87 protein-coding genes and 1 pseudogene (2 of these 88 only partly in view) are annotated in these 115,343 nt (G+C 55.0%); 58 read left to right on the forward strand and 30 right to left on the reverse strand.

Features of this window, described 5'->3' with window-relative positions; genetic code table 11:
* From WJU22_RS09250 to WJU22_RS09270, 5 genes are all read left to right on the forward strand, one after another.
* Positions 1 to 2,494: the 3' portion of a TonB-dependent receptor gene (locus WJU22_RS09250; protein WP_341842954.1), read on the forward strand. The gene continues 548 nt to the left of window position 1, outside the view; 2,494 of the gene's 3,042 nt are visible here — the last part of the coding sequence; its start codon lies off the left edge, out of view; the stop codon is at positions 2,492 to 2,494.
* A gap of 10 nt (positions 2,495 to 2,504) precedes the next feature.
* Positions 2,505 to 4,007 (forward strand): RagB/SusD family nutrient uptake outer membrane protein, encoded by a 1,503-nt coding sequence (locus tag WJU22_RS09255; RefSeq protein WP_341842955.1) that lies wholly within the window; start codon positions 2,505 to 2,507, stop codon positions 4,005 to 4,007.
* A 32-nt stretch (positions 4,008 to 4,039) separates the two neighbouring features.
* A complete protein-coding gene (locus WJU22_RS09260; protein WP_341842956.1) occupies positions 4,040 to 5,335 on the forward strand; it encodes a glucoamylase family protein in 1,296 nt (431 codons plus the stop codon).
* Between the two features lie 329 nt (positions 5,336 to 5,664).
* Positions 5,665 to 8,214 carry a glycoside hydrolase family 95 protein gene (locus WJU22_RS09265; protein ID WP_341842957.1) on the forward strand — a complete coding sequence of 850 codons (2,550 nt, stop codon included), beginning with the start codon at positions 5,665 to 5,667 and terminating at the stop codon, positions 8,212 to 8,214.
* Positions 8,211 to 9,383: an alginate lyase family protein gene (locus tag WJU22_RS09270; protein ID WP_341842958.1), complete on the forward strand. Its 1,173-nt coding sequence runs from the start codon at positions 8,211 to 8,213 to the stop codon at positions 9,381 to 9,383. The genes WJU22_RS09265 and WJU22_RS09270 overlap by 4 nt, the downstream gene beginning before the upstream one ends.
* 195 nt (positions 9,384 to 9,578) lie before the next feature.
* On the opposite strand, the gene WJU22_RS09275 is transcribed toward WJU22_RS09270, so the two are convergent.
* Positions 9,579 to 10,070 carry a hypothetical protein gene (locus WJU22_RS09275; protein WP_341842959.1) on the reverse strand — a complete coding sequence of 164 codons (492 nt, stop codon included), beginning with the start codon at positions 10,068 to 10,070 and terminating at the stop codon, positions 9,579 to 9,581.
* 50 nt (positions 10,071 to 10,120) lie between these two features.
* Entirely contained in the window at positions 10,121 to 10,612 is a 492-nt protein-coding gene (locus WJU22_RS09280) for a MarR family winged helix-turn-helix transcriptional regulator (protein WP_341842960.1), read from the reverse strand.
* Positions 10,613 to 10,755: 143 nt separating this feature from the next.
* On the opposite strand from WJU22_RS09280, the gene WJU22_RS09285 reads away from it, so the two are divergent.
* Genes WJU22_RS09285 through WJU22_RS09295 form a run of 3 tightly spaced genes read left to right on the forward strand, consistent with a single transcriptional unit; the run spans position 10,756 to position 14,677 of the window.
* Entirely contained in the window at positions 10,756 to 11,799 is a 1,044-nt protein-coding gene (locus WJU22_RS09285) for an HlyD family secretion protein (protein WP_341842961.1), read from the forward strand.
* 4 nt (positions 11,800 to 11,803) lie between these two features.
* Positions 11,804 to 13,384, forward strand: a complete 1,581-nt coding sequence (locus tag WJU22_RS09290) for an MDR family MFS transporter (RefSeq protein WP_341842962.1) — start codon at positions 11,804 to 11,806, stop codon at positions 13,382 to 13,384.
* Positions 13,385 to 13,402: 18 nt separating this feature from the next.
* The gene (locus tag WJU22_RS09295) at positions 13,403 to 14,677 is read left to right on the forward strand and encodes a TolC family protein (protein WP_341842963.1); all 1,275 of its coding nucleotides are present in this window, start codon (positions 13,403 to 13,405) and stop codon (positions 14,675 to 14,677) included.
* A 98-nt stretch (positions 14,678 to 14,775) separates the two neighbouring features.
* Here the strand turns inward: WJU22_RS09295 and uxuA are convergent, their stop codons facing one another.
* The 3 genes from uxuA to WJU22_RS09310 form a co-directional block, all read right to left on the reverse strand.
* On the reverse strand, positions 14,776 to 15,939 hold the full coding sequence (gene uxuA / locus WJU22_RS09300) for a mannonate dehydratase (protein WP_341842964.1): 1,164 nt from the start codon (positions 15,937 to 15,939) through the stop codon (positions 14,776 to 14,778).
* A gap of 74 nt (positions 15,940 to 16,013) precedes the next feature.
* Entirely contained in the window at positions 16,014 to 17,285 is a 1,272-nt protein-coding gene (locus WJU22_RS09305) for a glycerate kinase type-2 family protein (RefSeq protein WP_341842965.1), read from the reverse strand.
* A complete protein-coding gene (locus WJU22_RS09310; protein WP_341842966.1) occupies positions 17,282 to 17,707 on the reverse strand; it encodes a hypothetical protein in 426 nt (141 codons plus the stop codon). Before WJU22_RS09310 ends, WJU22_RS09305 begins: the two co-directional genes overlap by 4 nt.
* A 201-nt stretch (positions 17,708 to 17,908) precedes the next feature.
* Between WJU22_RS09310 and WJU22_RS09315 the strand changes: the two genes are divergently transcribed.
* The 5 genes from WJU22_RS09315 to WJU22_RS09335 all read left to right on the forward strand — a co-directional run bounded on the left by WJU22_RS09315 (position 17,909) and on the right by WJU22_RS09335 (position 23,775).
* Positions 17,909 to 21,016 (forward strand): amidohydrolase family protein, encoded by a 3,108-nt coding sequence (locus WJU22_RS09315; protein WP_341842967.1) that lies wholly within the window; start codon positions 17,909 to 17,911, stop codon positions 21,014 to 21,016.
* 1 nt (position 21,017) lies between these two features.
* Complete coding sequence (locus WJU22_RS09320) at positions 21,018 to 22,322, forward strand: amidohydrolase family protein (protein WP_341842968.1); 1,305 nt, start codon at positions 21,018 to 21,020, stop codon at positions 22,320 to 22,322.
* A 128-nt stretch (positions 22,323 to 22,450) separates the two neighbouring features.
* Complete coding sequence (locus WJU22_RS09325; protein WP_341842969.1) at positions 22,451 to 22,804, forward strand: rhodanese-like domain-containing protein; 354 nt, start codon at positions 22,451 to 22,453, stop codon at positions 22,802 to 22,804.
* A gap of 50 nt (positions 22,805 to 22,854) precedes the next feature.
* Positions 22,855 to 23,067: a hypothetical protein gene (locus tag WJU22_RS09330; RefSeq protein WP_341842970.1), complete on the forward strand. Its 213-nt coding sequence runs from the start codon at positions 22,855 to 22,857 to the stop codon at positions 23,065 to 23,067.
* Between the two features lie 33 nt (positions 23,068 to 23,100).
* Entirely contained in the window at positions 23,101 to 23,775 is a 675-nt protein-coding gene (locus WJU22_RS09335) for a hypothetical protein (protein ID WP_341842971.1), read from the forward strand.
* Positions 23,776 to 23,840: 65 nt separating this feature from the next.
* Here the strand turns inward: WJU22_RS09335 and tyrS are convergent, their stop codons facing one another.
* The 4 genes from tyrS to gatC form a co-directional block, all read right to left on the reverse strand.
* Positions 23,841 to 25,121, reverse strand: coding sequence for a tyrosine--tRNA ligase (tyrS, locus tag WJU22_RS09340; protein ID WP_341842972.1), 1,281 nt, complete (start codon positions 25,119 to 25,121; stop codon positions 23,841 to 23,843).
* Between the two features lie 59 nt (positions 25,122 to 25,180).
* Entirely contained in the window at positions 25,181 to 25,741 is a 561-nt protein-coding gene (locus tag WJU22_RS09345; RefSeq protein WP_341842973.1) for a cob(I)yrinic acid a,c-diamide adenosyltransferase, read from the reverse strand.
* 86 nt (positions 25,742 to 25,827) lie between these two features.
* Positions 25,828 to 26,538, reverse strand: coding sequence for an ABC transporter ATP-binding protein (locus tag WJU22_RS09350; protein WP_341842974.1), 711 nt, complete (start codon positions 26,536 to 26,538; stop codon positions 25,828 to 25,830).
* Between the two features lies 1 nt (position 26,539).
* Entirely contained in the window at positions 26,540 to 26,830 is a 291-nt protein-coding gene (gene gatC / locus WJU22_RS09355; RefSeq protein WP_341842975.1) for an Asp-tRNA(Asn)/Glu-tRNA(Gln) amidotransferase subunit GatC, read from the reverse strand.
* Between the two features lie 148 nt (positions 26,831 to 26,978).
* Between gatC and trpS the strand changes: the two genes are divergently transcribed.
* The 10 genes from trpS to WJU22_RS09405 all read left to right on the forward strand — a co-directional run bounded on the left by trpS (position 26,979) and on the right by WJU22_RS09405 (position 41,493).
* Entirely contained in the window at positions 26,979 to 27,983 is a 1,005-nt protein-coding gene (trpS, locus tag WJU22_RS09360; protein ID WP_341842976.1) for a tryptophan--tRNA ligase, read from the forward strand.
* Between the two features lie 33 nt (positions 27,984 to 28,016).
* Positions 28,017 to 28,649: a deoxynucleoside kinase gene (locus WJU22_RS09365; protein WP_341842977.1), complete on the forward strand. Its 633-nt coding sequence runs from the start codon at positions 28,017 to 28,019 to the stop codon at positions 28,647 to 28,649.
* Between the two features lie 186 nt (positions 28,650 to 28,835).
* A complete protein-coding gene (locus WJU22_RS09370; protein ID WP_341842978.1) occupies positions 28,836 to 29,477 on the forward strand; it encodes a hypothetical protein in 642 nt (213 codons plus the stop codon).
* Positions 29,478 to 30,632: 1,155 nt separating this feature from the next.
* Entirely contained in the window at positions 30,633 to 32,633 is a 2,001-nt protein-coding gene (locus WJU22_RS09375) for a helix-hairpin-helix domain-containing protein (protein ID WP_341842979.1), read from the forward strand.
* Between the two features lie 429 nt (positions 32,634 to 33,062).
* Complete coding sequence (locus WJU22_RS09380; protein ID WP_341842980.1) at positions 33,063 to 36,269, forward strand: SusC/RagA family TonB-linked outer membrane protein; 3,207 nt, start codon at positions 33,063 to 33,065, stop codon at positions 36,267 to 36,269.
* 12 nt (positions 36,270 to 36,281) lie between these two features.
* Positions 36,282 to 37,769, forward strand: a complete 1,488-nt coding sequence (locus tag WJU22_RS09385) for a SusD/RagB family nutrient-binding outer membrane lipoprotein (protein ID WP_341842981.1) — start codon at positions 36,282 to 36,284, stop codon at positions 37,767 to 37,769.
* Between the two features lie 26 nt (positions 37,770 to 37,795).
* A complete protein-coding gene (locus tag WJU22_RS09390) occupies positions 37,796 to 38,662 on the forward strand; it encodes a BT_3044 domain-containing protein (protein ID WP_341842982.1) in 867 nt (288 codons plus the stop codon).
* 86 nt (positions 38,663 to 38,748) lie between these two features.
* A complete protein-coding gene (locus WJU22_RS09395) occupies positions 38,749 to 39,060 on the forward strand; it encodes a DUF3467 domain-containing protein (protein WP_341842983.1) in 312 nt (103 codons plus the stop codon).
* A 13-nt stretch (positions 39,061 to 39,073) separates the two neighbouring features.
* Positions 39,074 to 40,150: an Ldh family oxidoreductase gene (locus WJU22_RS09400; protein WP_341842984.1), complete on the forward strand. Its 1,077-nt coding sequence runs from the start codon at positions 39,074 to 39,076 to the stop codon at positions 40,148 to 40,150.
* A gap of 68 nt (positions 40,151 to 40,218) precedes the next feature.
* Positions 40,219 to 41,493 carry an aspartate kinase gene (locus tag WJU22_RS09405; protein WP_341842985.1) on the forward strand — a complete coding sequence of 425 codons (1,275 nt, stop codon included), beginning with the start codon at positions 40,219 to 40,221 and terminating at the stop codon, positions 41,491 to 41,493.
* A 258-nt stretch (positions 41,494 to 41,751) separates the two neighbouring features.
* On the opposite strand, the gene WJU22_RS09410 is transcribed toward WJU22_RS09405, so the two are convergent.
* Both WJU22_RS09410 and dinB read right to left on the reverse strand, forming a co-directional pair.
* Positions 41,752 to 44,727, reverse strand: coding sequence for a DNA polymerase III subunit alpha (locus tag WJU22_RS09410; RefSeq protein ID WP_341842986.1), 2,976 nt, complete (start codon positions 44,725 to 44,727; stop codon positions 41,752 to 41,754).
* Position 44,728: 1 nt separating this feature from the next.
* On the reverse strand, positions 44,729 to 45,955 hold the full coding sequence (dinB, locus tag WJU22_RS09415; RefSeq protein WP_341842987.1) for a DNA polymerase IV: 1,227 nt from the start codon (positions 45,953 to 45,955) through the stop codon (positions 44,729 to 44,731).
* Between the two features lie 128 nt (positions 45,956 to 46,083).
* Here dinB and WJU22_RS09420 point away from each other — a divergent pair, with 128 nt between their 5' ends.
* The gene (locus WJU22_RS09420; protein WP_341842988.1) at positions 46,084 to 46,758 is read left to right on the forward strand and encodes an SdpI family protein; all 675 of its coding nucleotides are present in this window, start codon (positions 46,084 to 46,086) and stop codon (positions 46,756 to 46,758) included.
* A gap of 97 nt (positions 46,759 to 46,855) precedes the next feature.
* On the opposite strand, the gene WJU22_RS09425 is transcribed toward WJU22_RS09420, so the two are convergent.
* Positions 46,856 to 47,320, reverse strand: a complete 465-nt coding sequence (locus WJU22_RS09425; RefSeq protein WP_341842989.1) for a hypothetical protein — start codon at positions 47,318 to 47,320, stop codon at positions 46,856 to 46,858.
* 111 nt (positions 47,321 to 47,431) lie between these two features.
* Here WJU22_RS09425 and WJU22_RS09430 point away from each other — a divergent pair, with 111 nt between their 5' ends.
* Positions 47,432 to 48,187 (forward strand): XRE family transcriptional regulator, encoded by a 756-nt coding sequence (locus tag WJU22_RS09430; protein WP_341842990.1) that lies wholly within the window; start codon positions 47,432 to 47,434, stop codon positions 48,185 to 48,187.
* Positions 48,188 to 48,928: 741 nt separating this feature from the next.
* Entirely contained in the window at positions 48,929 to 49,294 is a 366-nt protein-coding gene (locus tag WJU22_RS09435) for a VOC family protein (RefSeq protein ID WP_341842991.1), read from the forward strand.
* Positions 49,295 to 49,301: 7 nt separating this feature from the next.
* Here WJU22_RS09435 and pdeM read toward each other — a convergent pair whose 3' ends face one another.
* The 3 genes from pdeM to WJU22_RS09450 form a co-directional block, all read right to left on the reverse strand.
* Complete coding sequence (gene pdeM / locus WJU22_RS09440) at positions 49,302 to 49,952, reverse strand: ligase-associated DNA damage response endonuclease PdeM (protein WP_341842992.1); 651 nt, start codon at positions 49,950 to 49,952, stop codon at positions 49,302 to 49,304.
* Positions 49,953 to 50,094: 142 nt separating this feature from the next.
* Positions 50,095 to 50,718, reverse strand: coding sequence for a hypothetical protein (locus WJU22_RS09445; protein ID WP_341842993.1), 624 nt, complete (start codon positions 50,716 to 50,718; stop codon positions 50,095 to 50,097).
* The gene (locus WJU22_RS09450) at positions 50,643 to 52,538 is read right to left on the reverse strand and encodes a DEAD/DEAH box helicase (protein WP_341842994.1); all 1,896 of its coding nucleotides are present in this window, start codon (positions 52,536 to 52,538) and stop codon (positions 50,643 to 50,645) included. Before WJU22_RS09450 ends, WJU22_RS09445 begins: the two co-directional genes overlap by 76 nt.
* A gap of 29 nt (positions 52,539 to 52,567) precedes the next feature.
* Here WJU22_RS09450 and WJU22_RS09455 point away from each other — a divergent pair, with 29 nt between their 5' ends.
* Positions 52,568 to 53,905 (forward strand): NCS2 family permease, encoded by a 1,338-nt coding sequence (locus tag WJU22_RS09455; RefSeq protein ID WP_341842995.1) that lies wholly within the window; start codon positions 52,568 to 52,570, stop codon positions 53,903 to 53,905.
* Between the two features lie 1,127 nt (positions 53,906 to 55,032).
* Here WJU22_RS09455 and WJU22_RS09460 read toward each other — a convergent pair.
* The 5 genes from WJU22_RS09460 to guaA all read right to left on the reverse strand — a co-directional run bounded on the left by WJU22_RS09460 (position 55,033) and on the right by guaA (position 61,777).
* The gene (locus tag WJU22_RS09460) at positions 55,033 to 55,848 is read right to left on the reverse strand and encodes a sulfite exporter TauE/SafE family protein (protein ID WP_341842996.1); all 816 of its coding nucleotides are present in this window, start codon (positions 55,846 to 55,848) and stop codon (positions 55,033 to 55,035) included.
* Positions 55,849 to 56,097: 249 nt separating this feature from the next.
* Positions 56,098 to 57,696, reverse strand: coding sequence for an ATP-dependent DNA ligase (locus tag WJU22_RS09465; protein WP_341842997.1), 1,599 nt, complete (start codon positions 57,694 to 57,696; stop codon positions 56,098 to 56,100).
* Positions 57,696 to 58,703: a ligase-associated DNA damage response exonuclease gene (locus tag WJU22_RS09470; protein WP_341842998.1), complete on the reverse strand. Its 1,008-nt coding sequence runs from the start codon at positions 58,701 to 58,703 to the stop codon at positions 57,696 to 57,698. Before WJU22_RS09470 ends, WJU22_RS09465 begins: the two co-directional genes overlap by 1 nt.
* A gap of 104 nt (positions 58,704 to 58,807) precedes the next feature.
* Complete coding sequence (locus WJU22_RS09475) at positions 58,808 to 60,133, reverse strand: ABC transporter substrate-binding protein (RefSeq protein ID WP_341842999.1); 1,326 nt, start codon at positions 60,131 to 60,133, stop codon at positions 58,808 to 58,810.
* 105 nt (positions 60,134 to 60,238) lie between these two features.
* Positions 60,239 to 61,777 carry a glutamine-hydrolyzing GMP synthase gene (gene guaA, locus WJU22_RS09480; protein ID WP_341843000.1) on the reverse strand — a complete coding sequence of 513 codons (1,539 nt, stop codon included), beginning with the start codon at positions 61,775 to 61,777 and terminating at the stop codon, positions 60,239 to 60,241.
* 135 nt (positions 61,778 to 61,912) lie between these two features.
* Between guaA and WJU22_RS09485 the strand changes: the two genes are divergently transcribed.
* The 10 genes from WJU22_RS09485 (at position 61,913) to WJU22_RS09530 (ending at position 71,046) form a co-directional block, all read left to right on the forward strand.
* Positions 61,913 to 62,626: a head GIN domain-containing protein gene (locus tag WJU22_RS09485; RefSeq protein ID WP_341843001.1), complete on the forward strand. Its 714-nt coding sequence runs from the start codon at positions 61,913 to 61,915 to the stop codon at positions 62,624 to 62,626.
* A gap of 57 nt (positions 62,627 to 62,683) precedes the next feature.
* The gene (locus WJU22_RS09490; RefSeq protein WP_341843002.1) at positions 62,684 to 63,610 is read left to right on the forward strand and encodes a hypothetical protein; all 927 of its coding nucleotides are present in this window, start codon (positions 62,684 to 62,686) and stop codon (positions 63,608 to 63,610) included.
* 109 nt (positions 63,611 to 63,719) lie between these two features.
* Positions 63,720 to 64,856 carry a beta-ketoacyl-ACP synthase III gene (locus WJU22_RS09495; RefSeq protein WP_341843003.1) on the forward strand — a complete coding sequence of 379 codons (1,137 nt, stop codon included), beginning with the start codon at positions 63,720 to 63,722 and terminating at the stop codon, positions 64,854 to 64,856.
* Positions 64,857 to 64,976: 120 nt separating this feature from the next.
* Positions 64,977 to 65,399 (forward strand): hypothetical protein, encoded by a 423-nt coding sequence (locus tag WJU22_RS09500; protein ID WP_341843004.1) that lies wholly within the window; start codon positions 64,977 to 64,979, stop codon positions 65,397 to 65,399.
* Between the two features lie 9 nt (positions 65,400 to 65,408).
* Entirely contained in the window at positions 65,409 to 66,407 is a 999-nt protein-coding gene (locus WJU22_RS09505; RefSeq protein ID WP_341843005.1) for a BtrH N-terminal domain-containing protein, read from the forward strand.
* A gap of 11 nt (positions 66,408 to 66,418) precedes the next feature.
* A complete protein-coding gene (locus tag WJU22_RS09510; protein WP_341843006.1) occupies positions 66,419 to 67,165 on the forward strand; it encodes an ABC transporter ATP-binding protein in 747 nt (248 codons plus the stop codon).
* Positions 67,166 to 67,177: 12 nt separating this feature from the next.
* A complete protein-coding gene (locus WJU22_RS09515) occupies positions 67,178 to 68,470 on the forward strand; it encodes an ABC transporter permease (RefSeq protein WP_341843007.1) in 1,293 nt (430 codons plus the stop codon).
* Between the two features lie 77 nt (positions 68,471 to 68,547).
* On the forward strand, positions 68,548 to 68,805 hold the full coding sequence (locus tag WJU22_RS09520) for a phosphopantetheine-binding protein (RefSeq protein WP_126245161.1): 258 nt from the start codon (positions 68,548 to 68,550) through the stop codon (positions 68,803 to 68,805).
* A 53-nt stretch (positions 68,806 to 68,858) separates the two neighbouring features.
* On the forward strand, positions 68,859 to 70,040 hold the full coding sequence (locus tag WJU22_RS09525) for a beta-ketoacyl-[acyl-carrier-protein] synthase family protein (protein ID WP_341843008.1): 1,182 nt from the start codon (positions 68,859 to 68,861) through the stop codon (positions 70,038 to 70,040).
* Positions 70,030 to 71,046, forward strand: a complete 1,017-nt coding sequence (locus tag WJU22_RS09530) for a beta-ketoacyl synthase chain length factor (protein ID WP_341843009.1) — start codon at positions 70,030 to 70,032, stop codon at positions 71,044 to 71,046. Before WJU22_RS09525 ends, WJU22_RS09530 begins: the two co-directional genes overlap by 11 nt.
* A gap of 56 nt (positions 71,047 to 71,102) precedes the next feature.
* On the opposite strand, the gene WJU22_RS09535 is transcribed toward WJU22_RS09530, so the two are convergent.
* The 6 genes from WJU22_RS09535 to rpsT form a co-directional block, all read right to left on the reverse strand.
* Positions 71,103 to 71,657: a hypothetical protein gene (locus WJU22_RS09535; RefSeq protein ID WP_341843010.1), complete on the reverse strand. Its 555-nt coding sequence runs from the start codon at positions 71,655 to 71,657 to the stop codon at positions 71,103 to 71,105.
* Between the two features lie 86 nt (positions 71,658 to 71,743).
* Positions 71,744 to 72,094: a hypothetical protein gene (locus WJU22_RS09540; protein ID WP_341843011.1), complete on the reverse strand. Its 351-nt coding sequence runs from the start codon at positions 72,092 to 72,094 to the stop codon at positions 71,744 to 71,746.
* Positions 72,095 to 72,152: 58 nt separating this feature from the next.
* Positions 72,153 to 72,695 carry a hypothetical protein gene (locus tag WJU22_RS09545; protein WP_341843012.1) on the reverse strand — a complete coding sequence of 181 codons (543 nt, stop codon included), beginning with the start codon at positions 72,693 to 72,695 and terminating at the stop codon, positions 72,153 to 72,155.
* Positions 72,696 to 72,806: 111 nt separating this feature from the next.
* Positions 72,807 to 74,159, reverse strand: coding sequence for a hypothetical protein (locus WJU22_RS09550; RefSeq protein ID WP_341843013.1), 1,353 nt, complete (start codon positions 74,157 to 74,159; stop codon positions 72,807 to 72,809).
* Positions 74,156 to 74,563 (reverse strand): M14 family zinc carboxypeptidase, encoded by a 408-nt coding sequence (locus WJU22_RS09555; RefSeq protein ID WP_341843014.1) that lies wholly within the window; start codon positions 74,561 to 74,563, stop codon positions 74,156 to 74,158. The genes WJU22_RS09550 and WJU22_RS09555 overlap by 4 nt, the downstream gene beginning before the upstream one ends.
* Positions 74,564 to 74,730: 167 nt before the next feature.
* Positions 74,731 to 74,985 (reverse strand): 30S ribosomal protein S20, encoded by a 255-nt coding sequence (rpsT, locus tag WJU22_RS09560; protein WP_126245164.1) that lies wholly within the window; start codon positions 74,983 to 74,985, stop codon positions 74,731 to 74,733.
* A 273-nt stretch (positions 74,986 to 75,258) separates the two neighbouring features.
* Between rpsT and WJU22_RS09565 the strand changes: the two genes are divergently transcribed.
* Positions 75,259 to 78,006: a 2-oxoglutarate dehydrogenase E1 component gene (locus WJU22_RS09565; protein WP_341843015.1), complete on the forward strand. Its 2,748-nt coding sequence runs from the start codon at positions 75,259 to 75,261 to the stop codon at positions 78,004 to 78,006.
* A gap of 95 nt (positions 78,007 to 78,101) precedes the next feature.
* Complete coding sequence (gene odhB / locus WJU22_RS09570) at positions 78,102 to 80,000, forward strand: 2-oxoglutarate dehydrogenase complex dihydrolipoyllysine-residue succinyltransferase (protein ID WP_341843016.1); 1,899 nt, start codon at positions 78,102 to 78,104, stop codon at positions 79,998 to 80,000.
* A gap of 134 nt (positions 80,001 to 80,134) precedes the next feature.
* Here odhB and WJU22_RS09575 read toward each other — a convergent pair.
* Positions 80,135 to 81,148: pseudogene (locus tag WJU22_RS09575) on the reverse strand (serine hydrolase domain-containing protein); the annotation flags it as partial.
* 167 nt (positions 81,149 to 81,315) lie between these two features.
* A complete protein-coding gene (locus WJU22_RS09580; RefSeq protein WP_341843017.1) occupies positions 81,316 to 82,725 on the reverse strand; it encodes a serine hydrolase domain-containing protein in 1,410 nt (469 codons plus the stop codon).
* A gap of 117 nt (positions 82,726 to 82,842) precedes the next feature.
* On the opposite strand from WJU22_RS09580, the gene WJU22_RS09585 reads away from it, so the two are divergent.
* Complete coding sequence (locus WJU22_RS09585) at positions 82,843 to 84,006, forward strand: Fmu (Sun) domain-containing protein (RefSeq protein ID WP_341843018.1); 1,164 nt, start codon at positions 82,843 to 82,845, stop codon at positions 84,004 to 84,006.
* Between the two features lie 54 nt (positions 84,007 to 84,060).
* On the opposite strand, the gene mnmA is transcribed toward WJU22_RS09585, so the two are convergent.
* Entirely contained in the window at positions 84,061 to 85,152 is a 1,092-nt protein-coding gene (mnmA, locus tag WJU22_RS09590; RefSeq protein ID WP_341843019.1) for a tRNA 2-thiouridine(34) synthase MnmA, read from the reverse strand.
* A gap of 333 nt (positions 85,153 to 85,485) precedes the next feature.
* Between mnmA and WJU22_RS09595 the strand changes: the two genes are divergently transcribed.
* From WJU22_RS09595 to WJU22_RS09620, 6 genes are all read left to right on the forward strand, one after another.
* The gene (locus WJU22_RS09595; protein ID WP_341843020.1) at positions 85,486 to 86,898 is read left to right on the forward strand and encodes a tagaturonate reductase; all 1,413 of its coding nucleotides are present in this window, start codon (positions 85,486 to 85,488) and stop codon (positions 86,896 to 86,898) included.
* Positions 86,899 to 86,904: 6 nt separating this feature from the next.
* Entirely contained in the window at positions 86,905 to 88,299 is a 1,395-nt protein-coding gene (uxaC, locus tag WJU22_RS09600; RefSeq protein ID WP_341843021.1) for a glucuronate isomerase, read from the forward strand.
* Positions 88,299 to 89,297, forward strand: a complete 999-nt coding sequence (locus WJU22_RS09605; protein WP_341843022.1) for a sugar kinase — start codon at positions 88,299 to 88,301, stop codon at positions 89,295 to 89,297. The genes uxaC and WJU22_RS09605 overlap by 1 nt, the downstream gene beginning before the upstream one ends.
* Positions 89,298 to 89,300: 3 nt before the next feature.
* Positions 89,301 to 89,963 (forward strand): bifunctional 4-hydroxy-2-oxoglutarate aldolase/2-dehydro-3-deoxy-phosphogluconate aldolase, encoded by a 663-nt coding sequence (eda, locus tag WJU22_RS09610; protein ID WP_341843023.1) that lies wholly within the window; start codon positions 89,301 to 89,303, stop codon positions 89,961 to 89,963.
* Between the two features lie 35 nt (positions 89,964 to 89,998).
* The gene (locus WJU22_RS09615) at positions 89,999 to 91,291 is read left to right on the forward strand and encodes an MFS transporter (protein ID WP_341843024.1); all 1,293 of its coding nucleotides are present in this window, start codon (positions 89,999 to 90,001) and stop codon (positions 91,289 to 91,291) included.
* 180 nt (positions 91,292 to 91,471) lie between these two features.
* Positions 91,472 to 96,301: a PKD domain-containing protein gene (locus WJU22_RS09620; protein WP_341843025.1), complete on the forward strand. Its 4,830-nt coding sequence runs from the start codon at positions 91,472 to 91,474 to the stop codon at positions 96,299 to 96,301.
* 77 nt (positions 96,302 to 96,378) lie between these two features.
* Here WJU22_RS09620 and WJU22_RS09625 read toward each other — a convergent pair whose 3' ends face one another.
* Entirely contained in the window at positions 96,379 to 98,025 is a 1,647-nt protein-coding gene (locus WJU22_RS09625; RefSeq protein ID WP_341843026.1) for an altronate dehydratase family protein, read from the reverse strand.
* Between the two features lie 234 nt (positions 98,026 to 98,259).
* On the opposite strand from WJU22_RS09625, the gene kduI reads away from it, so the two are divergent.
* The 12 genes from kduI to WJU22_RS09685 form a co-directional block, all read left to right on the forward strand.
* Positions 98,260 to 99,102, forward strand: coding sequence for a 5-dehydro-4-deoxy-D-glucuronate isomerase (kduI, locus tag WJU22_RS09630; protein WP_341843027.1), 843 nt, complete (start codon positions 98,260 to 98,262; stop codon positions 99,100 to 99,102).
* 7 nt (positions 99,103 to 99,109) lie between these two features.
* A complete protein-coding gene (locus WJU22_RS09635) occupies positions 99,110 to 101,281 on the forward strand; it encodes a glycoside hydrolase family 88 protein (protein WP_341843028.1) in 2,172 nt (723 codons plus the stop codon).
* A 17-nt stretch (positions 101,282 to 101,298) separates the two neighbouring features.
* Positions 101,299 to 102,069, forward strand: a complete 771-nt coding sequence (locus WJU22_RS09640; RefSeq protein WP_341843029.1) for an SDR family oxidoreductase — start codon at positions 101,299 to 101,301, stop codon at positions 102,067 to 102,069.
* Positions 102,070 to 102,082: 13 nt separating this feature from the next.
* Positions 102,083 to 103,126: a LacI family DNA-binding transcriptional regulator gene (locus tag WJU22_RS09645; protein WP_341843030.1), complete on the forward strand. Its 1,044-nt coding sequence runs from the start codon at positions 102,083 to 102,085 to the stop codon at positions 103,124 to 103,126.
* Between the two features lie 7 nt (positions 103,127 to 103,133).
* Positions 103,134 to 104,321 carry a glucuronyl hydrolase gene (locus WJU22_RS09650; protein ID WP_341843031.1) on the forward strand — a complete coding sequence of 396 codons (1,188 nt, stop codon included), beginning with the start codon at positions 103,134 to 103,136 and terminating at the stop codon, positions 104,319 to 104,321.
* Positions 104,322 to 104,469: 148 nt separating this feature from the next.
* Positions 104,470 to 106,704: a cation:proton antiporter gene (locus tag WJU22_RS09655; protein WP_341843032.1), complete on the forward strand. Its 2,235-nt coding sequence runs from the start codon at positions 104,470 to 104,472 to the stop codon at positions 106,702 to 106,704.
* A gap of 84 nt (positions 106,705 to 106,788) precedes the next feature.
* A complete protein-coding gene (locus WJU22_RS09660; RefSeq protein WP_341843033.1) occupies positions 106,789 to 109,005 on the forward strand; it encodes a heavy metal translocating P-type ATPase in 2,217 nt (738 codons plus the stop codon).
* 24 nt (positions 109,006 to 109,029) lie between these two features.
* Positions 109,030 to 109,239, forward strand: coding sequence for a heavy-metal-associated domain-containing protein (locus tag WJU22_RS09665; protein WP_341843034.1), 210 nt, complete (start codon positions 109,030 to 109,032; stop codon positions 109,237 to 109,239).
* Between the two features lie 295 nt (positions 109,240 to 109,534).
* On the forward strand, positions 109,535 to 109,969 hold the full coding sequence (locus WJU22_RS09670; RefSeq protein WP_341843035.1) for a hypothetical protein: 435 nt from the start codon (positions 109,535 to 109,537) through the stop codon (positions 109,967 to 109,969).
* A gap of 183 nt (positions 109,970 to 110,152) precedes the next feature.
* Positions 110,153 to 110,398 carry a hypothetical protein gene (locus WJU22_RS09675; RefSeq protein ID WP_341843036.1) on the forward strand — a complete coding sequence of 82 codons (246 nt, stop codon included), beginning with the start codon at positions 110,153 to 110,155 and terminating at the stop codon, positions 110,396 to 110,398.
* Positions 110,399 to 110,549: 151 nt separating this feature from the next.
* Positions 110,550 to 111,590, forward strand: a complete 1,041-nt coding sequence (locus WJU22_RS09680) for a LacI family DNA-binding transcriptional regulator (protein WP_341843037.1) — start codon at positions 110,550 to 110,552, stop codon at positions 111,588 to 111,590.
* A gap of 1,083 nt (positions 111,591 to 112,673) precedes the next feature.
* A protein-coding gene (locus WJU22_RS09685) for a SusC/RagA family TonB-linked outer membrane protein (protein WP_341843038.1) crosses the window boundary here: on the forward strand, positions 112,674 to 115,343 show its 5' portion. 261 nt of this gene lie beyond the right edge of the window; only the first 2,670 of its 2,931 coding nucleotides appear in the window; it begins with the start codon at positions 112,674 to 112,676; the stop codon falls past the right edge of the window.

A 115,343-nucleotide genomic window follows, 5' to 3' on the forward strand; every position in this document is an offset into this window, starting at 1 on the left:
GGATGGCGTACTCACGAACGATATCCGTAATATCAACACGGCAGACATCCTCACGATGGACGTGCTCAAAGACGCGTCTGCCTCCGCGATCTATGGTGTGCGCGCCGCAAACGGCGTCATCATCATCACCACCAAGCGCGGCCGCGCAGGCAAGATGGAAGTGAGTTATAATATGACGGTGGGCTGGCGCGAAGTATCCAACCCCGTGAAAATGGCCAATGCGTCGCAATACGCGGATTATCTGAAAGACGCGGGCCCCAATGTCACCATTCCCGATTACAATGCAGACAGCGACTGGTACGGTGCGCTCCTGCGCAAAGGGCTCCAGCAAACGCATAACGTTTCGCTTTCCGGCGGCACGGAAAAATTCCTCTATTATTTCAACGCCGGCTATCTCACGGATGAAGGCATCGTCCGCCAAAACAAATACGACCGCTTCACCATCCGTTCCAACAACGAATGGAACATCGCCAGCAACCTGAAATTCGTGATGCAGGCGTCGTACATGCACAACACCACGCAAAACGTCAACCTCGCCGAAGTCTATAACAACACCTACCGCGCCGCGCCTGTGATCCCTATTCAGCGCGACGGTAAATACGGCAATACTTCCGCTTTCCAGAACGTGGGCAATCCCATCCTTTCCATCGACAAGGTCAACGACCGGTACAAGGAAAACCGCCTGCAGGGAACGGGGTACCTGGAATACAGTCCATGGGAATTCCTGAAGCTCCGCTCTTCCATCAGCGCCAACCAGGGCTTCCAGAACCGGCGGCGCTACAACGCGGCGTTCCTCAACAACGAATCCACGTTCCTCGTGGCCGGTGGCAACCAGCAACGCCCGGAAAGCCAGCTCACGATGGTGAAGGAAGAAGGCACGGAATGGATTTGGGATAACACGGTCACGTTCCAGAAAAAGTTCGACCGGCACGATCTTACCGTGCTGGCCGGTTTTACGTCGCAGGAATATGAAGGAAATTACCTCGAAGGTTTGCGCAGGAACGTGCCGAACAGCCCGGATATGTGGTACCTCATCGCCGGCGATCCGAACACTTCCACCAACACCGCCGACGGCGATAAATACGCCCGCCGGTCGTGGCTCGGGCGTGTCAATTACAGTTATGCGGACAAATACCTGTTGACGGTTTCGTTCCGTAACGATGCTTCGTCGCGCTTCCCCTCCGCCAACCGAAACGGTTATTTTCCGGCGGTAGGCGCGGGATGGGTGATTTCGGAGGAAGACTGGATGCCGAAAGGCGGCGCGCTGAGTTTCCTGAAGCTCCGCGGCAGCTGGGGGCGCATCGGAAACGACAACATCGCGTCTAACCTCTACATTCTCACCGCCAATTCCGGCCTGCTGTATTTCTTTAACGGGGCTGCCACGCTGGGCACCAATCTCGCCGATATCAAAGACCGCAACCTGAAGTGGGAGACCACGGAAGAATACGACTTCGGACTGGAGTTCGCGTTCCTCGACAGCCGGCTCACGGGCGAAGTCAACTATTATAACAAGAAGACCAAAGACGCGCTCGTGACCGTAAAAATCCCCGGCCTGCTGGGCGATCCCGACAACGAATACACCACCAACGCCGGCTCCTTCGTGAACCGTGGCTGGGAATTCACGCTGGGATGGAAAGATAATATCACGGAAGATTTCAGCTACAACATCGGCGGCAACCTCACGCTCAACCATAACGAAGTGACCGGTCTCAACCAGGGCCAGCCGCTGTTCCGCGGCGGCGTGGGGCAACAGGGCAATATCACCAAAACGGATAACGGCCAGGCGATCGGCAGCTTTTTTGTGCTGGACGCGATGGGCGTTTTCCCCGATCAGGCCGCCATCGACGCATATGTCGATAAGAACGGACAGAAGATTCAGCCCAATGCGCAGCCCGGTGATCTGCAATACCGCGATGTGGACGGCAATGGTAGCATCAACGACCTGGACCGCATCTACGCCGGTTCCTATCAGCCGAAACTGTATTACGGCATCAATGCAGGATTGAAATATAAAGGATTCGATGTCGGGCTCGATTTCTACGGCAACTCCGGCAACAAAATCTACAACGGCAAAAAAGCGTTCCGGTACGAAGTGACCGACAACGTGGAAGCGAAGTACGCCGACCGCCGGTGGACCGCCAGCCGCCCGTCTACAACCGATCCCCGCGTGCTGTACGGCAACACGCCCGCATCCACTTACTTCGTGGAATCGGGGAATTTCTTCCGGCTGAACAACGTGACGCTCGGGTACGAATTACCGAAAAGCCTGCTCGATAATATCAAGATCGAAAGGATCCGCATATACCTCACCTCGCAGAATCTTTTCACCGTCAAACGCTTCTCCGGATTCAGCCCGGAAATGATTTCCAGCAATCCGAAGCAAGACGGCTTCCTCAGCCTGCAAAACAGCAGCAGTCCACTGGAAGCCGGTATCGAGCTCAGTCCGTACCCTACCACGCGCACCTTTGCGCTGGGCCTGAACATCACCTTCTAAAAACGGCGACATGAAAAAACTCATCTATATTCCCATTGTGCTGACCGGCTGCTGGATCCTCTACACTGCGTGCGGAAAGAGTTTCCTCGACATCCCGCCACAGGGCAGGGTTACGGAGGAAGAGATCCGCTCCAATCCCACCGCCGCGGTAGACCTCGTGAACGGCGTGTATAACGTGATGTGGCTCGGAGGATTCGGGCCAGACATCCACGGCCTGCAATTCATCACCCTCACGAGCATTTCCAGCGACGACGCCGATAAAGGCAGCACCCCGCAGGATTACGAGCCTGCGCTCCAGATCGATAATTTCACTTTCACGCCCACCAATCCCATCATCCAAAACTATTGGACCGGGCTCTACCAGGGCATCGCCAGGTGCAACCAGGCGCTGGACAAGCTGCCGCTGAGCCCGCTGCCCGACGCCGATAAAAACCGGCTCATCGGCGAAGTGCGGTTTTTGCGCGGATATTTCTACTTCAACCTCGTGCGCACTTATGGCGGCGTTCCCAAGCTCGACCGCGTGCCTACGCCCGACGAAGCGAATTCCGACCAGTTCCAGACGCGCGCATCCGCCGAAGAAATTTATCAGCTGGTCATCGGCGATCTCCAGTTTGCCGTGGATAACGTGCCGGTGAAGGGCGCCACGCAGGTAGGGCGCGTCACGAAAGGCGCGGCGCAAATGATGCTCGGGAAAGTGTACCTCTACCGGAAAGACTGGCAGAAGGCGTTCACATTGTCACAGGCGGTGGTCAATTCCGGGCTGTACGATACGTTGTCGAATTATGCGGATATCTGGCGGGCGAAAGGCGCCAATTCCATCGAATCCATCTTCGAAGTGCAGACGGGCCTCAATGCCGCGTGCAACGCCGCCATCGAGCTGTATGCCAACTCCCAGGGCATCCGCGCGCGGAAGGGATGGACGGATTTCGGGTTCGGGTTCAACAACCCCACGGCCGATCTGGCTGCCGCGTATGAGCCGGGAGATAAGCGCAAAGACGCGACCATCATCACCATCGGCGCCAACGGCACCGTGCTGTGGGACGGGTTCCGGGTGCCCAGCCGCGATTCCGTGGAAAACGACCGCTACAGTTACAAGGCGTATCACAGCCGCACGCAGGAACCTTATTGCGGAAGTCCTGACCGTACGCCGAAAAACCTACGGGTATTGCGTTACGGCGAATTGCTCCTGCAATATGCCGAAGCGGCGAACGAACTGGGGAACGGGGCGGAAGCGCTCGCCAAATTGAATATCGTCCGCAAAAGGGCCGGGCTTCCGCCGGCAACGAACGGGGGACAGGCAGACCTGCGGCAGAAAATCTGGAAAGAACGGAGAGTGGAGCTGGCGATGGAGCACGACCGGTTCTGGGATTTGGTGCGGACCGGCCGCGCAGGGCAGGTGTTGCGGGCCCACGGGAAAGTGTTCCAGGATAACAAGAACGAACTCTTTCCCATTCCGCAGGAACAGATCGTGCTTTCCGGCAACCGGTTGACGCAGAATCCGGGTTATAATTGATGTAATACACAGGTTATGAAGATGAATATCCGATGTGTTTTGATAGTTTTTGCGGCGATGTTCGCGCCCCTGGCGATGAGCGCGCAGCAAAAGAAAAAATCCCCCGGCAGCAGCTGGGGGATACTGCTTTGGTGACGCTCGTGCAGCAGCGCACGTTCAATTACTTCTGGAAATTCGCGCATCCCGTATCCGGTCTCGCGCCCGAGCGCACCACCACGCCCGATACCGTGACCATCGGTGGCTCGGGGTTCGGGGTGATGGCGATTCTGGTGGGGATCGAGCGGAAATTCATCACACGGGATGAAGGGCTGGACAGAATGCTCAAAATCGTCAACTTCCTCCTGAAAGCCGATCATTATCACGGGATATGGCCGCACTGGATGCATGGGGCCACGGGCAAAACGGTGCCTTTTTCCCGCCGCGACGATGGCGGCGATCTGGTGGAATCGGCCTTCATGTGGCAGGGCCTGTTGTGCGTTCGCCAATATTTCGACCGCGATGTTCCCAAAGAGCGCGAGCTGCGCGACAAGATCGGCTGGATGTGGAGCGAAGCCGAGTGGAGCTGGTACACGCAGGGCGGGCAGGATGTGCTGTACTGGCATTGGTCGCCCAACCAGGGATGGGCCATGAACCACGCGGTGCGCGGCTATAACGAATGCCTGATCGCTTATGTGCTGGCGGCTTCTTCGCCCACGTACCCTGTTTCGCCGCGGGTGTACCACCAGGGTTGGGCGGTCAACAATTATTTCCTGAACGGACGGCAATATTACGGGATCACTTTGCCGCTGGGGTTTCCGTACGGCGGGCCGCTCTTCTTCGCACATTATTCATTTCTCGGCCTCGATCCGCGCGGCTTGAAAGATCAATATGCGGATTACTGGGAACAGAATAAAGCGCATACGCTCATCAACCGGCAATATTGCATCGACAATCCAAAGCAATTCAAAGGCTACGGGCCGGATTGCTGGGGCCTTACCGCGAGCGACAACCATGAGTTTTACAACGCGCACAGCCCTACGAACGATCTCGGTGTGATCACGCCTACGGCGGCGTTATCCTCGTTTCCCTACACACCGGAATATTCCATGCAGGCCATGCGTTACTTCTACGACAAGCTGGGCGACCGGCTTTGGGGCGAATACGGGTTTTACGATGCCTTCAACGAAACGGTAAACTGGTTTGACTATCAGTATCTCGCGATCGACCAGGGCCCGATCGTGGTGATGATCGAAAACTACCGGAGCGGGCTGCTGTGGCGGCTTTTCATGAGTTGTCCGGAAGTTAAAACGGGGTTGAGGCGATTGGGGTTCAGTAGTCCGTCGTTATGAATGTGAATCCAGTATCAGTATCCGTTAAAAAAATGCTTTGTTGTATGCAACCGATTGCATAATTTCGGGATACGTTTGCAGTGAAGCGCATTGATGTATGTTCCCTGTATGCCTGCAAACGTTTGCTTAAATAAGAGGACACGTCGCGCAAACAAGCACAAAAAGAGTTTTTTATATGCCCTGCAAGGCACCGCGTTATGAAGAGTAGTATCATGTACTTTTCCAATCCATTCAAGTAATCCGTGAGTTCACGGGCTGTACGTATTTTTTGGCCGTACGCCTGTGGCTCGCGGTATTTTCCCGGCGATAAAAATGTGTGTAACAACGATATGATAATAAGATGTAAAGGCTGGTTGACAGGTGTGTTGTGCCTCGCCGCGCTGGCGGCTTCGGCGCAGCAGCAAGACCCATTGCTGAAACTTTGGTACCGCCAGCCCGCGGCCAACTGGAACCAGGCGCTGCCCATCGGCAACGGGCGCATCGGGGCCATGGTGTTCGGCGGCGTGGAAGAAGAACAACTGCAGCTGAACGAGGCGTTCCTATGGAGCGGCGGGCCCGGCGTCGGCAACAATCCCGGCGCCTACAATACCCTCCCGCTCGTTCGCCAGGCCCTCTGGAATGGAGAATACCTCAAAGCAGACTCGCTCAGCCGGCTCATGCTCGGGCCTTACTCCGCCAGGTACCTTACCCTCGGCGGACTGTTCCTCAAGTCTACGCACACCGCACCCGCAGCCCATTACGAACGTTCGCTCGACCTCAATTCGGCGCAGGCGAAAGTTTCCTATACGGTTAACGGGGTCGTATATACGCGGGAGATGTTCGTTTCCTGGCCAGACCAGTTGCTCGTCATCCGCTGGAAAAGCAGCCGCAAAGGTTCGCTCAGCTTCACGGCAGGGTTCAGGAACCCCATGAAGGCAACGGTCACAACATCGGCCGCCGATCATCTCGTCATGAAAGGGCAATGCCCCTCGTACGTGCCACACCGGCCGTATGAAAAGCGCACCATCGAATACGATCCCGCCATCGGCATACCATATGAAGTACACGTAAAGGCGCGCCTCACCGACGGCCGCTCCGTTGCCGAAGGCGACCGGTTGCGCATCGAAGGTGCCACGGAAGTGACGCTGCTCGTGTCTATGGGCACGGGTTTCAACGGGCCGAACGTAGATCCAGTGAAACATGGCAGGCGTGCGGACTCTGCCGCGCTGGCGCCCCTGCAAAAAGTGGAAGGCCTGGCGTTCGGGGCGCTGCTGCAAAGGCACCTCGCAGATTACCAACCGCTGTTCCGCCGCGTTCAGCTTCACCTGGGAGTCGATTCCTCCGCCCGCAAGCCTACAGACACGCGGCTCGTGGAATACACCCGGGCCGGCGGTAACCGCGATCCGCAGCTCACAACGTTGCTGTATCAATTCGGGCGCTACCTCATGATCGCAGGCTCAAGGAAGGGCGGGCCGGCCATGAACCTCCAGGGCATCTGGAACGATAAAATGCAGCCGCCGTGGGGCTCCAACTATACGACGAACATCAATACCGAAATGAATTACTGGCCGGCGGAAACAGCCAACCTTTCCGAATGCACCGCGCCCTTGTTCGATTTCATCGGGCAGCTCGCCGAAAACGGAAAGGAGACCGCGAAAGTGAATTACGGGCTGGGTGGATGGACGGTGCACCATAACGCCGATATCTGGGCCATCACTGCGCCTTCCGGCGGCTTCGACTGGCGCGATCCGCGCGGCGACCCGCGTTGGGGCATCTGGCCCATGGCCGGCGCCTGGCTCTGCCGGCACCTTTGGGAACATTATGCCTACACGGGCGATAGCGTTTTCCTCGAAAAAACAGCCTATCCGCTCATGAAAGGCGCCACCGAATTCATGCTCGGCTGGCTCGTGAAAGACACCGCGGGGAATTGGGGGACCAACCCGTCGACCTCCCCGGAGAATAATTTCCTCATCGCCGGCGCGCGCAAAGGTTCCGTGAGCATCGCTTCCACGATGGACATGTCCATCATCCACGATCTGCTCAACCGCACCGCGCAGGCCGCCACGCTGCTGAAGCGGGATAAGGAACTGGTGTCGGGCATCAAACAGAAACTGAAGAATTTATATCCTTTCCAGACCGGGCAGTACGGTCAGTTGCAGGAATGGTACCTCGATTGGGACGATCCCAAAGACAAGCATCGTCACCTTTCTCACCTGTATGGTCTTTTCCCGGGAAATGCCATCACGCCGCGGCGTGAGCCCGAGCTCGCCGCTGCGGCCAAACGCAGCCTGGAGTTGCGCGGCGATGGCGGAACGGGCTGGTCGAAAGCCTGGAAGATCAACTGGTGGGCGCGCCTGGAAGATGGCGACCACGCCTACACGATGCTCAATAAGCAATTGTTCCTCGCCGAAACCGACTCCATCAGCGTAGCCGACAACAGCGGCGGTTCTTATGCCAACCTGTTCGATGCGCATCCGCCGTTCCAGATCGACGGGAATTTCGGGGTGGTATCTGGCATCACGGAAATGCTCGTGCAAAGCCACGACGGCGTGATCCATCTGTTACCTGCATTGCCTTCCGCATGGCCGGCGGGCAGTGTAAAGGGATTGAAACTGAAAGGAGGGATGGAAGTGGATATCGAATGGAAAAACGGGAAACTGGCCAGTGCGCGGATCAGGTCGGATAGAAATGCCGGCGGTCGCACCATCCGGACGAACATTCCCGTGCAGATCGCCGCGCCGGTGGCCGACAAAGCAGCCAGCGGCGGCCTGAAGGACTACGGATTCCCCGTCAACAAGCGCATCGCCGCACCGGGCAAGCTTCCGGAACTGCGTCTGCCGGCGGTAACCGACCAGGCGGTACAGATCAGAAAAGGTACAACAACGATCGTAGCGAAATGAAGAAAACGGCATTCGTAATCGTGGGCCTGCTATGGCTGCAAAACGCCGCCGCAACAGACGGTGGCTGGCTGAAGCGTGCCCTGGCGGCGCGGCGGGAACAGATCCGCAAGGAAGCCGCGTGGGCCATGCAACAGCAGCCCGTAACCGTAACGGCGGCTTCCTGCGACCGGAGTGCCGGCGGCAAACACGATTTTTACTCCGAAGGAGATTACTGGTGGCCAGACCCGAAGCATCAGGATAGTCCGTATGTGCAGCGCGACGGCCAGACCAACCCCGGCAACTTCGTAGCGCACCGCCAGGCGATGGTGCGCTTCAGCAGGGTAGTGGGCGCGTTGGCGGCGGCTTACGTGGCAGACGGGAAGAAGGAACGGCTGGAGCACGCAAAGCAGCACATCCTCGCCTGGTTCGCGGATACCGCCACCCGCATGCATCCGCATCTGCTGTATGCGCAGGCGATCAAAGGAAGGGCTACGGGCCGGGGGATCGGCATCATCGATACCATCCATCTGCTGGAAGTGGCGCAGGCCTTGCGGATCATGGAAAAAGCCGGTGTGTTGAAAGGTGTGGAACTGGAAGCGGTGCGCCGGTGGTTCAGGGAATATTTGCAATGGATGACGGAACACCCTTACGGCAAAGACGAAATGAACGCCAAAAATAACCACGGAACCTGCTGGGTGATGCAAGTGGCGGCGTTTGCCTCGTTTTTGAAAGACACAACGTGGACGAATTTCTGCGAACGCCGGTACAAAGAAATATTGCTGCCCGGGCAAATGGCCGCCGACGGCAGTTTTCCGCTGGAGCTGAGACGAACAAAACCTTACGGTTATGCGTTATTCAACCTGGATGCCATGACCACTATTTGCCAGATCCTCAGCAAACCCGGCGCGGATTTGTGGCAATACGAAGACCCTGCGAAGAAATCGATCGGCAAAGGCATATCCTTTATGTACCCTTTTGTTCAGCAGAAAAATTTATGGCCTTACGCGAAAGATGTGATGTATTGGGACGAATGGCCGATGGCGCACCCGTTTCTCCTGTTTGCGGCTGCGGCGTACGGAAATGAAGCGTATTTCCGGCTGTGGGAGCGTTTGCCGCATGGCTCGGAAGTGGAAGAAGTGCTGCGCAACCTGCCTGTGCGCAATCCTGAAATATGGTTGGTTAAACTGTAGTTTGTAATTAATAATGTAAAGTGATCAAGTTTTTTACTGTAGACGTGGAATATGATAACGCCGGTCTCGTCTGAGCCGGCTCTTTTTTTATTTTATGGAACGGCAGAACCGTTTACAGTTTTTGGGTGAAGGAAAAGAAAAAGTTGAAGTGTGCGACGCAACGGCGGTTGAATAGAAAGGAGAAAGCTGGCTGCATCATTTCATTTCCTGTAACAATCGTTGCGCTTTCGGGTATTCCGGCGTGCCTTCGGGGATGCGGTTGAGCCACACGCGCGCTTCGGCGCCGTTTTTCCCTTTGAGATAAGACAGGGCGATGAAAAATGCGCAGCTGTGTTTGTAATGCGACCCCTCGTTCCACAAAGCCTCGAGATCGGCCCGCGCCTCCGCCAACCGGTTGTTTTCCAGCTGCGCCAGGCCGCGGTAATACCGGGCATACTCCATATCGGGCTCCAGGGCCACCACTTTATCCAGCTCCGCAGCGGCCTTTTCGTACTTATGATGATTGAAATGCCGCGTGGCTACGGCGAGCAACGAATCCGCCACCGTTTCCCGCCGGTCGGGCGGTACCATTTCACGCACGGCATACTCCTCATACAGCTCCTTGCGCCAGGGGCTCAGGTAGAGCAGCGCCGAGATGAGCAGCGCAATGGCCGCTACGGTAATGAGAAATGTGCTGAAGGAACGCATGGAGGCAGGTTTACCTATTACGTTACAAAACTCCGCGGGAAAATGTTCGCTTAACGGCTCGGGTCCACCATCGTGGGATGCAGCTCAGACGCGAGCTTGAACAGGATGTCGCGCAGCAGGTCCGCGTCTTTTTCCCCTATGATGCCGGTGTAATATTCCTGGATCCCCTTCACGGCGCTGAACATATCGATCATCAGCTGTTTCCCTTTTTCGCTCAGGAAAATGACCGTGGCGCGATTGTCGGTTTCGTGCTTGCGCGTAATGATGTAGCCTATCGCCTCAAGGTTTTTTACCACCTTGCTCATGGCCTGTTTGGTAATGCGGGCCTTCTTGGCCAGCTCATTATTGATCGTCCCTTCCGTAGAAATGTTCGCCATCAGCACCATGTCACCGATCTTGAAATCGGCGTAGCCGTTCTGCTGCAAATGCTCCGTGAGCCGCGCGTCGAAATCCTTCTTCACGATGCTCAACAGCCGGATGAGCAGCTTCGGCCGTTGGGAAATAATATCCGCTAATTGTTGGTCCTTATCAGTTGTAGTCATAATCGGTGCGGCCAGTTTTGGATGAAGGGGCTAAAATATCCCCTTTTGTCATACAAAGATAATAAAAATTTAAAAAGGTCAACTTATTTGTCCATTTGGTAAGCTTGGTTTACCTTTGATGCCGATTTCGAAAAACACACACAATGGAAACTGCACAGGCAAGTCCCCGCAAGGGCAAACTCGTGGCGAGGATCATCTTCATCGCCATCCTCATTCTCGGCGCCATCTTCGGCATTAAACAATGGTTATATGCCCGCCATCACGAAACTACCGACAACGCCCAGGTAGAGGGGCACTCCGCCCCCGTGATCGCCCGGGTGGCCGGGTACGTGAAAGGACTGAACGTCCAGGATTACGGTAACGTGAAGCTGCGCGATACGCTCGTCACGATCGACGACGAAGAATACCGCATCGCGCTGCAACAGTCGGAGGCAGACGCACAGCAGGCAGCGGCCGACCTGGCCACCGCTCGTGCCAATCTCGCCAACGCCGGCGCCGGCATCACCGTGGCGCAATCCAACGCACAGGTGGCGCTGGTACGGAAAGACAAATCTACCGCCGACCTCCGCCGCGACCAGGCCCTGTTCGACGACCATGCCATCACCAATCGCCAGCTCGACGACACCAAGGCCAACAGCCTCACCAACGACAAACAGTTCCAGGCCGCGCAGGACAATATTACCCTGGCACGCTCGTCTGTTCAGGTAGCTGCCGCCAAGGTACAGCAGGCCGAAGCCTTGCTGGCCAGCAAACAGGCCGCGGTTGAACAGGCGAAGCTGAAACTCGGTTACACTAACGTAACCGCCAACATCGCGGGCCGCATCGGTAAAAAGAACGTGGAACCGGGCCAGTTCGTACAGGCAGGGCAGAGCCTTTTCACCATCGTCGACGAAAACGGTTTTTACATCGTGGCCAACTTCAAGGAAACGCAGCTGGCGCACATCGCCGTGGGCCAGGAAGCAGAAATTGAAGTGGACGGTTTCAGCGATCTGCACCTCAAAGGGCATGTGATCGCTATTTCCCGCGCTACAGGCGCTAAATTCTCCCTGCTGCCGCCCGACAATGCTACCGGCAACTTCGTGAAAATCGTGCAACGCGTTCCCGTTAAAATTTCCATTGACAACGCCGACCAATACCTCGACCGCCTGCGCGCCGGCCTGAGCGTGGAAGTGGCTTTAAAATACTAAGGCAATGACAGCGAAACCAAAAGGGCTCGCCAAATGGATCATCGTGGCCACGGTCATCTCCGCTACCATGCTGGAGCTGATAGATACCACGATCGTGAACGTGGCGCTGTCGCAAATCAGCGGCAACCTCGGCGCCACGATCGAAGACGCCTCCTGGGTGATCACCGCGTACGCCATCGCCAACGTGATCGTGATCCCCATGACCGGGTTCCTTGCTTCCTATTTCGGGCGGAAAAACTATTATCTCACTTCCATCCTCATATTTACGTTCGCATCCTATATGTGCGGACAGTCGGGCAGTTTGTGGGAGCTCGTAGCCTGGCGCTTCATCCAGGGCGTGGGGGGCGGTGCGCTGCTGAGCACTTCGCAGTCCATCCTCTTCGACACTTTCGAGATTTACGAAAGGCCCACGGCATCCGCCATCTTCGGTATGGGCGTGATCATCGGGCCCACGGTGGGGCCTACGCTGGGTGGGATCATCGTGGATAACTTCCACTGGTCGCTCATCTTCGACCTCAACGTTCCCATCGGCATCATCGCCGCGTTCCTCGTATTCTCGTTCATCGACAAGCAGCCCAACGAATACAATATCAACCGGAAAGCCATCAAGATCGATTATCTCGGCATTTTCCTGCTATGCGTCTGGGTCGGCAGTTTGCAATACATCCTGGAGAAAGGGCAGTCGGAAGATTGGTTTGCGGCCACGCACATCGTGGTGCTGACCGTAGCTGCGGCCGTGGCTTTCGTGCTGTTTATCTGGTGGGAGCTGCGGACGGATGCGCCGGCCGTCAACCTGCATGTGCTGAAAAACCGGACGTTGGCCATCACCACGCTATTGACATTCATCATGGGGATGGGGATTTACTGTTCGATGTTCGTGTACCCGGTCTGGATGCAACGTGTAAACGGCTATACGCCTACGCTTACCGGTGAAAGCCTCTTTCCGGGGGCCATCATGGCGGCTATTATGATGCCGATGGTCGGAAAGGCGATCCAGCGTGGCGTTCCGCCGAAATACCTCATCACGGGCGGCTTCCTGATCTTCGCGATTTTCTGCTTCTGGATGTCGACCGCCAGTCCGGACGCGGGCGAGATGTTCTTCTTCGTGCCGCTGTTGCTCCGGGGAATCGGCTCCGCCATGCTGAGCGTACCGCTGACGAACCAGGCCGTTTCGGGGCTGTCGCCCAAAGAAATGCCGCAGGGCATCGCCATCAACAACATGCTTCGGCAGCTGGGCGGCTCTTTCGGCATCGCGTTCATGAACACTTACGTGGCGCGCCAGTACATGGAGCACCGCACGCAACTGCTGCCGTACGTGGGGCCGGAAAGCGCCACCGCCACGGAGCGCCTCCAGCAAATGAGCAACGCCATGGTAGCCAGGGGCATGACGCTCGACCAGGCCAAACACGCCAGTCTTTCCCTGCTCGACGCCGTTGTGACCAAGCAGGCTTACATCTTAACATACCTCGACGCGTTCCGCATCGTGGGCATCTTTTTCATATGTGTGCTCCCGCTGATGCTGTTCGTGAAGAAAAGGAACCTCAGCGCAGACGCCATGAAGGAAGCGGCGGAACACGCGCATTGATTTAAAAACACACAAGTCATGAAAAAAGCACTGATCATCATATTGAGTTGCACGGCCACGGGGGCTTTCGCACAGTCGGCGCCCGCCGAGCTGAAGTCGCTCGTCCAGCAGTCGTTCAGCCATTTCACACAAATCAAGGCGATGGAAACGCAGCAGCGCATCGCGGCCGACCAAACCACGCTCGCCAAAGCCAACCGCCTGCCCGAAGTGAGCGGCAGCGCCAGCTACAGCCATGTGTACCCCGTTCCCAAGGTGCAACTGCCCGGCAGCGATTTCAAATTCCAGCCGGTGCCGTCCGAAAACATCAACGCCGGCGTGGAAGCGCGGCAATTACTGCTCGATTTCGGAAAATCCGGCAGCCAGATCAAGAAATCCACCGCACAGGCCGGGCTCCTCGGCGTGCAAACCGCCGAAGCCCGCGAAGAGCTGGCCTACCAGGTGGCTAACGTTTATATGAACATCGCGTTCCTGCAAGACAATATCGCCGTGCAGGAAGCCAACATCCGCCTGCTCGAAGAAACGGAGACCATGGTGGAAAACAAGCTGAAACACGGGGACGCCATCGATCTCGACCTCATCAATACGCGCGTAAAACTCGAATCTTACCGCAATAAAAAAGTCGATTTCACGAATTCCCTCCAGAAACAGGTCGCCACGCTCGAATACCTGACCGGTGAGCATTTGCAGGATTCGGTGCATTCCGATTTCGCATGGGCCGTTCCGCCCGCCGCCGGCGATTTCGAGCACAACGCTACCATGCGCACGTCGCTGGAAAAGGAAAAAGTAGCGGAAACGGGGATCGAACTGGCGAAGGCGCAATACAAACCGAGCCTGTTCCTCAATGCGGGAACGGGTTTCAAGAACGGTTACCTGCCCGAGATCACCACGCCCAAATTCAATTACTATGCAGGCGTGAGCCTTTCTGTGCCGATCTATAACGGTAAAAAACTCCGCACGCAGGAACATATCGCCGCCACGGAAGCGGAAATCGCGAAACTGAACACGCAGGATGTGAAAGAAGTCCTGCAAAAGGAAGCCGCCCAGCAAAATGCGGATATCACGGCAGGGCGCGACAGGCTGCAAACGGCCGAAGTGCTGCTGGAACAGGCGAACAAAGCCCTCACGCTGGCGCAAAGCCGCTACCGCAACGGCGTCATTACTTACCTCGATCTGCAAAACGCACAAACCTCGCTCCTCGAGGCGCAACTCTCCAAGATCCAGTACCAGTACCAGTTATCACTGGCGGGCCTGGAGCTGATGCACCTCAGCGGACAAGAATTTTGGAAACAATAACCATTGACTGGTTTTGTTTTCGTAGTGTGTGTTTAAATAAAAAAGGCCCGGTCTTTCGCAGACCGGGCTATTTTTTTATTCGGAAAACGGATATCGGATCACTTTCCCGCGATGCCCATTTCGAGGCCGCGCAGTTCTGCGAGCCCGCGAAGGCGGCCGATGGCGCTGTATCCGGGATTGGTTTTCTTGTTCAGGTCGTCCAGCATCTGGTGGCCGTGGTCTGGCCGCATGGGGATGGAAACGCCCCTGCGCTTCATGACGCCGAGAATGCTTTTCACGACGCTGTACATGTCTACATCGCCTTCGAGGTGATTGGCTTCGTAGAAATTGCCGAGCGCGTCGCGCTTGGTGGAGCGGAGGTGGAGGAAGTGGATGTGCTCGCCGAGGCGGTCGATCATGCCGGGCAGGTCGTTATCCGGCCGCACGCCGTAGGAACCGGTGCAGAAGCAAAGTCCGTTGGATGGAGACACGATGGTGGCCAGCAGTTCGCGCGCGTCCTGTTCGGTGCTCACCACGCGGGGCAGGCCGAGGATGGCGTACGGAGGATCGTCTGGATGGATGGCCAGTTTCACGCCCACTTCTTCCGCTACCGGCACAATTTGCTGGAGGAAATAGAAGAGGTGCAGCTTGAGCTTGATGGCGTCGATGTCTTTGTATTTGTCCAGCGCCTGCTGGAACAGTTCGAGGGTGAAGCTTTCTTCCGAACCGGGGAGCCCGGCGATGATGTTGCGTTGCAGGAGGGCTTTTTCGTCTTCCGTCATGCTGTCGAATTGCTCTTTGGCGCGGGAGATTTCCTCTTCGGGATAATCGTTTTCGGCGCCGGGGCGTTGGAGCATGAAGAGGTCGAATGCCATGAACTGGGCTTTATCGAACCGGAGGGCTTTGGAACCGTCTTCGAGGGTATAGGCCAGGTCGGTGCGGGTCCAGTCCAGCACGGGCATGAAGTTATATGTAACGGTGTAAATACCGCATGCCGCGAGGTTGCGGATGGATTGCTGGTAGTTTTTGATGTATTCCTTGAAGCGCCCGGTTTGTGTTTTGATGTCTTCGTGCACGGGTACGCTTTCCACTACAGACCAGGTGAGGCCAGCGGCTTCGATTTCCTGTTTGCGCTGCATGATCTCTTCTTTGGACCATACGGTGCCGTTGGGTATGTGATGAAGGGCCGTAACGATACCTGTGGCGCCGGCTTGCCGGATGTCTGAAAGGCTCACCGGATCTTTGGGGCCGAACCACCGCCAGGTCTGTTCCATTCTCAGCATAAACTTTCGATTTTTTTTAGTTTCCCAAAATTAGCATTACGAACCAGATAAGCAAATTTCCGGCGAGGAAATTGTCAATCGTTTGCAATGCCTTGTACGAGAATGATGGCGAGGTCCATCACATTGGTATTGGTGGGGCCGGTCCGGATGTGGGTCTGGGTTTGATGGAAGTAATGCCAGCTGTCGTTGTTCTCCAGGAAAGGCAAAGGGTCGGGCCCCTGCGCGAGGGTTCCCGCGTCGATGACGGCGCCTGCCGCGTCCGTAGGCCCGTCGATCCCGTCCGTACCGGCTGAAAGGAACGTGATCCGCGGATGGTCTTTGATCAGCAGGCCGGCGGCCAGCGCCAGTTCCTGGTTGCGGCCGCCGAGGCCGTTGCCGGTCACCTGCACGGTAGATTCTCCGCCGGCCAGGAGGCAAGCGGGGAAAGGGCCTTTGTACGATAACGCGGCATTCACCAGTTCGGCTGCCAGGTCGCGGGCTTTACCGGTGGCGTGGTCGGTGAGGATATGGGCGTGATAGCCGAGCGCATCCGCTTTTTGGGCCGCTGCTTCCAGCGCGATGCGGTTGCTGGCGGCCAGAACGTGGGTGGCGTTCGGCAATTCGGCCGGGCGCGCGGTTTCGGGGATGAGGCCGGCTTCTCCCTGCTCCAGATGCGCCAGGATGCCGGAAGCCACGCGGTCGCGGAGTTGATATTTATCAATGATGGCCAGGGCATCGGTAAACGTAGTGTGGTCGGCCACGGTAGGCCCGGAACCGATCACCGCGGGGTCGTTGCCCGGCACGTCGGATAAGAGGATGGAATGCACACTGGCGGGATGGATGGCCCTGGCCAGCTGGCCGCCCTTGATGGCGGAAAGGTGCTTGCGGACGGTGTTCATCTCCGCGATATCGGCCCCGCTGTTCAGCAGGAGCTGGAAGGCATGTTGCAGCTCTTCCATGGAAGCGCCGGGCGGAACGTCGGCCAGCAGGGCGGAGGCGCCGCCGGAAAGCAGGAAAACCACATGGTCGTCCGGTTTCAGGCCCGCCGCAAGTTGTAGCATGGTAGTGCCCGCGATGAGGCTGTTGATATCCGGGACGGGATGCCCCGCAACGATGAGCCCGGTTTTTTGTAAGGGAACGTCCGGCGAATGGCTGGATACGGCGAAACCCTGGTTCAGCCGCTCCCCCAGGATGCGCTCGGCCTCGAATGCCATGGCTGCGGCGGCTTTACCGGCAGCCAGCAGGAAAATGCGGCCGTCGCCCGGAGGAGGAGAAGGCAGGTGGAGGGGAACGAAGTGCCGCGGCTGAACGGCCGCTACGGCATGTAGAAAAATGGTTTCCGCGTCGCGTCTTGCGGCGGCGCTCATCCGGCGGAGGTTTTGCGCGCTTCCTTCTTGTCTTGCTTACGGTCCATCTTCTTTTCCATATCCGCTTTCTTCTTCAATTCCCAATCATTCCATTTTTTGTATTGCGATGGACTGAGCACTTCCTGGAAGCGGCGGTTACGGTCGCTGTCGAGCTCCTGGTACCGCTGCATGCGCTGGCGGGCGCTGAGCGTGGTGTTTTTCTTCGCGGCATCCCTTTTCCGGGCAATGTCTTCGTTAATGTCGTAAATGGCCTTCCGCTGGTCTTTGGTGAGGTCCAGTTCGCGGTAGAGCTTGTCGCTCATCTTGTCTGCCTTGCCTGCAGCGTCCCAGCGGTGGCCGCGGGCGTGCGTCGAATCCTGGGCCTGTGCGGCGAATGTGAGCGCCGCAAACAGTACCGTCATGAGCCAAATCTTGTTTTTCATATACTGATGCCGTGTGTTGATACCTGAAAGATACCGCTCGTAAAAATTTATTCCAAAATAGTAGGTTCCGCGGTCAATCATTTATTAAATTTAACACTTGTAGCTGTATTGTTACCTGGTCGCCGTGCTTTTTCCAGATCTATCCTGTGCCGGCGCGTGTCGTATTCAGCCATCATCTAAACGTATCTTAATCAACCTGCCATGAAAGCAAGTAAATTTCCTGCCGGCGCACCCGTGCCGGAGCCGGGGATGCAGCATCGCCGCCAACTTTTAACGCGGTGGGCCATCGGCGCAGTATGCGGTCTGTCGGCTTTATTGCCGGCCACGGGCGCACTGGGCCAGCAGACCTTCCCCGTCAACGGCGTGGCCGAGCCCCGCGAAGGCTGTTACGCCTTCACCCATGCCACCATCGTTAAAGACGCGAAAACGACTTTGAAAGACGCAACCCTCGTTATCCGCGACGGAAAGATCGTGGCCGCCGGCCCCGGTGCCGCGGTCCCGAAAGACGCCGTGGTGGTCGATTGCCAGGGGAAGTTCATCTATCCCTCGTTCATCGACATCTACAGCGATTACGGAATGCCCTCCAACCAGCGGGGCGGTTCCGGCCGAGGATCGCAGCAATTCATTTCCGCTACCCGGGGCGCCTATAACTGGAACCAGTCCATCAAGCCGGAAGTGAACGCCGCACAACTTTTCGGGGCGGATGCCGGCAAAGCGGAAACACTCCGTGGACAAGGGTTCGGCGTCGTTCTTACGCATCAGCAAGACGGCATCGCCCGCGGGACCGGCGCGCTCGTGAGCCTGGCTTCCGACCGCGAAAACAAAACCATCATACGCGAGAAAGTCTCCTCGCATTACTCCTTCGATAAAGGCTCCTCCACGCAGGATTACCCCAGTTCCCTCATGGGCGCCATCGCGCTGCTGCGCCAGCAGTACCTCGACGCGCAATGGTACAAGGGCAACCCCGCCGCAGAAGGCGTCAATCTGAGCCTCCAGGCCTGGAACGACCAGCAGCAGCTCGTCCAGATCTTCGATGCCGGGGATAAATGGAACGCGCTCCGGGCCGACAAGATCGGTGACGAATTTGGTGTGCAATACATCATCAAGGCCGGCGGCAATGAATATCAGCGCATGCCGGAAATGCTCGCGTCGAAAGCGCAGTTCATCCTGCCGCTGAACTTCCCCGCCGCCATGGATGTGGAAGACCCGGCAGACGCGCGCTTCGTGGCATTGGCCGATATGAAGCACTGGGAACTGGCATCCACCAACCCCGCCGCATTCGAAAAAGCGGGCATTCCGTTCGCACTGACGGCTGCCGACCTGAAAGACGCGAAATCCTTTTTCACCAATCTCCGCAAAGCGATCGACAACGGCCTGTCCGAACAGAAAGCCCTGGAAGCCCTCACGCAAACGCCCGCCGCCATCCTGAAAGCGTCCGACAAAATCGGTTCGCTCGACGCCGGCAAACTGGCCAACTTCCTCATCGCCTCGGGACCCATTTTCGACGAAAGCACCATCCTGTACCAAAACTGGGTGCAAGGGAATAAATACCAACTGAAAGACGAAGGCTGGACCGATATCCGCGGGAAATACAACATCGTGCTCACGTATCCCAACAGTTCCGCAACGTATCCCGCGGAAATCAAGGGATCGCCGGCTGCGCCGTCTATCGTCAACAAAGACACCATTCCCGGCAAGATCGATGTGGCAGGCCCGCTGGTGACGATCGTGCTCAACAACACGAAAGACAATACCCGCCAACTCCGCCTCAGTGGCGCTATCCGCTTCATGCAGGGCGCTATGGTCACCATGCGCGGATCGGGTGTGGACGACAAAGGCGTGCCCGTGAACTGGGAGGCCGTTCAAACCGCCACATTCGTAGCAAAGGCAGATACGGCTAAAAAGAAAACGCCGGAAGCATCAGGCAAAATCTACTATCCGTTCGTGGGATATGGATTCGAGGAAATGCCGAAGCAGCAGGATATTCTCATCCGCAACGCCACGGTTTGGACGAACGAAAAAGAAGGAAAGATCGAAGGTACGGATGTGCTGATCCGCAACGGCAAGATCGCACAGATCGGTAAAGGCCTCGCCGCCGGGAGCGCCCGTGTTATCGACGGCACCGGCAAACATCTTACGCCCGGCATTCTGGACGAGCACTCGCATATCGCGATCAGTCGCGGGGTGAACGAAGGAACGCAATCCGTTACCGCGGAAGTGCGCATCGCAGACGTGGTGAACCCGGACGATGTAAATATCTACCGCCAGTTGTCCGGCGGCGTAACATCTTCGCACCTGCTGCATGGTTCCGCCAATACCATCGGCGGCCAGAGCCAATTGATCAAGCTGCGCTGGGGCGCGAACGCGGAAGACCTCAAGTTCGCAGGGACCGACGGTTTCATCAAATTCGCACTGGGCGAGAACGTGAAGCAGTCGAACTGGAACCTCCCTGCCCGCGTGCGTTTCCCGCAGACGCGGATGGGTGTGGAACAGGTGCTGGTGGATGCGTTCACCCGCGCGAGGGACTACGAGAAAGCCGGCCCCAACAAGCGCCGCGACCTCGAGCTGGACGCGCTCGTGGAAATCCTCAACAAAAAACGTTTCGTGACCTGTCACTCTTATGTTCAGAGCGAGATCAATATGCTGATGAAAGTGGCCGACCGCTTCAACTTCAGCATCAATACTTTCACACACATCCTGGAAGGTTATAAAGTGGCCGACAAGATGAAGGCACACGGGGCCGGAGGGTCTACTTTCGCCGACTGGTGGGCGTATAAAATGGAAGTGATAGACGCCATTCCGCAGAATGCGACCATTATGCAGCGTGTGGGCGTTACCACCGCGATCAATTCCGACGACGCGGAAATGGCCCGCCGCCTCAACCAGGAAGCCGCTAAAAGCGTGAAATACGGTGGGATGGAAGAAGAGCTCGCCCTGAAAATGGTGACGCTGCATCCCGCGCAGCTCCTCCATGTTTCCGACCGCATCGGCAGTATCAAAACCGGTAAGGATGCGGATGTGGTGCTCTGGAGCGATCATCCCCTCAGCATTTACGCCAAAGCCGAACAAACGATCGTGGACGGTATCGTTTACTTCGACCGTTCCCGCGACCTCGAGTTGCGCACCCGGATCGCAGGCGAACGTAACCGGCTGATCGCCAAAATGATAGGCGAGAAGAAGAAGGGAGGCCCCACCCAGAAAGCGGTGCCTTCACGGGAGGAGATCTATCATTGCGAAGATCTGCAGGCCGGCCATCAGCATCATATTCTGAACGATGTGGAAGATCACGACCACGCAAACAACCACTAACATGAAAAAAATATTCCTCTCCATCATAGGGCTTACCGCCTCCCTGGCCACGCTGCGGGCGCAGGAAACGGTATATCCGGCAGGGTCGCAGAAAGGACTGGTGTTCCTCAAAAACGCCACCATTCATACCGGCGCCGGCCAGGTCATTGAACGCGGGACCATCGGGTTCAGCAACGGAAAAATCATAGCGGTGGGCGCGAATGTGGCCATCCCGGCAGACGACGTCCGCGTGTTCGACGTGCAGGGCCAGCACATTTATCCCGGCCTTATCGTGACAGACAGCAACCTCGGCCTCACCGAAGTGGAAAGCGTGCGTGCCACCAACGATTACAGCGAAGTGGGGGAGATCAATCCGTCCATCCGCTCCATCGTGTCGTACAACACCGATTCCAAGATTATCAATACCCTGCGGACCAACGGGATCCTCCTGGCGCAGGTGGTGCCGGAAGGCGGACTGCTGACCGGCAGCTCGTCGGTAGTGCAGCTCGACGCCTGGAACTGGGAAGACGCGGCTTACAAAACCGATAACGGCATCCATTTTTACATGCCCCGTCTCATGCCGCGCGCCAATCCCTTCGGTGCGGAAGCCCGCGGGCCGGGTGGCGATGCGGTGAAAGCGGCCATGGACAAGATCGGCCAGGTGAAGGCTTTCCTGCGCGACGCCAAAGCATATCTGGACGGCGGTTCCAAAAAGAATGGCACCAACCTGAAATACGAGGCGGTGAAAGGCCTGTTCGACGGAAGCCAGAAGTTCTTCATCCACTGTGATCTCATGAAGGAAATGGTGATAGCCGCGGATATGAAGCAGGAATTCGGGCTGGATGTGGTGATCGTTGGCGGGACTGACAGCTGGATGATCGCCGATATGTTGAAGAAGAACGGCATTCCGGTGATCCTGTCGCAGCCGCACAGTCTGCCGGTGATGCAGGACGACGATGTGGACCAGCCTTATAAAACCCCTGCGCTCCTGCAGAAAGCCGGTGTGCTGTTCAGTATTTCGAACGAGGGGTTCTGGCAGCAGCGGAACCTTCCATTCAACGCCGGAACGGCCGGAGCGTATGGTTTGAGCAGGGAAGAAGCCCTCAGCGCTATCACCCTCAACGCGGCCAAAATCCTTGGGATCGCGGATAAGACCGGCTCGCTGGAAGTGGGGAAGGACGCGAATATGGTGGTGAGCACGGGCGATATCCTGGATATGAAGTCGAGCGTGATCACGCGGGCGTACATCCAGGGCCGGGAAATCGACCTGACAGACAAGCATAAACAGCTGTTTGAAAGATATAAGCATAAATATCAGTTGCAATAGATTGATTTGCAATGGAAATGATGAAGGCCGTCCGCACCAGCGGGCGGCTTTTTTCATGCCCTGGAAAAATCGTTGGGAGCTGCTGACATACCCTTGTCATATGGCGGGTTGAGATTTGTGGAAAAAAGATGAGACAGCAGATAACAACGGCCCGTCTTTTCGGGCTGGAAGACATTTCGCCGGAGGAGGTGCTCCGGCGCCTGGGGGAGCCGGGTTTCCGGATGGTGGACAATAATCCGTGCGCGTCGTACAAGCGGCACCATATTCCCGGTGCGCGGCATTTGGACCCGGGGGATTATGGGGCGGGGGATCTGGAATGCGGGAAGGAGGATACGATCGTTTTTTACTGTTCGGATGCCTTGTGCGGAGCGGCGCCCTATGCCGCGAAGCGCGCACGGAACATGGGTTTTGAGCATGTATACGTCATGACCCAGGGGATTTCCCAATGGTTAAAAAACGGCTTCCCGACAAAAAATGTTTGAAAAAAGTTTTGTGTTCGGAGAAAAATTACTTTGAGCGCAAAACTTGTTTTATGAAAAAGAAAACACCCAAATTTTACAAACCGATCTGTCGGTGGAAACAACTCGAAAACGTTCGCAAACGTATTGAGGAGGAAGATAAGGATTTGACGCCCGAGGAGGCGTTTAAAAGCTTGTACGAAGCGGGGTTGATCGATGAAAACGGCAACGAACCTGCGTGGATGAGTGATCCGGCAAATTTTACAATGCGTTTTTTAAGGAGGTAGATTTTTTGTTTGTTAACCTTACAATGAAATTCAATGGGTTTTCGAAACGTGGTTTTTGGTTATCATGGCTGCGATGCAAGGTTGGCATCGCAGCTTTTACATGTCAAGCAGAAAATTCGCATTAGTAGAGGTGAATTTGAATGGCTGGGTCATGGTATGTATTTCTGGGAGAATAACCTGGAAAGGGCGCGGGAATGGGCCAAAGAAAAAAGCAGGCAAGGGCTGATCGATACGCCAGCCGTTATTGGAGCCGTATTGGATTTGAAGAATTGTTGCGATTTTTCTGATAAGTATTATTTGGACTTGTATCAAACCTACTGTATGCAAATGCAACGACGGTACCAGTCGAAGAATATGAGGATGCCTGTTAATTTCGCACCTGCTGGGTCCATTCCCAAAGATCGTGTTTGCCGGAAGTTGGATTGCGCGATAATTGAGTGGATGCATGAGCGAATGCAGTATTTAAATTCTCGTCAGGCCGGCATTGCGGATACTTCCGAGCTTCCGCCGTTCGATTCCGTCAGAGGGTTGTTCACCGAAGGCCATCCTGTATTCGAAGGCTCTGGTATTTATCGGAATACGCACATTCAGATTTGTATCCGCAACCCGGAATGTATCCTGGGATATTTCCTTCCCCGGGAAGGAGAGATGGATGAGATAGAAGGGTTCGAAGTGGAGGAGTCTCCGGCTTTGATTCGATGGAATTAAAAATAAAACCCCGGAGCCCTAAAGCCTCCGGGGTCAATAACGAACCTCACTTATCGAGAAAAAAACTAAATGATCTTCACCAGGTAATAATTCTTCTTCCCCTTTTGGAAAAGAATGCTATTGGCGTTCAGCAGCGACGATCCGTCGATCTTCAGGTCGATTGCGGTCAGCTTTGAGCCGTTCATGCTCACGCCTCCGCCCTGGATCGTTTTGCGCGCTTCGCCTTTGCTGGGGAACACGCCCGCTTCTGCGAGGAAAGTAACCACGTCTTTTCCTGCTTCCAACACGGCGGCGGGCATTTCAAACTTTACTACGCCCGTAAACACCTGCATCAGTTCTTCTTCAGAAAGCTCACGTAACGAATCGATGGAAGTGTTGAAGAGCTTATCAGTGGTTTTAACAGCGTTGAGGTATTCTTCTTCGCCGTGTATGAAGCTCGTCACTTCCTGCGCGAGTTTCTTCTGCAGCACGCGTTTGCTCGCGTCCTGGCGGTGTTCGGCGATCAGGTCGTTGATCGTAGCTTCTTCAAGGAAGGTGAAGATCCTGATGTAATTTTCCGCATCGTCATCGTCGGAACGCAGCCAGAACTGGTAGAATTCGTACGGACTGGTCTTTGCCGCATCGAGCCAGATATTCCCGCTTTCGGACTTGCCGAATTTGGTACCGTCTTTCTTCTTGATCAGCGGACAGGTGAAGGCATATCCCTCGCCGCCGCCCATACGGCGAACGAGCTCCGTTCCGGTAACGATATTGCCCCACTGGTCGGAGCCGCCCATCTGCATTTTGCAGTTCTTCGTCTTGTATAAATGGTAGAAGTCGTACCCCTGGATCATCTGGTAAGAAAACTCCGTGAACGACATGCCGCTGTCGCCTTCGAGGCGTTTCTTCACGGAATCTTTCGCCATCATGTAATTGACGGTGATGTGCTTGCCTACGTCGCGGATGAAGCTGAGGAACGAAATGTCTTTGAACCAGTCGTAGTTGTTCACCATTTCCGCATAATTGGATTTCGACGGGTCGAAGTCCAGGTATTTCTCCAGCTGGGCTTTGATGCTGCTCAGGTTGTGCTGCAACGTGTCCAGGTCGAGCATTTTGCGTTCTTCTGCTTTGAAGGAAGGGTCGCCCACCATGCCGGTGGCGCCGCCTACGAGTGCGAGCGGCTTGTGGCCGGCGCGCTGCAGGTGTTTGAGCAGCATGATGGGAACGAGGTTGCCCACATGCAGCGAGTCCGCCGTCGGGTCAAATCCCACGTAGGCGGTCGTCATTTCCTTTTCCAGCTGTTCTTCCGTGCCTGGCTTGATATCCTGTATCATACCGCGCCAGCGCAATTCCGATATTAGATTCATGAAATGGTGAAAAATTTTTGCAAAGTTACGTTTATATCGACGAATAATCGCCCTTTTTATCACATCCGGGGCCGCCAGGGGAGTTCTTCCACCTGTAACTGATGCCCCACATACCGCGCCAGCATGAACAGGTAATCGCTCAGCCGGTTGATATATTGCAGCACGAGCGGCTCAACCGGTTGTCCTTCGTCCATCAGCGCCACGCACAGCCGTTCCGCCCGCCGGCAAACGCACCGGGCGATATGGCAATGCGATACGGCTACGTGGCCGCCGGGCAGGATGAAATGTTTCATTTCCGGTAAGGTCGCGTCCATTTTGTCCATCGCGTCTTCCAGCATTTTAACGTCTTCTTCGTGGAGATCGGGCCGTTTCATTTTGGATTCCTTCTCCGGGTCGGTGGCCAGGGAGGCGCCGATGGTGAATAGGCGGTCCTGCGATTCGCGGAGCATGGCGCGCACGTCGGGGTCGGTCATATGATCGTTGACGAGGCCGATCCAGGAGTTCAGTTCGTCTACGGTGCCGTAAGTTTCGATGCGGAGGTGCCCTTTGGAGACTTTGGTGCCCCCGATGAGGGAAGTCTTGCCTTTGTCGCCCGTTTTGGTATATATTCTGAAAGCCATAATGCAGGGTTTTGGGCGAATGTACTGAAAAAAGCGGCCCCGGTGGTTGACCGGGGCCGCTTTCGATATCTTGAAGAAAAGCCGGTTTATCTGGCTACCGCTTCCCTTACGGGGTTCATTTTGTCGGATTCCACGAGGCCGTCGCGCAGGCGGATGATGCGGCGGGCGTGTTCGGCGATGTCTTCCTCGTGCGTAACCAGCACTACGGTGTTGCCGCCGGCGTGGATTTTCCCAAAAATGTCCATGATTTCGATGGATGTTTTGGTATCCAGGTTACCGGTGGGCTCGTCGGCCAGGATGAGCGAGGGGTCGTTCACCAGTGCCCGGGCGATGGCCACGCGTTGGCATTGGCCGCCGGAAAGCTCGTTGGGCTTGTGTTTGTATCTTTCGCCAAGACCAACCTTTTCAAGCATGGCGCGGGCTTTGTCTTCCCGTTCCCGCTTGCTGATGCCGGCGTAGATGAGGGGAACGGCCACGTTTTCGAGTGCGGTGAGGCGGGGCATGAGGTTGAACTGCTGGAATACGAACCCGATCTCCTGGTTGCGGATGCGGGCCAGTTCGTTATCCTCCATCCTGCTCACATCGTGCCCGCTGAGGATATAACTGCCGGCGGTGGGTGTGTCCAGCGCGCCGAGGATGTTCATCAGGGTGGATTTGCCGGAGCCGGAGGGCCCCATGAGGGCTACGTATTCGTTGCGGCCAATGTCCAGGCTCACGCCTTTGAGGACAGGCAGCTCGTTTTTGCCGATGAAATAGCTTTTCCGGATGCCTTCCAGGTGGATAACGGATTGGGTCATATTATTTCTTGATTACTTTGGGAACGCTGAAATATTCGTCTGTGTGGACGGGTGCGTTGCGAAGCCCTTCTTCCCGGGTAATGGCCGGGAGCACAGCGTCTTCGCGGAAAACGTTGGCGTCGCGGGTCATGTGCAGCAGTGGTTTCACATCTGTCGTGTCCAGTTCGTTCAGTTTCTCCACAAAGGTGATCATCCGCTGGAGGTCCTGCCGGATGGTTTCCCCTTCTTCCTGGCCGATTTCCAGTCTTGCCAGCGTAGCCAGCTGCCGGATCAGGGCGTCATTCACTTCCATGTGTTTAAATTAACGATTTAAAGCTAATAAAATGTATTCATATAACCGATAAATGTGATCGGTCGTACAAAAATAGGGATTATTGGGCGGGATGTGGATGTATCCTTTCCCAAAAGCCTTGTTAAAATTTCTTATTTTGCGGCCCGATATGGCTAAGGAAAAAGAAATCGTAGTGAGCGGCATCCGCTCTACAGGCATTTTGCACCTCGGAAACTATTTTGGTGCCATCCGTAATTACATCCGGATGCAGGAAGAATTCAACTGTTATTTTTTCGTGGCCGACTGGCATGCCCTCACCACGCATCCTGACCCTACCAGCCTGCGCGGCAACGTGTACCGGGTGCTGGCCGAGAACATCGCTTCCGGCCTCGATCCCGATAAAGTTACCTTGTACGTACAGAGCGATATTCCGGAGATCGCGGAACTTTACCTGCTGCTCAATATGATGGCGTATAAAGGGGAACTGGAAAGAGTGCCTACGTTCAAAGATAAAGTACGTCAGAATCCCAATAACGTGAACGCCGGGCTGCTGACCTACCCCGTCCTCATGTCTGCCGATATCCTCATTCACCGTGCGGTGAAAGTACCCGTAGGCAAAGATCAGGAGCAGCACCTCGAAATGAGCCGCAACTTTGCGCAGCGCTTCAACGAGCGCTATGGAGAACTCTTCCCCGAGCCGTACCCGTTCAACTACGGCGACGATCTCGTGCGTATCATGAGCCTCGACGGCAACGGTAAAATGAGCAAAAGCGAGAACGAGAATTCCACGCTGTACCTCAACGACAGCGATGATTCCATTCGCGCCAAAATAAAGAAGGCAAAGACGGACAGCGGCCCCCAGGAGCCCAATTCCGCCAAGCCCGATTATATCGAAAACCTCTTCACGCTGATGAAATTGGTTTCTACGCCCGACACCGTGCAGTTCTTCGAAGACGCCTTCAACGGTTGCAGCATCCGCTACGGCGATATGAAAAAGCAGCTGGGCGAGGATATGGTGAACTTCATCCGCCCGATCCGCGAGAAGGCCGAAGCGATCCAGCAAGACCATGCCTACCTGCACCGCATCATGCGCCAGGGGGCCGAGAAATCCCGCGAGTCCGCCGCCGCCACGCTGGCCGAGGCGCGCAAGCTCATGGGCCTCAATTTCTATTGATCTATTTTTCTATTTGAATCATACCCCCAATGCATGGCAAAGAATAAAATCAAGCATATTGCGGTAGCCGGTAATATCGGCGCCGGAAAAACCACCCTCACGGAAATGCTGTCGAAGCATTACAAATGGGTGCCGCAGTTCGAGGACGTAGAGCATAATCCATATCTGACTGATTTTTATGACGATATGCCGCGCTGGTCGTTCAACCTGCAGGTATATTTTCTGCACAGTCGCCTCAAGCAACTGGTTGATATCCAGCATGGTAAGGATACCGTGATCCAGGATCGCACCATCTATGAAGATGCGCACATTTTTGCGCCGAATCTGTACGAGATGGGCTTGATGACGAAGCGCGATTTCGATAACTATTTTAATTTCTTCGAGACGTTGAAATCGATGGTAAAACCGCCGGATTTATTGATTTATTTGCAGGCATCCGTACCTACACTGGTGGCGCAGATCCAGAAGCGCGGCCGTGAGTATGAGGAAAATATCCGGCTCGACTATCTGAAACGCCTCAACGAATATTACAACAGTTGGATCGAGAAATATAAGGATGGTCCGTTGCTTATCATCGACGTCGACAAAAATAAGTTCCCGGAAAACGAGGAAGATCTCGGTGAAATTATTTCGCGCGTAGATTCAGAGCTGTACGGGCTTTTCTAAGTTTTTGAAGTGATAAAATCTATCTCCGTCAAACGGTAATCTCCGTTTTTCGGAGATATTTTTTTTGGTGCGAATGCAGCGCGCCGTTAGTTTTGGGATATTGTTTGATGAACCCATTTTTTTATGATCATTGTTTGTTCTTTGGCCCTGCAATGGGTGTTACTGCAATTATTTCCTATCCCTCCTTTGCTGGAGGTTTTTGACACTTGGAACGAGCCGGGGCGGCTGGCGGCGTTGCGGCGTGTTTCGGCGGGTGTGTATTCCGAGAAAAGATTCATGATCGAAGGATGGAACGTTCATGCGTTGGCTGTGGCTTTTCCTGCGGGAGGGGGCGTGGCGGGCGTGAAGGTGCTGCATGCTGGCATACGGCCGTATGCGGAAACGCAGGCCAGCCTGATGTATGGGTTGCGTTTGGGGAAGTCGGTGATGGCCGCGGCGGGGTTTGGTTTGAGCGCGGGGGATGCTGCTGCGGAATTGGGGACGGTGTGGGAAACGGGGCAGCGATGCCGGATTGGGATGCAGTGCAAGATGGGGGCTTCCGGAGCGGAGTACGGAGGTGTTTCGGTGGCTTTCGGGGCGGCGGGGCCGGTCGAAATAGAATTGGCTGCCGGTAAAGCCGCGGGGCAGGTAGTGTCCGGGCGGGCGCAGGTGCTTTACAGGCCGGTGGAAAGGTTGCTGATCGTGGGTGGCTATGCTGCAGGGCCATTGTTTCCCTATGTGGGCGTGGGTTGGACGGCCGGTTGGTGGAGGATGGGAGTAGTGGGGCGGTGGCATCCTTATCTGGGGGTTTCGCCTGGGATTTTGATCGGGTGGAATGGTAAGGATTGACGTGCTGAGGTTGAGATGTGCGATGAGTGCTATGCTTATTAAATTAACTGCAAGCTGGTTGTTGACCGTAATGTAATGAGTCATGTATTTCGGTAGCTCATGGTTTCTAATTGGATCATCCAGATGGAACTGGGGGGCTGTTTTGCGAGGGATCTTTATCGCGTACTGCAAGTTTTGTAACGTGAGGCAAGGATGTTCCTCTTTGTTTGGAAGCGGATTGTTAACCTCGGAATGGTGAATTATGGGTTTGAATAAAATTTGTTTCCGATTTGGAGTGTCCAGATGGGGCACGCGGACAATTGCGCGATGGACATTCATCGCGTACAGTATGTTTTGCAGCGCAATGCATGGATTTACAAGCCTGGTAGTTTGAAATCAGATTGTTAACCTCTGAATAATGAATCATGGGTTAGAATAATAAGTGTTTCCGATTTGGAGTGTCCAGAAGAAGCACGTGAACAAATACGCGATGGACATTCTTCATGTACTGTATGTTTTGCGTTGCAATGCATGGGTATGCAAGCCTGGTAGTCTGAAATCAGATTGTTAACCTCGGAAAAATGAATCATGGGTTTGAATAAAATTGTTTCCGATATGAAGTATCCGGATCGGGCGCACGGATTATTGCGCGATGGCCATTCTTTTCCTACAGTATGTTTTGCAACACAATGCGTGGGTATGCAATCCAGGTAGACTGAAATCAGATTGTTAACCTCGGAATAATGAATCATGGGTTTGAATAAGATTGTTTCCCGATATGGGGTATCCAGGTGGGGCACGATGGCTATTGTGCGATGGACACACTTCGCGTACAGTATGATTCGTGGCGCAATGCATGGATATACAAGCCCGGTAGTTTGAAATCAGATTGTTAACCTCGGAATAATGAATCATGGGTTTGAATAGTAAATATTTCCGATTTGGAGTATCCAGATGGGGCACGCGGACTATTGCGCGATAGAACGTTCTTTGCGTACAGTATGTTTCGCAGCGCAATGCATGAATATGCAAGTCTGATAGCCTGAAATCAGATTGTTGACCTCAGAATAATGAATCATGGGTTTGAAGAATATTTGTTTCCGATTTGGATTTTCCAGATGGGGCACGCGAACTGTTGTGTTATGGACGTTCGTGTACTGCATGTTTTGCTGTGTAATGCAAGGATATGCCTGCCAGGAGGAGCCTCAGAACGTCGAAGAGTGGCAGGAACAACAAGCCGGATCGGCTCCTGAAGAAATGCGGGAGAACGATGAGCAATGGACATTGCTGCAACGCTATCTCCGCCGACCGCTGAACCTGAACACAGCCACGGCAGAGGAGCTCCAGGAGTTGGGGATTTTGCTGCCGGAGCAAGTCTCCCAGCTATTGGAACACCGGAAAACACTCGGCCCCCTTATCGCGATATATGAATTGCAGGCGATAAAAGGGTTCGACATGCCGACCATCCGGCGATTACTACCTTACGTCTCCGCAGGAAACGCTTTTATTGAGCAGATTCCCTTCCGTAACTACTGGACCGAAGGCAAACACTCCCTGCAATTACGTTATGCCAGAACCTGGGACGGGCCCGGCAGATCGCTGTTCCCTACCGCCGAAAAACCGCCGGCGTATATCGGCGGCCCCGATAAACTGACCTTGCGGTACCGTTATTCAATGGGCCGACACATGGGCTGGGGCCTCGTGCTGGAGAAGGATGCAGGCGAGTCCTGGTTGCGGAAAAGCGCAGTCCCACTGCCGGACCACGTTGGGTTTCATTGGGTGGTAAGGCGCCCCGGACTTTTGAAAACGCTGGTGTTGGGAGATTATACCATCAATTTCGGGCAAGGGCTCATACAATGGCATGGAATGGCGCCTGGCAAAGGTTCCTCCGTCCTATACTTCAAAAGGGAAGGAGAGACTTTGCGACCGTATGCAGGCGCGGGGGAGTTTTACTTCTACCGAGGCGTTGCGTCAACATTGGTTTTGCGCAAATCTGAAATCACCTCCTGGTTATCCGCCCGCGCCCTCGACGGAAGAGTGAAACCTTCGGAAGCGGATACCACTGAAACTTTCGGTTCGATCCTTTCCGCAGGGTACCATCGAAGCATATCGGAACTGGAGGCCCGGGGGGAAATCAGACAATTTACAGTCGGCGCAAGCTGGAAGCGGCGCTGGCGGGCGGGACATGTGGCGTTCAATGCACAGGGCCAACATTTCTCCGTTCCGCTGCAAAGGGGCGATGATGGGTACCGGCTGTTCCGATTCCAGGGAGATCGCTTGCTCGAAGCCAGTGTCGATCATGCATTTAACTGGAGGAATGTCCATTTTTTCGGTGAAGCGGCGCGGGGTAGCACGGGGCATTGGGCCATGACGCAAGGCTGGCTGGCAGCATTATCATCCGCGGCGGATGCGGGTATGGTCTGGCGCACCGGAGCTCCGGGGTTCGTAGGTATGTACGGTGCGCCGTTCGGAACTACAGGTTTAGCGGGGAACGAACAAGGCTGCTATGGCGCCCTGCAATGGCGGGTACATCCCGCATTAGTGGCCGCGGGGTATGTGGATGTGTTTGGTTTTCCGTGGTTGCGCTACCGGGTAAGTGCTCCCTCCAAAGGGACGGATGCCCTGATTTCCCTGCAGTGGAATCCATCGCGGCACGCTATGGTGCAGGCCACCTATCGTTATACGGAAAAAATGCAGGATGTGCAGCTGGAGGGCGCCATGGAAAAGGTCCTCATGCAGCAACGTGGGCACCAGGTGCAGATGCGTTGTGAATTTCCGTTATCGCCGGTCTTGACCTGGCGGGCAAGGGCGCAATGCCAGCTGCTGGCGCCATCCGGTACCTGGATCGCCATGCAGCAATGGAACTGGCGGTCGGGGAAATGGAAGGGGAGTTGCAGTCATGCCTGGTACGACGGCGGCGCGGGATTGGGCATGTACTTGTCTGGGCTGGGGTTTCCGGGAGATGGGACGGTTGCGCGTTTCAGCGGAATTGGCTGGTATTTGCGATGTCAGGCGCAACGCAACTTCGGCGATCGTTGGAGCGCATGGTGCAGTTGGCAATTCTCACGGAGCAGGGCACCCGTCCAGACCCTTTCAGAATGGCGGAAAGGTGCGCTGATAGAGGGGAGGAGCACTGTGCAGCTGCAGGTACAGTACGAATGGGGGCGGCACGAATGATTCCCAGCCGTTTCCCGGTATTTGGTTAAACGAAATCATCTTTCCCGCGTTATAATTCCAGACTTTCGTCCAAAACACTATGCGATTGCAGTTTTACATAGTATCTTACATCGCTTTTTGAGCAAGTAAAGCCTTTACCTCTTTGATGATTTAGATTTTGATTGACACCAACTGATCATCAATCCGCCGGTTTCTTCGGAAACCGGCTTTTTTATGCCCAATCCCCAAAAAACTTTGCTCTTTTTCAAACAAATTTGAGGGCATCATGAAAAGTTGGCGGAGATTTTGAAAGTCAACAACTTATCTAGTGCTCGCCGCATATCCGCTGCAGTGAACCGTTAATAAGCCTTAACAAAGTTTTAACTTAAAATTTTTGCGGATTCAAAAAACTACCTATTTTGCGGGTGTCAACCAAAATCTAAATCATCTATGAAAAAGGCTCTACTTTTTCTCGCCACTGCCGTGGTGAGCAGTAGTCTGGCTTATGCTCAACAGCGCCAGATTACAGGGAAGGTCAGAGGAGACGATGGAGCTCCCATCCCCTTCGCCACCATCCAGATAAAAGGCACCACCACAGGCACCACCACCGACCAGGCCGGCAACTTCCAGCTCAATATCCCCGGCAGCAACACGGTCCTCATCGTCCGGAGCCTGGGATACCTCAACCGGGAAATCCCCGCCGGCACCAGCACCACCCTGGATGTCGTACTTCAAACCGACAACACCAACCTCGATGAAGTAGTGGTAACCGCCCTCAACATCAAACGCTCCCAGAAATCCGTCCCCTACGCCGTTCAGCAAGTGGATGCCGCCAGGCTCACCCAAACCCGGGAAACCAACATCAGCTCCACGCTCGCCGGTAAAGTAGCGGGCGTCCAGATCCAGGGACAGTCAGGCGCCAAAATCGGCCAGGGCGCCGTTGTCCGCCTCCGCGGCGCAGGCTCCCTCTCAGATAAAAACCCGCTCTTCGTCCTCGATGGAACGCCCGTCAGTCCAGACGATATCAACATGGACGACGTTGAGAACATCTCCGTCCTCAAAGGCCCCAACGCCACCGCGCTCTACGGCCAACGCGCAGACGCCGGCGTGGTAGTGGTCACCTCCAAAAAGGGCCGCCTCAACCCAGGCATCGGGCTCCAACTCAACCAAACCACCACCTTCGACAAAGTTTACATCCTCCCCGACTATCAAAACGAATACGCCGGCGGCGGCGTCAGCAACCTCATGCGCTTCAAATGGCAAGCCGGCATGCCCGACGATTGGAAAACGATGGACGGGAAATTCTATCACGACTATTCCGACGACGCCAGCTGGGGCCCCCGCATGGTAGGCCAGGAATACATCCCCTGGTACGCCTGGTACCCGGGCGCCAACTTCGGAAAAACCGCAAAACTCGTTGCGCAACCCGATAATGTGCGCGACTTCTACCGCACCGGCATTTCATACAACAATAACGTCAACTTCATGAAAGCAGGAGAAGGGTACAACGTCCGCGTGTCTTTCACCAACCTGCAACGGACCGGCGTGATCCCCAACTCCAGCCTCGATAAAAACTCCTTCTCCACCCAGGCCAACTTCGACATGGGCCGCCACTTCACCGTAGGTGCCAACGTGTATTACGTTACCGAAAACCTGAAAGGTGAATTCAACGACGGCTATTCCAACAACTCGTCCGGTTCGTTCAACCAATGGTTCCACCGCGATCTCGACCTCGGCAAACTCAAGGAACTTCGTGGCCTGAAATCCCCACAGGGCGCCCTCGGCAGCTGGAACCACAACAACCCTGACAGCTACAGCGGCGCCAATCCGCTCAAATTCTACGGCGCCAACTTCTGGTACAACTTCTTCTCCTACTTCGATGCGATCGATAACTTCTCGCAACGCAATCGCGTTTTCGGCGATATCAACCTCACCTACAAACTGAACGATCATTTCAAGGTCGCCGCATTTTTCAGGAGAAACGAACTGAACGTCAACCGCGAAGAAAAAACACCCTACATCCTCGAAAGCAGCGCCACGCAAACCGGCGTGAAACAAGGGTATTTTACCCGCCAGGATTGGGTGCGCGAAGATAACTATGAAGGGCTCGCATCCTACAACAACCAGTTCTTCGACCGCGCGCTGAGCGTCGATTTCAACCTCGGCGGCAACATCCGGAAAAACAGCTCGTCGTTCATCAGCGCATCCACCGTCAACGGTTTGACCGTGCCCGACCTGTTTACGCTGTCGAATTCGAAAGACCCGATCACCTATTCCAACGACCGTTTCAATAAAACCGTTCGCAGCGCCTATGCCAGGACCACGCTCGGCTGGAAAGACATTTACTTCCTCGACGCGTCTATCCGCAACGACATCAGTTCCGCGCTTCCCAAAAACAATAATTCCTACTGGTACCCTTCCGTTGGCGCCAGCATCATGTTCAGCGAATACCTGAAAAAATCGATTCCCTTCCTGTCGTTCGGTAAACTCCGCGCGGGATGGGCCCAAATCGGTTCCGACCTCGATCCGTATCAACTCGAGCTCATCTATTCGCTGGAGCCGACGCAGTTCGGCAAGAACTCGCCGATGTTCACCCGTAACACCCTGCCTAACGACGGCATCATGCCCTCACTTTCTTCTTCGATGGAATTGGGGACGGATTTGAAATTCCTGCAAAACAGGCTGGGCGTGAGTTTCACGTACTATCGCGAAGACAAGCGCAACGAAATACTCACCGTAAACGTGTCTAACGCCAGCGGCTTCCTTTCCAAAGTGATCAACGCGGGTAGCCTGGTCCGTAACGGCATCGAGCTGCAACTGGACGCAACGCCGGTAAAAACGCTGGATTTTAACTGGGAAACCACGATCAACTTCGCAAAGAGCAAATCTGTCGTGAAAAGACTTACCGACGATGTGAAAACCTATACCCTGCCCAATACGGACCGTGGCGGTGCGGCGGTTTCTTTCGGCGTGGCCACCGTGGTGCATGCGGAAGGGGAAGACTGGGGCCAGCTGCGCGGGAACGGGATCAAACGCATCAACGGCCAACCCGTTCTGAATGCAGATGGTACTTTTGCCATGGAACAAAACCTCTACTTCGGTTCGGTGCTTCCGGATTTTATGGGAGGATGGTTTAACCAGTTCACCTACAAAGACATCACGCTGACCGCAGCGCTCGATTTCCAGAAAGGCGGAAAATATTTTTCCCTGTCTGATTTCTGGGGATCATTCTCCGGATTGTATGCCAAAACCGCCGTCCTCAATGATAAAGGTATTCCTGTCCGCGATCCCGTTGCCGATGGTGGCGGTGTAATGGTGGAAGGGGTGGACGCAGACGGCAAAGCCGTGAAGAAATACGTGGAAGCACAGACATATTGGCACCAGTTCCGTACCAACAGCAACATCGCGGATATGTCCATTTTCGACGCATCGTTCTTAAAACTGCGCGAAGTGAGCCTCGGCTACAATCTGCCGGTGAAGAAATGGGCGCCCAAAGTATTCACGCAGGCCAACATTTCACTGGTTGCCAGGAACGTGTGGCTGATTTATGCTGACGAAAAAGGATTCGATCCCTCCGAGCTGTCGGGCCGTTTCGGTGAAAACGGACAAATGCCCGGGGTACGGTCTTTCGGTGTTAACCTGAAACTTGGTTTCTAAAAAAATCAGATCATGAAAAGACATTTCAATAAAATATCCATCTGCCTGCTGCTTTCGGTGTTGTTTTCTGCGGAAAGCTGCAAGGATTTCGGTGATTTGAACGAATCGCCCAACGCAAGCGCATCGCCCGTAACGTCTGCATTGCTGACGGGCGCGGAAGTGTATCTCGGCAGCGGCAATTCCATGACGGTAAACTATGCGTTCGACGTGCGTTTCCTCAACGAAGGCGCCATGTACGTGCAATATACTTCCCAAACCCAGTACCCGGACGAATCTCAGTATTCCGTGACGGCAAGGGGATGGTCGCAGTACTTCGCCGGTCCGCTGGAAGATCTGCACAAGATCATCGAATACAATACCGACGAAACGAAGAAAAACCAGCCTACGGTTACTTCCGGCGGTTCCAATGCAAACCAGCTGGCAGTGGCCCGCATCCTCAAGGCATATTATTTCGCGCAACTGACCGATATGTGGGGCGATGTGCCTTACAAGGAGGCGCTCGCCGGAATGGTAACGCCCAAATACGATACGCAGAAAGATATTTATACCGATCTGTTGAAGGAACTGAAGGAAGCGATCGGTCAGTTTGACGGCGGTGCCGCCGTGAAGGGCGATATTCTCTTCGAAGGCGATCCCGTGAAATGGAAGCGCTTCGCTAATTCCTTCCGCATGATCCTGGCATTGCGCCTTTCCAAGCGCGACGGTGAGATCGGCAATCTCGGGAAAACCGCTTTCGCCGAGGCGCTCGCCAGTCCGGCCGGCCTCATCGACCAGAACAGTGAGAATGCGTTCATGCCCTGGCCCGGAGGTTCTTATAAAAACCCCTGGTACCAGATGTACGACGGCCGTACCGACTACGCCATCAGCGCCACCCTGGCCGATACCCTGAAAAAATACGGTGATCCCCGCGTGTCCGTGTACGGCGAGCCGCACAGTGGTGTGGTAAAAGGTGTGCCCTACGGCCTTACCCGCGAGCTGCTCATCACCTGGTCTGCCAACAACCCCGACGCGTCCAAGATCGGGCCGGACATAACCGACGAAAAAGCACCTGACTATATCATCACCGCAGCGCAAATCCTGCTGTCGCGCGCGGAAGCCGCACAACTCGGCTGGACGGCCGAAAATGCGCAGCAGTTGTACAACGATGCCATCAAAGCGTCGTGGGAGCAATGGGGTGTTTTCGATCAAACCGCTTACGACGGCTACATCGCCGATGCAAAAGTTTCATTTGCCGGTGGGGAAGTGCTGCGGAAGATCGGTACCCAGAAGTGGATTGCGCTCTATCCCAATTCCTGGCAGGGTTGGGCGGAATGGCGCAGGATGGGCTGGCCCTTCATCAAGCCTACGGCGCATGCGGTGAACGTGAGCAAACAAATCCCCCGCCGGTATGGCTACCCCACCAACGAAATCACCCTGAACAAGGCGAACTACGGCGAAGCCGTGTCGCGGATGCAGGGCGGAGATACGCACGATGGCCGCGTTTGGTGGGATAAACAATAACTTATTTAATATATAAAAGTATTAGCATGTTCACTATACAGCTTTTCAGAAATATACTGCTCTGCAGCGGCGCAGTGCTGCTCGCGGCGGGATGCCAGAAAGAAAGCGATGGACTGGGAGGCGCGGGCCAGACGCTCGTCCGCCTGCCGGGTTCGCAAGATACCCTGATGGTTTTTGGGGTGGATTACAAAGCCACTTCCCAATCGGTCAACATCCTGGAAATTAACCGTTCTCCGCACAATGAAGGTGTTTTTAACGGGGAAACGATCGTGAAGATCAAGCCAGACGCCAGTCTGATCACCAAAATCAATAATAGCCGTGAAAAGGATTTCGAACCCCTTCCCGCCAACGCCTGGAGCCTCGACGCTTCCGTGAAACTGGTGAACGGGTTCTATGAAGTGCGTTTCGGGCCCGGGGAAATTGCGCAGTATATCAAGATAAATTTAAATACCAGTCTGTTGGATCTCACCAAGTCGTACGCGATGCCTTTCGTGCTGACGGAAGCCGTGAACGGCGTGGTTTCCAAAGGCCCGAACACCGCGCTGGTGCAGGTGATCATCAAAAACCAGTGGGACGGGAAGTACGCTGCCAGCGGCACTTTCTATCACCCGGTGAACGGTCCCCGGGCGATCGATGAGGATAAAGACCTCGTAACGGCAGGCCCGAATTCGGTCATTTGCAACCTCGGCGACCTGGGAACGAGCGGTTACCAAATGATATTGACGATCAACGCGGATAATTCCGTTACCATCGTACCCGCCGGGGCTACGCCCAACGTGGATATGAACTATGGAGTCAATAAGTATGACCCTGCCACTAAGGCTTTTACGCTGAATTATGCCTATAATACGGCGGCTCCCCGCATCGTCCGGGAAACGATCACCCGCAAATAAGTCTTTGCTTTGTTAGTTCTATTTTAAAAACAGCCTCCAAATGCGGAGGCTGTTTTTTATTTTTGTGCTTTCTAATCCACATAATAATGGAAAATCAAGACGAGCAGCAACAGCTGAACATTGAACTGAGCGAGGAAGTAGCAGACGGAACGTATGCCAACCTGGCGATCATCACGCATTCTCCGTCAGAGTTTGTAGTGGATTTTATCAACGTGATGCCCGGTTTGCCGAAAGCCCGGGTGAAGTCAAGGATCATTTTGACGCCACAGCACGCCAAGCGCCTCATGAAAGCACTGGCAGACAATGTAAAGAAATATGAATCCGCCCATGGTACGATCCAGGACCAGGAGCCGGTTTCCTTACCGATGAACTTCGGCGGCCCCACCGCCCAGGCATAACCGAATCACGAGAATGGAGCAAATTTTTTCGTACGGGCAATTGCGGGATTTCACCCGTGATGTTTTCCTGAAAATGGGCTGTTCTGCCGGACATGCCGATCTCGCAGCCACCGTTTTATTGTCGGCCGACCTTAGAGGGATTGATTCTCATGGGGTTGCGCGTTTAAGCGGGTACGTTCGCCTTTGGGAAGCGGGCCGCATCAACCCTACGCCCGATATCCGGATCGTTCATGAAACGCCTTCTACGGCGGTAGTGGACGGTGATGGTGGTCTCGGGCTGGTGGTAGCGCCCTTTGCCATGCAGGTAGCGATCGACAAAGCGAAGATCGCGGGCACGGGATGGGTGAGCGTACGGCATTCCAACCACTTCGGGATAGCCGGTTACCATGCCATGATGGCGCTGGAACAGGATATGATCGGAATGGCGATGACGAACGCCAGCCCGTTGGTAGCTCCTACCTTCGCTACCGAACGGATGTTGGGCACCAATCCGATCGCCGTGGCGATCCCCGCGGGAGAGCAGCCGCCTTTTGTAGCCGATTTCGCCACCACCACGGCGGCGAACGGTAAGCTGGAGATCCTCCAGCGCAAGGAACAGGAAGCCCCCGAAGGCTGGGTGCAGGACAAAAACGGCAATCCCAGCACCAACCCGAACGAGCTCAAAAGCGGTGGCGCCCTGCTGCCCCTGGGTGGCGACCGCGAACACGGAAGCCATAAAGGCTATTGCCTGGGCGCGATCGTTGATATATTTTCGGCCGTGCTTTCCGGCGCCAATTACGGGCCTTGGGCACCTCCGTTCGTCAGTTTCCTCCCGCTTCCCCCGGACCCCGTGGGCAAAGGGCTCGGGCATTTCTTCGGCGCCATGCGCACCGACGCTTTCCGCCCGGCAGACGAATTCAAGGCGCACATGGACACCTGGATCAACCGCTTCCGAAGCGCGCAAACCGTTCCCGGCGAGGAAAAAGTCCTCATCCCCGGCGATCCCGAACGCGAAATGCAGGCCCTCCGGCTCGAAGCCGGCATCCCAATTCTCGCCCCCGTCGTCAAAGACCTCGGCGAAGTAGCATCGAAATTTAAAATCAATTTTTAAGTAATATTTATCACAAACAAATGAAAGTCTTAAAATTTGGCGGAACCTCGGTTGGCAAACCGGAACGTATGCATTCCGTGGCGCAGTTGATCACAGCAGACGCTGATGCCAAAATCGTGGTACTGTCCGCTCTCTCCGGAACTACCAATGCGCTTGTCGAAATCGGTAATTCGCTCGCCGAAGGAAAAAAGGCCGAAGCGAAACAGCTGATCGACAAACTGGAAAGCCACTATCGTTCCTTCTGCCTGGAACTGGTGAAGACCGATGCCGGACGGGACGCCGCCAAAGCCATCGTAGACGAACATTTCGAGTTTCTCAATATCATCCTCCGCATTTCCTTCAACGAAGCGCTGAACAAAGACATCCTCGCCCAGGGCGAACTGCTGTCTACCAAACTGTTCGGCGCCTACCTGGCGGAAGCGGGCGTGAAATCCGTATTGCTGCCGGCACTCGAGTTCATGAGCATCGACGAGTTCGAAGAACCCGAAATTCCGCGCATCAAAGTAAAACTCAACCAGCTCCTCGAACAGCATAAAGGCGAAACCACTTTCATCACGCAAGGCTATATCTGCCGCAACGCGCGCGGAGAAGTGGACAACCTGAAACGCGGCGGCAGCGATTATTCCGCTTCCCTCATCGGCGCTGCCATCCAGGCGAAGGAAGTACAAATCTGGACGGATATCGACGGGATGCACAACAACGATCCCCGTGTTGTGAAGAAAACCTTCCCCATCGAGCAACTGTCGTTCGATGAAGCGGCAGAGCTGGCCTACTTCGGCGCAAAAATTCTCCATCCCGCATCTATCTGGCCTGCACAGCATTTCAACATTCCCGTGAAACTGCTGAACACCATGCAGCCCGAAGCGAAAGGCACCATCATCACCGAAATGCCCAACGGCAACGGTGTGAAAGCCATCGCGGCGAAAGACGGCATCATTGCCATCAAAATCAAATCCAGCCGCATGCTCCTCGCTTACGGCTTCCTCCGCAAAATCTTCGAGATCTTCGAGAAATACCGCACCCCGATCGATATGATCACCACTTCCGAAGTGGCCGTTTCCATTACGATCGACGATCAGCGTCACCTCGACCAGATCCTCAAGGAACTGCAACCCTTCGGTACCGTTGAGCTGGACCATCACCAGGCCATCGTTTCCATCGTGGGCAACGAAGTGGCGGCTACACCGTCCATCCTCAAAAAACTGTTCGACTCCCTCAATGAAGTGCCCCTCCGCATGATTTCTTACGGCGGCAGCAGGCATAACATTTCCATCCTCGTAGGCGGTCAGCACAAGGAGAAAACACTCCAGCTGCTGAACAAAGGCCTGTTCGGGCTGGAATAGTGGACGGATGTTGATCGACAATACAGGCTGAAGCAGATGTTGCTTCAGCCTTTTTTATTTGGATGAGAGGCGGAAGGAGACAGGTTAAATGGTATGTTTCGTGCGATCCGGTAGCGCAGTGCCCGCATTTGAGTTGACGCCCGGCGGATTTTAATTTGTCCGGTGGAATGCTTTTTTATTCACAGCCCGACATCGAAAGCCATGAAATGTTATTCGCCGAGTCGCCGCTTTAAGGAGCCGGTTCAGGCTGATGATGCATCACACGGAACGCAATTGCACACTGACGGTCCCGGTTTCCTTCGCTTTGCCTTCGAAGTACCCGATCTTCCGCATCCGGAAAACGTCCAGCGAATACACGCCGAATTCCTCGATCACTTTTCCTTCCAGGATATAGAACCCGCTTTTCTGGAACGGGTACCGCCGCAGGCTGTCGGGAAAATGCACCGTGTCAAGGAAATCGCCGTTACGGTCGAGGAAAGTGCCGAAGCACATGGGCTCCTGCTTCGAAGTGTACACATGTTTCAGCGTTACGAGGTTGCCGAGCATGGTTACATGTTGACCGAGGTGATTTTCCAGTTCCGCCACGGGCATGTACGCACGCTGATCGTGCTGCAGCACGTCGAAAGGAGAGGAAAGCGGGAATCCCAGCAATTCGATCTCGTCGAACGCATCTTCGTGCTCGTGGTACGAAAGTGCCGGCAGCGCCCAGTTGTGCGAAGGTTCCTGGAAAAGCCCTGGTCGCGCGGGGCCGGCGGTTTCCTTGCGGAGTAATGCCGCACTTTTCCACAACAGGTTTTTCTTCGTTTCCTTCGTGAAATGAAACGCCCCGATGCGAACGAGGATTTCCAGTTGCGCGGCACCCGGCTGCGTACGGTCCACGAAATCCTCCATCCCCGCGAACCGCCCGTTCATCCGCCGCTCCTCCAGCACCGATTCCATCCAGGATTGTTCCAGCTTCTCCACATGGATGAACCCGACATGCACCTCGTTCCCTTTGATATTGGTCAGGTAATCACTATGATTGACGCAGGGCGGATGGATGCGGGCGCCCGTTTTCCGCAGCTCCCGGAAATACAGCTCGCGGTTGTAAAATCCGCCGAAATTGTTGATCACGGCCACCATGAACTCCGCCGGAAAGTAAGTTTTGAGGTATAAACTCTGGTAACTTTCCACCGCAAAACTGGCCGAATGCGCTTTGGAGAACGAAAAATTCGCAAAGCTTGCGATCTGCCGCCAGACTTCTTCGCTGACGGCCCTCGGCCGGCCGAGCTTTTCACAATTATCGAAAAACAGGTTTTTGATCTTCTCGAAATTCTGCTGGCCGCGGTACTTCCCCGCCATGGCGCGCCGCAAAGTATCCGCGTCTGCCAGGTCGAGATTGGCGTAGTGATGCGCCACCTTGATCACGTCTTCCTGGTAGACCATCACGCCATACGTCTCTCCCAGCAAGGTTTTCATGATCGGATGAAGGTATTCCACTTCCTCCGGCCGGTGAAAATTCAATACATATTGCCGCATCATCCCAGCCTGCGCCACGCCCGGCCGGATAATGGAACTGGCGGCCACCAGCGTGATGTAATCGTCGCAACGCAACTTGCGCAGCAGTTGCCGCATAGCAGGCGATTCGATATAAAAACACCCGATCGTCTGCACGTTCCGCAACGCATCGCGGACGCGCGTATCTTCCATAAAGGTTTTAACGTCGTGGATATCGATCTCCACGCCCCGGTTTTCTTTAATAATATCCAGTGTATCGCGGATATGGCCGAGGCCGCGTTGACTGAGAATGTCGAACTTATGCAGCCCGATCGCCTCGGCCAGGTGCATGTCCAGCTGCGCGGTGCTCAGTCCTTTCGGGGGCATATGCGTGGCGCAATATTGATGGATGGGCGCTTCGCTGATCAGCACCCCGCCCGCATGGATGCTCAGATGGTTCGGGAAACGGTCGAGCATGCGGCCATACCGGATAATGCGCTGGTGAACACTGTCTTCCCCAAGCTTCACCTGGTAAGGGTTTTCGAGGATTTTGTCGATTTCGCCTTTCGGCAATCCGTACACTTTTCCCAATTCCCGCACAATGGCGTTCGTTTGGAAGGTAGCCACCGTTCCCAAAAGCGCCGTATGTTCCGAAGTATATTTCCTGAAAATGTAATCGAAAATCTCATCGCGGTCGCGCCACGAAAAATCGATATCGAAATCCGGTGGCGATGTGCGGTGCGGATTGAGGAACCGCTCGAAATAAAGGTCCAGCGCGATGGGGTCTACATTCGTAATGCCCAGGCAATACGCAATGATGGAATTGGCGCCGCTTCCCCGGCCCACATGGAAAAAATCCCTGTGCCGCGCGTACCGCACAATGTCCCAGGTAATGAGGAAATACGCGTTAAAATCCTGTTGGTCCACGATGAGGAGCTCTTTGTCGATCCGCTGCCTCGCCTCCGCATTTCCCGTCCCGTACCGGTATTCCATCCCTTCGTAAGCGAGGTCGCGGAGCAGCTGACGGTCGCCGTCCCGGCTATGCGTAAACCGTTTTTTATTCAAATGCTGGCCGAACGTGAAGTGCAGCTGGCATTCCTCCATCACCCTGAGCGTATTGCGGACGATGTGCGGGAATTCCTTGAAATGCTCCAGTAGCTGGAACGGCGGGATGAAACACTCGTCCGTTCCGGCTACTTCTTCTGGCGGCAACTGGCTGATCAGCAAGTTGTTGTCTACCGCCCGGAGCACGCGGTGCAACCGCTGGGATTCTTCATTTTGAAAGCTAAAGGGTTGGAGAATAACGAGCTTTCCGGCATGTTGGCGGGTATCCGTACGGAAGAGCCGGTTCAGCTCCCGCGGACGGACCCCCATCAGTTCGTGTTCCGCCAGGGACGTCAGCGGAAACGCTCCCCAGGCATAGATGACGAAGGTATTTGGCAGATATGGCGCGCGGTCGGGATAGGGTTCGCCGGTCTGCAAATGGCGCGATAAAAACCGGTTGATGGTCAGCCATCCTTCCATGTCCTTCGCCAGTAAAATATACCGGAACGCCGATCCGTTGCGGCATTCCAGGCCCAGGACGGGCTTGATGTCCTGCTGCATGCATTCCTGCACGAACATCCACGCGTCGGTAGTGGCATTGATGTTCGTGAGCGCCAGCGATGTGATGCCGTGCGCTTTGGCCACGGAAACGAGCTCGTCCGTCCGGATCGTGCCGTACCGCAGGCTGAACCAGGATTTGCAATTCAGGTACATGTCAGTGTCCGGGATATCGTCGTTTCATAATAAATGTTTCTTTCTGGAACGGCTGTAGCTGCTGCTCGAAATTGCCGCTGCTGCTACTGCCGCGCATCAGGTATTGCCACCCGAACTGCGATTTGATACTGTCGATCGCCTGGTACAGCGAAATCATATCCGCCGTATCGTCGAAAAGACTGATCTGGTAATTCCCCGAAACGAGGTTGCTGAACCGGATCCCGATTAGCCGTACCAACAGCCGCCGGTCGTACAGCTTGGTAAACAGTTGTTTGACGTGGCCCAGCAGCACATGATCGCTGGACGAATACGGGATGCTCAATTGTTTGGTCACCGTTTCGAAATCCGAATACCGTATTTTGACCGTAACACAGCCTGTAAGCCGGTTTTGCTGCCGGAGCTCGAACCCGATCTTTTCCGTCATCCGCACCAGTTCGCTGTGCATAAAACCCAGGTCGATCGTGTCTTGCGGGAAAGTCGATTCCGTGGAGATGGATTTCTGTTCATGGAAAGGCACTACGGGCGATTCATCGATCCCATTGGCTTTGTTCCACAATGAAATGCCGTTTTTCCCCAACCACGCCTCCAGCAATCCTACCGGGATCTCGCTAAGCGTTTTTACCGTTTCCACCCCGCGCCGCCGCAGTTGCGCCGCCGTTTCCTTGCCCACCATGGGAATTTTTTCGACGGGCATGGGCGCCAGGAAACCTTTTTCCTGTCCGAAAGGGATGGAAAGCTGTCCATTGGGCTTGGCTTCGTTGGTGGCCACTTTCGACACCATTTTGTTCGACGCCAGGCCCAGGGAAATGGGCAGGTGCGTTTTGTGCATGATCTGCTGGCGGAGCTCGGACGTCCATTTGAGGGAGCCGAAATATTTGTCCATCCCTGTCAGGTCCAGGTAAAATTCATCGATCGACGATTTTTCGTACAGCGGGGCGGAGCCGGCGATGATATCGGTCACTTCCCGCGAAAAATGGCTGTATTCTTCAAAATCCCCGCTGCGGACGATCGCATGCGGACAAAGCCGCAGGGCCATTTTCATGGGCATGGCGGAGTGGATGCCGAAAGTACGGGCTTCGTAGCTGCAAGCCGCCACCACGGCGCGGTCGCTCTTACCGCCCACCAGCAGGGGCTTGCCTTTCAGGCTATGGTCCTTCAGGCATTCGACCGATACGAAAAAGCAGTCCAGGTCGAAATGCGCGATCGTTCGTTGGCCGTCTAACAACATAAAATCGTGTCTTTGAATCCAAAAATACTAAATAAATTAGTATTGCTAATATTATTGGCAAAGAAAAAAGAAAAATAAACCAAAGGCATCCGGCGTTTGTTTAAATAGATGTACTAATCCATTTCGTTATGAAACACACGGATTATGTCAAAGAGTTCCTGCTGCTGGCACTGTTGTTAGGGCCGATGGTTTACCTGGCACTGATCTGGAACCAGCTTCCCGCCAGCATACCCACCAATTTCAATATAAACGGCGAGGCCGATGGTGTGGTGAGAAAAAGTGAGTTTTTGCTCCTGATGATTTTCCTCTTTTTTACGAACGCGTTGCTGTACGCGCTGTTCCGCTATATTCCGAAGCGGGAGACGTGGGACGAGACGCCCGACGAGTTCAGGGCGTATATGAGGGAATATTACCGCATCCGTTTCCGGATACATATATATCTGGCGGTGTTTACGGCGATCGTGATCTTCCTTATTTCGCGCGGCAAAGAGATTTTCGTGGAAAAATGGGTGTTTGTGGGGGTAGGATTGCTGATTGCGGCGCTGGGCGTCTTTTTGCGGCACCTGAAACCGAACTATTTCGTGGGGGTGCGCACGCCGTGGACGCTGGCGAGCGATGCGATCTGGACGGAAACGCACCATATGGCGGGGCGTTTGTGGCTGTATGCGGGGATCGTGATCATGGTGGCGGGCATGTTCCTGCCGGTGATCAGCGGGGTGTTCCTGTTTATTTTCGCGGCAATGGCGCTGGCGGCGCTGCCTTACATTTATTCTTACCGGTTGTTTTATAAAACACAGGGCTGAATCGTCGAAGGCACGGAGATCATGGCAAGCGACCTCCGGGCATAAAAAAGTAAGAACGGGAAAACCTGTTCTTACTTTTTTTATGGTGTATAAACCATTAGCGGAGGGAAGGGAGCAGTGCTCTGCCGATCAGTTCGCGGCCGGGCCAGGGAATGAGGGCGAGGAGGAGCACGAAGGCGATGGTGAAGAAGATGAGGGCGGTCTTCTGTTTTTTGGCATCGGAATCTGCTTTCTTGATCTTGGAGCGGCCGATGTGGACCATGGCGATGGCCACGATGGCGAGGAGGGTGTGCTCTACGGTGAAGAAGCGGAGCACTTTATCGCCCATAGCCGCGCCCATATTGCCGAAAGCGGATTTGGTGAGGGAGCTGGTGAACATAAGCACGAGGCCAATGAGCAGCTGGATGTCCAGGAAGATCATGAAGAAGAGGCCTGCCTTGGCATCGCCTGCGCCGTAGGGCTTTTTACCGGCAACACCGGCGATGGCGCGAATAACGGCGAGGGCGCCGAAAATCACGATGAGCCAGCGCACGTACGAGTGAATGTCTAACAAAGCGTTCATATTGTTTGAGTTTGTCCGGGGCAAAAATAAGCGTTGAGTCACAGATAAATTTTTTTATTACAAAAAATATTTGCTAATTTTGTTAGCATTGTTGTACTAAATAATTTAGGGATGTCTACTGTTTGCCGAAATCTTAAATACCTGCGCAAGCAAAAGGGCTGGACGCAGCAGGAATTCGCGGACCGTCTCAACATCAAGCGTTCGTTATTGGGGGCATATGAGGAAGAGCGGGCGGAGCCGCGGACGGAAGTGTTGGAGCAGGTGAGCGATATGTTCCGTGTATCGATCGACGATCTGTTGCGGCGTGATCTGAGTTCCCAGAAGGAAACTTTCCTGGAGCGCAGGCGCCAGCAGAAGTTGGGTGGTACCAGCCGTCAGAATGTGGTGTTCGTTCCGGTAAAAGCGGCCGCGGGTTATCTGGCGGGCTTTAACGATGAGGAGTTCATCGAGGAGTTGAATACGTTTACGTTACCCATGTTGGGCGCGGGCCAGTACCGTGCTTTCGAGATCGCGGGCGATTCGATGCTGCCGACGCCTTCGGGGTCGGTAGTGGTTTGCCACAAAGTGGATGGTTGGGAAGATATCCGTAATAACGAGGCGTATATCGTGGTGACGAACCGCGAGGGCATCGTATACAAGCGGGTGTTGAAGAGCAACCGTTCGAAAGCGAAGGTGACCCTGGCGTCCGACAACCCCATGTACGATCCTTATTCCGTGAATATGGACGAAGTGTTGGAAATCTGGGCGGCGGATGCGGTGATCCAGAAAATGGGTCAGCAGCACAAAATGAGCGTGAACCACCTGGCCGGCATGGTAAATCAGTTGCAGGAGCAGGTGAGCATGCTGAAAAAGCAGATGAAGAATTGATTCGCCTGTGATCGCGGGATGGTGCGGCATTTCACCCTTTCTGAAAATGGATCGGCGTTATGTTTTTGCCCGTTCTGGGAGAGTAGCGTCATGCTTGGATTAATAAGTTTGCGTTGGCCTTGATCGGTGCAAAAATGTTTGTTTTCGTTCCGGGAAAGTAGCGTCATAGCTGTATTAATATGATTGCGTTGACCATAATTGGTGCAAGAACGTTTGTGCATCTGCCGGGAAAATAGCATCATGGCTGGATTAATATGTTTGCGGTGGCCATAATCGGTGCAAAAATGTTTGTGCTCGTCCGGGAAAGTAGCGTCATGCCATGATTGATAGATTTGCGTTGATCATAATCGGTGCAAAAATGTTTGTGCCTGTTCCGGGAAAGTAATGTCATGCCTGGGTTAATAAGTTTGTATTGGCCTTGATCAGTGCAAAACATTGTTAATAAACCATGACGTACTTTGTCATCGCAGGCCCGAGAAATAATTTTATCCCCCGGATCAGGGTTACAGCTGATCCCGCAAATGCTGTGACATAGAAGAATGCCTTATGTCATATGCAAGGGAATTCATCTTTGTGCTAACCCCATGTTAACCATTGACAATGCCGGAGGTTCCTCCGGCATTTTTTGATGGATGGAATTGGAAGTGGGCCGTAGTTGTTGGAATAGCCCAGCGGATCTTTTCAAGATCGCCCATTCATCCAAAGAACGTACATTTATCTGCCTTCAAAAAATTCACGATCATGATTACAGAATGCGCAGCTACCATTTTTCAGGTCAGCGATCTCGCGGCCGCCACCGTGTTTTACACCGAAACGCTGGGGTTTACGCTGGACTTTGAATTCGGCAGCGTAGTGGGGCTCCATCATGGCAACGTATTCATTCACCTTTCCGGCCCCGCATCTCAGGGAAACAAAAAGGCGATAGGCGAGGGACATATGTACATCTTTTGCGACGAAGTGGACGATTATTTCGCGGAGATCGCCGCGAAAGGAGCGGATGCATTCATTCCGCCGGCAGACAGGCCCTACGGTGTGCGCGACTTTGCCGTCAAAGATCCGGACGGAAATATCCTCGCTTTCGGAAAGAGCATCGCTCCCGAAAACTGACCGCCCGTCAAACCTTGAAAATCCCATTCCCCCCGATCACGAAAACTGATGCGTCCGCCGCGGGCTCCAGGGAATACAGTCCCGTGAACACGCTGAACGCCGGAAGGATCGCGCCCTCCGGCCCAAAATAAAAACAAGGCAGCCGTAACCGCTGTTTGCCGTATCCCACCATCCATACCCCCGGGTGTATATGTCCCGAAACGGCATACGTTTCCCCGTTATCCGGCAGCCTGTCTTTCGGATCGTGCACGAAATATATTCCATCCACCCGCAGCGACTCCATCAAATCGATCCCTAAAGATGCATAGACCCCCGGGTCCATAATATCATGGTTTCCCGTCACCAGCTCGAACCGGATGTGCGGAAATTGGTTGCGCCAAATCCGGAAATACTGCACTTCATTATTTGCTGAACTGTGGAACATATCGCCCACTACGATTAGCCGCTCGGGGTTGTACTTCGTGATGAGCTGCTGCAATCGGAAAAGGTCTTCCTGCACGATGTTCGCCGGCACACCAATTCCCGCTTTCCGGAAATGCGCCGCCTTTCCCACATGCAGGTCTGCCACGATCAGCGCCCGTTCTTCTTCCCAATACACTGCCTTTCCGGCGGAAAGCCGCCAGTGTCCGCCTTTGAACTCGTACCGAATGTCTTCCAATTTTCGTTTTATTTTATCTGGACCGTTGCCAGGATTTTTTATTTTCCATTCACCCATTTCGCCGCGATGAATGCCTTATATATGTAGCAGCTTTGTGTCGGTTTGCGCAAACCACACAGCAGCTTCCTTCCAGGGAGAAGCCCTATTGCCAGAGTGTCATTTTCTTGATGCGGTCTTCCAGTTTTTCGCTTGTCAGTTCCTCCCGAAGGCTATCCACCTTGATGGGGAAACAGAAAGGCGTCAGTCGCTGGGGGAACGTGATCACGATGTTACCGTTCTGGATCCGTTCCAGCGTCTCCCGCAAGCGGGCTTCCTCCATCTGGTAGAAAAACGCTTCGTTGTAGGCTTGGCGCACGAGGATGTTCTGGGCATCGTAATCTTCGAAAACCTTGAACAGCAAGGAGGCGGACGATTGCAAATGCCGGTTGGCTTTCGATTTTCCGGGATACCCCTGGAACACGAGCCCTGCAATCACCGAAATGTCGCGGAACTTGCGGCGCGCCATTTCGGTGGCATTCACGCTGCTTTGTAAATCTACGGTGAGGTTGTCGGCGGAGAAAAGTTCGTCCGCATTGCTGTCGTCTACAGGTATCGGCTGATCGCTCAGCAGTTCGAACCCGTAGTCGTTCATCGCGATGGAGAAAGTGATGGGATGCCGCTGACTGATCCGCCAGGCCAGCAACATGGCCATCACTTCATGGACCAGCCGCCCTTCGAACGGATATACGAATAGATGGTATCCGTCTTCCGTCTGGATTTGTTCCATGAGCAGCTCATTTTCGCGCGGAATGTGCGAAAGCAGTTGCTGAAGCTCGAACAATGGCTGAAGTATCGTGATTTCGGGCTCGTGCGCCTGGCCCGACATGGCTTCGTGGAATTTCCGGCGGAGCATTTTGCCCAAATTGGCGGAAAGCGGCATCCGGCCACCGTTCCAACTGGGGACGATGCTTTTTTCGATTTCGATTTGCGGACCAGTACCGTCATGTCTTTGATCATGACGAACTCAAGGTTATGGCCGCTCAGCCGGAAGCTATCGCCGGGCGTGAGCCGCGAAATGAAATATTCTTCGATGACACCGACATAACCGCCCGCGAGGTACCGGACTTTCAACATGGCGTCGCTCACGATGGTGCCGATGTGCAGGCGATGGCGCATGGCCTGTTGCTTGCTTGTGCAGTAATAGCGATCGCCAACGAGGTGGAGTTTATGGTATTCGTCATAGACCTGCAGTGCTTCGCCGCCGGATACGAGGAACGACAGGCTCCAGTTCCATTCCTCTTCCGTCATTTCCCGGAAACAGAATGTGGATAGCACTTCGTTTTTGATCTCTTCCGCGTTGAAACCCTCCGACACGCCGAGTGTCATGAGGTATTGCAGCAGCACATCGTACGCCAGCACGACCGGCATCCGGCTTTCGATGAGATTTTCCGCCATGGCGTCTTTCAACGCAGCGGCCTCCACCAGTTCGAGGGAATGGGTGGGGAGGAACCATATCCGGCTGACGGCATCGGGCCGGTGCCCGCTTCGGCCGGCGCGTTGCAGGAAACGCGCAACGCCTTTCGGGCTGCCTACCTGGATAACGGTGTCTACCGGCCGGAAGTCCACGCCCAGGTCGAGACTGGAGGTACATACCACCAGTTTGAGGATCCCGGTGTGCAGGGCTTCTTCCACCCAGATGCGAAGTTCTGCGTCGATAGAGCCGTGGTGCAGCGCGATGGCGCCTGCCAGCTCAGGGCATTCCTTGAGGATTTGGTGGTACCATATTTCCGATTGTCCGCGGGTATTGGTGAAAAGCAATGTGGTGTTGCTTTCCATGATGACGGGGATCACTTTGTGGAGGAGGCGCAGCCCCATATGCCCGGCCCAGGGGTATTTTTCGATCTCGTCGGGCAATATGGATTCCACTTCGATGGCCTTGTGCACGTCTGCCCGAACGATGACCCGTTCGCCGGGGAGGTTGCCGAGCAGAACGTCCAGCGCCTCGTCGAGGTTGCCGATAGTCGCGGAAATGCCCCAGATGCGGAGATCGGGGCGGAGGCCGCGGAGCCGGCTGATGCCGAGCTCGGTCATTACGCCGCGCTTGCTGCCCAGGAGCTCGTGCCATTCGTCGGCCACGATGGTTTCGAGGTGTTCGAACCGCTTGGGATATTCTTTCTGGGCGATGAGGATGTGGAGGGATTCCGGCGTGATGATGAGCACTTCGGGCATGTTGCGCTTCTGTTTTTCCCGGACGCTGAGGGGCGTGTCGCCGCTTCGGATCCCTACGGCCCAGGGTACGTCGAGCTCCCGGAGGGCTTCCTCCATGGCACGGCCGATGTCTTTGGCCAGCGCCCGCAAGGGGGTGATCCACATGAGGCGGAGACCATTGCCGGTGCGCGACCGGTAATCTTTCGGGTGCTCATTGATCCAGCGGATAACGGTGCCGAGGAATAAGGAAAAAGTCTTGCCGAAGCCCGTGGGGGCATTTACCAGGCCGGAGCGGCCCTGGAGGTAATGTTCCCATGCTTCTTCCTGGAAGGCGAAAGGCGCCAGTCCTTTCGCTCCCAGCCACTGTTCGATCGCTTGCCAGCCGGGTGTTTGTTTCATCAGACAATGAAATTAGGAAAAATTCCCGCATGGCCTACCTTTGCCTTATGCGCGATTTCTTTCGTTTACACGAACACGGTACAACTGTCAGGCAGGAACTGCTGGCGGGTTTGACTACTTTTTCGACCATGGCGTATATCCTGGCCGTCAACCCCATGATCCTGTCCAAAACCGGGATGGATTTCAACGCGCTCATCACCGCCACCGCCCTCGCCGCCGCCATCGGCACGCTGGTGATGGGATTATATGCGCGGTTGCCGGTGGGGCTTGCTCCAGGGATGGGCCTTAATGCTTTCTTCGCCTACACCATTGTGCTGGGAATGGGCTACAGTTGGCAATTTGCGCTAACGGCCGTTTTCCTGGAAGGCATCATTTTCATTTTCCTGTCGCTCTTTCACATTCGGGAAGCCATCATCAACACCATCCCCGAGAACCTCAAGCACGCCATATCTGTGGGGATTGGACTATTGATCGCGCTGATCGGTATGGCCAATGCCGGAATTATCGAAACGGGCATGCGGCATGTGGGAGATGGCAAGCTGGACGGGGTCATCCTGAAAATGGGGCACATTACGAGCGCGGGGCCGCTCATTGCCTTACTCGGATTGATCGTCAGTGCTGTATTAATGTACAAAAAAGTCAATGCAGCGTTGTTGCTGGGGATCCTCATCGCCACGCTGGCCGGCATCCCGCTGGGTTTGACCGTCTGGCCGGAACACGGCATCATGAGCTTGCCGCCGAGTATATCACCGATCGCCTTCCAACTGGAATTCGACAAGATATTTTCGATGGATATGGTCGTTATCCTGTTTACTTTACTGATGGTCAATCTGTTCGATACAGTTGGGACACTCATTGGCCTCTGCAGCAAAGCCGGATTGCTCGACAGCCGCGGCCGCATCCCCCGGGCCAAGCAAGCCCTGTTCGCCGACGCAGTGGGTACCACAGCGGGAGCATTATTAGGCACCAGCGTAGTTACGGCGTATGTAGAAAGCGCCAGTGGCATCGCTTCGGGCGGGAGAACGGGGTTAACGGCCGTGACGGTGGCGGGAATGTTCCTCCTGGCGCTGTTCTTCGCGCCGCTGTTTGCTATGATCCCCGCCGCGGCCACGGCACCTGCGCTCATTATCGTAGGGATGCTGATGATGGGGGCGGTCGTAAAAATCAATTTCGATGACGTGACGGAAGCGATCCCCGCGTTCCTGGCCATTGTCATGATGCCATATACCTACAGCATTGCGGAAGGGATCGTTTTCGGGATGCTGTCGTATGTTTTGCTGAAGGTCTTCACCGGAAAATTCCGTGAGATCAGCTCGGTGATGTATGTGCTTTCCGTTCTGTTCGTGCTGAGTTTTATGTTGCAATAATTACAAATAAGTCCTGCGATAAAAAATGTCATTTGATCGTTCAACCGGCAATTACTATTCGATTTCGGGATGCTGCCTTATATTTTGCTGAAGGTCTTCACCGGAAAATACGGCGAGATCAGCCCGGTTATGTATGTGCTTTCAGTGCTGTTCGTGCTGAGTTTTAGGTTGCAATAATTGTCTAAAAGTTCCGTGATAAATTGCCGTTTGGTCGTTCAATCGGCTGTTCGTTTTTGGAATGTTGTCTAATGTTTTGCTGAAGGTCTTCACTGGGAAATGCCGTGAAATCAGCCCGGTTATGTATGTGCTTTCAGTGCTGTTCGTGCTGAGTTTTAGGTTGCAATAATTGTCAAAGAGTTCAGGGATAAAATGCGGGTTTATCGTTCAACCAGCATTTACTATTCGATTTCGGGGATGCTATCGTTTGTTTGCTGAAGGTCTTCTGCGGAAAATACCGTGAGATCAGCCGAGTAATGTATGTGCTTTTCGTGCTGTTCGTGCTGAGTTTTATGTTGCAGTAATTGTCAAAAAGTTCTGGGATAAAAAATGTCGGTTGATCGTTCACCTGATATTTATTATTCATTTTCGGGATGCTGTCTTATATTTTGCTGAAGGTCTTCACCAGAAAATACCGAGAGATCAGCCCGGTGATGTATGTGCTTTCAGTGCTGTTTGTGATGAGTTTTATGTTGCAGTAATTGTCAAAAATCTCAGGGATAAAAATGGTGGTTGATCGTTCAGCCGGTATTTACTATACATTTTCGGGAAGCTGTCTTATGTTTTGCTGAAGGTCTTCACCGGAAAATACCGCGAGATCAGCCCGGTGATGTATGTGCTTTCATTGCTGTTTGTGCTGAGTTTTATGTTTTCGTAATTGTCAAAAATCTCTGAAATTAAAAATACCGGTTGATCGTTCAACCGGCAATTACTATTCATTTTCGGGATGCTGTCTTATGTTTTGCTGAAGGTCTTCTGCGGAAAATTCCGCGAGATCAGCCCGGTGATGTATGTGCTTTCCGTGCTGTTCGTGCTGAGTTTTAAGTTGCAGTAATTGTCAAAAATCTCAGGAATAAAAAATGCCGGTTGATCGTTCAACCGGCATGTACTATTGTATGCATATGGAAAAATCAGGTGAAGAGCAGCCGGACGCCTACAATGAGCAGCGCGCCTGCCAGGGCGATCATGATGCCTTTGGGCTTCACTTTGCTGGAAAGCCCCGCACCCAGTTGCGCGCCGATCACCACACCGATCCCTATGGAAAGGGCCGTTTGCCAACCTTCCCAGAAACTGCCCTGGATCATGTGCACGATCGTACCGGCCAAAGACATGATAGCAAGGATGAAGTGACTCGTAGCCGTAGCGATGTGGATAGGGAAATTCAGCACGCTGATCAGCGCAGGAACGTGGATGATCCCGCCGCCGATGCCCAGCAGACTGCTGATGAAACCCACGGCGAAACTGATCAGAATGCCGTACCAGATATTAAACCGGTATTGATGATGCTCGCCGCTTCGCTCCGTGAGGTCGCGGTCAACACATTTTCCTTTAAGCGAACCCTGCGCATACGCTCCCCGGTTGGGCCTGGCGATTAGGAAGAGCGCGATCACGATCAGCAATCCCCCCAGGATCAGGTTAAATACATGCCGCGAAATAACACTCGTGGCCATGGCCCCGAGAATGGCACCCGGCAACGTTGCTATCGCGAAAATGGCCGCAGAACGGTAATCGATCCGTTTTTTACGGGCATACGCCACCGATCCGGAGGTCGCGTTCAGGCAAACCACCGCCAGCGAAATGCTCGTCAGTACGTCGGGCGCCATGTCCGGGTACATTAACAGCAATAAAGGCATGAGGATAAAGCCTCCCCCGGCCCCGATCAGGGTCCCGAAGGTTCCGATTCCAAATCCTATCAATACTAGCAACAATGCGGCCTGCAAGTCCATCTGGCGTTAAATGATTTTCACGTGTGAATATTGCATCCTTTGCGCATAACGGTAGAAAAGCCAATGGTCCGGCAATGGTAGGTACAATTGCGTTTTTTTAATGTTGGTCGTCGAATGATTGGTCCTTTTTTCCTTCCGTCTATTACGGTCCAGGGATGTTTTGGCGGCAGGGTGTTAACCCCCGCAAATCAAAGGTAGTACATCACTTCAACACATATTCTGTAGACTAAAAGGGTAATCTGGAGGTGGTTAAATCTGCGTCGCCAGGAGTTGCTTGAGGTCGTCCAGTGTATTGATCTCAGACACCGGCTTGTCTCGCCGCCAGCGGTGTATCCGGGGGAAACGCAGTGCGATGCCCGATTTGTGCCGGTTGCTCGCCGCGATCCCTTCGAAAGCGATCTCGAACACCAGCTCTGGCTTCACCGTGCGGACAGGCCCGAATTTCTCCACCGCATGCCGTTTCACCCAGGCGTCCACTTCCCCGATTTCCGCATCCGTCAACCCCGAATAAGCCTTCGCGAAAGGCACAAGCTGATCGCCGTTGCGCACGGCGAAAGTATAATCGGTATAAAGGTTCGAACGGCGGCCATGGCCTTTCTGGGCATACACCATCACTGCATCCACCGTAAACGGATCGATCTTCCATTTCCACCAATCACCACGCCGGCGGCCCACCTGGTACGCGGATCCCGCGTTTTTCAGCATCACGCCCTCGCTATTGTTGCCCCGGCTCTGTTCACGAAGCACCGCCAATTCCTCCCAATCCCCGTATCCGATCAACGGAGAAATCCGCAACGCCGGCCGGTCCACGGATTTCACCAGCGTTTCCAGCAGCGCCCGGCGCTCACGGAGCGGAAGCGGCCGGATATCCTGCCCTTCCCATTCCATCAGATCGTACGCCAAAAGCGCCACCGGCGCGTCTTGCAGCTGCTTTTTCGTGAGATTTTTACGGCCGATGCGGGTTTGCAGGTTTTGAAAGGGCAGCGGCCGCTGGAGCACTGTATCCCAGGCCAAAATCTCGCCGTCAACGACCGTTCCGTCGGGCAAATAATCGAGTAGTCCGGCGATTTCGGGGAATTTGTCGGTAATCAGTTCCTCGCCCCTCGACCACAAAAATACCTGTCCGTTCCGGCGGATCAACTGCCCGCGGATGCCGTCCCATTTCCATTCGGCCTGCCAGTCGGCCGGCGCACCCAGGCCCGAGGGACCACCTTCCAGCGCATGCGCCAGAAAGAAAGGATAAGGCCGGGAATCGTCCGGATTGCTGTGGCGGTCGTGCAACAGCTGCGGCAGCGTGGTTGCGCGGGGATCCCAATTCCCGCCGATCATATGGCTGACCACCGCGCCCTCCATACCGTAAGCCTTCGCAATGGCGTTGACGATCGTACCCTGCGACACCCCGATCCTGAACCCGCCCGTGATCAGCTTGTTAAAAACGAATCTTTCACCCGGCTGCAGCTGCTCCCAGGCATTGCGGATGAATGCGGATTTCTCCGCTTCGGGCGCCTTTTCCAGCGAAATCAACGCCTCCATCCAGAAATGCAGCGGCAGGGCGCCGTCCCGCTTCTCGGGCGGCGGCAACAGCAGCGCGATGGTTTCGGCCAGGTCGCCCACGGTATGGTAACATTCGTTGAACAACCATTCGGGAAGGCCCGTGGCCTCGCGGCACCAAAGGCGCAACTGTGTGGAATTGACGGTGCGCTTGGGTTTCCGTCCGGTAAAAAGCGCGAGCACCCAGGCGGCGTCGCGCTCGTCGGCCGTGGAAAAATATTGGCTGAGCAGCTCCAGTTTTTCGTTCGTTTTGGTGCTGTGCGAAAGGTCTGATATGAGTTGGGAGAACTGGTGCATCAGGCGGTGGTTTCGGTTTCTTCTTCGCCGCCGAACGCCGTGCGCACGGCTTCCGCGGGTATGTCGTTTTCCTGGAGGTAACGCGCCAGCACGCTGCTGAACCCATGGGTGACGAACACTTTTTCCGCGCCGGTGTTGCTGATCGTTTGCAGCAATCCCGGCCAATCGGCATGGTCGGAAATCGCGAAACCTGCATCGGCGTTCATTCTCCGGGTGTTCCCGCGTACCTGCATCCATCCGCTGCAAACGCCGAGCGAATAGGGCGAGAATTTTTTCATCCACGCAGAATCCGCCGCGGATGGCGGTGCGATGATGAGCTGGTCTTTCATTTCGCTTTTGTTCGTTTCCGGGGTGATCAGCTCCACCGGCGGTAGGGGCCATCCTGCTGAAAGCAGCGCCTGCTGCGCGTTGTAGATCGCGCCATGCACGAAAAACCGTTTCCCCGTAGGTGCCAGGTTGTATAACAGCCGCTGCGCCTTTCCGAGGCTGTACGCCACCAGGATGCTTTGTTTGCCCGCAGCTTCGTTCTCCCGCATCCAGCTTTCGATATCGCTGAAAATCGCCGTCTGCGGCCGCCAGCGGTAGATCGGCAGACCGAAGGTGCTTTCGGTGATGAACGTATGGCATTTCACGGGCTCGAACGCGCCGGAAATGCCGTCGTTCTCCGTTTTGTAATCACCGCTTGCCACCCAGGTCTGCCCGTCCACCGTCACTTTCACCTGCGCCGAACCGATCATGTGGCCGGCCGGATAAAACGAAACTTCCGCGCCGCCGATCCTTACCGTCTCGCCCCAACCCGCGCCCTGCACGGAAATATCTTTCCCCAGCCGCAATTGCAGTAATGACACGGAATCGTTCGTACAGAGGTAATGCCGGCTGCCCGTACGGGCGTGGTCGGCATGCGCGTGGGTAATCACGGCACGGTCTGCGGGCTTCCAGGGGTCGATGTAAAAACCGCCCGCAGGACAGTAAATGCCGCCTTCGGTGAATGTGAGAACGGGTTGCATGGATACCTGAATCTACAACAAAAACCGGTCCGCCGGGTTGGGACATCGGGGAATAAAAAAAGACCGGGGAAACCGGTCTTTTTCTGTAATCATTTATGTATCAATCAGTTGATAGCATTCATTTTGAAGTCTGCGCTATCGCCTTTCTGGATAATGTAGATGTTCTTGTTTTCGAAGTAGTCCGGCATTTCGGCGTTTTCCTGGAGGTAAACCGGTTGATAATTGAACGTTGTGAAGAGGCGGTTGCCCGGTTTGTTGAGGTCTTTGTTGAAATATACCCCATCCTGCGCGAGCGCCTTCACGAAATACCAGGTGGCTTCGAACCCTTTGAACGCCATGTCCGACGGGCGGGATTTATACTTATGGCGGAACGCGTCTGTCAGGTATTTCGAATATACGTCGGTCTTATCGTTATAATAAGGCGAAGTGTAGTACATCGTCATCCCTTCGAACTCGGGCTCCTTAAATTTCATCACGTCCCAGGTCGGCATGCCGAAAACATGCATGGGGTAAGTGGCGCGTTGGGTAGACAGTTTGCGGAGGATGTTCTTGGCGCCGGCTTCGTCGAGCGCGGTTACGATGAGCACATTCGGCCGGTCGGCCAGCAGCAATTGTGAAATCTGGGATTCCGTGGTGGCATCGCTCCAGATCAGTTCGCGGACGCGGGACTTTTTGTCGTAGTTCATCTTGTCGTACGCAGCCTTGATATTGTTGTAAATACCGGCTTCGAAAGGCGTATTGCGGCGGACTACCACGATGTTTTTGTTGGCGAAACCTCTTTGCACGTAATCATGCACGGCTTCTACGTTGGAGCGGAGCGTGCTGTTGGTGATGAGGAAGAAGGGGTTGCTGGAAATGCCGCCATCGTTGGGATAGGTGGCGGACACGAAGTTGATTTCCTTTTGCTTCGCGAAATCGCTGATCACTTTGATCTCGGGTGCGGAAACGGAGCCGATGATGAGGTCGGTATTATCGAGCCGGCGGCTGCGGATGAGGCTGGCCGCGTCGTTCGTCCGGGATTTGCTGTCGAATATCTGGACATTGAGTTTCACGCCGAGGCGGGAAAGGGAATCGAGGGCGAGTTGGGCGCCTTCGTAGAATTCGAGGCCGGCGAGCACGTAGCGGGGCATGGTGCGACCGGGGATTTCGAGGCCGTTGGCGAAAACGGAATCGAGGTACAGGGGCGCGAAGATGGCGACGTTATAGGCGTCTTTCTTCACTTCCTTTGCGAATGCGGGAACGTTGAAGGGCGCCCTGGCAGCGGGTTTCTCTTCAACCGGCTTTTTAGGCTCTTCCTTTTCCGGCTTGCTCAGTTCGGGAGGCGGGCCGTCCGTTTTCTGAGGCGCCTGTCGGAAGATGCTACAGGCGGAAAGCAGGAGGGCGAAAGACATGGTGAGGGCCAGCCTGCCCAGGTTGTTCGATCGGTTCATGAGGCCAAATTTGCAAAAATCATTCCATGGATAAAAACAGATACGAATTACAAATGAAAAAAAATGTTCATCCGTAATTCGTAACTGCTCATTTGTTGAAGGGAATTATTCCCATTCGATGGTAGCCGGCGGTTTGGAGCTGATGTCGTACACCACGCGGTTGATACCTTTTACCTTATTAATAATGTCGTTCGATACTTTGGCGAGGAACTCGTAGGGGAGGTGCGCCCAGTCTGCCGTCATCCCGTCTGTCGAAGTCACGGCGCGGAGGGCAACGGTGAACTCGTAAGTACGTTCATCGCCCATTACGCCTACGCTTTGTACGGGGAGGAGGATGGTGCCTGCCTGCCAAACCTGGTTATACAGTCCCATTTCGCGGAGCAGTTCGATGTAGATGGCGTCTGCTTCCTGGAGCATGTGCACCTTTTCAGGGGTGATTTCTCCGAGGATGCGGATGGCCAGGCCCGGGCCGGGGAAGGGATGGCGGGCGAGGAAGATGTCGCTGATGCCGATTTCCTTGCCTACGCGGCGAACTTCGTCTTTAAAGAGGAAGCGGAGCGGTTCCACCAGGCCCATGTTCATTTTTTCCGGCAGGCCGCCCACGTTGTGGTGGGATTTGATGGTGGCCGACGGGCCGTTCACGGAAACGGATTCGATCACGTCGGGGTAAATGGTGCCCTGGCCGAGGAACTTGATGTCTTTCAACTCTTTAGACTCCTGCTGGAACACCTCGATGAAGAGGCGGCCGATGATCTTGCGCTTGGTTTCGGGATCGGAAACGCCTTTCAGTTCGCCGTAGAACAGATCTTTCGCATTTACGCCTTTTACGTTGAGGCCCATGTGTTTATAAGAATCCAGCACGGTCTCGAACTCGTCTTTGCGCAGCAGCCCGTTGTCTACGAACACGCAGTACAGGTTCTGCCCGATGGCTTTGTGGATCAGCTCGGCAGCCACGGTAGAGTCTACCCCGCCGCTGAGCGCCATTACCACTTTGCTGTCGCCCACCTGCGCCTTGATACGGGCTACGGTTTCCTGGACGAAAGCCGCCGGCGTCCAGTCCTGCTGCATACCGCAGATATGGACGAGGAAGTTGCGGATGATTTGTTTCCCTTCGATGGAGTGCGTCACTTCGGGGTGGAACTGCACGGCATGCACGGGGTATTTGGCGAGGGTGAGGCTTTTGAAGGCCGCCACCGGGATGTTGTCTGTATGCGCGATGGGGGTGAACACTTCGGGCAGGCGAACGATCGTGTCTGCATGGCTCATCCACACCTGGCTTTTCAGGTTTACGTCGTAGAAAAGGGGCTCTTCCTTGTTGGAATGTTCCAGGAAAGCACGGCCGTATTCACGGGTGCTGCTCTTGGCCACCTCGCCGCCGAAAACCTTGGCCATCAGCTGGGCGCCGTAGCAAACCCCCAGCACAGGTACACGCGCCGCCATGGCGGCAATGTCTACCACAGGCGCCTGCGGGTCGTTCACGGAAAAAGGAGAACCGGAAAGAATAATGCCTTTAATACTGTCTTCCCATTCAATGGGCTTGTTACATGGCTGTATTTCACAATAAGTATTCAGTTCCCGGATGCAACGTGCGATCAGCTGCGTATACTGGGACCCGAAATCGAGGATCAGGATCTTTTCTGTCATGGTGGTGCAAAGATAAAGGAATTTCGGACTTCGGATTTTGCTTTCCCGCAGATTCGCCCGAAATTGCCATAGTCCCGTATCTGGATATTTTATCGTATTTTTCGCCCAATACCCTGATTCTAAATCAACTGCTGTATGAAAACGCAATTCACCCTGATGGCGCTCCTCCTCGTCGCCCTGCCATTCCTGACGGCCTGCGACCAGGTCAGCGGCAGCGGCCGCGTAGCCACTGAAACCCGCAATGTCAAGCCTTTTTCCCGCCTCGAAGTAGAAGGAAGCATGGACGTTTACATCACCAAAGGGTCTGGCGGTTCCGCCACGCTCGAAGCCGAAGACAATATTCTCCCGCTCATCGAGTTAATAGAAGATGGGGATAAACTCCGGATAAAATTCAGGAATAACGTCAATATCCGTACACATAAAGATGTGAAAGTTGAACTTGCCACCGACCAGCTGACCGACGTGGAACTGGCCGGTTCGGGAGATATCAAGATCGGCAGCCATTTCACGGCCGACCGCCCCGTTCGCCTGAGCATCGCCGGCAGTGGCGACATGGAAGCGGCTTTCAGCGCACCCGAGATCAGGCTGAGCATCGCCGGTGCGGGAGACATCGACCTGAAGGGCGAAACCCGCGACATGAGCGTAGACATCGCCGGCAGCGGCAACTGCAATGCGTTCGACCTCATGGCCGAAACGGCAGAAGTGAACATCGCCGGTAGCGGAAACATCAAGCTGCACGCCAGCCGGACGCTCAAGGCTTCCATCCTGGGCTCGGGCGATATATATTATAAAGGAGAGCCTTCCATGAACGTGAACAAAATGGGCTCCGGAGGCGTCCACAAGCAATAACAAATTGAAAAACTTTTGTATGTTTGCTGTTTTTTTAGGAACATACGACCGCCGTATATGAGTCAACTTCCGAAGATATTAGTGGTGTACTACACCCAAACGGGCCAGCTGAAGAGAATCATTGATCATGTGTTAGCGCCATTGCAAGGCAAGGCCGAGATACAGTTCGAGGAGATCGTGCCGGTGAAGGATTTTCCGTTCCCCTGGCCCAAACAGCGTTTTTTCGATACCATGCCGGAAACCGTGTTGGGCAAACCCCAGCCCATCCAACCCCTGAAAATTAACCCGGACGAGCATTTCGACCTGGTGTTGCTGGCATACCAGCCCTGGTTCCTTTCTCCCTCGCAGCCCATCGCCGCTTTCCTGCAAAGCGAAGAAGGGAAGCGCCTCCTGAAAGGTAAACCCGTAGTGACCCTGCTCGGCTGCCGCAATATGTGGATCAACGCACAGGAGAAAGTAAAACGCTACCTGCATGCCGCCGGCGCCCAACTGGCCGGGCACATCGCACTGGTAGACAAGCACCCGAACCTCGTATCCCTCATCACCATCCTCCGCTGGGCCACCAAAGGAAAGAAGGACGCTTTCTTCATTTTCCCGCCCGCCGGCGTCCAGGAAAAGGAAATCGTGGAATCGTCCCGCTTCGCGGCGCCCATCGGCAATGCGCTGGCCAGCAAGGAATTCGGCGACCTGCACCAAAACCTACTGGCGCTGAACAGCGTGGAGGTAGACCCGGGGCTCATTGTCCTCGAAATGCGCGGCGTAAAGCCGTTTCGGTTCTGGGCCAATTACATCAGCAAGGCCGGCGAACCGGGGAACCCCGCCCGCCAGGGCCGCGTTACCATGTACCGCGTTATCCTCCTCGCCGCCATTCCCATCCTCAGCCCTTTCACTACCGTTGCCGGTTGGCTGCAACTCACGATCGGCAGAAAGAAACTTAACGAGGACGTTACGTATTACAAAGGAATACAACTTCGCGAAAACTGAATAAATTCTATATTTACGGCCGCTTAATCAATTAACAACAACCCTGAAATGATTCCGGTGCCCCGGCGCCGACTATTCAGATCGAGTAAAAAACGGACAATTCACTGCGATGAAAGAAGTATATATAACGAGGCTCTCCAAATTTTTGCCGAACGAGCCGGTAGCGAATGAAGAAATGGAAAGCATCCTCGGTATGGTGGATGGAAAACCTTCCCGGGCGAGGAACATCATCCTGGGAAACAACAAGATCAAAACGCGCTATTACGCGCAGAACAAAGACGGGCAAAGCACCCACACCAACGCGGAAATGACCGCCAGCGCCGTGGCCAGCCTGTTCGACGATAAATTTCCCATCACCAAAATGCAACTACTGGCCTGCGGCACTACCAGCCCCGACCAGCTGCTGCCCAACCACGCAGCCATGGTGCACGGCATCCTCAAATGCCAGCCCGTGGAACTGATCGCCGCTACCGGCGCCTGCGCGGCCGGTATGCAGGCTTTCAAATACGCCTGGATGTCCGTAAAATGCGGAAACACCGCCAACGCAGTCAGCACCGGTTCCGAGAAATTCTCCGCCTGGCTGCTGTCCCGCAACTTTGAGCCGGAAACGGAAAACCTGAAGCATCTCACCGAAAATCCCATCATCGCTTTCGAAAAAGATTTTCTCCGCTGGATGCTGTCTGACGGCGCCAGCGCCGCCCTGTTCCAGGACAAGCCCAACGAAGAAGGGCTCAGCCTGCGGGTAGACTGGGTGGAAATTGCCTCGTACGCGCATGAGCTCGAAACCTGCATGTACGCCGGCGCCGTGAAGAACGAAGACGGCTCCACCAAAGGCTGGACCGACATGACGCCCGAAGAATGGTCTGCCAACAGCGTGTTCTCCTTCAAACAGGACACCCGTTTGCTCGGCAAAAACATCGTGCCTTCCGGCGCGCAGATGTGGAAAGCCCTCGTCGAAAAATATAACATCGATATCGATAAGCTCACCTGGTTCCTGCCGCACCTCTCTTCCGAATTCTTCCGTTTCAAGATCGATGAAGAGATCGCGCGGCTGGGCGTGCACATCCCGCAGGAAAAATGGTTCACCAACCTGACCCGCGTCGGCAACGTGGGCACGGCTTCCCCGTATTTCATGCTGGAAGAACTGCTGAACCAGGGCATGCTGAAAAAAGGCGATACGATCGTGATGATGGTGCCAGAAAGCGCACGCTTCTCGTATGCATACGCCGGCATCACCGTTGTCTAAGCCTTTTTATCGGCCGATAATAAACGAACTACCATGCAGCAGCCGCCGGAAAATCCGGTGCCTGCTGCATTTCAAATAATATCAGGGAGCTGATCCCTCATCAACGAAAAACTGCACACTATGAAAAAAGATGAAGTTCCGCAGGACGGCGACAACCTGCATCACGGTACGTTCAAGCAACTTTTCTACGCAGTAGACCAGCAGGGCGATTACACGACGGCCACCAGCATCGGTTGGGAACCGGAGAACGTTGCGCTCAGCCAGGCCTGGGATGAAGTGGAACAGCGTGTGGCCGATACCAAATCCCAGGTGGAAGCGGGGATATTGAGCCCCGTCGCCTACTACATGGAACGTACCCTGCTCGACCTTCCGTTGCTGGCCCTCAAAGCCGGCAAATTCCAGTGGCAGGTGAAACGGCACATGAAACCCCAGGTATTCAAAGGCCTGTCAGACAAGATGATCGACCGCTACGCGGAAATTTTCGGCATCCCCGCGCAGGCCCTCCGCAGCGGCGAACTGCTTCCTTTCAAGCGCCCAGCATAACGAACAGACATGACACAATTCAGCCACACGCAAACCGCCCACTGTGAAAGCGGCGTAATATCCAACCTCTTCGGCCATCATGGTCTCCAGATCAGCGAGCCCATGGCCTTCGGGATCGGGGCCGGCATCTTTTTCGGCCACCTGCCTTTCGTGAAAGTGAACGGCGTGCCAGGCACCACCTACCGCATCTGGCCCGGCGCTATCTTTGCCCGCGCCTGCAAACGGCTCGGCGTTACGATGGAATCGCGCAAGTTCAGCAGCGTAGACAGCGCCATGAAAACCCTCGACGAACTCGTCGAAGACGGTGTGCCGGTCGGATTGCAGTCCAGCGTCTACTACCTTCCGTATTTCCCGGAATCGTACCGCTTCCATTTCAACGCGCATAACCTCGTGGTATACGGTAAAGACGGAGACGATTACCTCGTTTCCGACCCCATCATGGACACCGTTACCCGCATCGATACCGAAAACCTCATCCGCGCCCGTTTCGCCAAAGGGTTCCCCGCGCCGAAAGGCAAAATGTACTACCCCGTGAACGTGCCGCAGGAAGTGGATTTCCGCGATCCGGTGAAAGCCGGTATCGACCAGGCTTGCCATTATATGCTCAAGATCCCCGTGCCCATGTTCGGCGTGAAAGGCATCCGGTTCCTTGCCAAAAGGATGAAAGATTATCCCGCCAAAGTGGGCGACCGCAAAGCCGCGCTTTACCTGGGCAACGTGATCCGCATGCAGGAAGAGATCGGGACCGGCGGCGCAGGGTTCCGGTTCATGTACGCCGCCTTCCTCCAGGAAGCCGGTTCGCTGCTGGACAAGCCCGAGCTGAAAGACGTGGGCCGCGAGCTGACGCAGGTGGGCGACGCCTGGCGTAACTTTGCCGCCCATGCTGGCCGCGTCTGCAAAGCGCGCTCGGCCGACAATGTTTCCTACGGCGAACTGGGCAAAATGCTCCTGCAGATCGCCGATATGGAAGAAAAAGTATTCCGCCGCCTGTCTACCGTTAAACTCTGAGGAAAAGCGAGATGAACAGCATTGCCGTGAAAGACCTGGAGAAAACCTACGCCGGAGCACTGACACCCAGTCTCTGCGGGCTTTCGTGCACCTTCGCCGAAGGAACGATCGCCGGGCTCCTCGGGCCCAACGGCGCCGGGAAGACCACGACGATCTCCATCCTCTGCGGACTGGTGGAAGCCACCGGCGGCAGCGTGGAAATCTTCGGCATGCCACAGGTGCCCGCCAACCGCGAAGCCATCAAAAGGGCCATCGGCGTGGTGCCCCAGCGCATCGCCCTCTATCCGCAACTGACGGCTTTCGAGAACCTCCGGTATTTCGGGAACCTCTACGGCTTCAGCGGCAAATCCCTCCGCGAAAAAATCATGCACCACCTCGAAGCTTTCGGGCTGGAAAAGGCCGCACATAAAGAAACCGGGAAATTTTCGGGCGGGATGAAACGGCGCGCCAATATCATCGCGTCGATCCTCCACGAGCCAAAGCTCCTCGTGCTCGACGAGCCCACCGCCGGCGTTGATGTACAGTCGCGCAGCATGATCCTGCAATTCCTGCGGGATTATAACGCGAAAGGAAACAGCGTCATCTACACCTCGCACCTGCTCGACGAAGCCGAACAGATCTGCGACGAGGTGGCCATTATCGACGAAGGGACATTGGTGGTGCAGGGCACGCCCAAAGACCTCGTTGGCCGCCACGGCCATTGCCGCAACCTGGAAGACGTGTTCCTCCATTATACCGGCCATGCCGTGCGGGATTAAACAAAAGCAATCATGTTAAGGATCATCGCCACGATACGGAAAGAATGGTTATTGCTGCGGCGCGACAAAGCCGGGCTGGCGCTGCTGTTTGCCATGCCGCTGGTACTGATCACCGTGATGGCCCTCATCCAGGACGCGCCTTTCCGCGATTACCAGGAAGTGAAGTTCGATATTCTCGCTGTGGATAACGACCATGGCCGGCTCGGACGGTACATCCGCGAAGGGTTGCAGGAAAGCGGGCAATTCAACGTCATCGATTCCATCAACGGCCAGCCATTGTCGGAGGCAGCGGCAAAAAGCATGGTCGCCGCAGGCAGATACAAGATCAGCATCACCGTTCCCAAAGGCGCTACGGCGGAAATCGTCAGTAATGCCAACAAGATCGTGAACGATATTTCGAAGCGGATGGGCCTGCCGTCGCAATTGCCGGTGAAAGCCCTTTCCAACGATTCCCTCGCCGTACAGCTGTATTTCGACCCCGCGGCCAAGAAAGCCTTCAAAAGCGCCATCCACCAGGCGTTAGACAATTTTCTCACCCAGGTGGAGACCGATCTGCTGCTGGAGCGCATCCAGTTGCAACTCCGCAGCCGCGACAGTCTCAGCCAGGACACTTTCCCTGCCATCCGCCTCAAAGCCGTGGCGCTCCGGGAAACAAGCCTGGGAGAGGGGAAACAGATCGACGTCATCTCCAATTCCGTACAGCACAACGTGCCCGCCTGGAGCATTTTCGCCATGTTTTTCATCGTGATCCCCATCGCCGGGAATATGATCCGCGAGCGGGAAGACGGGAGCCTGGTAAGGATGAAGCTCATCCCCGGGAATTACTTGTCCGTTCTCACCGGGAAACTGCTGTTTTTCGTCGGCATATGTATTGTACAGTTTTACCTGATGATCATGGTGGGATTGTATTTGCTGCCGATGATGGGCCTTCCGAAGCTGCAGCTGGGGGTAGACCATGTGGCGGGATTCCTCGTGGCGGCGAGCATCGGCGTAACGGCCACGGCATACGGCATCCTCATCGGGACGATCTTCAAAACGCCCAACCAGGCGCTGAATTTCGGGGCGGTGAGCATCGTGATCCTCAGCGCTATCGGTGGCATCTGGATCCCGCTGGAGATCATGCCGGAATCGATGCAGATGATAGGACGGTTGTCGCCCCTGAGCTGGGGGCTGGACGCCATCAATGATATTTTCCTGCGCAACGGCCATATCCGGCTCGTGCTGCCCGATATCGCCAAGCTGCTGGGATGCGGCGGGGCCATGCTGGTAGTGGCGGCGGTGGTGGAGCAGCGCAGGATCGGATAAAGAACATTTTCTTAACAACGGTAAAACAATTAATTTTACCCCCTGGAATACGCCGTGGGCGTAAAACCTACAACAACATGGAAGCATTAAAACTGAAACTCAAACAGCAGATCATCGAAGCCCTGAACCTGCAGGATACCAAACCGGAAGACATTGACGACAATGCCCCCCTGTTTGGCGAAGGCCTCGGGCTCGACAGCATCGATTCGCTGGAACTGATGGTGTTGCTGGAAAGAAACTACAAGATCAAAGTGGAAGACCCCCGCGAAGGCCGTAAGATCCTTCAGAGCGTTCAATCCATGGCAGAATTCATTATGAGCAAACAGGCGGCCTGATCCCGCCCCGCATAGACCGTATGGCAGAACGTGTGCTGATAACAGGGATGGGTATGATCTCCGCCATCGGGAATAACGTGGAGGAGAATTTCCGCAGCCTCCGGGCGCAACGGAGCGGCATCGGCTATTCACAGTTCGTGGATACCATTCACCGTAATGTGCTTCCGGTAGGGGAAGTGAAATGTTCGTCGGAAGAACTGGCGAAGATGGCCGGCCTCCCCGATACCACAGGCTTCACCCGCACCACGCTCCTCGGGCTCGTGGCCATGCAGGAAGCCCTTCGCTCCGCCGGCATCACCAATGCCGCCGAAACCCCGACCGCCTTCATCAACGCATCCACCGTTGGCGGCATGTGCGACACCGAGAAAATCTATTTCGATATCCTCGACCCCCAAAAGGAAGGTACCTTCCTCCAGCTCATCGATACCCTCGATTGTGCGGACTGTACCCAGCGCATCGCCGACGAAACGGGCCTCACAGCATATGTCACCACCATCAGTACCGCCTGCTCCTCGTCGGCCAACGCGCTCATGTACGGCGCGCGGCTCATCCGCGCGGGGCTCGTAGACAGGGCGGTGTGCGGCGGGACAGAAGCGCTCACGCGGTTTACCATCAATGGTTTCAATTCCCTCAAGAATATCGATAAAAGGCATTGCCTGCCGTTCGACAATGATCGTAACGGTCTGAACCTGGGCGAAGGCGCGGCGTATCTCGTGCTGGAATCGGAAAGTTTCGCACAGCGCCGCAAAGCGAGGCCCATGGCCGAACTGAGCGGGTGGTGCAATACCAACGAAGCCTTCCATCCCACGTCTCCCTCGCCCGAGGGAGACGGTGCCTTCGAAGCCATGCGGAAAGCCCTGGAAATGGGCGGACTTACGCCGGCAGACGTGCAGTACGTGAATGTGCACGGCACGGCTACGTTGAACAACGACGTGTCGGAAGGCCGGGCGTTGGAAAGGCTCTTCGGCGACGAGGTGCCGGCGTTCAGCTCCACCAAGCCCTTTACCGGCCATACCCTCGCGGCAGCCGGGGCCATCGAGGCGATCTATTCCGTGCTGGCGATCAACCGGCAGATGATCTGGCCGAACCTCAACTTTACGACGCGCATGGAAGAGCTGCGCATCTCGCCGGAAACGCGCCTGCTGGAAGAATCGCCCGTGAAGAACGTGGTGTCCAACTCCTTCGGGTTCGGCGGCAACAATGCATCACTCGTGATCAGTAAATATGGAAATTAAGTGCTACATACAGGCCAGTGCGGCGATTTCCCCGCAACAGAGCTTTTCGGGGGATTATGTACCGCAGTTCCTCCCGCTCGAAGAGCGGAACCTCCTGCGCGCGCAGGAGCCGGGATACGCGGGGTTCATTCCGCCCAACAGCCTGCGCCGTATGAGCCGACTGCTCAAAATGGGGCTCACGGCGGCTTTGCAATGCCTTCGTAACGCCAACGCCCCCGTGCCCGGGGCTATCATCACGGGAACGGGCCGCGGCAGCCTGCAAGACACGGAGAAGTTCCTCCACGATATCCGCACTTACGAAGAAACGGCGCTCAATCCCACGCCGTTCATCCAATCCACCTATAACTCCGTGAACGGCCTCATTGCCCTGCAACAGCAGTGCACAGATTATAACAATACGTTTGTGCATAGGGGTTTCTCCTTCGAACACGCCCTGCTCGACAGCCTCCTGCAGATCCAGGAGGGCAATGCGGAAAGTGTGCTGGCAGGTGGTTTCGACGAAATGACGGTGGAGCATTTCTTCATCAAAAGCCGCATCGGCTACTGGAAAACCGCGCTCACCCAGCCGGCGGATTTGCTGGCGTCCCAAACACCGGGCACCATTGCCGGAGAAGGTGCTGTGTTTTTCCTCGTCGGCACGCAACCCGCGCCGGTCGAAGTGAAAGGCATACAGATGCTTTACAAGCCTTCGCCTGAACAGGTGGCTTCCGCGGTCGCACAATTCCTGCAAAAGCAGGGTGTGAGCGTAGGAGACGTGGATTTACTCGTCAGCGGCCGCAATGGCGACACGCGGTTCGATCATTTCTACGATGCTGTAGAAAACGTACTTCCATCTTCCGCTTCTAATATCTCCTTCAAACAATATTGCGGCGAATACGATACCGCAGGCGCTTTCGGGATGTGGACCGCCCAGCAGGAACTGCTTTCCGGCCGTCACAAAACGGCGCTGGTGTATAATCATTTCTACGGGGAACAGCATACGTTCATCCTGTTGCAAAAGCATTGACCCTTTCTGATGTAAAATTATTGAAAGCCGCATCGATCCTGCATCGCAGCGGCTTTTTATTGCGGGGGACATTGTTCCCAGGCGCCTGCTGGTTCCAATCTCAGGCTCGTTTCGCTTTCATGTACCAGGGAAATGTAATTCCGGCCATCAGCAGTACGAAAGGTGACGATGTACATAGGGGAGGGAACGGTTGCTTTTTCGAGTTTGATTAGCAGTGCTTCCTTTATTTCTCCGGCCTGGAGCAATGGAAGCAGGGTGAACAGGTTTTTGCGGGTGTAAGAAGTTGCGCGGAGGATAGCGGTTACTTTGCTGATATCTTCCGGGAAGATGTCAGAATAGGCGATGGCTTCCCGGATCTCCTCCCAAAGCGGCTGTTTCCTTACCTGCCATTTTTCCCGGTTGTACGTCCACGAAGTGGCGACGCCGGTAGCGAGGATGGAAATGAGCAGCACGAGCGACAGCACCCCGGCGGACAGGCAGATGCAGATGAGAATAAGGAACGTGGCGAAGAATATTTGCCAAAGCTTTGGTTCTCTTGCCTTGCTTTCGGAAAAAGTAGACCGGAACGCTCCGTAAATGAGAACGAAGTGAATCGGAAGCAATAGGAGCATGAGGGCTTGCATAGGTATGGGAATCGTATAGTTGAAAGATATGGAAATACTTGCATATAATGATGGGATAATGAATGTCGACGATTTTAAGACGTTTTTTCGAGGGCGGCTTCAATTCTGAAAAGCCTGTCTTCAATGGGTTTTAACCTGATCTCGATGAGGTTGAACCGGGTGTGGATAAGATCAAATTGATTTTCGATATCGTCAAATCGACCTTCGTAAGTGCAACTGCGGGATTCAACCGGATACGTTTTTTTGAGCTCCTCCGTTTTTTGAACGATAATATTCATGGCTTGCTGGATGCCGGCCTGCGAGGCGATGAGCGTTTCGATAAATTTCTGCATGAATTTTTCACACATGGAAGCAATGACAATTTTAAAAGTGATGGAAAACTTTTTCTGAAAAAAAAGCAGCGTCTCCAAATGAAGACGCTGCATATTGTATTAACAGAAGGATGCAGAACATGGGATGATTTGAGAATTGGACAAGGCACTGTCAGGCCATCGCGTTGTTCGGTTCCGTGTTGTAGCCCGACCACTGTTTGAGAAGATAGATGTCGCCTTCGACATGAGTGAACTTGGTATCCATCTTTTCTTCCAGGGTGTCGAACCGTTTGTCAACTTCGTCGAATCTTTTGTCAACTTCGCCAAATCTTTTGTCAACTTCATCGAACCGTTTGTCAACCTCGTTGAATCTTTTGTCAACTTCGTTGAATCTTTGGTCGGTTTTGGTTTCCAGCGCTTCAAGTTTCTCCTCTACGGCAACAATTCTTTCTAGCACCATATCGAATTGTTTGCTTTGGGCTTCAAAACCTTTATCAACCTTTCTCTCAAGGTCAATAAATCTGCCTTCAAGTGAATTAAATCTCCCTTCCAGCGCATTGAATCTTCCCTGAAAGGCGTGGAATTGGGAAGTCAGGGAATCGAATTTCATGTTTATTGAAAGTATGTTTTCAATAAGCAAATTCATCTTGGTGTCCTGTTGTGCCACAAAAGTCTGAAGCACTGTTACCATCGTTTGTGTCTGTTGTTCTGTCATGCATTCAAATTTTAAAAGTTATTGAATGCAGCGAATGTATTTTTTTCGGCTACACAAATATTTTTCCAACACTATTTTCCAAAAATTCTGGAAACGATATTCTCACAACCATCATTTCACCACCCTGAACACCGGGTACCGCATGAATCCCGGCTCGTTCCACGGCGATTGGCGATACACGAAATTCAGCTGCGCGGAACCGCTTTTTGCGAACGTGGAATCCCCGGCACGGCGCTCTTCCAATGCCTTCCGCACTTCGGGGTGCGACCGTAAAAATTCGCCCGCCGTGTCTTCAAACACATAAGACGAATACCCTTCCTTCTGCCCCAATATGGCGTCGAAGAAATTCCAGGCCAGGAAGGAATCCGCGCCCCCCGGTTCCAGCGTCTCCACCAAATACCGGTTGGCCACCTGGTCCATGGGAATATACCAATCCCCCTTCCGGAACGCGATCCGCTGTCTGGACGTTTCCGTCTTCACCCCGAAATGCAGATAATGCTTCTCATAGGGCGACGTCACCGTTTTGAAATCCTTGATGGTATACGTTTCCACTTCGATCGTGGTATCTCGCTGCAAACGGCGCATCTTCACCTGGTTTCCCTGCAGCAGCCCGATCACGGCCCACCACCCCTGCGGGATGATATACGCTTCCGGCCGCGTCACGAAATTGCCGGGCTCAAAGTGATTGAAGATGCGGATCTGCTTTTCGTAGGGCTTCGATCTGTCGTAAAACAGTCGTGGTAAACCGGACACTTCGCTCGGTTTGTAACCCGCCTCGAACCCTTTGAAAGTGTACCACTGCGGTTTGTTCATATCGGGCTCCCAGCTCAGGGGGAATTTTTCCTGCGTTTTGACTGCGGCTTTCGTGGCGTCGCGGAGGGCCTTGATCCGGGCGCTGTTCTCCGACGTGAACCGGATGAAACACTCCATGAGGGCGTAAGTGGCCTCCACGCGCTGTTTGTAAGGCTTCAGCATATGTGTTTCAGGCACAAACCCGAAAGTATGGAACAGGGTCGTGTAGCCGCTGGAATAACGGGGCCCGTCGGCGAAGGCGGTCCACCCACTGTCGGGCGTTGGCCCGAAATGGTTCACGTACGGCAGCAGATCGTACCCTTTTTCCTGCATCATTTTGTACAGCGCCGGTTCGAAGGTATCGTGGAGCCAGGCGCCCATGGGCCCGCCGAGTTTGCCGTGCTGGGTAGACAGCAAGGTCATAATATGCTGATAATCAGCTCCATTGCTGACGTGATTGTCTATGAAGACGTCCGGGTCGGTGAGGTGGTAGATTTGGTGGAAAGTGCTGGCATTGCGGGAATCGGCTTTGATGAAATCCCGGTTGAGGTCGAGGTTCTGGGCGTTTCCGCGGGAGCCGAAGGCGTCCGGGCCGTTCTGGTCTACCCGGTAAAATTCCGAGCGGTTGAGCGATCCGCCGATGTTATATAGCGGGATGATGGCGAGGGTCACGTTGGCGGGGAGCTTTTTTTGCCCAGGCAGATGTCGCGCGCGAGCATCATGGTGGCGTCTATGCCATCGGGCTCGCCGGGATGGATGCCGTTGTTGATGAGGATGATGCGCCGGTTTTTGCGGTGCAGGCTCGCATAATCGAAGTCGCGGTCGGGCGACAGGGTCACCAGGTGCAGGGGGAATCCGGCGTCTGTAGACCCGATTTCGCGGATATGGAGCTGTGGGAAGCGGCGGACGAGCATCTTCCAGTAATCGATGCATTCGGCGTAGGTGACGGTTTCCCGGGCGCCGGAGCGTTCATATTTTGTGGTAAGGTCTTGAGCCTGAGTGGTTTGGAACGATGCGGCCAAAAGGGCTGCCAGGGCGAGGGGGCGCCATTTGCGGTTTAGACTGTTGAAAATCAATGGTTAATGATTTGATTGTTAGGAAGGTGGTGTAAATATACGGCAATAGGGGGATTCCTTCAGGGGTGGGGTGGATATTTGAGCAGGGGGGCGGGAGTACGGGAAATGAAAAAAGCCCTTCCCGTATTGCAGGGAAGAGCTGATTTATTAGTTTAACAGCCTGATAATTAAGCGAGCGCGTTTACCTTCAGGGTAAGCTTGCTTTTCAGGTTAGCTGCTTTGTTCTTGTGGATTACGTTACGTTTAGCCAGCTTGTCAATCATTGACAGCACTTCCGGGAGGTTCTCGGTAGCGGCTGCCTTGTCGGTCAGCTTCTTCAGATCCCGCATGGCATTACGGGTAGTTTTCCCGTAGTAACGGTTACGTTCATTACGCGCTCTGCTCTGACGTACGTCTTTTTTCGTTGCTTTATGGTTTGCCATTGTATAAATTTCAAGTTTCGGACGGCAAAGGTATGTTTTATCTTTGGATAAACAAAAATAAAAACCGGGAATTCGGTATTTGGCCGGACTTCCCCTTTCCTTTGTTCTGCAAAGATGTTAAAAAAAGTGAAATCCGGGCCATGTTTTCCACCCTGTAAATCCGGTAAAAAGCCCGTAAAATCCCAAATCTTTAGCGATATTTGCAATCCCGTAACACTTTTTTCTTGTTATAGGTTAAAGCAGAATTAAAGACCAAGCTTAAATTCGTTGTAAATGAAGGACTTTTCGTTTGTCACCAACTCGCACCCGGCGTACATAGAATCGCTGTACAATGCGTACCGCGAGGATCCGGCCTCGGTAGACCCGGAATGGATCAAATTTTTTGAAGGATTCGACTTTGCGGTAAGCAACGCGAACGGGAAAGCGGGTGCGGCGGCAACCGGCACCACTGCGCTGGGAGTATCGAACGAACAGCTGACGAAGGAACTGGGCGTTTACCGCCTGATCCAGGCCTATCGCAAAAAAGGCCACCTCATCGCCAAAACCAATCCCATCCGCGAAAGAAAAGACCGGCACGCCAATCTTGACCTCGCGCACTTCGGCCTCACCGACGCCGACCTCAAAACGGAATTCTTCGCCGGCCAGATCGTTGGCCTCGGCAAGGCTCCTCTCGAGAAAATCGTTCAGCATGTAAAAGAAATCTATGCCGGCAAAGTAGGCATCGAGTTCACCTATATCAACGATCTGAAAAAGATCGAATGGCTGCAAAAGGAAATGGAGACTACGCTCCGCAAACCCCTCGCGGCCGACCAGAAGAAGCGCGTGCTCACCAAACTGAACCAGGGCGTGATGTTCGAGCAGTTCCTGCACACCAAGTACATCGGCCAGAAACGCTTCTCCCTCGAAGGCGGTGAAACCACCATCCCCGCGCTCGACGCCATGATCAACACCGCCGCAGAATACGGCGTGAAGGAAGCCGTGATCGGCATGGCCCACCGCGGCCGCCTCAACGTGCTCGCCAACATCCTCGGCAAAACGTACGAACAGATCTTCTCCGAATTCGAAGGCACCGCCGTCCCCGACACCACCATGGGCTCGGGCGACGTAAAATACCACCTCGGCTTCCGCGCCAGCATCCAGACGCCGGCAGGTAAGGAAGTGAATGTGCAGCTGACGCCCAACCCTTCTCACCTGGAAGTGGTAGACCCCGTGGTTGTCGGCTTCGCCCGCTCCAAAGCCGATGTCATCTATAACAGCGACTACGACCAGATACTCCCCATCCTCCTCCACGGAGACGCGGCCATCGCAGGGCAGGGCGTGGTATACGAAGTGGCGCAGATGAGCAAGCTCCGCGGATATTACACCGGCGGCACCATGCACTTCGTCATCAACAACCAGATCGGTTTCACCACCGATTTCGAAGACGCCCGCTCGTCCGACTACTGTACCAGCGTAGCCTCCATCGTGCAGGCGCCCGTTTTCCATGTGAATGGCGACGATGTGGAAGCCACCGTGAAAGTGGCCGAGATCGCCACGCGCTACCGCCAGGAATTCAATTCCGATATTTATATTGATATGGTGTGCTACCGCAAGCACGGGCACAACGAGGGAGACGATCCCAAGTTCACCCAGCCCAAGCTGTACGAAGCCATCGAAAAACATCCCAATCCCCGCGAAATCTATTCCCGCGAGCTCATCGCCAATGGCGACGTAGACGCGGCCATCGCGCAGGAAATGGAAAAAGCTTTCTGGAAAGACCTCCAGGAGCGGCTCGATAATGTAAAGCAACACCCGCTTCCCTATAAGTACCAGGCCCCTGAGGTTTGGTGGCAGGAACTGCGGAAATCCACGTCGGAAGATTTCGTCAAATCCCCCGACACCGCCATTTCCAAAGCCGACCTCGACAAACTCTTCGCAGATATCATGGCCATCCCCGAAGGGTTCAAAACGCTTCGCAAGGTGGATAAACTGCTCAAGGACAAACAGAAGCTGTTCGCCGAACAGGGGCTGCTGGACTGGGCTTCGGGCGAATTGCTGGCGTATGCGAGCATCCTGCAATCCGGTAAGGACGTGCGCCTCAGCGGGCAAGACGTGAAGCGCGGTACTTTCTCGCACCGCCACGCCGTGCTACGCAGCGAGGAAAACGACGAAGAATACAGCCGCCTGAGCCGCATCGGCGACAACCAGGGCAAATTCCGCATCTATAATTCCCTGCTGAGCGAGTTCGCCGTGCTGGGCTTCGAATACGGATATTCCATCGCCACGCCTAATGCACTGACCATTTGGGAAGCACAGTTCGGCGATTTCATGAACGGTGCGCAAACGCTCATCGATCAGTTCATCACTTCCGCCGAAACCAAATGGCAGAAGCAGAGCGGGCTGGTGATGTTGCTGCCGCATGGTTACGAAGGGCAGGGCCCCGAGCACTCGAGCGCCCGCCTGGAACGTTTCCTGCAGCAATGTGCCGAATACAATATTTTCATTACCAACTGTACCACATCGGCCAGCTTCTTCCATGCTTTGCGCCGCCAGCTCGCGCTGCCGTTCCGCAAGCCGATGATCAACTTCTCGCCCAAAGCCAACCTGCGCCACGTACGGAGCTACAGCCCCGTTACCGATTTCACGCAGGGCGGGTTCAAGGAAGTGCTGGACGATCCGTTCATCACCGAACCGGCAAGGGTGAAGAAAGTGCTGCTTTGCACCGGCAAGATGTATTTCGACCTGAGCGAAAAGCAGATGAAGGAAGACCGGAAGGATGTGGCGGTAGTTCGCCTGGAGCAGCTGTATCCGCTGCCGATCGCGCAACTGGAGGCCATCCAGCAGAAGTACAAGGGCGCAACGTGGTTCTGGGTGCAGGAAGAGCCCCTGAACATGGGCGCCGCGGGATTCCTGCAGATGAACCTCAAACAGTTCAACTACGGCGTTATCTCCCGCAACCCCAGCGCCGCCACGGCAACGGGTTACGGCAAGGTCCACGCCCAGGAGCAACAGGAAATCATCGACACCGCATTCAACATTTAAGCATAAAGTAAAAGAAAAGGAAGCCGCGCTAACCGGAATCCCCTTAATTTTACCCATGAATTTTTAACGTTACATTTTACGGGAGGGTTATACACATGATTATCGAAGTTAAAATACCTCAGGTAGGAGAATCGATCAGCGAAGTTACCATCGCTAAATGGCTGAAGAAGAACGGCGAATTCGTGCACCAGGACGACGTGCTCTGCGAGATGGAGTCCGAAAAAGCCACACTGGAACTGACCGCCGAAAAATCCGGCGTGTTGAAGATCGTGGCCGAAGAAGGTGCCACCATCAACATCGGTGACGTAGCCGCCACCATCGACACAGACGCAACGGAAGGCGTAACGCCGCAACCTGCTGCTCCGGCAGCAGCAGCACCCGCCCCGGCACCGGCGCCCGAAGCCGCCGCACCGGCCGCACCCGCCGCGCCCGCGTCCAACAAAGGCACGATCGATATCAAGGTCCCTACCGTTGGGGAGTCCATCAGTGAAGTAACCCTCATCAAATGGATCAAACAAACCGGCGATTATGTGGAAAGGGATGAAGTGCTCTGCGAGCTGGAATCCGAGAAAGCCACCTTCGAGCTGAATGCCGAAGAAGCCGGTGTCCTCAAAACCATCGCGAAAGAAGGCGATACGCTGCTCATCGGCGACGTAGCCTGCCAGATCGATACATCCGCCGCACGCCCGGCCGGCAAGGCCCCCGCGCCCCAGGCCGCCCCTGCAGCACCGAAAGCCGCTCCCGCCGCGCAACAGGCCCCGGTCACTTCCATCCCCAACGATGTGAAAGCCAGTCCCGTTGCCGCCGCCGTGCTCGCCGACAAAAAAGTGGACCCCGCCAGCATCAAAGGCTCCGGCGCCCATGGCAAGATCATGAAAGACGACGTGTTCGCCGCCCTCCAGAACCCCGGCGTGGCCATCGGCCAGGAACTGTTCTCCCGCGCAGACCGTCGCGAGAAAATGAGCAACCTCCGCAAAACCGTTTCGCGCCGCCTCGTGGAAGCGAAAAACACCACGGCCATGCTCACCACGTTCAACGAGGTAGACATGACCAACATCATGGCGATCCGCTCCAAATACAAGGAAACCTTCAAAACCGCCCACGGTGTGAACCTCGGGTTCATGAGCTTCTTCACCAAAGCCGTTTGCTTCGCCCTGCAGGAATTCCCCGCAGTGAACGCTTACATCGACGGTGACGAGATCATTTACCACGACTATTGCGACGTTTCCATCGCCGTATCCGCCCCCAAAGGGCTCGTGGTACCGGTGATCCGCAACGCCGAAAGCCTCGGCATGGCAGACATCGAGAAGAAAGTGGTGGAACTCGCAACCAAAGCGCGCGACAGCAAACTTACCATGGACGAGATGACCGGCGGTACCTTCACCATCACCAACGGTGGTGTGTTCGGCTCCCTCATGAGCACGCCCATCATCAACATCCCGCAATCCGCCATCCTCGGCATGCACAAAATCCAGGAACGCCCCATGGCCGTTAACGGCCAGGTCGTGATCCGCCCCATGATGTACGTTGCCCTCAGCTACGACCACCGCATCATCGACGGCCGCGAATCCGTAAGTTTCCTCGTTCGTGTGAAAGACATGCTCGAAAATCCCGAACAGCTCCTGTTCGGCAAGGATCCCAGTGAAAGCACTGCTGAAAGTATAATTACCGTAATTGTATATCGAAAAAAGGGCGACCGCAATGGTCGCCCTTTTTATTTGGATCATTTCTTCCGGAGGAAATTGACCGTCGGAGGCCTGCCCGTCCACAGTTTCAGCGTATCCCCGGAGAATGTGTACGTCGCCGGATCTTCGGTGATGACGAACGATTCCGGTTTGGTGAAATACATTTTACATGCCGGCCCGTCATTGAATACGGCCGAAAGCGCATTCCCCGATCTGCTGATCACGATATTGGTTTTCCCGCTTTCGCTCCTGAACTGCCCGGTGTATTTCGTCATGAGGTTATCGGGTATCGAATTGAGGAGGGGATAGTTTTCCGCGATCTGGAAATCTTTCCAGCCATACACCTCCGCCAGGGCCCTTGTGATTTCATCCATGATGAGATAATTATTGCAATTGGTCATGATCACAAATCCGTTGCCGCCTTCCATCGTACCGTAATACATACTGGCAAATCCCCAGTTGCCGCCGTTGTGGTTGAACCAGCGGTCGTTGAATTTAAGGAAAGTGCCGAGGCCGGAACTTTTGTCCAGGTACGGCGTGAGGCGTTTTTGCGTCATGGCCTGCGACAATACCTTCGCCGATTTCCCTTCTTTGGACAATTGTGTTTCGATGATGTACTTCGCCAGATCGGTAGGGGTAGTCCACAGTCCGGCGGCGCCCTGCTCGGGATACACATGATATTTCCCTTTGACGGGCTTTCCGTCGCGTTCGTACGCCGTGGCTAAGATCGCGGCCTTGTTTGCAGGCGGCGGCTGGTTGAAGAAGCTCTGCGTCATGCCCATGGGGTTGAGCACTTCGCGCTGGAGATATCGCTCGTAAGGTTCGCCGGTAACGGTTTGCAGGATCAGTTGGGTCACAACTGTACCACCGCCCGAGTATTGCATTTTTTCACCGGGCGCGGCAAAAGGCTTGACTTCACTCGTGTTCGCGGGTTTCTGGCCCAGTAGGATTTGTTCGGGCGTGGGCAGTTTATCCGTGGTTTCGTATCCCGGGAAACCGTGGATGGTAAGCCCGGCCGTGTGGCTCAGCAGGTGCGCCAGGGTGATGGTCCCTTTGCTGGAATCGGGGTGCCAGGTTTTGAGATAAGTATTGATATCCTCGTCCAGCTTCAGTTTCCCGTCCTGCACCAGCTTCAGGATAGCCACACCGTTGAGCGATTTGCTGATGGAAGCGGCCTGGAAGAGGGTTTCGGTGGTGACGGGGCGTTTTTCTTCCTTGTCGGCATATCCATAACCTTTCGCCCATTCCACTTTGTAATTCCGGATGACAGCCACGCTGACACCGGGAATTTCCAGGGCTTTGAGCCGGTCTTCGATATTGAACCGCAAGGGTTGCTGGCCTTCGAACGTAACCCAGGGGCTGAGGCTGTTTTCCACACGGCGCTGGTTTTCCTGCGCGCTTTGTGCGAATACGCCCAACGGAAGGAGGAGGCATAACAGGGTTTTGAGGAATTGCATGGTGGGGGATTTTCCATGAAATTACGGTTTTCATTACACGATCCGCCGCAGTTTGATCCGCTTGATAAGGTGAAGAAGGAAAGCGGGACGTTTGGGGAATTGCCGGGAGGGTACATCAAAAAGGGCGGCACAAACGGCCGCCCTTCCTATCTTTTGGGGAATGCAGATCAATCTTTCTGGCGGACGTGCCGGAATTCGCGCCCCCTGAACTTCAGGACCACCGCGTCTTTCTCCACCACGAACATGGCCGGCAGTTCGGTGATGACAAAAGTGTTGGGCGAGGTAAAGTAGACCTTGCAGGCCGGGCTTTGCTCGAATGTTATGACGAGCCCATCGCCGGAGGGTTGGATCTTCAGTTGCTGGTCGTTCATTTTATATGTACCTGGACAGGCGTTTTTTACGCTGTCTGAAGGCGCGGTGGGTTTGAGGGTTTCATGCGGCATAAGGTCCGTCCACCCATACACCTCCCCGATGCTGCGGACGATTTCGTCGATGATGAGCGAATTGTCCGAATTGGTCATGATCACCAATCCGTTCCCGCCTTCCACGCTGCCATAGTAAGTGCAGGAAAAGCCTTCATTATCGCCGGAGTGCGCGAACCACTGCTTGCCGGGCGTATAAAAAACACCGAGGCCCCCTTCTTCATTGAGGTACGGCGTCAGGCGCGTTTGCGTCATGGCCTGCGATAACACTTTGGCCGATTTTCCTTCTTTCGAGAGTTGTGTTTCGATGATGAATTTGGACAGGTCGAGCGGGTTGGTCCACAAGCCTGCGGCGGCCTGTTCGGGATATATATGGTATTTTCCGGGAACACGTTTGCGGTCGCGGTAATATCCGCTGGACAATTGTTTCGCCTTATCCGGGGCGGGCGGCTGGCTGTAAGTGCTGGCCGTCATGCCCATGGGGTCCAGTACTTCGCGCTGCATGAACTGGTCGTACGGTTCCCCGGTAACGGTGCTGAGGATGAGTTGGGAAACGGTGGTGCCTCCGCCGGAATACTCGAGTTTCTCGCCCGGTGCGAACAGCGGTGTTACTTTTTGCGTGTTGGCGGGTGCCTTGCCCTGTAAAATCTGTTCAACCGTAGGCCGTGGCTGGCCGGCTTCATACCCCGGGAAACCGTGCACGCTGAGGCCGGCGGTGTGGCTCAGGAGGTGCGCCAGGGTGATCTTTCCGCGGCTGGTGTCTGGATGCCAGGTTTTCAGGTAAACGTTGATATCTTCATCCAGCTTCACTTTCCCCTGCTGCACCAGTTTCAGCTGGCCGACGGCGTTAACGGATTTGCTGATGGAAGCGGCCTGGAAAAGGGTTTCGGTAGTAACGGGGCGATTTTCTTCCTTATCGGCATATCCATATCCTTTCGCCCATTCCACTTTGTAATTCCGGACCACGGCGATGCTTACGCCGATGATTTCGAGGGCCTTCAACCTTTCTTCGATGTTGAATCGCATGGGTGCCCGGCCTTCGAATTGTACCCAGGGCATGAGGTTGTTTTCTACCCGGCGCTGGTTTTCCCGGGCGGTTTGCGCGAATGTGCCCAGGGGAAGCAGGAGGCAAAACAGGGTTTTGATGAATTGCATGGAAGGGGATTTTTCCTAAAATTACGGTTTTCACTATACGAATGACGGCAGTGTGATCAACCGGTAAAGGCCGGTTTCGAAATGCGGCATTCGCGGGATAGGTTTATCTTTGCGCCCATGACGCGATGGGAAAATTACCTCCGGTCGGCCGCAGCCGTGCTGGAAGAATACGATGGCAGCGTGCCGCTGCACCATTTTCTGAAGCAATTCTTCAAATCGAGGCCCCAAATGGGTAGCCGCGACCGTAAAACCGTCCAGCAGCTGGTTTACCGCTATTACCGGCTGGGCCGCTGGCAAATGGACATGCCGGTGGAAGACCGCCTCCTGCTGGCCACCTTCCTCTGCGAAACGGCCCCAGACGCCATGCTGGAATCCCTGCGCCCGGAATTCGCCAAACACATTTCGGCGCCATTGGCTGAAAAACTGGCCATCGCGCAGCTGGACTGGGACCCCGCCGCCGTATTCCCTTTCCCCGATCACCTGTCGCCCTCCATCGAGGCAGATGCGTTCACCCGATCCTTCTTCCAGCAACCCCGCCTCTTCATCCGCGCACGCCCCGGTAAAAAGAAAGCGATCGTCAAACAGTTGGAACAGGCCGGCGTCGTATACGCGACCGTCGGAACAGACGCCATCGCCCTTCCCAACGGCACCAAAACCGAAGCCATCCTGCCGGAGAAAAGCTGGTACGAGATACAGGACCTTTCTTCCCAGGAAACCGGGCTGCGGTTCCATCCCAAAGCGAAGGAATATTGGTGGGACTGCTGTGCCGCCAGCGGGGGCAAATCCATCCTCCTGCACGATCACGAGCCGGATATCCGCCTGCTGGTGAGCGACGTCCGTTCATCTATCCTCGATAACCTCCGCAAACGCTTTGCTGAAGCGGGAATACGGGATTATGCGTCGCGCACGCTCGATCTTACCGATCCCGGGCTCGGCGGCCATTTGCCGCATACATCTTTCAACGGCATCATCCTCGATGCGCCGTGTACCGGATCCGGTACCTGGGGCCGGTCTCCGGAGAACCTGTATTTCTTCGAAGCGGCGAAAATCGCGGAGTATGCTGCGTTGCAAAAGAAGATCGCGAAGAACGTGTCGAAGTTCCTGGCGCCGGGGGGAACGCTTGTTTACATTACCTGTTCGGTGTTCCGGGAAGAGAACGAAGACGCGGCCGCTTTCCTGGAGCGGGATTGCGGGCTCCGGATCGTGGAAAGTACGGTGGTGGAAGGGTTCCGGCGGTTCGCGGATTCCATGTTCGTGACCGTGGCGCAGCGAAGCAAGTGATAAAAAAAGGCCCCTCCGCTCGGAGGGGCCTCATATTTTGCGGAAGTTTTTTCCTTATCTGCGGATGATACCGCCGCCCAGCACATCGTCCCCTTCATAGAAAACGGCGCTTTGTCCGGGCGCGATGCCTTTTACCTGCTCGTAGAAATGCACTTTGGTGAGGCCGTCCTCGCCTTGATAAAGGTTGGCGAGGGTGCCCTTGTCTTTATACCGCACTTTCACGACAGCTTCCATGCCTTCTGAAAGCTGGTCGTATTTCACGAGGTTGATGCCGCCGACATTCATTTCCGAACGGTTCAGCTCCACTTCGTCGCCCAGCACCACGGTATTGGTTTCGGGGATGATTTCGGTGACGAAGATGGGGCGGCCCAGGGCGATGTCGAGCCCTTTTCGCTGGCCGATGGTGTAGAAGGGATAGCCTTTGTGCTTGCCGACGATGGTGCCGTCTGCCAGTACGAAATTGCCGCCGTCTACCCGTTCTTCGAGGCCTTCCACCTTGCGTTTGAGGAACCCGCGGTAATCGTTGTCGGGCACGAAGCAGATTTCATAGCTTTCCGCTTTTTTGGCGAGTTCAGGGTACCCGAAATCGAATGCCATCTGGCGGATTTCCGTTTTGCGGTAGCCGCCGAGGGGGAGGAGGGTGCGTTTGATCACGTCTTGCTCCAGGCCCCAGAGCACGTAGCTTTGGTCTTTGGTTTCGTCTACCCCCTTGCTGATGACGCCGCGGCCGTTTTCTTCGCGGATGCGGCCGTAGTGGCCGGTGGCGATGAAGGCGCAGTCCATGGCGTCTGCCCGTTTCATGAGGGCGCGCCATTTGATGTGGGTATTGCAAAGCACGCACGGGTTGGGAGTGCGGCCTGCGAGGTATTCGTCCACGAAATTATTGATGACGAAATCGCCGAATTCGTCGCGTATATCGAGTATGAAGTGCGGGAAGCCATGGTGCACGGCGGCGGCGCGGGCATCGTTGAAAGAATCCAGGTTACAGCAGCCGGTTTCCTTTTTGGAAGTTCCGGCGGAAGCGTAATCCCAGGTTTTCATGGTGATGCCCACTACTTCGTATCCCTGCTCATGGAGCATAAGGGCGGTCACGGTACTGTCGATCCCACCGCTCATGGCTACCAGCACTTTTCCATGCTTGCTCATTTTCCTAACGGTTTAGCGTGCAAAATTACTGAAAATCCCGGGAACGAGGGGGCCGGGCTTATAGATATCGCTGATAGCCCATAGGCGGAAGCCCGATGCCGCCGGATGGAAAAAATTCAATATCGAGGGATTTACAACGATTGATATCCCATTTTTGTCTAAATTCTTTAACTATTCGTCAAAAAAGTCGCCGGCTAATTTTATATTTATCGGAAATTAGCCTGACATATTATAAAATTTGAATGCATGCTACCTCGTTTGAATAGGCCACACGTTATGAATCACCCCGAGTGGGGCATTACATCGGATCATTTTCAGTTACCGGAAAAAATTTTGCAGTTCGGGACCGGCGTGCTGTTGCGCGGGCTGGTCGACTACCTCGTGGATAACGCCAACAAGCAGGGCGTGTTCAACGGGCGCATCGCCATCGTGAAAAGCACCGACGGCGGGGATGCAGCAGCGTTCCACGCGCAGGACGGGCTGTTTACCACCCACATCAAAGGCGTATCGCAGGGCAAGCCCGTCGATCAATACCTCATCAACGCTTCTGTTAGCCGTGTATTGCAATCGAATGCAGATTGGGAGGCGGTGTTGGAAGCGGCGTGTCAGCCTTCCATGGAGATCATCGTTTCGAATACGACGGAAGTGGGGATACAATATGTGGAGGAGAACGTAGGCGCCGGGGTGCCCGCGTCTTTCCCCGGCAAACTGCTCGCCATCCTGTTCGAACGCCACCGCAGGAAGCTCCCGGGCTTCGTCATCATCCCTACCGAATTGGTGGTGGATAACGGGGAACTGCTCCATTCGATCGTCCTCAAACTGGCGACATTCAACCAAATGCCGGAACAATTCATCCAATGGATCAGCCAGGGCAACCGCTTTTGCAGTTCGCTGGTAGACCGTATCGTGCCCGGCCGCCCGAAAAACCTGGCCGATTGCTGGAAAGAAGCAGGTTATGAAGATGAGCTCTGGATCGATTCGGAGCCCTTCCTCCTCTGGGCCATCGAAGGAGATGCGGGCGTGGCGCAGAAACTGGCGTTTCACCAGACAGACGACCGCATGCTCATCGCCCCCAGCATCACCCCATACCGCGAACAAAAACTCCGCATCCTCAACGGCAGTCACACCGCCGCGGTGACGCTCGGTTACCTTTCCGGGCTGAACACCGTCTACGAGTGCATGCAAGACCCTCATATGCGCCGGTTCTTCGAAACCGTGGTGAAGGCCGAAATCCTCCCCACGCTCGAAAACCTCGGTCCACAGGTGGCCACGTTCGCCGCCGACGTGCTCGACCGGTTCGACAACCCTTCCATCGAGCACAAACTTATTTCCATCACCTTCCAGCAAAGCAGCAAAATGAACGCGCGGAACGTGCAGACCATGCTCCGCTACCGCGAAAGCAAAGGGCTGCTGCCGGAAATGATGCTGCTCGGGTTCGCGTGCACCCTGCTTTTCCTGAAGCCCGCGCGCGAGCACGAGGGTAAATTCCAGGGCCAGCGCGGCGATCAGTTCTATGATATCACAGATGAGAACGCCGCAATTTTCGCCGCTTACTGGAAATCGGTTGCGAAAACGGGTTATCCCGAAATATCCGCCATGGTGCGCGATATTTGCGGGGACGACCGCCTCTGGCAAACCGATCTCAATCAACTGCCCGGCTTCGCCGATACCGTTACCGACCATTTGATCGGCATGATGCAGAACGGTGTAAAGGAATATATCATCCACCATTCCAAGGTTTTATAATCGCATATGAAACAATTTCTGTCCGAAGACTTCCTCTTGCAAACCGAAACTGCCCGGCGCCTGTATTTCGATTACGCGAAAGACATGCCGGTGATCGATTATCATAACCACCTGCCGCCCGACGAGATCGCGCAGAACAAGACTTTCGCGAACATGACGGAGGTTTGGCTGAAGGGCGACCACTATAAATGGCGCGCCATGCGGGCCAACGGCGTATCCGAAGACCTCATTACCGGCGGGGCAGACGATTTCACGAAATTCCGCATGTGGGCGGAAACCGTGCCCTTCACCGCCCGGAACCCGCTCTACCACTGGAGCGCCATGGAACTGGCGAACCCGTTCGGTATCCGCGAAACGCTCAACGGCAATAATGCCGCAAAGATTTATGAAACCTGTAACGCACAGCTTCCGCAATATTCCACCCGCAGCCTGTTGCAGCACTTCAACGTGAAGGCGCTCTGTACCACCGACGATCCGGCGGATCCGCTGGAGCATCACAAGGCTTTGGCGGCCGAGGGCTTCGGCGTCAAGGTGCTGCCCACTTTCCGGCCAGACAAGGCCATGGCGGTGGAAGACCCTCAGGCATTCAAAGCCTACCTGGACAAGCTGGGCGCCGCTGCCGGGATCGAGATACACAGCTACCATTCCCTCATCGAGGCGCTGAAAAAACGGCACGATTACTTCCATGCCGCGGGAGGCCGCCTGTCTGACCACGGCCTGAATTACTTCATCTACAGCGATTTTACGGAAGCTGCGCTGGAAAAGGCTTTCCAGCAAGTGTTCGCCGGTCGCCCGCTAGACGCCGCCGCCACCGCGATGTTCAAATCCGCGACGCTGCATTTCATCTGCCAGTGGAACCACGAAAAAGGCTGGGCGCAGCAATTCCATGTTGGGGCGATCCGGAACAACAACAGCCGGCTGCTGAAAAAACTGGGAGCAGACGCAGGCGTGGACTCCATCGGCGATTGGGCCATGGCAGAAGCGATGAGCAGGTTCTTCGACCGGCTGGACGCTAACGATCAGCTGGCCAAAACGATCGTGTATAACCTGAACCCTTCCTACAACGAAGTTTTCGCCACCATGGTGGGCAATTTCCAGGACGGAAGCGTAGCCGGTAAAATGCAGTTCGGCTCCGGATGGTGGTTCCTCGATCAGAAAGACGGCATGGAAAAACAGATGAACGCACTCAGCAACATGGGCCTCATCAGCAGGTTCGTGGGCATGCTGACCGATTCGCGGAGCTTTTTGTCGTATAGCCGCCATGAATATTTCAGGAGAATATTGTGTAATTTGTTCGGCAACGACGCAGAGAACGGAGAATTGCCCGCCGATATTCCCTGGATGGGCAAAATGGTGCAGGACATTTGCTATAACAACGCCAAGGCGTATTTTAATTTTTAATGCAACCAGTATCAGTCATCACTTTCGGAGAAATTTTATTCCGGCTTTCGCCCGAATGGGCCAACCATCGCGCGGCCATGTACGTGGGTGGCGCAGAAGCCAATGTAGCCGCGGCCCTGGGCACCTGGGGCGATAGCGTGGCGTATATCAGCAAAGCGCCCGACAACGGGCTCAGCCGCCAGGCCATGGCACAGCTGGAAGCCGCGAACATCCGGACAGACAGGATGCTTTGGGGCGGCGACCGTATCGGGGCGTATTACCTTTCGCAGGGCGCCGATCTGAAAAACGCCGAAGTGGTGTACGACCGGAAATATTCCAGCTTCAGTGAAATTGTGCCGGGAACGGTGGATTGGGACGCACTGCTGGACGGGGCGGACTGGTTCCACTGGAGCGCCATTTCGCCCGCGCTCAACGCCAACGCGGCGGAGATCTGCCGGGAAGTATTGGAGGCGGCTACCCGGAAGGGGATGACCATTTCCACCGACCTCAATTACCGCAGCAAACTGTGGCAATACGGCAAATCGCCGCGGGACGTTATGCCCGCGCTCGCGCAATACTGCCATGTGATCATGGGCAATATCTGGGCGGCAGACATGATGCTGGGCGTGCCCATCCATCAGGAAGCAATTGCCGGGAATACGAAAGACGGGTATTTGCAGGCGGCGCGCACATCTGCGGCGGCCATCATCGCGCAATTCCCGAAATGCGACCGGGTGGCGTTTACGTTCCGGTTTTCGGACGGGCCCACGCACAATTTGTATTATGCCGTGTATTATACCCAGGGCCAGCTGTACGTGAGCCGGCAATATGAAACGAACGATGTGATAGACCGTGTAGGCAGCGGCGATAGTTTTATGGCGGGATTGATACATGCGAACCTGCATGGGCTCGATCCGCAGCAGACCATCGGTTATGCCGCCGCATCGGCTTACACGAAGCTTTTCAGGACGGGGGATTTCAACCTCACGCCCCGCGAAACGATCACGCAAATGATGTAGCAAATGACAACGCAACCAGCAATAATCTTACAAGCATTCGAAAGCACGAAAGTGATCCCGGTTTTTTATCATGAAGATCCGGAAGTGTGCGCCGAAGTGATGAAAGCCTGTTATGCAGGCGGCATCCGCGTTTTCGAATTTACCAACCGCGGAGAGCAGGCCCGGCAGAACTTTGCGCACCTGCGCGATCTGAAAGCCGCGTCTATGCCCGATATGCAATTGGGCATCGGTACCATCAAGAACGTGGCCGATGCGCGGACCTTCACCGATATGGGGGCTGATTTCATCGTATGCCCCGTGGTGGACCCCGAAACGGCGACGTACTGCCAAAGGGCCGGCATCCTTTGGATCCCGGGCTGTATGACGCCTACGGAAATATCCGTGGCGGAGAAGAACGGTGCGGCTTTGGTGAAGCTCTTTCCCGGGAGCGCCCTCGGCCCCGAATTCGTAAAAGCCGTCAAGCCGCTGTTCCCCGGACTGAAGTTCATGCCCACCGGCGGCGTGGAACCGGAAGCCGCCAACCTGAAAGCGTGGTTCGGCGCCGGTGTGGTCTGCGTAGGAATGGGCTCCAATCTTATACCAAAAGAAATCCTTGCAAACCGCGATTGGGAAAGCCTCGGAGAGAAAATTAAGCAAACGTTTGCATTATTGCGGTCATTGCAGTAATTTGTAATGATCATACCTTAAACAACTCAACTGACATGAATTCCACTGTAATTGGCCGGTACCGCTGGCGAATATGCGCCTTGTTGTTTTTTGCTACCACTATCAACTACATCGACCGGCAGGTCATCGGTATTTTAAAACCCGTACTGGAGAAAGAGTTTAACTGGACGGAGAGCCAATATGGCGAGATCGTGATGGTTTTTTCCGCTTGTTATGCATTCGGCCTGCTCATCTTCGGGCGGTTTGTGGATAAGGTGGGCACCAAAGTAGGTTACAGTGTGTCGATCGTTATCTGGAGCATAGCCGCGATGGCACATGCCCTGGCGAAATCCACCTTCGGTTTCGGCGCAGCCCGTGCGGTATTGGGATTGGGCGAAGCGGGGAATTTTCCCGTGGCGATCAAATCCGTTGCGGAATGGTTCCCGAAGAAAGAGCGCGCTTTCGCAACGGGGATTTTTAACTCCGGCGCAAACATCGGGGCCGTACTGGCGCCGGCAGTAGTGCCCTGGCTCGCCAACGCGTACGGCTGGCAGGAAGCGTTTATCTGGACGGGCGTTGTAGGCTTCATCTGGCTGATCTTCTGGATCGTGATGTACGAAATCCCCGCCCGCCACAAGAAAATCACCAAAGCGGAATATGAATACATTCACAGCGACCAGGTAGACGATTCAGGCACCAAAAAGAAAGTGCCCTGGCTGAAGCTGTTCGGCATCCGCCAAACCTGGGCTTTCGTGTTCGGTAAACTGCTGACAGACCCGATCTGGTGGTTCTTCCTCTTCTGGTTGCCTTCCTACTTCTCGACCACTTTCAAACTCGATATGAAAAACCTCGGCTTGCCGCTGATCATCGTGTATACAGCTACAACCGTTGGCAGCATTGGCGGCGGATACCTGTCGAGCTGGTTCATCAAGCGCGGTATGCCGGTATTCAAAGCGCGTAAAACCGCCATGTTCATCTTCGCGATCTGTGTATTGCCGATCATGACGGCGAGATATACCGATAGTATGTGGGTAGCGGTGGCGCTTATCAGTCTGGCTGCGGCTGCGCACCAGGCCTGGTCTGCCAATATCTTCACCACCGCGTCAGACATGTTCCCGCGGTTCGCATTGAGCTCCGTGGTAGGGATTGGCGGTATGGCCGGTTCGCTGGGCGGGATGCTGTTCCCTATCGTGGTCGGCGCGCTGCTCGACCACTACAAAGCCCTGGGCAACATCAACGCGGGATACAATATCCTTTTCCTGATCTGCGGCGTGATGTACCTGCTCGCCTGGATCATGATGCACATCTTCGCTCCCAAAATGGAGCAGGTGGAAATTGCAGAAGCATAGATTTTACGATGTATCATAGTTTACGGCGCAACCTTCACCGGTTGTGCCGTTTCTTTTGGTTTCCAACCAGTTCGGTGCCACCCTACTGATATAAGTAATTTTGCGTAATTTTCGGGCCAACAGCAGCATATGTCCCTAATCACCAGGGTTATCCCGAAACTTGCAGTAACCTGTACCATTTTGTTTATCCTGCTCAGTTGGGCTGGCATTTCCGCCAAAGCACAGCTGAGGGCTGATTTCACACCCAGCAAATCCAGCGATTGCGAAAGCCTCATCACCAGATTCAACGATAATTCTACCGGGAACCCCGTTTCCTGGCAATGGAACCTCGGCAACGGATCCGTTTCAACGGCCCAAAACCCCAGCGCATCCTACACTTCGCCCGGCACCTACAAAGTGACGCTCACGGTGAAAGACGCCGCCGGCAATACCAATTCCACGGAAAAAACCGTCACCGTCTGGGCCAACCCCAAACCCGATTTCGCGGCCAGTCCGGTAAAAGGCTGCATCCCGTTCGACGTTACCTTTACCGACAAGTCCAATCCCGTCAACGGCACCATCACCACACAAAGCTGGGATTTCGGCGACGGCACCACCGGCTCCGGCAGCAACCCGGTCCACACCTACAACAACGTCCTGAAAGCCGCCGTGACACTTACCGTCACCAACAGCAACGGATGTACGGCGTCCAAAGTGATCCCCAATATCGTAGATGCCGGCGCCACGCTCACGGCCAACTTCAGCGTGTCTGACCGGTTTATTTGTTCGGCTCCGGGAACAGTGACGATCACCAATGCCTCCTCAGGCCCGGGCGCCCTCACGTATAAATGGGACTTCGGTGACGGGAAAACCGCTACCGGCGCTAATCCGGGCTCGCATACGTACACCGCGAGAGGCGTGTATAAAATCACCCTCACCGTATCCAACGACAGGGGATGCGTTTCTTCCAAAACTTCGGAAGAGATCAACGTCGCCAATTATAAAACGAACTTCGATCTGCCCGCCAGCATTTGTGAAAACAGCAATACCAATTTCACCGCCAGCAATTCGCCGCAAGCCGACAACGTGACCTGGAGCGTCGATAAGGGATATATCAGTTACTGGGGCGGTTCCGCTTATTATTCGCCCGCCGGCGCCGGTACCGTTAAAGTGACCATGACGGCCGATTACGGCACCTGCCGCGAAACCGTTACGAAAGACTATGTGGTGAAACCCGCGCCACAGGCCGCTTTTTCCATCGATCAGGCTGCGATCTGCGACGTTCCCGCCACCGTGAAACTAACCGATAATTCGACCGGCGCCACGAGCTGGAGCTGGACTTTCGGGGACGGCCAATCCTCCACGCAGCGGAACCCCACCGTCACCTACACCAGCCTGGGATATTACTGGATCAAACAGACCGCCACCAATGCACAAGGCTGCTCCAGCACTACGGAGCGCTACATCCATGTTCAGAAACCGGAAATCTACGCCTACGCCAGCATTACATCGGGCTGTGAAGGGATTTCCCCTGCATTCGGCGCCAGCAGCACCACCGGAGATGATATTGTAAGTTATGAATGGGATTTCGGGGACGGAAGCCCCAAATCCTCCGAAGCCACGCCCACACACACTTACAACAAAGCTGGCAACTATGTTGTGAAAATGAATTATACCACGGCCAACGGCTGTAAAGGCACCGCAACCTCGTATTCCTTTTACCAGATCAGTGTGTATAAAAAACCGACGCCCGATTTCACTTCTCCACAGGCGCCGCAGGTTTGCGGGAACAATTGGGTGATATTCAACGCCACAACGGATGTGGGCACTTCCTTCAGCTGGAACTTCGGGGACTATTACGGCGGCTCCAACCAAAATACGCAACACAGCTACCGCGAGCCCGGAACGTACGACGTGTCGCTGACCGTGTCTAACAACGGATGTGCGACCACCATCACCAAACCGGCTTTCATCAAAGCCGTCAACCCTTTCCCCAGGTTCGTCAGAAAGGATATCGACTGCAATAACCGGACAACCATCAGCTTCGAAGACCAATCCATCGGAACCATCACCAGCTGGAAATGGAGCTGGGGCGATGGAAAGGAAGATGCCTTCACCACGAAAACCCATCCTTCCCATAAATACGACAAAACCGGCCAATATCTCGTGAAACTCACGGTGTCCGACGGCACCTGCACCAGCACCGATTCCGCCACCATAAGCGTTTACGCGCCGGGCACCATCACTATCAGCGCCGATAAACCGGACCTTTGCGGCAACGAAACCCTCAAAGCCACGTTGCTGACCATCGACCGGTCGCTGTATTATTCCTATTACTATTACAGCTGGATTTCTTCGGAAGGCTCAACGCCGCAGTGGGACAACTACAACTACGACAAGGTGAGCTACACCAACCTGAAGCCCGGTAAAAATACCATTCACTTCCTGGCGGTCAACCATCAGGGTTGCCTCGATTCCAGCAACAAAGTGGAAGTGAACGTGCGCGGCCCGCTCGCCAAATTCAAATCACCCGACGTGCTGGAATGCCGCGGAACGGAATTGACTTTCGTTGACCAGACCGATATTTCGAAAGGGAAACCCATCAAGACCTGGTCCTGGGACTTCGGCGATGGTACCGGCCCCAAAATATTCACGGCGCCTCCGTTCAAATATACCTACCATAAATCCGGGTACTTCTATCCGAGGCTGACCGTTACCGACGAAGAAGGATGCAGCAATTCGGCAGACGGGACCTACCTCCAGGTAAACGGCCCCAACGCCGATTTTACGCCCAGCGCCAACCTGATCCGGCCGGGCGGCGATGTATGGTTCTACAACAACACCAGCGAAACGGGCGGCTATGCTACGTATGAGTGGGATTTCGGGGATGGGACCACTTCCACCGATTACAGCCCGAACAAAACGTATCCCGACAAAGGTTTATATACCGTGAAGCTGCTGGTGAGGGATAATAACGGTTGTACCGACAGTATTAAAAAACAGATCAAGGTGTCGAGCGTGAGCGCGGATTTTACGTTTACCACCACGTTCGTCAACAATAGCGGCTGCCCGCCGGTGATCGCCAAATTCACGAATGTTTCGCTCAATTACAGCAGCTCGTATTGGGATTTTGGCGACGGAAGCTTCTCCACGCTCGATAATCCTTCCCATACCTACACCTACGCCGGCAAGTACAAAGTGAAACTGAAAGTGGTGGGCGATGCGGGAACGGAAGACGAGTTTGAACAGGAAGTGGAAGTGAAAGGCCCCTATGCCACGATCACGACTTCCGCCACGGGCGGTTGCCTCACGAAAGAGATCGAGTTTACGGTGGATGCGGTGAACGCCGTGAATTTTGCATGGGATTTTACGGACGGGGAAGTAACGGAAACAACGGCCGCCTCCATCAAGCATACCTTTAAAGATCCGGGCGTGTACAAACCGCGCCTCATCCTGTCTGACCAGGCCGGGTGCAAAGGCACCGCTTTCCTCAAAGATCCGATCGTGATCGACAAACTGGACGTAAAACTGAACACCACACCGGCGTTTCTGTGCGATAAAGGCTGGATCGATTTCAAGCCCGAATTCAACAGCTATTCCATCGACGAGTTGAAAGAAGCGGCGGAATACAAATGGACGTTCGACGCGGGGCTGACCGTTCAGGACGAAACCACCGCCCAGCCCCGTTTCTATCTCGATCAGCAGAGAGCTTTCACTTTCACGCTCACCACCACCACCGCATACGGATGCTCCCAAACGGTGAACAAGACCGTGCAGGTGTTCCCCCGGCCGGTTTCGGCCATCACGGCACCGCTGCAGGCTTGCCAGGACGCACAGGTGACGTTCAGCGGCGCAGTGAGCGTGGTAAACGATGTGACCTGGAAATGGGACTTCGCCAACGGAAGCACCAGTACCGCACAACAACCCGGCGGACAGGCGTTTTCCAAACCCGGGCTCACAGCCGTGCAACTCATCGTTTCCAGTAAAGACGGATGTAACGACACCGCTGTCCACCAAATCAATATCACGCCAACGCCGGTGGTGAATGCCGCATCCGCTGCATCTTTCGTTTGTCTTGGCAATAGCACAACTTTGAGCGCCGGCGGTGGTATCAGCTACCGGTGGGCGCCGGTGGATGGGCTGGACGATCCTTCGTCTCCCACGCCGGTGGCGGCTCCCGACATAAACACAGACTATATGGTGACGGTGACGGACGCCAACGGATGCACCAATTCAGGCGAAGTGAGCATTCGCGTAGCGCAGCCGTTCCAGATCCAAACCATGCCCGATACCACTTTGTGCCTGGGTCACGTGCTTCCGCTGCGGGTTTCCGGCGCGGACCATTATCAGTGGAAAGGGGAAGGGCTGGACAAGACGGATATTCCCCTTCCGCGCGCCACCATCAAATCCACCGGCAATTACACATATGAAGTAACCGGCTTCGACGCAGACGGATGTTTCACGGACGATGCCACCGTTACGGTGAACGTGCATCCCGCGCCCACAAGCAACGCAGGGCCGGATCGCGTGGTGATGTCCGGGGTTCCGGTAGTGCTGGGCGGACAGGGCAGCTCCGACATCGTTAAATGGACCTGGACGCCCCCGAAATTCCTGGATTGCCCTACCTGTCCCGCTCCGAGTGCGCTCCCCGACCTTACCACCCGTTATAAACTGGAAGTGGAAAACCGGTTCGGGTGCAAAGCGATCGACGATGTGCTGGTGACGGTGGGCTGCGACCAGGGCAGCGTTTTCATGCCGAACGCCATCACCCCCAATAAAGACGGCATCAACGAATGGTTCTATCCCAAAGGACGCGGCATCAAGGAAGTAAACTGGATGCGGATTTACGACAGATGGGGTGGGCTGGTATTCGAGAACGTGCACTTCCAGCTGAACAATCCGGCGGCGGGCTGGAACGGCAGCTGGAAAAACAAAACCTCGCCTTACGGCACGTATGTTTACGCCATCGAAACGGTGTGTGAAGACGGCAGCACATTCATTTTCCGCGGAACGGTGACCGTGATCCGGTAAGATATTTTATCCATAAAATGAAAGCGGCGAAGCATATGCTCCGCCGCTTTTCTATTTTTCATCTACATTGTCCGGGATTAAAGGCTCACGCCGCGTTTCCAGGGAATGAAATCGTCCTGGTGGAGGCGTTCTGCTTTGGTGATCTCTTCGCCGCTGGCCAGTCTGATCACGTAGTCGAGGATATCTTCACCCATCTGTTCGATGGTTTTTTGTCCGCTGATGATGCTGCCGGTATCGATGTCGATAATGTCGGGCATGCGTTGTGCGAGGCGGCTGTTGGTAGCCAGTTTCACTACAGGCGCGATGGGGTTGCCGGTAGGTGTTCCGAGGCCGGTAGTGAAGAGGACCACATTCGCGCCGGAGCCTACTTCCGCGGAGGTGGATTCTACGTCGTTACCCGGTGTGCAAAGCAGGTTGAGGCCCGGTTTGGTCACATATTCCGTGTAATCCAGTACATCGCGGACGGGGGAGGTGCCGCCTTTTTTGGCTGCGCCGGCCGATTTGATGGCGTCGGTGATGAGGCCGTCTTTGATATTGCCCGGCGAGGGGTTCATGTAAAACCCGGAACCAACGGATTGCGCCTGGTTCTCGTACGCGCGCATGATGGTGATGAACTTATCTGCAGTGGCTTCTTCTTCGCAACGGTTGATCAGTTCCTGTTCCACGCCGCACAGCTCGGGGAATTCGGAAAGGATGGTGGTGCCTCCGAGTGCAACCAGGAGGTCGGACGTGTGGCCGATGGCCGGGTTGGCGGATATGCCGCTGAACCCGTCGGAGCCGCCGCATTCCAGGCCGATGGTGATTTTGGACAGGGGCGCGGGTTTGCGTTCCTGTTTGTTGGCTTCCACGAGTGCGAGGAAGGTGTCGCGGATGGCGTTGCTCAGCATATTGAATTCCGAGCCGCTGGTTTGCTGTTCGTAAACGAGGACGGGCTTGTTGAAATCGGGATTCAGTTTTTTGAGCGATTCCTGGAGGATGGATACCTGGGCGTGCTGGCAGCCGAGGCTGAGCACGGTGGCGCCGGCCACATTGGGGTGGTGGATGTAACCGGCGAGGAGGGCGCAGAGCGCGTCGGAATCTTGCCGGGTGCCGCCGCATCCGCCTTCGTGGATGAGGAATTTCACGCCGTCGATATTCGGGAATACGGTGCTGCGGGTGCTCGACTGATCGGCTTCCGCTGCTTTATAATCTTTAATGGCGTCGAGGTCCCCGGATTTGAAGAGGCTGACGAGGTCGTTTACCTGTTGGTTATATACTTCGGGCGGCGCGAATCCGAGCCCTTTTTCGAAGGCGGTTTTGATCACGCCCACGTTCCTGTTCTCGCAAAATACCATCGGTATCACGAGCCAGTAATTGCGGGTGCCTACCTGGCCGTCTGCCCGATGGAAACCATTGAAAGTCTTGTTCTTCCATTTGCTCACGTCGGGCGCCTGCCACTGGATGGAGGCGTCTTTTTCATGGAAAGCGTCGGCGTCGTGCTGGAGGTTCTTTACGGTGATGGGCTCGCCGGGGGCGATGTCTGTCACGGCTTTCCCTACCAGAACGCCGTACATCAGCACGGGATCGCCGGAATGGAGGGGCGCGAACGGAAATTTATGTTTGGCGGGAACGTTGTGCGTCAATTGGATCGAAGTGCCGTTGAACTCGATCTGCCGGCCTGCCGGAAGATCCTGTAAAGCCACCAGCACATTGTCTTTCGGGTGAATCTGAAGAAAGGTGTTCATGATATGCTAAAATAGACCATTTGCTGAAGTTGCGTTAATACTATCCACTGTATTCATGATTTAATATTAACGCACCCACAAAGTTACATATTCCTCCCGCCATGGCGCGCCAATGGCCTGTTAATCTTTATGCAAACGTTTGCAGATTTCATTGATTATTTATAACTTCCGGCTCCCGTTCCACGGTATTATTTCATTACGATTTCGCATACATCTAAAAAAACATCCTAATTGATGAGCACGCATATCGAAACCAGGTACGCCAGCAGTCCGGCCGAAGCCAAATCCTGGGACACCGCCCAGGCCCGTGAAGCCCTGCTGATACCTTCGCTCTTCGAGGCAGACGCCGTTCGCCTCGTATACAGTCATTACGACCGGTTCATCACCGGCGGCGCCATGCCCGTAGCCGGCCCGCTCATCCTCGGGGCCCCCGATGCCCTCAAGGCGGAATTCTTCCTCGAGCGCCGCGAACTGGGCATCATCAACGTGGGCGCCCCCGGCACCGTAACCGTAGACGGAGAAGCGTTCGAACTGGGGCACAAGGAAGCGCTCTACATCGGCAAAGGCAAGCGCAGCGTAATTTTCGCATCCGCCAGCGCAGCCGCTCCGGCGATGTTCTACCTCAATTCCACCCCCGCGCACATGACCTACCCCACCCGCCGCGTCACCAAAGCAGAAGCGGAAGTGGTAACCCTCGGCGCCCAGGAAACCGCCAATCACCGCACGATCAACAAACTGCTCGTCAACTCCGTAATCCCCACCTGCCAACTCCAGATGGGCATGACGGAACTCAAGCCCGGCAACACCTGGAACACCATGCCCGCCCACACGCACGACCGCCGCATGGAAGTTTATTTCTATTTCGAAGTGCCCCAGGGCCAGTCGGTTTGCCACTTCTGGGGCCAGCCGCAGGAAACCCGGCACATCTGGATGCAAAACAACCAGGCCGTCATTTCCCCGCCCTGGTCTATCCACTCCGGCTCCGGCACCAGCAACTACACCTTTATCTGGGGCATGGCCGGCGAAAACCTCGATTACGGCGACATGGACCATTGCGCCATCACCGATTTAAGATAGTCTGCATATGTTCTATACATGGAAAAAATGGTGCCTCGCAGGCATCGCCGCCGCATCGCTCGCCCTGCCCGCCACGGCGCAGGAACGGCTGCAAGCCGACACGCTTTTCACCTATATGAAAAAGGTGAACGACTGGCAGTTCAAAAACCTGGAACGCAAAGGCTGGACCTGGCAGAAATGGGACTGGACGAACGGTGCCCTTTACGCCGGCGCCTATGCTTACGCCGAGATCGCCAACGATCCGGCGAACTTCGAACGGCTGCTGCGGATTTCGGAAGATAACGGCTGGAACACAGGGCCACGGAGGCTTTTCGCTGACGATTACTGCGTTGGCCAACTCTACGCCCAACTGTACCGCGTATACGGAGAAGAGCCCATGATACGCCGCTGGCGCTCGCTGGCGGACAGTATCGGCAAATTACCGCACGATGAGCCGCTCGACTGGAAGAACAGTATCCACCTGCGCGAATGGGCCTGGTGCGACGCCCTGTTCATGGGCCCCCCGGCGCTGGCGTACCTTTCCACCGCCACCAACGACCCGTCCTACCTGGAAACGGCCGTGAAACTATGGTGGAAAACCTCCGATTTCCTATACAACAAATCCGAACGCCTCTATTACCGCGACGCCCGTTATTTCGACAAAAAAGAAAGCAACGGCGCCAACGTGTTCTGGAGCCGCGGAAATGGTTGGGTAATGGGCGGATTGGTGAGGATGCTCGCCAACATGCCGGCCAATCACCCGTCGCGCCCCGCGTTCGAAAAGCAGTTTAAAGACATGGCCACGCGGTTGGCGGGTTTGCAGTATGCAGACGGCACCTGGCACGCGGCTTTGCTGGATATGGACAGTTATCCTTCCAAAGAAACCAGCGGCACGGGCTTTTTCATTTATGCGATGGCCTGGGGCGTGAACAATGGCTTGCTGCCGAAGAAAGACTTCCGGCCCGTGCTCGTCAAAGGCTGGAACGCGCTGCAGCAGAGCGTTCACGCAGACGGCAAGCTGGGATTTGTGCAGAAGATCGCCGATTCGCCCGGCAAAACCACGTTCGACGATACGGAGGTATATGGCGTAGGGGCGTTCCTCCTCGCCGGCACCGAATTGCTGAAAATGGCGCTGGCCGAACAGAAATTCCCGGTTACTGTTGAGGTATATAATCCCGCAGGCGCCGTAGCCCCGCTTTCCGAACTGGATTACGCCGCGGTGGCCGCCAAATGGAAACCCCTGCGCAAGGGGCCCTTCAAAATCATCAACGCGGTTACCGGCAAGGAAGTGGCTTACCAGCTGATCACCGAAGGCGGCAAACAACCGGTAAAAATCCTGGTCGATGCGCCCCTGGCCCCCGGTGGCCGCGCGGTCCTCACTTTCGCGGAAGGCGTTCCCGCGCCCGTGGAACCGAAAACCTACGGAAGGTACATCGCCGAGCGGCTCGACGATTACGCCTGGGAAAACGACCGCGTGGCGTTCCGCATGTACGGCCGCGCGCTGGAATCGCAACCCAAGCATAATGCGTATGGTGTGGATTTCTGGAACAAACGGACCGAAAAAATGATCGTCAACAGTTGGTACAAACGCACCAATTATCATAAAGACGAAGGCGAGGGACTGGACGGTTACAGCGTAGGTTTCACGCTGGGCGCGGGCGGCATTGCGCCGTACACGAAAGACAGCATTTGGTACTCCCGCAACTACACCGGCCACCGCATGCTCGACAGCGGTGCGCTCCGCACCACCTTCGAACTGCAATACGAGCCCTGGAACGCAGATGGCAAACAAGTGAGCGTGGTAAAACGCGTGTCGATCGATGCGCACAGCCAGCTTTCCCGGATGGAAATCACCTACACTGCGCCACTCACGGCTGCCGTGGGGATCGTGAAGCGCCCGGCGCCCGGTACGGAATATTTCGGGGAGCAGGACGGAGTGATGGGTTACTGGGAGCCCGCTTCGCCGAAAGACGGTACCACCGGCATCGGCGTGGTAATGGTGACGCCCGTAAAGGAAATGGCCATGGAAAAGGGGCACCTGCTGTCTATCGTTCCCACGGCCGAAGGCAATAAAGTGGTGTATTATACCGGTGGCGCCTGGGACAAAGCGGGCCTGATCACCAACTCCGGCGAGTGGTTCAATTACCTCCGGCAGGAAGCGCAGAAGCTGCGGAAGCCCGTCCAGGTAAGGATTTACTAATTTCGAAATACAGATTTATGTCCATATTCGACAAATTCAGCCTCAAAGGCAAAACGGCCCTCGTAACGGGCTGCAAGCGCGGGATCGGGAAGGCGATGGCCGAGGCGCTGGCGGAAGCGGGCGCAGACGTGATCGGCGTATCGGCTTCGCTGGAGCTTTCGGGCAGCGAGGTGGAAAAAGCGGTGACCGCCACCGGCCGGAAATTCAAGGCCTACCAATGCGATTTTGGGAACCGCGCGGCTTTGTATACATTTATTGCGGCAGTCCAACAGGATTTCCCGGTTATCGACATACTCGTGAACAACGCAGGCACCATCATGCGCAAGCCGGCAGCCGAGCATCCCGACGCGTTTTGGGACGAAGTGATCGCCATCAACCAGACGGCGCAATTCATTCTCACGCGGGAGATCGGTAAGCATATGCTGGAGCGGGGCAGCGGAAAGGTGATCTTCACCGCATCGCTCCTCACTTTCCAGGGCGGCATTAACGTGCCGGGATATGCGGCCAGCAAGGGCGCGGTGGGGCAGCTGACGAAGGCGTTCGCCAACGAGTGGGCCGGCCGTGGCGTGAATGTAAACGCCATTGCGCCGGGGTATATTTCCACCGATAATACCGCCGCGTTGCGGGCAGACGAGAAGCGCAGCCAGGGCATCCTGGAACGCATCCCCGCCGGCCGCTGGGGCGAACCGGAAGATTTCAAGGGGCCCGTCGTTTTCCTGGCATCCGCCGCTTCCGCCTATATGCACGGAACGGTGATGACGGTAGACGGGGGCTGGATGGGCCGATAAACCAATACAAATTATGTCCGTACGTTCTGAAAAAACAATCGTGGATATCGCCGAAGAGCTGGGGCTCTCCGTGTCCACCGTTTCCCGCGCGCTCAACGATCATCCCAACATCAGCGCCAAGACGAAGGAAAAAGTGAGGAAAATGGCCCGGAAGCTCGGCTACCGGCCCAACGCCATGGCAGCCGGTTTGCGGAACAACAAAAGCAAGACCATCGGGCTCATCATCCCGAGGATTTCCATGTTCTTCCCCGCCGCCATCACCACCGTGGTCCAGAATAAACTCCAGGAATACGGGTACCACCTCATCATCTGCCAGAGCAACGACTCCCTCGAGCAGGAACAACAGCTGGTCAACACGCTGTACTCCGCACGGGTAGACGGACTGGCCGTTTCCGCCACGCTTTCCACGACGGACTTTTCCCATTTCGACATCTTCAAACAGCACAATATCCCCGTCGTTTTCTTCGACCGCACGCCAAAGGATTACCAGGCGAAAGTGATCAAGGGAGACGATTTCGTGGGCGGGCTCACCGCTACGGAGCACCTCATCGAACAGGGCTGCCGGGATATCGTGCATATTTCCGGTCCGCTGACCTGTAACCTGTATGTGGAAAGGCTCGCCGGATACAAAAGCGCCCTCCAGCAACATAAAGTCCCGTTTAAAAAACAACGCGTCTTTTTCCATGAGCTCACGCGCGAGAACGCGCTGGCCACGGCCGAAAAGATCTTCGCCCAGCAGCCGTACCCCGACGGGATTTTCGCCACCAACGACACTACGGCCATCACGCTCCTGCAATATTGCCGCGAACGCGGGATCCGCGTGCCGGAAGATGTAAAGATCGTCGGCTATTCCAACGATCCGCGCACCGAGATCGTGACGCCCTCCATCACTTCGGTCAACCAGTTCCCCGCCACCATGGGCGAAAGGGTGGTTTCCGCGCTGATGGACCTTATCCAGACACGGCACCCCGCCGGTTACCGGCATCCGCAGGAAATTGTGCCTACCCAGCTCGTGGTACGGGATTCCAGCGCGGGATCGCCGAAAAAGAAAAAATGATCCACTTATGAAACAACTTGTCTTAGCATTACTCCTGTCCACTTCCACGGCCGCTTTCGCACAAACGAAACTGAGCAAAAAGGACATGAAGGCCCTCGTGGCCGAAAGCCTCGCATTCTCCGCCCGGCAATATAAAGGGATGATGACCGCAGTGCCCGACTCCCTTTTCCCCCGTTCCACCAACAAAGACGGCAGCCTCATGACCGCGAAGTTCAACTGGTGGACCGCCGGCTTTTACCCCGGCTCCTGCTGGTATCTCTTCGAAGCCACGGGAGACCCCGCTTTCCGCACGGAGGCCGAAAAACGCCAGGGGAATCTGCTGCCCAATCAATTCCGTACCAACACGCACGACCTCGGGTTCCTCATGTACTGCAGCTTCGGCAACGACCTCCGCCTCACCGGCGACACCGCCGCCCGCCGCATCCTGCTCACCAGCTCGGCATCGCTCATCAAACGGTATAAACCTACCATCGGCGCTATCCGTTCCTGGGACCACGCCGGCTGGAAATGCCCCGTCATCATCGACAACATGATGAACCTCGAAATGCTCATGTGGGCAGCCAGGGAAAGCAAAGACCCCAACTTTGCGAAGATCGCCGTCAACCACGCCAATACCACCATCAAAAATCATTTCCGCGACGATTACAGCTCCTACCACGTGATCGATTACGATACCGCGACCGGGCAGGTGCTCGCTAAAAAGACCCACCAGGGCCATTCCGACGCTTCGGCATGGAGCCGCGGGCAGGCCTGGGGACTGTACGGTTATACCATGATGTACCGCGAAACGAAAGACCGCACGTACCTCGACCAGGCGCGCCATATCGCGGAGTTCATGCTCAACCATCCCAACATGCCGGCCGATCTCGTACCGTATTACGATTACGACGTGCCGGAAATCCCCAATGCCATCCGCGATGCATCTGCGGGGGCGGTGATGGCTTCCGCGCTGCTGGAACTGAGCCGGTATGTGGATAAAACCGAATCGAAAAAATACTGGAACGCCGGTGCAGACGCGCTCGCCAGCCTCAGCGGCGATGCTTACCGCGCAAAGGAAGGCGCCAATAATCATTTTATCCTCCTGCACAGCACCGGCTCGATGCCGGGCAATTCGGAAATCGATGTGCCGTTGTCGTACGCCGACTATTATTATCTCGAAGCGTTGCTCCGGTATAAAAAGTGGAGCGGCCGCTAATATTAATTTTGTTGGTGAAATCCTTTTCTGGACGGGGAATGTGGCCATAGCGGCGCGTTCCCCGTTTCATTTCGCCCCAAACTGCCGTCTTTTTTACTTATTTTAGCCATATTCGAATAACAAAAGAAACTAACATAAGACTGAGCGTATGGGGCATTTTCCGAACCTGATTGTAGACCTGGCCTTGATATTGGGTGCTGCGGCGGTAACGACATTAATTTTCAAAGCATTGAAGCAGCCGCTGGTGTTGGGGTACCTCATCGCAGGGATTCTCGTGGGGCCGTACTTCCACCTGTTCCCCACGGTGCAGGAAGAAGGCAACATCAAGGTTTGGTCGGAAATCGGGGTGATCTTCCTCCTGTTCAGCCTGGGGCTTGAATTCAGTTTCAAGAAGCTCATGAAAGTGGGCGGCAGCGCAGGGATCACGGCGGTGGTGGAAGTGGCCGTCATGCTCGGGTTCGGGTACGTGGCCGGCCAGTTCATGGGCTGGAGCACCATGGATTCCATTTTCCTCGGCGGCGTATTGTCCGTTTCCTCGACCACCATCATCATCCGGGCGTTCGAGGAACTGGGCGTGAAGGGACAGAAGTTCGCGGGATTGGTTTTCGGGATACTGGTGGTGGAGGATTTGATCGCCATCGTGTTGCTGGTATTGCTGTCTACCCTCGCGGTAAGCCAGCAGTTCGCCGGAACGGAGATGCTGATGGCCGTGGTGAAGCTCGTGTTCTTCCTGGTGCTGTGGTTCATCGGCGGCATCTTTTTCATCCCGACTTTACTGAAGAAAACGAAGAAGCTCATGGGGGAGGAGACGCTCCTCGTGACCTCCATCGCGCTGTGCCTGCTCATGGTGGTGCTGGCCGTGAAAGTAGGGTTCTCCCCGGCTTTGGGCGCTTTCATCATGGGCTCGATCCTCGCGGAAACCACCCAGGCGGAAAAGATCGAGCATCTCGTGAAATCCGTAAAAGACCTTTTCGGCGCCATTTTCTTCGTATCGATCGGCATGCTCATCGATCCGAAAATGCTCCAGATCTATATTGTTCCGGTAGTGATCATCACGTTGCTGACCGTATTCGGTAAAACGTTCAGCACCACCCTCGGCGCGGTGATTTCCGGTCAGCCCCTGAAAACTTCCGTGAAAGCGGGCATGAGCCTGGCGCAGATCGGGGAGTTCTCGTTCATCATCGCCATTCTCGGCCGCGATCTGAAAGTGACGAGCGATTTCCTGTACCCCATCGCCGTGGCGGTGTCGGCCGTCACCACCTTCACCACGCCATACATGATCAAAGTAGCCGATCCGTTTTACAACTGGCTCGATAAATACATCCCCCAGAAATGGAAAAACTCGCTAGACCGCTACAGCAGCGGCGCGCAGACGATCTCGCAGGCGTCGGACTGGCAGGTGCTGTTCAAGGGATATGTGCTGAACGCCATGGTTTTCAGTGTGATCGTCATTGCGTTGGGATTGCTGTCGAACATCTACGTATTGCCTTTCATCGACGATCTCATCGGCGATAAATGGGGCAAAACCGTGACCGCGGCGCTCACTTTCCTCTTCATGCTCCCTTTCCTCTGGGCGTTGGCCGTACGGCAGATCCAGCCGAAAGCCTTCGCCAATCTCTGGGCGCAAAACCGGTATAAGGGGCCGCTGACGCTGTTCCGGACCGTCCGCATCGCGCTGGCCGTGTTCCTGGTGGGTTTCATGCTCGACCGTTTCTTCTCCTTCACCGTGGCGCTCACCGCTACGGTGCTCATTACCGGCATCCTGCTGCTGTTGAACCGAAAAATACAGACGTTCTACGACCGCCTGGAAGCGCGCTTCCTGTCTAACTACAACGCCCGCGAAACCGCCGAAGCCGCCCGACGGCCCGTGCTGGCGCCCTGGGATGCCCACCTGGCCGCGTTCCATGTGCATGCAGACTGGGATGGTGTGGGCAAAACCCTCGAGCAGCTGGGCCTCCGGGAAAAATACGGGGTCAACATCGCCGTGATAGAAAGAGGCGAACGGCTGATCCCCATTCCCGCGAAAAGCGAGCGCCTGTTCCCGGGAGACCGGCTCCAGGTGATCGGGACCGACCAGCAGATCGAAGCGTTCCGCCATTTCATCGAGCACCACGAGCCGCATCCCCAGTTTTCGCGGTCGCAGGTCCAGCTCCGCCGGTACGAAGTGCTGGACGGATCGGGCGTCAACGGGAAATCCATCCGCGAATCCGGTATCCGCGAAATGGCGCATAGCATGGTAGTTGGGGTGGAAAGAGGGGAAGAGCGCATCCTCAACCCCATTTCCGATATGCGGCTGGAAACCGGGGACATCGTCTGGATCGTGGGAGATCCCCGCCGGACCACCGCCCTTTTCCGCGTAAAAGGCGAAAAACTGAAGGCCTAGCAAATGATGTAAATCTTTCCCTGAATTCTATAATGCCCCGCCGGCCGTTCCTGCTGATCTTTGTATCCTCAAAGGAAACACAAGATGGAAACATTGGAACAAACGGTAAAAACGAACTTCCCGGTAACCGGCATGAGCTGCGCAGCTTGCGCCGGTTCCGTGGAAAGCATGCTGCAGGCGCAGCCGGACATTATCTCCGCCGCCGTCAACTTCGCCAGCAGTTCCGTGCTGGTGGAATACGCTCCCGGAAAGGCCAACCCGGCCGAATGGAAAAAAGCGATCCAGTCAGTAGGGTACGACCTCCTCACCGAAAATATGGAAACCGGGCTGGAAGACCACCAGCGCGCCCATTACGCACAACTGAAAAAGCGCACCATCTGGGCCGTGCTGTTTTCCGTGCCCCTGGTGGTGATCGGGATGTTTTTCATGAACATGCCCTACGCCAACTGGATCATGTGGGCCCTTTCCACGCCCGTGGTGCTCGTGCTCGGCCGTCATTTCTTCATCAACGCCTGGAAGCAGGCCCGCAACGGCAAAGCCAACATGGATACCCTGGTGGCCCTCAGTACCGGGATCGCATACGCTTTCAGCGTCTTCAATACATTGAACCCCGAATTCTGGCATAGCCGCGGCCTGCACCCCCACGTGTATTTCGAAGCCGCCGCAGTGGTGATCGCATTCATCCTCCTTGGTAAGCTCCTCGAAGAAAGGGCCAAAGCCTCTACTTCGTCCGCCATCAAGAAGCTCATGGGCCTGCAACCCAATACGGTAGTGCGCATCGCGGCCGACGGACAGGAAACCGTGGTTCCCCTCGCCGAAGTGCAGGTGGGCGACGTGCTGCTCGTGAAGCCCGGAGAACAGGTGCCGGTGGATGGAAAACTGGTGGGCGGAAAATCTTATGTAGACGAAAGCATGATCACCGGCGAGCCCGTGGCCGTAGCGAAAGAGCCCGGTTCCGAAGTGTTTGCCGGTACGCTGAACCAGAAAGGCAGTTTCCGGCTGGAAGCCGCGCAGGTAGGCGGCGCCACGTTGCTGGCGCAGATCATCCGCAAGGTGCAGGAAGCGCAGGGATCGAAAGCCCCCGTGCAGAAGCTCGTCGACAAAGTAGCCGGGATCTTCGTACCGGTGGTGATTGGCATCGCATTGCTGGCCTTCGCTTCCTGGCTCATCTGGGGCGGGGCCAACGGGCTGACCCAGGGCCTCCTGGCACTGGTGACCGTGCTGGTGATCGCATGCCCCTGTGCGCTGGGGCTCGCAACGCCAACCGCCATCATGGTGGGCATGGGCAAAGGCGCTGAGAACGGAATTCTTATCAAAGACGCGGAAAGCCTCGAAAAAGCCTATCGCATCCAGGCGCTGATCCTCGACAAGACCGGCACCATTACCGAAGGGAAACCCGCGGTAACCGGCGAAGCCTGGCTGTCGGAAGAAGACCGCCTCATGTTTTCCGGCGCTTTCCTGGCGCTGGAGCGCGAATCCGAACATCCGCTGGCCGAAGCCGTGGTGAAACAGTTACAGGGCATCACACCTGAAAAGCTGCAGCATTTCGAAAGCATTACCGGCCGTGGCGTAAAAGGAAGCGCCCTGGGCAAAGGGTTCTTCGCCGGCAACCAGCAGCTCCTGGAAGAAAACGGTATCCGCATCGCCGATTCCCTCAAAGAAAAATCAGACGAATGGCTGAACGCCGCTTACACCGTGATCTGGTTCGCCGATACACAGAAAGCACTGGCCGTGATCGCCATCGCCGATAAAATAAAAGACGGCTCGCCCGAAGCCATCCAACAATTGCAGGACATGGGCATCGAAGTATACATGCTCACGGGCGACAATGCCCGCACCGCCGCCGCGGTGGCCGCACAGACCGGGATCCGCAACGTGAAGGCCGGGCTCATGCCCGACGGGAAAGCCGCCTTCGTCCAGGAACTGCAACGGCAGGGCAAAGTAGTAGCGATGGTGGGAGACGGGATCAACGACAGTCACGCCCTGGCACAGGCCGATGTGAGCATCGCCATGGGGAAAGGGACAGACATCGCGATGGACGTGGCCATGATGACGCTCATCTCTTCCGACCTCCGTCATATCCCGAAAGCGATCCGCCTCTCGCGGAAAACGGTGCGCACCATCCGCCAGAACCTTTTCTGGGCCTTCATTTACAACGTGATCGGCATTCCGGTGGCAGCGGGCGTCCTCATTCCCATCACGGGCTTCTCGCTCGATCCCATGTTGGCCGGAGCGGCCATGGCACTGAGTTCCGTGTCGGTGGTGAGCAACAGTCTCCGGCTTAAATTATCAACTATTTAATCAAACATATAAATCTATCGAATCATGCAAACGCTCAAATTCAAGACGAATATCAATTGCAGTGGCTGTGTTAAAGGAGTTAGCCCGGCGCTGAACGGCGAAAAGGAAATCGCACACTGGGAAGTAGATACCAACAATCCCGATAAAATACTGACCGTTTCCACCAGCACGCTCACAGCGGAAGAAGTGGAAGAAACGGTGAAAAAGGCAGGATTTAAAGCAGAGAAGATCTAACGGAAACGCATAGTGTATAGTGTGACATCAGACCGGTTGCGGCCTTCGGGGCGTAGCCGGTTTTCACATTAGGGAAACGTATCAAGTCCCGGAAAATTCTTTACGAAGCGATCCGGTTGATGTATTATGTGACGGCGATGTGGAAAACGGGACAGTCTCGCATCCTGCATACGGAAACCATAATTACCTTGCTATGATGAATTGGATGGTACGTTTTTCGAAAGTTAGTATGATGGCCGCTTTGGGCGGTATAATGTTTTTGATCGCCGCCTGCGGCAAACTAAAGGAATGGCGTATGAAAAAAGCGGTAGAGACCTGGGACCGGAGGATCTCAGAGTACAGGCCGGAGAACGGCGTTTGGCATCTGATGGCGCCGGGAGTGGGCGGTTTCGTGTACCCGGCGGGGATCGAAGCCCAGGCCGTGGATTTGATGCTGACTGACGTGCTGATGGCGGAACACATCCTCCGCTCACAATTGCCTTTGCTGGACACGCACACTACTTACCCCTTGCCGCCCGTTCGGTGGAAACTTCACCGGTTCATCCGGCAATACAGGGGCTTTCGGGATAATGACGGAAAGTTGCATGTTCATATTAATGCGGTTTGGGATGATGAGCGTGGAGACAATGGATGGATCGTAATACACGATGGCGGCAATTTTTACTGGCAGGTTTGGGTGGACGTGGATTCTGGCCGATTGTACGATCTGATGATCAACGGGGAAGCCTGATTATGTGGGAATTGCGCCTGGAACGCCCTCATGGCGCTTCTCCGGAAACTGCAGCGGGGAACGCGGGCTGGTGGTTCCTTTTGGGGCGATTTGACGGGAAATCCGCCGCAGGCAACGGGTACACGAAGTGCCGGAGGGGCGCCGGGCATCTTCGTACCTTTAATTCCATCAAAATACAGGCGTATGAAAGTCATTTATAAGAAACTGGGGCGCGAAAAGGCCTTCGGTCTTTCGGACTACGGCTCAAATACGATTGTAATAGACAGCAGGCTGAAAGGGCGCAAACATCTCGAAGTGGCCCTCCACGAATCATTGCACGTGTATTTCCCCGAAAAGAGCGAAACTTTTATCACCAACACCGCCCGCAGGCTCGCCAACATCCTGTGGCGGATGAACTATCGCCGGGTCGATAACTCGGTCGGCATTTAGCCTTTCCCTTCCTTTCCTGGCGCCGCCGGCCCTGCCGGCACGGAATTGTCATGAATTAGATACGGAAATCCGCTTTTTACCTTAATTTCCCGGCTGTAAGCATATTGTCAACCTCTTGCCGGAAGGTTACCCGGTCAAACCGCACTAAAAAATGAAAGAACAGAAAGGCCAGGAAATGAAAAGATTATCCCTGAAAGATGTGGCGCGCATGGCGGGCGTTGCTCCTTCTACCGTGTCGTTCGTTCTCAACGGAAAGGCCCGGCAGATGCGCATCAGCGAAGAACTGGCCGAAAAAGTGATGGCAGTAGTGAAAAAGACCGGGTATCAACCCCACTCCGTGGCCGTCAACTTGCGGACAGGCCAGTCCAAAACCCTCGGTCTTATGGTGGAAAGCATCTCCGGAAGCTTCTTCGCCGCCCTGGCCCGGGTCATCGAGTCGGAAGCCGACCGCTACGGCTACCATATCGTGTATTGCAGTACGGAAAATAATGCGCAGAAAGGCGGGGAACTGATTAAAATGCTCAGTCGCCAGCAGGTAGACGGTTACCTGATCACGCCCGCCGCCGGCATGGAGAAAGATATCCAGCAACTGATCGCCCACAAACGGCCGCTCGTGTTGATGGACAGCTACTTCCCCGAAGTGCAGGCGCCGCATGTTTTGATCGATAATTACGCCGGTGTGAAGCAGGGCATCGAGCACCTGGTAGACCGTGGCGCGAAGCAGATCGGTTTCGTGACGGTGGATATGGAATTGGTGCAGATGCAGGAGCGCATCAAAGGCTACCGCGAAACGCTGCGCCATCATGGGATTCCCGTGAAGAACAAGCTCGTGCTGGAATTGCCTTATAATGGCGATAAAGACGAATCCGTCCGCAAGATCCGCCAGTTCATTCAGGCGAACAAAGGGATCGATGCGTTGTTTTTCGCGACGAACTACCTGGGCATCCTTGGGTTGGAAGCCCTTGCAGGACTGAACCTGAAAATCCCCGACGATATAGCGGTGGTGTGCTTCGACGATCACGATATTTTCCGGTTGTACCCGCCCGGCATCACGGTGGTGCAGCAGCCGATAGAGGAAATCGCGAAAACGGCGATGCAGTTGCTGATGAACCAGTTAGACAAAAGTCAGCGTGCATTGCGCAAAACGAAGCTGGAGCTGCCGGGCAAGTTCATCAAGCGGGGATCTACGTGATAGTGACTTCCTTCTCTATTTGAAATTCCGATGCTGTTACATCTTTCTGGTACGATGAAACGGTTTAAAATGATCACGCGGATGTGATAATTTCGCTGCCGTTATGCAGCAGTTTCCGTTCGTCATTTTTCCTTCCAAAAATTTTTGGAATCGATAAATTAATTCTACATTTACGTCACGCCTATTCATCAAGGCTTTTTTTAAAACCCTTTGCTAAATCGATTTTGCTGTTTAGCATTGTGTTAAAAGGAGAGGAGATGGCGGGGTGGGACCTGACAATGAATGTAACAGTCGGGGGATGAAGTGCTATACCGCTTTATTCCCGCACCAAATTCTACGATCGGTTATGAAGGGATGGGCGATGCCTGTCCGTACACATTTGCTGACAAGGAAAAGCTTTTATCGAAAAACAGCTTGATTTTTTGTGACACACAGGAAGATTTGCTACACACATCCAGTGCGATCTCCTATTGTAAAACTCAATTACACTTATCGATGACGAACTAGCCAACGGCATCCAGGATGCCTCCCAAAAAACCAAGACGCCTTTTAAAACCATTTAGCTAAATCGATTTTGCGTCTGGCCGAGCGCCAGGGGCATGGCGGTTTGCTGCCCAATTCGTTCGGACCGAAAGTCTGCGCACAGGGATTTTTTTCCTTGCCGCTTCGACGGATCGTCCGCACCCAGGAAACTATTGCCTTTACCGCTTCGACGAAATGCCGGGGCATGGGGATTTATTGCCCTGCTGATTACCGGTAATGAATTGTGGTGATTGTAGCGACTGAAAATCCAACCGGAAGTGAATTGTAAAAAATTGCTTCAAAAGGAAACCTGCATGGTAAACTTTTGTGACGAATGTAGTGACTGAAAACATGCAAAGTAATGTGATGATTTTTTCAGTTTGAAGGCCGGCCGGTAAAGGGTTGTAGCATTTATAGCGACTGAAAGCCTGCAAGGAAATGAACTAACCGCCCGGGCCAAAAGCCCGCGCACACCGATTATTTAGCCAAGTAAAAATTCCCTGTCCGCAGGGACCAGGACATCCTATGCCTGTATTTTCTTAACCAAATCAATAAATTGCAATGAACACCGCATCCACGTTTTCCAGGCGTGTAGGCTGGATGAGCGTCTTGCTCGCGCTCGTCTGCTCCGTGGCTTTCTCCCAATCCCGTACCATCAGGGGGAAAGTGACAGACGCCAGGGACAACACGCCGCTTCCCGGCGTTACCGTGAAAATCGTCAACGCCGCCGCCGGAACGGTCACCGGCGCAGATGGCACCTATTCCATCTCCGTTCCCTCCGCCAGCTCGCGGCTGGAATTCAGCTTCATCGGCTACGAAACACTCACCCTCCCCGCCGGCGCCAGCGGCACCCTCGACGTGGGGCTCCCCCTTTCTTCCAAAAACCTGGAAGACGTAGTGGTAGTCGGATACGGCACCCTCAAGAAAAAGGAAATCACCAACGCCGTCACTTCCCTCAGACCCGAAAATTTTAACGCCGGCGTGGCCCGCAGCCCGCTCGATCTTATCCAGGGGAAAGTGCCCGGGCTTTCCATCACCCGCGCCAATGGCACCAACCCCAACGGTGGCGCCACTTTCCAGATGCGCGGCATCACCTCTCTCAATGGCTCGCAGGAACCCCTCATCGTTATCGACGGCGTCCCCGGTGGTAACCTCGACCTCCTCCAGCAGGAAGACATCGCCTCCGTAGACGTGCTCCGCGACGGCTCCGCCGCCGCTATCTACGGCACCCGCGGCAATGGCGGCGTGATCCTCATCACCACCAAAAAAGGCCGCGGCGGCGCTCCCCAGTTCAACCTGGCCACCTTCGTGCAGCGCGACTACGTAGCCAAAAAGCCCCGCTTCCTCACCGCCGACGAATTCCGCAAAATCGCGCCGAACGCCGACGAAGGCGGAAACACCGACGTGTACGACATGCTCCTCAACAAAGACAACCTTTCGCAGTATTACACACTCAGCGCCACCGGCGGCAATGAAAAGTCGAACTACCGCGCAGCCGTGTATTACAACAAAGGAGAAGGCATCGCCAAACGCAACTACCGCGACCAATACGGCGGCCGTATCAACGTCAACCAGACAGGCGTAAACGGCAGGCTCGTCCTGCAATCGAACCTTTCCGTGAACTTCAACAAAGCCGACCTCCTCGGCGGCAACAACGGCGACTTCGAACAGGCCGTGCAGCGCAATCCTACTTCCCCGCTCATGAAAGACGGCAAATACGTAAACCCGAACGGTTTCAACGTATACAACCCCATCGCGCGGCTGGAACAGGAACTGTATTACCGCGACCAGCAAACGCTGCAGGGCGATGCCAAACTGAGCTTCGAAGTGATCAAAGACCTCCGCGCCAGCGTGTTCGGCGGCATTTCCCGCAACACCTATAACGACCGGCAGTTCCGTACCAAAGACTCGAAGTCATCAGTAGACTCCTACGAAGGCCGCGGGTATGCTTATAAAGGCAATTACATGTCGCTGGACAAAACCCTGGACGTCACGCTCGACTACTTCAAGCGGATCGATAAGCACCAGGTGACGGCAGTAGCGGGTTACAGCTACTTCAACAGCACTTACGAAACGTTCAACATGAACAACTCCGGCTTCCTGACAGATGGTTTTCAGGACTGGAACATGGGCAACGGCCTCTTCCTCCGCGAAGGCAAGGCCGGAATGGGCAGCTATAAGGCAGAACATTCGCTGGTGGCGTTCTTTGCCCGCGCCAACTACTCTTTCAACGATAAATATTTTGCGCAGGCCATTTTCCGGTATGAAGGGTCTACCCGTTTCGGGAAAGACAACAAATGGGCGAAGTTCCCCTCCATTTCTGCCGGTTGGAACCTGCATGAGGAAGATTTTATTAAATCGACCGGATGGGTGGATCAGCTGAAACTGCGTGTGGGGTATGGTGAAACGGGCAACTCCGGTTTCGCCAACTACAATTCGCTGACGCTGATGAGCACCGGTGGCGCTTATCCGCTGGACGGGCGCTATCCCGAAACGGTGGGCCTTTCCCGCAATCCCAACCCGCGGCTGGGCTGGGAAACGAAGGCGGAATGGAACTTCGGCCTCGATTTCTCGCTCTTCGATAACAGGTTGGGCGGCTCGTTCGATGTGTACAGGAGAACGACGGGCGCGCTCCTCGGCAACTACGATGTGCCATTGCCTTCCAACGTGAACGATAAAATGTGGTATAACCTGGGCAGCATCCGGAACAAGGGTTTCGAGATCGTGCTGAACGCCGTTCCGGTGCAGAAAAAGAATTTCACTTACAGTACAGACATCACGTTCAACCGGCAGAACAACACCATGACCAAAATTTCGGGTCCCGGCTACCGGATCGAAATGCTGACTTTCGGGGGATTGCCGTCTCCGGGTAACCTCGGGCCTGCGATCCGCGTAGTGGAAGGCAGCGCACTGGGCAATTTCTACGGGAAACGTTTCGCCGGGTTCACCGCCGAAGGGGACTTCCTCTTCTACAAAAAAGACGGCTCCACCGGCAAGGCGGGCGATATCAAAGAAGAAGACCTTTCCGTGATCGGGAATGGTGTTCCGAAGATGATGATCTCCTGGAACAACAACTTCCGTTACAAGAACTGGGACTTCACCATGTTCTGGCGCGGAAAGCTGGGCGTGGATTTGCTGAACCTGCAAGACATGTATTTCGGCAATCGCAGCTGGCTGCCCAATAACCTGCTCATGGTGGCGCTGACGAAACATGCACAGGTGAAAGTGCCC

This window comes from Chitinophaga caseinilytica, assembly GCF_038396765.1.
Classification (GTDB): domain Bacteria; phylum Bacteroidota; class Bacteroidia; order Chitinophagales; family Chitinophagaceae; genus Chitinophaga; species Chitinophaga caseinilytica.

Coding starts and splice junctions, on each gene's coding strand:
- WJU22_RS09465 (WP_341842997.1), bottom strand. CDS start 57,696: ATGCACCAGTTCTCCCAACTCATATCAGACCTTTCGCACAGCACCAAA.
- WJU22_RS09265 (WP_341842957.1), top strand. CDS start 5,665: ATGATAATAAGATGTAAAGGCTGGTTGACAGGTGTGTTGTGCCTCGCC.
- WJU22_RS09405 (WP_341842985.1), top strand. CDS start 40,219: ATGCATTCCGTGGCGCAGTTGATCACAGCAGACGCTGATGCCAAAATC.
- WJU22_RS09565 (WP_341843015.1), top strand. CDS start 75,259: ATGAAGGACTTTTCGTTTGTCACCAACTCGCACCCGGCGTACATAGAA.
- WJU22_RS09525 (WP_341843008.1), top strand. CDS start 68,859: ATGATCTCCGCCATCGGGAATAACGTGGAGGAGAATTTCCGCAGCCTC.
- WJU22_RS09580 (WP_341843017.1), bottom strand. CDS start 82,725: ATGCAATTCATCAAAACCCTGTTTTGCCTCCTGCTTCCCCTGGGCACA.
- WJU22_RS09605 (WP_341843022.1), top strand. CDS start 88,299: ATGCAACCAGTATCAGTCATCACTTTCGGAGAAATTTTATTCCGGCTT.
- WJU22_RS09495 (WP_341843003.1), top strand. CDS start 63,720: ATGAAAGAAGTATATATAACGAGGCTCTCCAAATTTTTGCCGAACGAG.
- WJU22_RS09325 (WP_341842969.1), top strand. CDS start 22,451: ATGAGACAGCAGATAACAACGGCCCGTCTTTTCGGGCTGGAAGACATT.
- WJU22_RS09375 (WP_341842979.1), top strand. CDS start 30,633: ATGCAAGGATATGCCTGCCAGGAGGAGCCTCAGAACGTCGAAGAGTGG.
- WJU22_RS09535 (WP_341843010.1), bottom strand. CDS start 71,657: ATGCTCCTATTGCTTCCGATTCACTTCGTTCTCATTTACGGAGCGTTC.
- WJU22_RS09400 (WP_341842984.1), top strand. CDS start 39,074: ATGGAGCAAATTTTTTCGTACGGGCAATTGCGGGATTTCACCCGTGAT.
- trpS (WP_341842976.1), top strand. CDS start 26,979: ATGGCTAAGGAAAAAGAAATCGTAGTGAGCGGCATCCGCTCTACAGGC.
- WJU22_RS09380 (WP_341842980.1), top strand. CDS start 33,063: ATGAAAAAGGCTCTACTTTTTCTCGCCACTGCCGTGGTGAGCAGTAGT.
- dinB (WP_341842987.1), bottom strand. CDS start 45,955: ATGTTGTTAGACGGCCAACGAACGATCGCGCATTTCGACCTGGACTGC.
- WJU22_RS09660 (WP_341843033.1), top strand. CDS start 106,789: ATGGAAACATTGGAACAAACGGTAAAAACGAACTTCCCGGTAACCGGC.
- WJU22_RS09645 (WP_341843030.1), top strand. CDS start 102,083: ATGTCCGTACGTTCTGAAAAAACAATCGTGGATATCGCCGAAGAGCTG.
- WJU22_RS09635 (WP_341843028.1), top strand. CDS start 99,110: ATGTTCTATACATGGAAAAAATGGTGCCTCGCAGGCATCGCCGCCGCA.
- WJU22_RS09330 (WP_341842970.1), top strand. CDS start 22,855: ATGAAAAAGAAAACACCCAAATTTTACAAACCGATCTGTCGGTGGAAA.
- tyrS (WP_341842972.1), bottom strand. CDS start 25,121: ATGAATCTAATATCGGAATTGCGCTGGCGCGGTATGATACAGGATATC.
- WJU22_RS09505 (WP_341843005.1), top strand. CDS start 65,409: ATGACACAATTCAGCCACACGCAAACCGCCCACTGTGAAAGCGGCGTA.
- WJU22_RS09510 (WP_341843006.1), top strand. CDS start 66,419: ATGAACAGCATTGCCGTGAAAGACCTGGAGAAAACCTACGCCGGAGCA.
- WJU22_RS09260 (WP_341842956.1), top strand. CDS start 4,040: ATGTGTTTTGATAGTTTTTGCGGCGATGTTCGCGCCCCTGGCGATGAG.
- WJU22_RS09270 (WP_341842958.1), top strand. CDS start 8,211: ATGAAGAAAACGGCATTCGTAATCGTGGGCCTGCTATGGCTGCAAAAC.
- odhB (WP_341843016.1), top strand. CDS start 78,102: ATGATTATCGAAGTTAAAATACCTCAGGTAGGAGAATCGATCAGCGAA.
- WJU22_RS09670 (WP_341843035.1), top strand. CDS start 109,535: ATGAAAAAAGCGGTAGAGACCTGGGACCGGAGGATCTCAGAGTACAGG.
- WJU22_RS09320 (WP_341842968.1), top strand. CDS start 21,018: ATGAAAAAAATATTCCTCTCCATCATAGGGCTTACCGCCTCCCTGGCC.
- WJU22_RS09275 (WP_341842959.1), bottom strand. CDS start 10,070: ATGCGTTCCTTCAGCACATTTCTCATTACCGTAGCGGCCATTGCGCTG.
- WJU22_RS09255 (WP_341842955.1), top strand. CDS start 2,505: ATGAAAAAACTCATCTATATTCCCATTGTGCTGACCGGCTGCTGGATC.
- WJU22_RS09425 (WP_341842989.1), bottom strand. CDS start 47,320: ATGAACGCTTTGTTAGACATTCACTCGTACGTGCGCTGGCTCATCGTG.
- WJU22_RS09530 (WP_341843009.1), top strand. CDS start 70,030: ATGGAAATTAAGTGCTACATACAGGCCAGTGCGGCGATTTCCCCGCAA.
- guaA (WP_341843000.1), bottom strand. CDS start 61,777: ATGACAGAAAAGATCCTGATCCTCGATTTCGGGTCCCAGTATACGCAG.
- rpsT (WP_126245164.1), bottom strand. CDS start 74,985: ATGGCAAACCATAAAGCAACGAAAAAAGACGTACGTCAGAGCAGAGCG.
- WJU22_RS09285 (WP_341842961.1), top strand. CDS start 10,756: ATGGAAACTGCACAGGCAAGTCCCCGCAAGGGCAAACTCGTGGCGAGG.
- WJU22_RS09435 (WP_341842991.1), top strand. CDS start 48,929: ATGATTACAGAATGCGCAGCTACCATTTTTCAGGTCAGCGATCTCGCG.
- WJU22_RS09295 (WP_341842963.1), top strand. CDS start 13,403: ATGAAAAAAGCACTGATCATCATATTGAGTTGCACGGCCACGGGGGCT.
- WJU22_RS09625 (WP_341843026.1), bottom strand. CDS start 98,025: ATGAACACCTTTCTTCAGATTCACCCGAAAGACAATGTGCTGGTGGCT.
- WJU22_RS09445 (WP_341842993.1), bottom strand. CDS start 50,718: ATGGAACAAATCCAGACGGAAGACGGATACCATCTATTCGTATATCCG.
- WJU22_RS09455 (WP_341842995.1), top strand. CDS start 52,568: ATGGCCTACCTTTGCCTTATGCGCGATTTCTTTCGTTTACACGAACAC.
- WJU22_RS09350 (WP_341842974.1), bottom strand. CDS start 26,538: ATGACCCAATCCGTTATCCACCTGGAAGGCATCCGGAAAAGCTATTTC.
- WJU22_RS09490 (WP_341843002.1), top strand. CDS start 62,684: ATGAGTCAACTTCCGAAGATATTAGTGGTGTACTACACCCAAACGGGC.
- WJU22_RS09650 (WP_341843031.1), top strand. CDS start 103,134: ATGAAACAACTTGTCTTAGCATTACTCCTGTCCACTTCCACGGCCGCT.
- WJU22_RS09515 (WP_341843007.1), top strand. CDS start 67,178: ATGTTAAGGATCATCGCCACGATACGGAAAGAATGGTTATTGCTGCGG.
- WJU22_RS09410 (WP_341842986.1), bottom strand. CDS start 44,727: ATGTACCTGAATTGCAAATCCTGGTTCAGCCTGCGGTACGGCACGATC.
- uxuA (WP_341842964.1), bottom strand. CDS start 15,939: ATGCTGAGAATGGAACAGACCTGGCGGTGGTTCGGCCCCAAAGATCCG.
- WJU22_RS09365 (WP_341842977.1), top strand. CDS start 28,017: ATGGCAAAGAATAAAATCAAGCATATTGCGGTAGCCGGTAATATCGGC.
- WJU22_RS09335 (WP_341842971.1), top strand. CDS start 23,101: ATGGGTTTTCGAAACGTGGTTTTTGGTTATCATGGCTGCGATGCAAGG.
- WJU22_RS09585 (WP_341843018.1), top strand. CDS start 82,843: ATGACGCGATGGGAAAATTACCTCCGGTCGGCCGCAGCCGTGCTGGAA.
- uxaC (WP_341843021.1), top strand. CDS start 86,905: ATGAAACAATTTCTGTCCGAAGACTTCCTCTTGCAAACCGAAACTGCC.
- WJU22_RS09305 (WP_341842965.1), bottom strand. CDS start 17,285: ATGAGCGCCGCCGCAAGACGCGACGCGGAAACCATTTTTCTACATGCC.
- WJU22_RS09470 (WP_341842998.1), bottom strand. CDS start 58,703: ATGCAACCCGTTCTCACATTCACCGAAGGCGGCATTTACTGTCCTGCG.
- WJU22_RS09675 (WP_341843036.1), top strand. CDS start 110,153: ATGAAAGTCATTTATAAGAAACTGGGGCGCGAAAAGGCCTTCGGTCTT.
- WJU22_RS09310 (WP_341842966.1), bottom strand. CDS start 17,707: ATGAAAAACAAGATTTGGCTCATGACGGTACTGTTTGCGGCGCTCACA.
- WJU22_RS09485 (WP_341843001.1), top strand. CDS start 61,913: ATGAAAACGCAATTCACCCTGATGGCGCTCCTCCTCGTCGCCCTGCCA.
- gatC (WP_341842975.1), bottom strand. CDS start 26,830: ATGGAAGTGAATGACGCCCTGATCCGGCAGCTGGCTACGCTGGCAAGA.
- WJU22_RS09420 (WP_341842988.1), top strand. CDS start 46,084: ATGAAACACACGGATTATGTCAAAGAGTTCCTGCTGCTGGCACTGTTG.
- WJU22_RS09390 (WP_341842982.1), top strand. CDS start 37,796: ATGTTCACTATACAGCTTTTCAGAAATATACTGCTCTGCAGCGGCGCA.
- WJU22_RS09290 (WP_341842962.1), top strand. CDS start 11,804: ATGACAGCGAAACCAAAAGGGCTCGCCAAATGGATCATCGTGGCCACG.
- WJU22_RS09460 (WP_341842996.1), bottom strand. CDS start 55,848: ATGGACTTGCAGGCCGCATTGTTGCTAGTATTGATAGGATTTGGAATC.
- WJU22_RS09540 (WP_341843011.1), bottom strand. CDS start 72,094: ATGCAGCGTCTTCATTTGGAGACGCTGCTTTTTTTTCAGAAAAAGTTT.
- WJU22_RS09680 (WP_341843037.1), top strand. CDS start 110,550: ATGAAAGAACAGAAAGGCCAGGAAATGAAAAGATTATCCCTGAAAGAT.
- WJU22_RS09615 (WP_341843024.1), top strand. CDS start 89,999: ATGAATTCCACTGTAATTGGCCGGTACCGCTGGCGAATATGCGCCTTG.
- WJU22_RS09450 (WP_341842994.1), bottom strand. CDS start 52,538: ATGAAACAAACACCCGGCTGGCAAGCGATCGAACAGTGGCTGGGAGCG.
- WJU22_RS09430 (WP_341842990.1), top strand. CDS start 47,432: ATGTCTACTGTTTGCCGAAATCTTAAATACCTGCGCAAGCAAAAGGGC.
- WJU22_RS09385 (WP_341842981.1), top strand. CDS start 36,282: ATGAAAAGACATTTCAATAAAATATCCATCTGCCTGCTGCTTTCGGTG.
- WJU22_RS09655 (WP_341843032.1), top strand. CDS start 104,470: ATGGGGCATTTTCCGAACCTGATTGTAGACCTGGCCTTGATATTGGGT.
- WJU22_RS09520 (WP_126245161.1), top strand. CDS start 68,548: ATGGAAGCATTAAAACTGAAACTCAAACAGCAGATCATCGAAGCCCTG.
- WJU22_RS09475 (WP_341842999.1), bottom strand. CDS start 60,133: ATGAACCGATCGAACAACCTGGGCAGGCTGGCCCTCACCATGTCTTTC.
- WJU22_RS09665 (WP_341843034.1), top strand. CDS start 109,030: ATGCAAACGCTCAAATTCAAGACGAATATCAATTGCAGTGGCTGTGTT.
- WJU22_RS09345 (WP_341842973.1), bottom strand. CDS start 25,741: ATGGCTTTCAGAATATATACCAAAACGGGCGACAAAGGCAAGACTTCC.
- mnmA (WP_341843019.1), bottom strand. CDS start 85,152: ATGAGCAAGCATGGAAAAGTGCTGGTAGCCATGAGCGGTGGGATCGAC.
- WJU22_RS09315 (WP_341842967.1), top strand. CDS start 17,909: ATGAAAGCAAGTAAATTTCCTGCCGGCGCACCCGTGCCGGAGCCGGGG.
- WJU22_RS09500 (WP_341843004.1), top strand. CDS start 64,977: ATGAAAAAAGATGAAGTTCCGCAGGACGGCGACAACCTGCATCACGGT.
- WJU22_RS09280 (WP_341842960.1), bottom strand. CDS start 10,612: ATGACTACAACTGATAAGGACCAACAATTAGCGGATATTATTTCCCAA.
- WJU22_RS09545 (WP_341843012.1), bottom strand. CDS start 72,695: ATGACAGAACAACAGACACAAACGATGGTAACAGTGCTTCAGACTTTT.
- eda (WP_341843023.1), top strand. CDS start 89,301: ATGACAACGCAACCAGCAATAATCTTACAAGCATTCGAAAGCACGAAA.
- WJU22_RS09640 (WP_341843029.1), top strand. CDS start 101,299: ATGTCCATATTCGACAAATTCAGCCTCAAAGGCAAAACGGCCCTCGTA.
- WJU22_RS09395 (WP_341842983.1), top strand. CDS start 38,749: ATGGAAAATCAAGACGAGCAGCAACAGCTGAACATTGAACTGAGCGAG.
- kduI (WP_341843027.1), top strand. CDS start 98,260: ATGAGCACGCATATCGAAACCAGGTACGCCAGCAGTCCGGCCGAAGCC.